Source organism: Nonomuraea jabiensis (assembly GCF_014204795.1).
GTDB lineage: Bacteria > Actinomycetota > Actinomycetes > Streptosporangiales > Streptosporangiaceae > Nonomuraea > Nonomuraea jabiensis.
The window spans coordinates 739,299-853,127 of record NZ_JACHMB010000001.1; the positions used below are offsets into that span (position 1 = coordinate 739,299).

A 113,829-nucleotide genomic window follows, 5' to 3' on the forward strand; every position below is an offset into this window, starting at 1 on the left:
GCGCCTCCGCCGTGACCGTCGAGGTGTAGAGGGTGCCGCCGACGGCCAGCGCCACGGAGCCGCCGATCTGGCGGAAGAAGGTCAGGTTCGCGGAGGCGACGCCGATGTACTGCGGCTCGACGGACTGCTGGGAGGCCACGGTCAGGCCGGACAGCATCGGGCCCATGCCCAGCCCGAGCAGCAGCATCCAGCCGGCCAGCAGCAGCCCGTCGGTGTGCGCGGTCAGGTTCAGGCAGAGCAGGGCGCCCGCGACGAGCAGGAACGGGGAGGCCACCAGCCACGGCTTGTAGACCCTGGTCCTGGACATGAGCGCGCCCATGACGACGCTGCCCAGGACCATGGCCAGCGTCATCGGGTAGATCCTCAGCCCGGACTCGGTGGCGCTGACGCCGAGGGACTGCTGGAAGTAACGCGGCAGGAACACCACGCCGGCGTACATGCAGAAGGCCGTAAAAAACGACGTGACGTTCACGAGCGTGTAGGTGCGGTTGCCGAACAGGTGCATGGGCATGATCGGGCTGGCCGCCCGCCTCTCGACCAGCACGAACACCGCCAGCAACGCGGCCGCGAGCACGATCGGCCCGGCCACGGCGGCGTCGGTCCAGGTGTGCCCGTCCAGGCCCTTCTCCGTCAGGCCCAGCAGCAGCGCGCTGATGGCCACGGTGAAGACCGCGATGCCCGCGTAGTCGGGACGCCCGCCGCCGCCCACGCCCGGCCGCTTCGGCAGGCGGCGCGCGACGATCGCGATCAGCACGAGGCCGATCGGCACGTTCACGTAGAAGGCCCACCGCCAGGTCGCGTGGTCGGTGAACAACCCTCCCAGGAACGGCCCGGCCAGGTACGTCAGGCCCATCACGCCGCCGAGCGCGCCCTGCACGCGGGCGCCGTTCGTACCCGGCGGGAACATCTCCATCACCAGCGCCATCGACAGCGGCAGCAGCGCGCCCGCGCCGAGCCCCTGCAGCGCGCGGAACGCGATGAGCTGCGGCATGTCCTGCGCCGCCCCGCACAGCGCGGACCCGGCCACGAACACCACCATCCCGATCAGCAGCAGCGGCTTGCGGCCGTGCTGGTCGGACAGCCGGCCGTAGAGCGGCACGGTCACCGTCGAGGTGAGCAGGTACGCCGTCACCACCCAGACGTAGAGCGTCGTGCCGCCCAGCTCGGCCGTGATCCGCGGTAACGCGGTGCCGACGATCGTCTGGTCGAGCATCGCCAGGAACATCCCGCCGAGCACCGCGAGCAAGAGAAGCCCTTGAGGCTTTATGTCATCATTCACATGTGAAGACTGATATGTAAATCCTGACATGTCAAGTCTTCGGTATGCTGGCGCGCATGTCCCTTCGGATCGCGCTTCTCGGACTGCTCGAGGCGGTGGGCCCGGCGAGCGGGTACGACCTGACCAAGAAGTTCGAGCACTCGCTCAACCACGTCTGGCAGGCCGGGCACACGCAGATCTATCCCGAGCTGGTGAAGATGGCGGCCGACGGCCTGGTCGAGGCCTCGTCGGAGGGCGTGAGGGGGCGCAAGATCTACACGATCACCTCCGAGGGGGCGCGGCAGCTGCACACGTGGCTGGTGGAGCACGAGCCCGTCTTCGTCGTCCGCAACGAGACCGCGCTGCAGGCGTTCCTGCTGCCGCTGCTGTCCACGGAGGAGGCGATCGCGGTGGTCGAGCGGATCAAGGCCGGCTACGCGGCCCGGCTGGCGGTCCTCGACTGCCAGCCCGCGGACCTCGGCCAGTACGCGCTGCGCCTCGGGCTGGCCCAGGTCCGCACCGGCCTCGAGTGGGCCGAGGAGACCCTGGCCGCCCTCAGGAGCCGCTGAGCCCGCCCGGGTAAAGGGGAACCACTCCGTTCCTGGTGTTGCGTTGGAGCGGCCCAGGAAATAGACCCGGCATGCCCGCCACGATCGCCACGTCCACAGTCGCGTCATGAGTCTCCTCGGCCGCGACCTGGCGATCGACCTCGGGAGCTCCCGCACGCGGATCTACGCCAGGGGCAAGGGCATCGTGCTCGACGAACCCTCCGCGGTGACGATCGACGGCCGTACCGGCAAGGTCATCGGGTACGGCGCCGACGCGACGGGCGAGGAGACGTGCTGGCCGGTCAGCGGCGGCCTGCCGGCCGACGGCGACCTCGCCCGGCGGCTGGTCAAGCACTTCCTGAGCAAGGTGCACCGGCGCCCGCTCGCCAGGCCACGCCTGGTCATGGCCCTGCCCGACGGCTCCACGCCGATCGAGCGGGCCACGCTGCGCGACGTGGCGTACGAGGCGGAGGCCAGGCAGATCCGGCTGATCCCGCACTCGCTCGCGGCGGCGCTCGGCGCGGGCCTGCCCGTCCGCGACTACGTGGGGGGCATGGTGATCGACATCGGGCGCGACTCCGCCAGGATCGCCGTGCTCTCCGGCGGGGAGGCCGTGACCACGACGGCGGTCCCGAGCGGTGGCCGGGCCGTGGACCGGGCCATCGCCCGCCTGGTCGAACACGAGCACGGCCGCACGCTCGACGAACGCGAGGCGGAGGCGGCCAAACACCAGGCCGGCGCCGACGGTGACCCATCGCACCGCCACGTGACCGTACGCGCCCGGGACCCGGAGACCGGCCGCGAGCACGACGTGCGGCTGCCCGTGGAACGGATCCGCGAGGCGGCCGGTCCGGCGATCGAGTCCATCGTGTGGGCGGCGCGGGAGACCGTCGGGGGCTGCCCCGCCGAACTCACCGCCGACCTCGGGGAACGCGGCGCGGTGCTGGTGGGGGGCGGCGCGCTGCTCGCGGGGCTCGCGCAGCGGCTGCGGGAGTCCCTGCGCATGCCGGTACGGCGGGCGGAACGGCCGCTGGAGTGCGTGGCGCTCGGCCTCGGCACCTGCGTGGACGACCTGGGCCTGCGTGCCCGGCTCCGCCGGCGCCGTTGATCATTCTGTTTTCGTTCTTTTGCGGGTGGCGCCGGACGATCTCGGATATGGTCCGATCGTGCACGCCTGCCGTCACGGCTTATCCGCGGTGCTCCTCTGCGTCGCGGCGATGACGGCCTGCACGGCTTCCGAGCCGCCCACTCTCGAAGACGCCGCCCGGCAGCTCGACTCCGACGGCGGCGCCCTGCTCACCTCCACCGGCCTCCGGCTGTCGACCGATTCGCCGGTGGACGACGACTCGTGCGTGCCGGGGCAGGTGCGGCGGTACTTCCGCGCCGAGAGCGACCTCGCCTCCGCCTCCGCGGGGCTGCTGGACCGGCTCCAGGCGATGGGGTACGACAAGGTGGTCGACGACCTGGACCTGCGGGACGGCGATCAGGACGTTTCCGTGCTGCGCAATCCCGAGACGCGGCTGACGTTCGAGCTGACCGTGCTCTCCGGCGACCGGCCCGGCGTCCGGGTCATCGGCAAGACCACCTGCTACGCCACCGACTGACGCCGCCGAGGGCGTCAGGGCGTGGACAGGGCCTCGGTCGGGGACAGGCGGGAGGCGCGGACGGCGGGGTAGAGGCCGGCGGCGGCGCCGATGGCCAGGGTGGCGGCCAGACCGCCGACGGTGGCCCAGGCCGGGACCACGGAGGGCCAGCCGCTGTACAGCGCGTAGCCCATCGTGACGCCCGTCCCCAGGAGGATCCCCCCTCCCCCGCCCAAAGCCGACAGCAGCAGCGACTCCGCCAGGAACTGGGTGCGGACCTGCCCCCGGGTGGCCCCGAGCGAGCGGCGGAGGCCGATTTCGGCGCGGCGTTCCAGCACCGAGATGACCATCGTGTTGGCCACCCCCACCCCGCCCACGAGCAGGGCCACCGCGCCCACGCCCAGCAGGAGGTTGGCGAACGCCTGGCTGGTCGCCTGCTTGGCGGCCAGGGCGTCGGACGGGCGGGAGACGTCCACCTCGTTGGGCGCCTCCGGGTTGGCGGTGCCGGCCAGCACCTGGCGTACGGCCTCCAGCTTGGACTCCTCCGAACGGGTGTAGAGCGTGGTCGGGTGCCCGTCGAAGCCCAGCCTGGACTCCGCCACCGGCCAGCCCACCAGGACGGCGCTGTCCAGTTCGGTGGCGAGCGCCACCGGGTTCATGACCCCGACGACCGCGAAGCGGACGCCGCCGATCACCACCTGCGTGTCGGGCCCGACCGAGCCCACGCCGAGCCGCCGGGCGGCGGAGGAGCCGAGCACGGCGGCCGGGTAGCGTTCGGTGGCGGCGTTGAGCCAGGTCCCGCTCCGCAGCGTCGCGCCGACGGTGGCGGGCAGGTCGAGGCGGGCCGCGTACGTGGACATGCCGCCGGTCTGGGCCTCGGGGATCTCCTCCGACCGGTAGACCTTGGCGTCGCCCACCCGCCCGATCGACGAGACCGCCTGGACGGGGCCGATCCGTTCGATCATCGCCTCCGCGTCCTTCGGCATCTGCGCGGCCTCGCCCATGAGCGTGGTGCCGGACGAGACCGTGAGCAGGTTGGTGCCGAGCGCGGAGAGCGTACGGTCGAGCTCGGCGCCCGACGAGGACGACAGCCCGACCACGCTCACCATGGCCGCGATGCCGATGGCGATGCCGAGCGCCGACAGGAAGGCCCGCAGCGGTCGCGTGCGCAGGCCGACCGCCCCGACGCGCATCACGTCGCGGGGCCGCATCCTGGCCGGGGACAGCTTCGGCCGGGCCACCTCCGTGACGGTCATCACACCGCCTCCAGCGGGACCCGCGCGGTGTCGGAGATGATCCGGCCGTCGCGCATCCGCACCTGCCTGGGCAGGCTGGCGGCGATCTCCCGGTCGTGCGTGATGATCACGATGGTGGTGCCGCTCGCGTTCAGCTCGTGCAGCAGCTCCATCACCCCCGTACCCGACACCGAGTCCAGGGCCCCGGTCGGTTCGTCGGCCAGGAGCAGCGGCGGGTCGCCCGCCACCGCCCTGGCGATGGCCACGCGCTGCCGCTCGCCGCCGGACAGCTCGTGCGGCTCGTGGTCCATCCGGTGGCCGAGCCCCACCCGTTCGAGCGCCCTGGCCGCGCGGCGGCGCCGCTCCGACCGGCTCAGGCCGGTGTAGACGAGGCCGTCGGCCACGTTGTCCAGCGCCGGGACCTTCGCGGCGAGGTGGAACGACTGGAACACGAACCCGATCGTGGTGGCCCGCAGCGCCGACAACTGGTTGTCGGAGAGCTTGGAGACGTCGTACCCGTCGATGTGGATGGTCCCGGACGTCGGGCGGTCGAGGGTGCCGACGACGTTGAGCATCGTCGACTTGCCCGAGCCGGACGGCCCGACGATGGCGACCAGCTCGCCGTGCTCGATGCGCAGCGACACCGACCGCAGCGCCGCCACCCCGCCCGGGTACGTCCTGGAGACGTCCGTCAGCGCGATCATGGGGTACGTCATGTCGGCATCCCCACGGTCATGCCCTCGGTGAGCCCGTCACCGCTGACCTCCACGCGTCCCCCGGCGAACAGCCCCGTCTCGACCTTGACGTAGCGGGACCGGCCGCCTTCGACGACCTCCAGGCCGTAGCCGCCCTCCTGCAACGCCACCAGCGCCGCGACCGGCACGGTCAGCACGTTCTTGCGCTGGGAGGCCGTGAACGTGACGTCCACCGCCGCCTTGTCCAGCCCCTTGGCGGACTTGGAGTCGCCGATCGAGACCAGTGCCTCGACCCGGGTCTCCGGTTCGGCGTTCTGGCCCTCGCCGGGCTTGACGACCGTGGCGACCTCGGTGACCTTGCCCCGTACGTCCTTGCCGTCCGGCAGCGTGACCTGGACCTTGGATCCCTTCTTGGCCATCCGCTGGTCCTCGGCCTCCAGCTCGACCGTGACCACCTTGGACGTGCCGGTATAAGTCAGGATTTTCTGCCCGGGGGCGGCCGGCTGGCCCTCCTCGGACTCCAGGCTCTCCACCCGTACCTTGCCGGGGGCGAAGACGACCCGGCCCAGCTCGACCACGCCCGTCTCGTCCAGGCCGCGGTCCTCCTGCCACTCCTTGACGGCCTCGGCGGTGTCGTAGGTGTACTCGTCGTCGACCGTGAAACCGTCGTAGCCGAGCTTCTTGAGGTTGCGCTCCAGGTTCTCGACGTCCTTGCCCTCCACGCCGATCTTGAGGTCGCGATAGGCGGGCGTGTCGCCGTACATGAGCATGACCGGCTGGTTGTCCAGCCGGTACAGCGACCGGCCGCGGGTGATCTGGGCGCCGCTGTCGGGCAGCCAGGTGATCGTGCCGGGCTTCCTGCTCATCGCCGTCGTCACGGGGCCGTAGCCGAGCTCGCCGTCGGCGTCCCTGGTGTCGTTCAGGGTCTGCCTGGTCACCGCGGTGGTGGCCGGGGGCAGGGCGGTGGCCGACCGGGTGGGGCCGGCGCCGCCCTTCAGCAGGCCGGCGCTGTTGATCGCCACGAACCCGCCGCCCGCGGCGACCAGCGCGATCAGGAGCCCGGCGACCACCTTGCCCCGGCCGCGCCGGCGGCGCGGCCGGGAGGGCGGGGAGCCGGGCTCCGCCTTCCCGTCGATGGTGGCCATCCCCATCACATGCCTCCCATGCCCGCCTCAGAGAGCTCCTTCTCGCACTTCTGCTGGGCGGACTTGAAATCGGGGTCCTGGCCGACCTCGGCGTTGATGCGCACCATGCCGCCCTCGGGGTCGGGGTAGGACTCGACGCCGTTGTCACGCATGCACTGGGCGACCTTGCGCAGCGCCTCGGCCCGCTGGGGGTCGACCTTGCCGCCCTCCCCGCCCATCTTCGGCGCGTACTGCTTGCACGCCTGCTGGGCCGCCTCGACCTTCTCCTGCGGGACGCTGCCGTCGAACTTCATCATGATGCCCTTGCCGGGCTCGGGGTCGGGGACGTCGACGCCGTTCTCGCGCATGCACTGGGCGAACTTGAGACCGCGCTCGTGCGGGTCCTCGCTGGGCTTCGCGCCGGCCGCGGCCGGGCTGCCGGTGCCGGACACCGACGCCACGTCGGAGCCGCCGCCGTCGCCCGAGCCGCAGGCGGCCAGGGTCAGGGTGAGCGCCAGGGCCATCGCGCTGAGGACTGGTCCTCGCATGGGTGTTCTCCTCCGTCGAATGGACGTGCTTCGAGGGGAGATGCAATAGGGGCCGCTGTTTCCTCAGCGTTTCCGTCCGCTGTTCGTGCTGGGGCTTATTTTGAGCAAATGCCGTCTACGCCACACTCGGCTCCGTAAGCAGAAGAAAGGTGCACGATGCGGGTGCTGGTGGTGGAGGACGAGCCGCTGCTCGCCGACGCGATCGCCGAGTGGCTGCGCGAGGAGACGCACGCGGTCGATCTGGCGCACGACGGCGAGGCGGCGCTGGAACGGATCGCGGTCAACGACTACGACGTGGTCGTGCTGGACCGGGACCTGCCGCGCGTGCACGGCGACGACGTATGCCGGGAGCTCGTCGCGTCCGAGCGGGACGCGCGGGTGCTGATGCTGACCGCCGCCGTCCAGCTCGACGACCGGGTGACCGGGCTGTCCCTGGGGGCCGACGACTACCTGTCGAAGCCGTTCGCGTTCCCCGAGCTGGCCGCGCGGGTCCTGGCACTGGGGCGGCGCTCCCGGCCGGCCGTGCCGCCGGTGCTGCGCAGGGCCGGGATCACGCTGGACCCGGCGCGCAGGGAGGTCTTCAGGAACGGGCGGTTCGTCCCGTTGTCGAAGAAGGAGTTCGCCGTCCTGACGGAGCTGATGCGGGCGAACGGCACCGTGGTCTCGGCCGAGCGGCTGCTGGAGAAGGCGTGGGACGAGCACGCCGACCCGTTCACGGGCGCGGTCAGGCTCACCATTCTCAAGCTGCGCCGCAAGCTCGCCGATCCGCCGGTGGTGGAGACCGTGCCAGGGGTCGGGTACCGGATCGCATGAGCTTCCCGAAGCGGCTCGTACGGCCGCGGCCCACGCTGCGGCTGCGGCTCACCGTGTTGTACGGCGCCCTGTTCATGCTCGCCGGGCTGACCCTGCTCGGCGTCACCTATCTGCTGTTCAACCAGCAGCTGACGCAGTCGTTCGAGAGCCGGTTCACCGCCCCGCCGGGCAAGTCCAAGCAGCTGTTCTTCGTCCAGGACGGCGTCGAGCTCTCCGGCGCGGCGGCGTACGAGTGGATGCGGCAGCAGGAGCTGGAGCTGCGCCGCGCGGCCATCACCTCACTGCTCACCCAGGGCCTGATCGCGCTGGTCGTGGTCGGCGCCGTGGCCGTCTGGCTCGGCTGGGTGGTCGCCGGACGGGTGCTGGCCCGGCTGCACCGGGTCACCGAGACGGCGCGCAGGATCGCCGCCGCGCCCATGGCCGAGCGCGGGCTGCACGAGCGGATCGCGCTGGAGGGGCCGGACGACGACGTCAAGACGCTCGCCGACACGTTCGACACCATGGTGGAGCGGCTGGACCAGTCCTTCGACGGGCAACGCAGGTTCGTGGCGAACGCCTCCCACGAGCTGCGCACGCCGCTGACGCTGAACCGGGCGCTGGTCGAGCTGGCCATGCACCGCCGTACGGCCTCGGCGGAGATCAAGGAGCTGGGCGAGAGCCTGCTGGAGATCAACGCCCGCCACGAGCGGCTCATCTCCGGGCTGTTGCTGCTGGCCAGGTCGGAGCAGGAGATCACGGACCGCTCCCCGGTGGACCTGGCCGACGTGGTGACGCACGTGGTCAGGCAGACGGCCACGGACGCCCGCGACTGCAAGGTCACCGTGTACGAGGTCACCGCCCAGGCGCCTACCGTCGGGGATGCCCTGTTGCTGGAACGGCTGGTGCACAACCTGGTCGAGAACGGCATCCGGCACAACCTGGACGACGGGACCGGGTGGGTGCGGGTGGTAAGCCGGATCGTGCCCGGCGACTCGTGCACCTCGGGCGGCTCGGGCGGCTCCGGCAGCTCCGGCAGCTCCGGCAGCTCCGGCAGCTCGGACGGGTGGGGCGGCTCCGGCGGCTCGGGCGACTCGGGAGGGTGGGGCTGCTCGGGAGGCTCGGGCGACTCAGGCAGCTCAGGAAGGTGGGGCGGCTCGGGCTGCTCGGGCTGCTCGGGCGGGAGAGCCGAGGTCGAGGTCAGCAACACCGGGCCGGACGTGCCGCCGTACGAGATCCCGCAGCTCTTCAAGCCGTTCCACCGGCACGGGGCCGAGCGCGTGATCACGGCCAGGAGCGCGGGGCTGGGGCTGTCGATCGTACGGTCGGTGGCGGTGGCTCACGGCGGGGACGTCCAGGCAAGGCCCCGGGAGGGCGGCGGCCTGGTCGTGACCGCGTCGCTGCCGCTCACCCCCCATTGACTCGATACTGTCGGGTGTCATGGAGATCTGGATCAATCCGGCGTGCTCGAAGTGCCGTTCCGCGCTGTCCATCCTGGACGCCGAGGCCGCCGAGTACACCGTGCGCCACTACCTCGAGGACCCGCCCGACGAGGCCGAGATCCGCGCGGTCCTGACCCGGCTGGGCCTCGAACCGTGGGACATCACCAGGACCGGCGAGGCCCGGGCGACCGAGCTCGGCATGGCCACCTGGCCGCGCGACGCGGACACCCGTGATCGGTGGATCGGAGCGCTGGCGGAGAACCCGATCCTGATCCAACGACCGATCATCACGGCCGACGACGGGACAACGGTGGTCGCCCGATCCGAGGACGCCGTCCGCTCCATACTCCCCTGACCACTCCCTAAGGCTCGCCACCGAACGCGGCCAGGAGCTGCGGCTCGCCACCGCGCACGGTCGGAGCTGCGGATCCCGCCAAGCCCGGCCAGAGAACTACGGATCGCCGTTGAGCACGGTCAGAGCTGTGGATCGCCGCCGAATGCGGTCAGAGCCGCAAATCGCTGCAGATCGCCGCAGGTCCCGGCCAATCGCCAGTCGAAGAGGTATCGCGGCCGATCGCCAGTCGTCGCGGCGCCGCATCCGCATCCAGCGCCGCGACGATCCACCCGCCACGCCCGCACCCTGACGGCCAGCCACCGCACAGCCCGCGCCCTCCTCGACACCGCGACGGTCCGACCACCGCACAGCCCAAGCCCTTCTCGGCACCGCCACGGTCCGACGACTGCAGCCCGCGCACTTCTCCGCACCCTGACGGTCCGACCACCGCACAGCCCGCGCCCTTCTCGGCACCGCCACGGTCCGACCACCGCACTCCGGCGCCCTTCTCGGTGGCGCGGTAGTCCCGCCACCAACCGTCCGTTCGTTCGCGCCGATTTCGATCGCATCCGCGCGGACGCGCAGGTCGTCGGGCTCGCGGGGGCGGGCGGCGAGGATCACGACGCCGACGCCGAGCGACACCGACCGGCACCAGCCGACTGCGGGCGTCGAACCGCCTGTCGTTGACGGCCCCCGGGCGGCGGTGCGCGGCCTCACCCCCGGCCCGGCCTCACCCCCGACGCCGCCTCACCCCCCGGCGCCGCCTCGGCCGCGGCGGGGATGGGGCGTGGTGCGGGCGATCCTACGACCCCCGTGTGGATCGCTTTGTCAGTTGACGCAGTCCTGCGTCTTGAGGACGAGCGCCAGCTCGTAGACCTTGCCCTTGGAGAGCAGGAACGAGTAGTTGGCCTTGGAGTTGCCGGGGACGCCCACGTACGGATAGCCGCTGGCCGCCGTCTTGACCCCCGGGTACGCCTTCTTGATCTGCGTCATCGTGGAGCCGAGGCCGATGCCCTCGGGCGTCTTGACACCCTTCGCGGCGAAGATCAGAGCCACGCCGCGCTTCTTGGAGATGTACAGGCCCACGTTGTCCTTACCGCTGGGCAGCGCCTTCAGGTCCCACCCCGCGCACGAGCCCGCCTCGCCGGCCCTCTTGAGCACGACCGCTCCGGTCGCCTTGGCCTGCTTCTCGCTCATGCCGAGCTTGACCTTGCCATAGCCGTACGGCCCGAGCGTGGTCTGGGCGGACTGGGCGAACGCGGGCGCGCCGGCGGTGAGCAGTGCCCCGCCTGCCAGGACCGCCACAAGCACCTTCATCACGATGATCTCCCCTGTGTCGAACGATACGCATGCTTCGAGTGGCGGACCCGGCGGAAAGTTCATCCACTCTCGTCACGAATACGCCACACCGGCGGCACCAGCAGGCTCACACCCGTTACAAGCACCGCCGCCACGGCGCACACGCTCAGGACGGGCCCGCTGCCCAGCAGCGCCGCCGCGGGCCCCGCCAGGCCCATGCCGACGGGGGTGGCCACGAGGGCGCCGAGCATGGTGACGGAGGTGGCGCGGGCGACGAATTCCTCCGGGAGGTGGCGCTGGATCGAGGTGGTCTGGAGGACGTTGTAGACCACCAGCTCCATGCCGGCGGCCGCCGCCGCGAGCGCCAGTAACCAGAGCGCGGCGGGGATCGCCAGCAGCGCCGGGAGCGGGGCCATCAGGAGGAAGAAGAGGAGCGCTGCGGCCACGGGCCGCCCCGGTCGCCAGCGGGCGCCGACGAAGCCCCCGGCCAGCCCGCCGACGGCGTACGCAATGCCGATGACCGACCAGGCGGGAGCACCGCCGAGATGCTGGTCGGCTACGTACGGGCCGAGGATCAGAATCGGGGAGACGACGAGCACGTTCGTGAGCGCGCTGTGGATCGTCCACACCCACAGCCATCGGTGCCGGGAGAACTCCGCGAACCCGCCGCCGATGCCGGCCAGCACACCACCGCTCGGGCGCGGTTGTTCCGTCTCAAGGGGCAGGCGGTAAAGGAAGGCCGCACTCACCAGGAACGTCAGCGCGTCGACCAGGATGGCCCAGCCCGGTCCGACCAGCGCCACCAGGGCTCCGGCAGCGCCGAGCGCCAGGATCGACGCCGCGCTCCTCGAGATCGAGATCAGGGAGTTGGCCGTCTGCACGTGCTCCCTGCCGGCCAGCCCGATGACGAGGCCCGCCGCGGCCGGGGCGAAGAACGCCGATCCCGCACCGGCGATCAACTGCAGGGCGACCAGCATCCAGAGGTGCGCGGCACCGGTGAGCAGCAGTATCGCCGTCGTGCCGTGCGCGGCGAAGCGGGTCAGGTCAGCGAGCAACATGACGGTCCTGCGGGAGAACCGGTCGCCGACCGCGCCGCCCAGCAGGGTCAGGAGGATGACGGGCAGCCGGGTGCTGAGGACCACGATCCCCAGGTCCACTGGTGATCCGGTGAGGTGCAGGACGGCGAACGCGATCGCCAGCGGGGTCAGCGAGTCGCCGACCGCGGAGGCGCTCTGACCCAGGTAGTAGCGCCGGAACCCCCTGGCCGCCAGCGGCGCGAACATCGAACGCGACCGCGCCGAGACCGCTTGGCCACCAGCGTCCCGCTGCCCACCCGCGCCGAGCCGAGCGCCGCCATCAGGCTGGATCTCTGCAGCGGCTGGAACGGCGACACCGGAATGGTCGGCCGTAGCGGCTGGAGCACCGGCATCACGCCCGATGGTCTCGGCGGCTGGAACGGCGACATCAGGGGCGGTGGCCGGGCCCCGGGGATCGGGCTCGACACCCTCGGTACCAGGGGTGCTGGGGCCGAGCGGCGCCGCGAGGTGGTGGGCATCGGGTGCCGTGAGGTGGCGGGGGTCGCTAACTGCCGGGTGGCGGGCGTCGGGTGCGGCAAGGTGGCGGGGGTTGCCAACGGAGGGGTGGTGGGTGTTGGGTGCGGTGGGGTTGAGCGGCTGGGGCTCGGTTGTGCTCCGGCGGCTGCGATCGGACACCGTGCCCCCTTTCGACGCGCGTGGCATCGGCACTCGTCCCTGGTTGCCGGTGCCGGTCCGAAGATCGGGAGACACTCTGGCAGGTCCTACCGACAGTTCCGGGAGTCAGGCAGGGGTGTAGTGCGCGTTTACGGCGGGCTGGCCGGTGTAGTTGGGGCCGGCCTGGTCGTCTGCGCCCAGGTAGCGGTACGGGAAGTCGAGGCGTCTGCGGCCCCGGCAGCTGATCCTTCTGGTGCGCCCGTCATACGTCATTCCTTGCGAGCGCAGGGCGGTGGTGAGACGGCGGCCGGCGGGGGCGCCGTCCGGGAGGCGGATGCTGTGGGTGTCGAAGTTCGCGACGAAGAGGCCGTCCTCGGTGAGCCAGTCGGCGGCCTTCGCCAGGAGGGCAAGCTTGTCGCCAATGTAGTGGAGGCCGTGCACGCAGGTGATGAGGTCGAACGGGGCATCGGGGCGCCAGGTGGCGGCGGAGGCGGCGATCAGTCGCAGGTGTAGGGGGCTGGGCGGGCAGGCGAAGAAGTCGACGAGGTCCACGCCCACGATCTCGGCGTCCTGTCCGAGCAGTGCGGCGGCCTCGGTGAGGGCGTTCGCCGTGCCGCAGCACAGGTCCAGCCAGCGCGCCGGCCGGGCTTGCGTGGCGCGGAGCACGTTGATGACGTCGATGCCGAGCTCTCGGTCGTAGGAGGGGAGGCGGCGTTCGCGGTTCATCAGGCTGTTGGCCACGATGGGCGAGTACTCCAGCTCGTCGTCCGTGGTCAGCGGCATGATCTCACCCTACTGGCCGCGGCCCGGGTCACCGGAAGGTTTCCGACAGATCCGGAACTTCGCCACAAATCCATATGCAGTCGCTATCGTACGTAACGATCAGCCGCCCCCGTCTCAGGAGTCACTTCTCTCATGCCGCAAGTCGAACCGCTGCGGGAGGATGACCCGGCGACAGTAGGGGAATACCGCTTGTTCGGCCGGCTGGGCGCGGGCGGGCAGGGGACCGTCTACCTCGGGCAGGCTCCCGGTGGGAACCCCGTGGCGGTCAAGGTGCTGCGCGAGGGTGCGGGGTTCGACGACAGGCTGGCCAAGGAGATCGCGGCGGCGCGGCGGGTGGAGCCGTTCTGCATCGCCCAGGTGCTGGACGCCTCGCTGGGCGGCCCACGACCGTACATCGTGACCGAGTACGTGGACGGCCCCTCGCTCCACCAGGCCGGTCGCCACAGCGGAGCCGACCTGCAACGGCTCGCCGTCGCCACGGCCACCGCACTGGCCGCCATCCACCAGGCGGGCATCGTCCACCGGGACTTCAAGCCCGCGAACGTCCTGCTCGGTCCCGGCGGCCCGCGCGTCATCGACTTCGGCATCGCCCGCGCCATGGACGACGCCCTCACCCACACCAGCAGCATCGTCGGCACGCCCGCGTACATGGCGCCCGAGCAGCTGGCGGGGCAGTCGGTGGGGCCGGCGGCGGACGTGTTCGCCTGGGCGTCGGTCATGGCGTGGGCGGCCAACGGGACGCCGCCGTTCGGGCAGGACACGCTGCCGGCCATCATCAACCGCATCCTCCACAACGAACCCCAGCTCGGCGACCTCCCGCATCCGTTACGGGGCATCGTGTACGACTGCCTGGCCAAGGATCCGCAGGCCCGGCCGACGATGCGGGATGTCATCCTGCGGTTGCTGAGCGGGCAGAACTCCGGTGGGCCGGGTCCGATGCCAGGATCCGCATGGGGGCAGGGTCAGATTCTGGGTCAGGGGCCGGTGCCAGGGCAGGGGCAGGTGCTGGGTCAGGGTTTCGGGCCTGGGAACGGGCCGATGCCGGGGTCGGTGCCGGGGCAAGGGCCGATTCCCGGGCCGGGACATGGGCCGTTGCCGGGGCAAGGACCGATGCCAGGCCAAGGACCGATTCCTGGGCAGAGGCAGGGGCCGTTGCCGGGGCAAGGACCGATGCCAGGCCAAGGACCGATTCCTGGGCAGGGGCCGGGGCCGGGGCGGCGGGGGGCAGTTGGGCGGCGGGTCGTGCTTCCGGTGGCCGTGGGGGTGTCGGGGGTCATGGTGGTGGCGCTGATCGGTGGCCTCGTCTGGCTTGCGCCCTGGTCGAAGCCGCCCGGCCAGGCGTCGTTCGCGGCCGATCAGCCCAGCTCGTCCGCCATCACCAAAATCTCGGAGCCTCCGGCTGCGAAGACGCCGCCCCAGAAGACCCGCAAGAAAACTCCCAAACCTACCCAGAAGATCACCCCCAAGGTCACGCCCACGACACCGACGGCGACGCCCACTCCCAAGCGCACCACGGCGCGCCCGACCGTGACTCCCACCCCCACCAAGACCACCAAGAAGCCGGTCGCGAACGCCAGGGTCAGCATCCTCGAGATCGAGCTGTTCGGCGGCCCTGGGCAGAGTCAGGGAAGCGGCTGCTACATGCCGCCGATCCATTTCCAGACCAACGTGGAGTCGACCCGGCAGGAGGTGTGGGTCTCCTACACGTGGCTGCTGGACGGCAAGGCCGTCTCGCGGAACAGGTCGTGGGTGTCCAAGGGCGGATACACCGCGTTCGCGTCGACCTCCGGCCAGTACATGCTCAAGGCCGGGCGCCACACGGTCGCCCTCAAGGTCACCTCCCCGTCGGCGGCGCAGAAGAGCGTGTCGTTCAACGTCTGTGCCATCCCGACATGATGACGCCGGAGGCCATCGGCCCGTACCGGGTCGTCAAGCAGCTCGGCGAGGGCGGCCAGGGCGTGGTCTACCTGGCCACCGCCCCCGACGGCACCCGGGTCGCCGTCAAGGCGCTGCACGAGGGGCTGCCGGGTGACGGACGGTTCGCGAAGGAGATCGCGGCGGCGCGGCGGGTGGAGCCGTTCTGCATCGCCCAGGTGCTGGACGCCTCGCTGGGCGGCCCACGGCCGTACATTGTCACCGAGTACGTGGACGGCCCCTCGCTCCACCAGGCCGGTCGCCACAGCGGAGCCGACCTGCAACGGCTCGCCGTCGCCACGGCCACCGCGCTGGCCGCCATCCACCGGGCCGGCGTCGTGCACCGGGACTTCAAGCCCGCGAACGTCCTGCTCGGACGCGACGGGCCGCGCGTCATCGACTTCGGCATCGCCCGCGCCATGGACGCCGCGCTGACCCGTACCAGCAGCGTCGTGGGGACGCCCGCGTACATGGCGCCCGAGCAGTTCATGGGCGCCGCCGCGGGTCCGGCGGTGGACGTGTTCGCGTGGGGGGCCGTCATGGTGTACGCGGCCACCGGCGCCCCGCCGTTCGGCAACGACTCCGTGCCCGCGGTGCTCAGGCGGATCCAGTACGAGGAGCCGCAGCTCGGTGGGGTGCCGGAGCCGCTGCGATCGATCGTGTACGCCTGCCTGGCCAAGGATCCGGCGGCCCGTCCGGCCATGCACGACGTCCTCTTCCAGCTGATCGGCGGCCAGGCACCCCCGCCGCCGCCACCGGGCCGACCAGTTCACCTGGCCGCACCAGCCCCAGGCCCGCAAGCCCCAGGCCTCCAAGCGCCGGGCTCAGCGCCCTTGGGGTCAGGGCGCGGGAGCATAGCGACGTCCCCAGGCTCGGGGGCGTTTCCAGGCCCAGGGGTGTCGCCAGGGCCGACGGCGTTTCCGGGAGGGCCCGGGTACGGGGCCGTCCCTGGTCAGGCGCCTTTCCCGGGCGGACCTCATGGGCCGGGCCGGGGACCCGCGCATCACCCCGGCGGCCCCTTTCCGCACCAGCCGCCGATCGTCCACCTCCAGACCAACCCCGGCCGGGGAACCTCCGGCAACGGCCGCCTCCTCGCGTTCCTGGCCGGCGGCACCGCGGTCGTCGTGACCGGCGCCGTGCTGGCCGCCTGGGCCTGGGCGCCGTGGTGGCCCGGCCGTGCCACCACCGCCAACATCGTCACCGCCTCCACCCCGACCGTCTCCGACTCGGGCACCGGGGCGAAGAAGTCCGCCAAGACCCCGCACCCCAGCAAGACCGCCAAAACCCCCAAGACCCCAAAAACTCCCAAAACCTCCACAACCCCCAAGGCCACCACCACGACCCGCCCCACCGCCGACCCCACCGTCAGCCGAACGTCCAGGCCCACCACCAGGCCCAGCACCTCCAAACCGACCGCGACCAGCGGCGGCGGCGGGGTGAAGTCCGTGACCTTCAGGTACGAGGGCTACAAGCTGAGCGACTGCTGGCGCAACGACACGAACATCTGGGCCACGGTCTCGGCCACGGGCACCTACAGCTACCGATGGCTCGTCAACGGCCAGAACCAGGGCAGGCAGGAGGGCACGTCGTCGTCCAAACCCCTGCTGCCGTCCATCACGTGGAAGGGGGCCGGCACGTACAACATCGTCTTCGAGGTGGTCACCCCGACGAGGTTCACGAAGAGCACTACCGTGAAGATCTGCAGCAACAGCGAGAGCTGGGGCGAGGGGTGGCCGGACTAGCCCTGGCCCTTGGCCAGGAGCTCCTCGAACGTGGTCGCGGGGTGCCCGGTCAGCGTGGGAATGCCGTCGCTGACCCCCTCCAGCTCACCCGCGGCGATGGCCTCGTACGTCGACACCCACGCCGCCACCTGCCACCCGGGCGCGTTGTAGCCGCGGCGCGACTCGTAAGCCTCTTCGACCGTCTCCGGGTGGTACGTGATCGTACGCCCGGTCGCCCTGGTCAGCGCGGCGGCCACCTCGTCCAGCGTCAGGGCCTGCGGCCCGGTGAGGTCGTAGGTCGCGCCCTCGTGCGCGCCCGGGTCCAGCAGGACGGCGGCCGCCGCCTCCGCGATGTCGTCCTGGGCCACCGCCGCGACCCGCCCCTGCCCGGCCGGGCCGCGGATCACGCCGTCCTCCCCCGCCATGCCCGGCAGGAAGTCGGCGTAGAGGTTGTCACGCAGGAAGGTGAAGGGCAGGCCGCTGGCGCGAATGTGCTGCTCGGTCACCCAATGGTCGCGCGCCAGCGTGAACGTGGCGTCCGGGGCGGCGCCGTAGAACGAGATGTACACCAGATGGGTGACCCCGGCGTCGCGGGCGGCGTCCACGAACGTGCGATGCCGGTCGAGGCGGTCGGCGCTCTCCGACGCGGACACGAACAGCACGGTCGAGGCCCCTTCGAGGGCCCGCCGCACCGCGCCCGGATCGCCGTACTCGGCGCTGACCGCGGTCGCGCCCGCGAGCGGGGCGACGCGGTCGGCCTGACGTGAGACGAGCCGCTGCTCGATCCCGGCGGCGGCGAGCAGCGCGGCCACCCGCCCGCCGAGGCGGCCGGTGGCACCCGTGGTGACGATGAAGCCCATGCTGTCACCCTATTGCGCCCGGAGCTGTCAACCAGGCGTACCCGTGCCCCGTCTCCTCATGGTCCCCATCCGTCGCAAGGAGTCGCCGTGCGTGTTCTGCTGCTCGTCCCAGCCGCCACCCTGTTGCTCTCGTCCGCCGCCGCCCGGGCCGAGGTCGTGGAGTACGCATGCAAGGTCCGCGCCACGGGCCAGACGCAGGACGTGAAGGTCGAGGTCGAGCTGACCGTGCCCACGGACGCGCAGGTGGGCAAGGAGATGGCCATCGGCTGGCACGGCACGTACGTGGCGGGCTCCGAGTTACGCGCACCCGCCACGGGCCTGGAGGACGACCTCAACCTGTACGCGTACGCGGGGATCAGCGGCATCGAGAAGCTGACGTCGGCCACCGGCGTCGCCGCGATCGGGCCGATCATCCCCGACGCTCCCGTCCCGCTCCCCGCGACGACGGTCAACCTGAAGACGACCTCCAAGAACCCGGGCACCGGCACCGTCCACGCGGCCTCCATCAACTTCGGTAGCAGCGCCAGCGACCGCGCGATCGAGTGCGAGGTCAAGAACGAGGACGCCCGGACGGAATACCCCCTCGCCATCACCGGAACGGGGGAAACCACGAGCCCCAGCCCCAGCGAGACGGACACGAAGACCAAAACCCCGGCGGGCGCGGCCGACACGGGTGGCGGTGGTGAGGCGGGGCCCGATGGGCGGGTGCTGGTGGGGGTGGGGTCGCTGCTCGTCCTCGCCTCCGCGACCGGCCTGGTCCTGCGGCGACGCAGGGTTGTAGCGGGCTTGTAGCGGCCCTGTAGGACCTGGGCTGATCGTTTACGGCAGAGGGGCGCAAGAAGCCCCCTGTCCCGAACAACGAGGGAGAGTCCCATGGTCAAGACTGTTCGCCGGTACGCCAAGTACGCCATCAGCACGCTGTCGACCGCGGTTTTCGTCCTCAACGGCTGACACTCGGGTGTCCCCCGGGCGCTCCGGGCCCCGGGGGACACACTGCACCATCGCGACAGGAGGGCGAGGCGTGTTCGGCACAGCGGTGCGGCAACTGGGCTACGCGTGGACGATGATGTCCGGCCGCAGGTTCCGGATCAAGGACGTGCGGGCGCTGGTGGAGGACACGCGGGCGACCATGGAGACGTTCGGATCGCCCGGGGAGGGCTCCGACGACATGCTCGCCGCCGCCGACCCGGAGATCCAGGAGGACCTCACGAAGCGGCGCCTGCGCCGCACGATCAGGCACGCCCGCGCGGAGGTCCCGTACTACCGTGGTCTCGAGTCGGACGACCTGGCCGGCATCGCGCCCACCCCCAAGCAGGCGCTGCGCGGCATGTCCGCCGCGTTCGTCTCCGAGCTGGCCCGTCCCGCCGTGCTCGCGCACACGACCGGCACGACCGGCAGCCCCACGCTCGTGTGGTTCTCCGCGTACGAGATCGAGCTGATGTCGTCGATGGCGGCGCTCGCCGCGATGCTGAACGGCGGCCTGCGCTCCGAGCACCTGTGGGCCAACGCCATCAGCTCCCGTTCCATCGCCCAGATCGTGGCCGAGCGGGCGGTGCCGATGACGGGCGCGGGCTTCGTGCACCTCGGCATGATCGACCCGCGCGCCACCCTCGACCGGCTGGCCACCCCGATGCACGTCCCCGGCAAGCAGCCCCTGATCACGCACCTGAACGTGACCGCCTCCTACCTGGCCGCGCTGGTGCAGGAGGCCGAGCGCGGCGGCTGGAGCCCGCGCGACTTCGGGCTCATCGAGGTGACGTCCGGCGGCGAGGTGCTCACCGACGCGCTGCGCCTGCGCGCCGAGGAGGCCCTGGGGGCCAGGGTCTACGACGGCTACTCCATGACCGAGATCGCGCCCGTCACCGGGCGGGTCTGCGCTGACGGCCACCTGCATCTCCCCTCCGACCAGGGCCTGATCGAGGTGCTCGACCCGGTCACCATGGAGCCCGCCGGGCCGGACGCGCTCGGCGTCCTGGTCGTCACCCCGTTCTCCACCTTCCGCGACACCACGCTGCTGCTCCGGTACGTCACCGGCGACCTGGTCAGAACCCTGCCCGAGCCGCCCACGTGCGCGCTGGCGGCGATCCCGGCGACCTCCCGCATCCTGGGACGCGCCGTGGACGGCGACGTGACCACCCGTGACGTGCTGGACCTGCTGCAGGAAGAGCACGCGCTGCCGTTGCCGACCAGGTTCGCGGTCGAGGACGGGATCCTGCACGTCGTGTCGGGCAAGGACGACCCGGCGCTGCTCGGCCGGCTGGAGGAGCGGGCCGCCGCGACGAAGCTCAAGGGCATCGTGCTGGTCGAGAGCCCCGACGACCTGCCGCGCCCCTGCCACGTCCGGGCGGACCTGATCGAGCAGAGCTTCGAGCACGCCGCGCACCTCCCGATCGGAGTCCGATGACCGCGCACGTCCTGGGCCTGCACACGCTCATCGCGCTGACCGTGGCGCTGGCGGCCCTGTTCCTGTCCCGGTACGAGATCCCGCGCCCGCCGGTCGGCAAGTTCGTCGGGTCCGACATCGCCATCATGATCGTGGCGCTGGTGGCGATGCCGTTCGCGTACCTGCACATCCCGGTCGGCATCGTCGTGACGGTCTTCGGCGTCGTGGTGTTCACGATCGCGCAGCTCACGCTGGCGCCGGTGCTCGGCGGGCGGACGGCGGCGATCGCGGCGGCGGTGCTGGTCGGCGGCGACGTGGCCGCGTACTTCGCCGGCTGGGAGCCCGCCGTCCTCGTGCTGAACGACGTGGCGGTGGTCCTGCTCGTCGTCGGCGTGGTCAACCTCTGGGTCCAGACGGCCGTCACCCCGGCCCAGGTGGCCGCCCTGGCCGCCGCGCTGACCTGCTACGACACGCTCGCCACCGGGCTCAGCTCGCTCACGCTCGACTTCGTGGCGCGGCTGGACGGGCTGCCGTTCGCGCCGGTGCTGGCCACCCGCTACGGCGCCGACGCCTCGCTCGTCGGGCTGGGCGACTGCCTCATGCTCACATTGTGGCCGCTGGTGGCGTACAAGAGGTACGGCAGGGTGGCCGGCTGGCTGGCGGCCGGGATCGACGCCGCGCTGCTGGCCGTCGCGGCCACGGCCTTCCTGGCCGGGAGCGGCGCGATACCGCTGCTGACCCCGCTCGGCCCGCTCATCGTCGCGCAGTGGCTCTTCTGGCGCACCCGCCCCGTCCCGGCGCCGTCGCGGCCGGTGGTGGAGCGGGCGCTGGGCGAGGCGATCCCCGCGGGCGTGTGGGTGGCGCTGGCCGACGGCGAGATCGTCGGCGAGGGCCCCACGCCGGGAAGCGCCCGGCGGGCGGCCCGGCAGTCGGGCCTCGAGACCGTCCCCGTGGTGCGGCACCGCCCCGCTGAATGACAGGTCAGTCCTGGTTCGCGCGCAGGAAGGCCTCGACCTGGGCCCGTTCCGGCCCGCTCTCGAACAGCTCGGCCGACTCGCGCCACACCGCCGCCGCGCACGGGTGCTCCCCCAGCTCGGCGTACGCGCGGCCGAGCTCCCTGAGCACGCGGGCCCGCCAGGTCGGCGGCCCGGCGGGGCCGAGCCCGTCGCGGGCGGTGACCAGCAGGCCGAGCGCCTCCGCGGCGCGCCCCTGCCGCAGCCGCACCTCGCCCAGCGCGTACGTGGCCAGCGCCTCCCCCAGCCCGTCCCCGCACTCGCGGAAGAGCGACCTGGCCCGGTCGAGCGCCTCCACGGCCTCGTCGAACCGCCCGAGCGCCCCCAGCGCCTCACCGAGCCTGCGCAGCCCCTTGCTGGCCGCGACGCGGTCCCCGATCATCTCGCTGATCACCAGGCTCTCCTGGTAGCACCACACGGCCTCGGCCACCTCGCCGTGCCGGTAGCGGGCGATGCCCAGGGCCCGCAGCAGGTCGCCGCGGGCCCGCCGGTCCTCTCCCGTCCTGGCCAGCCGCTCCTGGCAGAGCCGCACCGCCTCGCCGTACCGGCCCAGCTCCATGTGCATGTAGACGGGCCACGTCCAGGCGTAGTCGAGGCCGCCCTCGTCGCCCAGTTCCTCCAGCAGGGCGATGGCCCGGTGCGCCTCCTCGAGCCCCTCCTCGAACAGCCCGGCCCCGTGGAGGCAGGCCGCCCGGTTGATCAGCGCGTACGCGGCCCCGTGCGAGTCCCCGATCCGCAGACAGTCCTGATATATCCGGCTGAAGTGCTCTTCCGCCGCCCCGTAGACCCCGCGCGACAGCGGCACCCCGGCCAGCAGCAGCTCGGCCCGCAGCGCGATCCGCTCGCTCGGCGCCGCCGCGATCACGATCCGCTGCAGCCGCTCCACGTCGTCGAAGAACCCCTCCAGGTTCAGGTACGCCGACAGGTGGTGCGCCAGCTCGGCCGCCTCCTCCGCCATCCCCAGCTCGACGGCCGCCGACACGCTGTGGACGAGCGTCCTGCGCTCCGCGGCCAGCCAGGCGATCCCGACCCCGTCGATCGCCTCGGCCTGGGGGAAGGGCGGCGCCGTCGGGATGGGCAGGTCTCTGGTGGCCGCCCTGAGCCGGCGCAGGCACTCCAGCACGTGCCGGGCCAGTGCCGCCCGCTGGTCCTCGGGGTCGTCCTCGACCCGGGCCCGCTCTTCGGCGTACACGCGTAACAGGTCGTGCAGGCGGTAACGCGGCTGCCCCGCCCCGTCGACCTCGCCCGAGTCGAGCATCCCCCTGGCGACCAGCGTCTCCAGCGCCGCGTCCGCCTCCAGCCCGGACGAGCCGAGCAGGGCCGCCGCCGACCACTCGGCGATGCTGCCCAGGTCGGCCAGCCCCAGCAGCCTGAACGCCCGCCGCGCCGGCTCCGGCAGGGCCGCGTAGCTGTCCCCGAACGTGCCCCGCACGTCCAGCCCGCCCACGATCAGCTCGTCGAGCCGCCGGTCCTCGAGCCTGCTGGCGAACACGCCGACCGGCCAGGACGGGCGGATCGCCAGCCGCGCGCCCGCCACCCTGATCGCCAGCGGCAGCAGCCCGCAGGCCTTCAGGATCGCCCGCGCGGCCTCGGGCGCCGCGCGGAAGCGCGCCCCGCCCGCCACCCGCTCCAGCAGCAGCCGGGCGTCGTGCTCGCCGGGCAGGTCGAGCTGCAGCCGGGTGGCCCCCTCCAGGGCGGGCAGCCGCGACCTGGACGTCACCAGCACGCAGCTGCGCGCGGTGCCCGGCAGCAGGTGGCGCACCTGCGTCTCGTCCTGGGCGTCGTCGAGGACGATGAGCACGCCCATGTCGGCCAGGCGCTGCCTGAGCAGGCTGGCCCGCTCCTCCAGCGGCCCCGGGACCAGCGTGCCGTCCACGCCCAGCGAGCGCAGCAGCTCGCCGAGCAGGTCCTCCGGCCGCCGCGGGCCGGCCGCGTCCCGGCCCAGCCGCAGGAAGAGCTGCCCGTCGGGGTAGTCGGCGCGTAACAGGTGCGCCGCGTGCACGGTGAGCGTGGTCTTCCCCACTCCGGGCAGCCCCGACACGACCACGATGGGCGGCGACATCCGCTCCGGCCGGGCCCGCGCGGCCGGGAGCAGCACGTCCAGCTCGGCCTCGCGGCCCACGAAGTCGGAGGTGTCGGCGGGCAGCTGGCACAGCGGCACGCGCGGGGAGACCGTGGCGCTCGGCGCGGGGTCGCCGGCCAGCAGGGCGGCGTGCAGGTCGGCCAGCTCGCGGCCCGGCTCGATGCCCAGCTCGTTGCTGAGCACCGCGCGGGCCTGGCGGAAGGCGTCGAGCGCCTCGCTGCGCCGCCCGCTCCTGTGCAGGGCCAGCATGAGCTGCGCCCACAGCCGCTCGCGCAGCGGGTGGGCGGCGACCAGCGTGCGCAGCTCGACCACCAGGTCCTCGCCGCCGAGCTCCAGCCGGACGTCGATCCACTCGGACCTGGCCAGGAGGAGCTGCTCCTCCAGCTCGGCGATCCTGGGCTCCATCGCGCTGCCGAGCCGGCCGTCCTCGGCGGGCCTGCCCCGCCACAGGGACACCGCCGCCTTGTAGGCCTGCTCCGCGGCCTGGTGCTCGCCCGCCTGCCGCGCGCGCCTGGCCCGGCGTACGACGTCCTCGAACGCGAGCAGGTCGAGCTGGCCGGGCGACAGCTCGCACGCGTACCCGGAGGGCTCCGTGCGCAGGCGGAGCGCGGTGCCGCTGACGACGCGGCGCAGCTGGGAGACGTACGTCTGGAGGTTCGCCACGGCCGAGCGCGGCGGGTCGTCCCAGACGGCTGCGACCAAGCGCTCGGTCGAAACCACGACATTGGGGTGGAGCAGCAGGACGCTGAGCACCGCGCGCTGCTTGGCGCTCAGCCGTACGGGCCCTTCTGCGCCTTGTACGCGTAAGGGCCCCAGAATCGAGAAATCCATCGTGGCTGTCTCCCCGAGGCCGTCCGGACCCACGACGCAGTACATCCCTTGCCGGATGTTTTGGCAACCGCCGACCTTGACGGGTCTAGTTTGATGTCATGGGATATCTGCCGATCGGCGAACATGGGCTGATCGGCGACCTGCGAACGGTCGCCCTCGTCGGCACGGACGGCACGATCGACTGGTACTGCTGCCCGCGCTTCGACGCGCCGAGCGTGTTCGGCTCGATCCTGGACGCCGAGCGGGGCGGCTGTTTCGAACTGGCCGCCGATCTCGACATGCGGACCAGGCAGTTCTACATCCCCGACACGAACGTGCTGGTCACCCGGTTCTTCGCGGACGAGGGGATGGCCGAGGTCCAGGACTTCATGCCGGTCGTCGAGGAGGAGACGCACGAGGCCGACCGGCACCGGCTGGTCAGGCGGCTGGTGTGCGTGCGCGGCTCGCTGCCGTTCCGGGTGCTGGTCGCGCCCCGGTTCGACTACGCCGCGCAGGAGCACACCGTACGCATGCACGACGGCCGGGCCACCTTCGAGTCGGCCGGGCTCTCCCTGACCCTGACCTCGACCGTGCCGCTGGAGAGCGACGGGCGTGACGTGCGGGCGCTGTTCACGCTCTCCGAGGGCGAGCAGGCCGTCTTCGCCCTCGACCGGACGGACCTGGGGCTCGGCCCGAAGTCGTGTGCCCTCGCCGAGGCCGAGCAGGAGCTGGCCGACACGGTGCGGTTCTGGCGGTCGTGGCTGTCCGGCTCCCGTTACCGCGGCAGGTGGCGGGAGATGGTGCACCGCTCGGCGCTGACGCTGAAGCTGCTCACGTACGCGCCGACCGGCGGCATCGTCGCGGCCCCCACCACGAGCCTGCCGGAGCAGATCGGCGGCCCACGCAACTGGGACTACCGCTACGTGTGGGTGCGCGACGCGGCCTTCTGCGTGTACGCGCTGCTCAGGCTGGGCTTCACCGAGGAGGCCGAGGCGTTCATGAACTTCCTGTCGAAGCACGTCACGCTCGGCCGCGGCGACCCGTCGGGCCCGCTGCAGATCATGTACGGCATCGACGGCCGCATCGAGTTCCCGGAGCGCGAGCTCCACCACCTGGAGGGCTACCGCGGATCGAGCCCGGTACGCGTGGGCAACGCCGCCGCCGGCCAGCTCCAGATGGACATCTACGGCGCGCTCATCGACTCCGTCTACCTGTACGACAAATGGGGCCAGCCCATCTCCAGCGACCGCTGGGACGAGCTGTGCACGCTGGTCGACTGGGTCTCCGACAACTGGGACCAGCCGGACGAAGGCATCTGGGAGACCCGCGGCGGACGCAAGAACTTCGTCTACTCCAGGCTCATGTGCTGGGTGGCCATCGAGCGGGCCATGCGCATGGCCATCCACCGCGGGCTCCCGGCCGACATACCGCGCTGGCGCGAGGCCCGCGACGGCATCTACCGCCAGATCATGCGGCACGGCTATTCGGCCACGCTGAACGCCTTCGTCCAGCACTTCGGCGAGGACGTGCTGGACGCGTCGGTGCTGATGATGCCGCTGGCCAAGTTCGTCTCGCCCATGGACCCGAAATGGCTGTCCACGCTCGACGCGCTCGCCGAGGGGCTGGTCTCCGACTCGCTGGTCTACCGCTACGACCCCGAGGTCAGCCCCGACGGGCTGCAGGGCTCGGAGGGCACGTTCTCGATCTGCACGTTCTGGTACGTCGAGGCCCTGGCCAGGGCGGGCCGGGTGGAGGAGGCCCGCCGGGTCTTCGACAACATCCTGAGCTACGCCAACCACCTGGGCCTGTACGCCGAGGAGATCGGGCGCTCCGGGGAGCAGCTCGGCAACTTCCCGCAGGCGTTCACCCATCTGGCGCTGATCAGCGCCGCCTTCAACCTCGATCACGCCATGGGTTGACCCGGTCCGCTCCGGCAAACTGGGCGGATGACGACGAGTGATCACGAACCGGCCACGCCGTTCGAGGAGCGGCTGTGGGCGGCGCACCGGGACGGGCAGGGCGCGCTGTGCCTGAGCCTGCTCCGCGACGCGGACCTGGCGCTGCCGATCACCGCCGCCGCGGCGGCCGGGACCGAGGCCCCCGCGTGGGCGACCGCCGCCGACGCCGAGCGGACGTGGCTGCTCGCCTACACCTCCGTGGCGGCGATGCGGGTGGCCACCGGGGGCGTCGCCACGCACTGCCGCGTCCTGTCGCTGGTCGAGCTGGCGGCCGGCTGGCCGGACCTGCGGTGGGGGCTGGCGATCAACCCGGGGCTGACGGCCGCCTTCCTGCTGGAATCGGGGACGGTGGCCAGGCTGGCGGTGCCCACGCTGGCCCAGGACCTCGCGCTCGATCCCGGCTCCGGGGTGCCGGCGGTCCAGAAGCTGCTGTCCCCCGCCGCCGTCCATGACCTGCTGACCGGGGGCGAGCCGCGCGTCTCCGGCTACTGCCATCACGCCCTGGACGTCTCGCACATCGCGACGCCCGTCGTGCTCGCCGAGGCCCTGGGGCAGCCGGAGCTGCTGACCGAGAACGGCTCGCTGAACATCCTGCGCTGGCGCCCCGTGAGCCTGGCCGACTATCGCACCCCGTACGGCGGCACCGACGAGGAGGGCAGGGCCGCGGTGGCGGGCTGGGTGGTCGAGGAGCCGCCGTTCGTGGGGATGGGCCTGGTGCCGAACGTCGACCAGGTCATCCGCGAGTACAAGGTGTACGGCGTGGGCCTGCCGCACGGCGCGGAGATCTGGGAGCTCACCTCGGAAGGGAAGGAGCACCGGCGCGCGATCTACCACGGCGACCTGGGGCGGTGGCTGCTGATCGGGAGGCGGACGGGATGAGCCTGCACTACTACCGGGCCCGCTGGCACGGCGTGGACTACGTGGCCAGCCCCGAGCCGCACTCCCTGGAGCTGTGGATCCGGCTGCGCAGCCCCGAGCCTGCCGACGGTTTCGAGGAGGTCGAGCCCGGCTGCCACGTACGCCCGGTGCCCGCCTCGGAGTGCGCGGCCCTGCACTTCGTGAGGACGGTGTGCACCTGGCGGGGGGAGCGCTTCGACGTGCATGGCGAGCGTGACGGGCGGCTGCTGGTCGAATACCTGGGCGGGTCCGCGCCCGCGGCGGTGGAGCTCGGGCTGGAGCGCGTCGAGCGGGGCGTGTACCGCCTCTGGGTGCCCCGGGCCGAGGTGACGGATCTCCACGAACACGCCGAACCACTAAATGTCGGGAAACAACACTTTTGAACACACTCTTGTCTCATGGTGTTCATGTGACGGAAACTAACTAGAAACGTGGAAGTTTCGTAAGAGGATTTCCCGTAGACGGGAGGCCCGGCTTCAGGGGGTGTCATGGAGTCGCTCGACCAGCCCGATTCGGCGGCGATGCGGGCATACGCCGACGAGCTGCGCGACATGTTCCGTCAGATCCAGGACGCCGGCATGGAGCTGCACGCCCAGGCCAGAGGGGTGCAGGTCACCGAGAAGTCGCGCGACGGCCTGGTGTCGGTCACGGTCGGCCCGCGCGGCGAGCTCGTCCGGCTCGACCTGGACCCGCGCATCTACCGGCGGCCCGAGGCCCGGCAGCTGGCCGACACGATCGTCGAGACGGCTCAGCGGGCGGCGGCCGGCGCCCGCGAGCGCGTCACGGAGATCCTCGAGCCGGTGATCCCCCGGGCGGAGCTCGAAGCGCACCTCGACGGCGACGTCGAAACCGCCCTGGCGCATCTCGCCGAGCGGATGGAGGGTGAACGATGAGACTCTGGGACGGCACGCAGATCATCAAGCCCAGCGTGGACCGCGGGCTCTCCGAGTGGTCGGCGATGGCCGAAGACCTCGGACGCGAGTCGGCGAGGCTGGTCGCCCAGGTCCAGGAGGCACTCGACGCCGCCCCGTGGGGTCCCGGCGCCGAGGGGGAGGCGTTCAGGGCCGCCCATTTCCGCAACGACGGCCCCAACCAGATGCTCAGCCAGTGCACCCGGCTGGCCGAGGAGATCGCCGACGCCGGGCACAGGGTGCGCACGGCCGTCGACAACACCCTGAAGATGGATCTCGAGATCAGGCGCGACATGGCGGCCGGGCGGGTGCGGGAGATCTGAGGCCCAGGACGTGACGGTCAACGCCGGCACCGGCGTCCACGGCTCCGGCAGCCAGAACGGCGGCGGCCTGGCCGCCCCGCGGCCGCCGGTCCGCATCGACAGCGACGTCCTCCCGGCGTGGGAGACCGAGGCGCTGCCCGACTGGGTGGTCTACTGGCTGATCCCCATGCTGTCGGCCGGGCAGAAATGGCCGGGCGCCAGCGAGAGCGGGCTGTCGAAGCTGGCCGAGGCGTACGACAAACTGGCCGAGGGGGCCGTCAGCTCCGCGCCGGCCGCGGGCGCGGCCACGCGCGTCCTGCTGGACGGATGGATCTCGCCCGCGACCGCGAACTTCGTCTCCAGGGCCACCTTCCTGTACGGCCACGAGGGCGGGCTGGCCGGGGTGTCGGGGAACGCGCGGGCCTATTCGCAGCAGGCCAACAACTTCGCCGTCGAGACGCAGTACTCCAAGCTCTCCGTCAACGTGGCCTTCTGGGTGACGGTCGTCGCCATCGCGATCGCCCTCTTCGTCGCCTTCTTCACCGCCGGCTCCTCCACCGCGATCATCGGGCCGTACGCGGCGGGAGCCCGCGCGGCCATCACGCGGATCCTCGTCCGGCTGATGACCCTGGGCGGCCGGGAACTGGGCGTGACGCAGCTGGCCAGGGTGACCGCGCTCAGCGGCGCCACCGGGCGCGGCCTCATCGCCAGGCTGCTGGCCTCGCCGATCGGCCGGGAGCTGATCGAGGAGATCGGCGAGGAGTTCTTCATCGACGCGGCCGCCCAGTACCAGCAGCTGCAGATGGGCACCGTGCAGAACTGGGACGTGAACAAGTCGGCCGCCTCCATCATCGGCGCGGGCGGCGGCGCGGTCTTCGGCACGGCGCTGGCCGGGCCGGTGTCCCAGGTCACCAGCCACGTGCCGGGATTCGCGGGCCGCGCCCTGACCACGGGCCTGACCAACACGATCGCCTCCCCGGCCGGCAGTTTCATCGCCAACGGCGTGGTCTACGACCAGTGGCAGAACCCGTTCACGGCCGATTCCCTCCTGGGGGCCTTCATGGGCGGCGCCGGGCGTACCGGGACGATCAGCCCGTTCAACCCCGAGGTCTACACCGCGCTGGCCCACCCGGTCACCTCTCTCGCCTCCGCCTACGACCTCGCCGCGCAGGCCGACGCCGGCCGGGCGGCGGGTGGCCCGCCCGGGGGCACGGCGGACGGGAACCCGTCGGGCGGCGGCCCCGCGAACGGCGGCCCCCAGCCCGGCATGCCCGGAGCTGTGCGCCAGCCCGACGCCGCGGCGCCGACCACCGTGCGGGCGACCGCCCCGGCGGCCCCGCGACCCGACGCTCCGGCCACCCCGAGGGCCGACGCCGGCCGGGACGGCGACGGCCGGCGCACCCCCGCCGCGCCGGACCCGGACGCGGCCTCGCAGCGGCGGACCTCCAGGGCCGAGAACCCCGACCAGGCGGATCCGCGTGCAGCGGCACCCGACCAACCGGACCCCAGCACGGCGTCACCCGACCAACCGGACCCCAGCACGGCGGCACCCGACCAACCGGACCCCAGCACGGCGGCACCCGACCAGCCGGACGGCCAGACGGCGCCCGACGCCCAGGCGGACCCGAGCGCGGCGGCGCCCGACCAGGACGGCGCCGCGCCGCAGCCCGCCGGTGACGCGGTCCCGCGGCCGGACGACGCCTCGGGAAGGGCCGGGCACCCCTCGCCCACGGGCCAGGCGCAGGACGGCACCCCCGCGCCCGACGCCAACCCGGCCCAGCCGGACAGCGGCCCCGCCCAGCCGGACGGCCAGACGGCGCCGGACGCCCAGGCAGTGCCCGATGCCCAAGCCGCGACCGGCTCGACGCAGCTCGCCGACGACGGCTCCGGGCGCCCGGTCACCTCCCTCGACGGTGGTGCGCCGGCCGGTCAGCCCATGACCGCCGCCGTCCGAGCCCGTACGGCGCTGATCGGCGCGCTCGCCACGAACTTCCCCGACGCGGTGATCGGCCCGGCGGGCGACCTCCTCATCCCCACCCCCGAGGGCGTACGCGCCATCCCCGCCGCCACCATGGGCCGCATCCGCTCCGCGCTGGACATGCGGGCCCAGGAGGTCACGGACCTCTCGGACCTGCAGGCCGAGGCCGCCGCCCTGCTGACGGTCGTCCAGGCCGAAGGGGTCGTCCAGGCCGGGGAGCCGGCCGCCCCCGCGGCGGCCCCGGCGCCCGACGCCGCGCCGGCGTACACGAGCAAGCCGGGGACGGTCACCTCGCGGCCGGTCCCCGGCACCAGGTACGTCCCCGACGGCCGCCAGGGCCCCGACCTGGACTTCGACGAGGTGCACGACGCGGTCGCCGAGTTGCTGGCGACGTACTTCCTCGACCAGGGCGTGACAGGCTTCAGCTGGTCGCAGGACGGCCGGACGCTGGCGGTCCACACGGCGACGGACGGCACCCACTACTTCCGGCCCGTCATCGGCGGCCTGTCCCCGAACCTGATGGGCGAGACCCAGGTCAGGACCGGCAGGAGCGAGGACGACGCCCACCTCGTCCACTTCAACCCGCGCGTCGCCACCGACCAGCTGCCCAGGGTCTGGCTGCACGAGATCACCGACACCCTGCAGAAGCTGCAGGAGGGCGGGCGGCGGAGCCTCCTGCCGCGCAAGAGCGACGGCGAGGCCAGGCAGAACGCGTGCGCGCGCGCCTGGCTCAACGAGCTGGCGTACCTGGCCGACAAATGGCACCAGGCCCAGACGCTCCCGGAGAAGCGGCTCATCGCCGTCGACCTCGACGGCGTGTCCCGCCAACTGCGCGAGCACGGCCAGACCCCGCCCCTGCCGCCGTGGGCGCCCACCCAGGGCACCCGTCCGTCGCTCGCGCCTCCCTTACTCGGCCCCAACCCGTCCCCCGAGGACGTGCAGGCCGTCGTCGACGCGCTGGTCCGGGCCGAGCAGACACTCCAGATCCAGATCCAGTCGAAGACGGACAGCGCCGAAGCCGCCCGCAAGAAGGCACGCAAGGCCACGCGGGAGGCGCGCAAGGCGCTGAAGCAGCACGATCAGGGCCGCTTCGAGCGGGCACGCAAAGCGCGCCAGGAGAACCGCGCGCACCGCGCCACGCAGAAGCGGCACACCAGGATCGCGAAGGCGTACGGCCCGGCCCTGGCGCGGGCGACGCAGACGAGAAAGGCCTACGAGCAACTGCTGTCGGCGATGCGCCGGACAGCAGCGCCCACCCGGCCCGGCGAGGTCGGCATGGCCTCCATCGCCCGATCGCTGGCGCATGAGGCCGCGCGCCGCCACCGGGGCTATCTGGACGCGCTGTCGGCGGCGCTGCCGCAGCAGGACAGCCTGTCCATGGCCATGCCGACGGGTCCGCTCGCCCATCACACCGCTCTCACCACCGCAGTCAACAACGTCCTGGAACGCCACGAGATCGGCTACCGGTTCAGCCCGGACGAGCTGGAGCGCGCCCTGCGCGCCGACTTCCACAAGCTCGTCTCCCCCGACGGCGTCGTGCTGCGGGTGGGCCGCGGCAGCGGCGCGGCGGAGGTGCGGGTCAGGCTCTCCCTCGCCGACCTCGTCGAAGTGCTCGACGCGAGCGTCAAGGCGTCGGAGACGATGGTGGGCCTGTTCTTCCAGGCCGGCCGTACGGTCACCGCCACCGAGTCCGGCAGCGGCGGGCTGCCCCTCGGCTTCAACACGGCCGTCCTGGCGCAGCTCCTGCCCGAGGGCGAATGGGCCAGGACGCTGGCCGAGATGCTCGGGGTCGGCGTCGGGGTCGTGGCCGGGCGGAACTGGTCGGCGACGGGCGGCGCGGGGATGTACGCGCAGGGCGGCTCCGTCGCCGACAACAGGAGCGAGTCGCTGCTGTTCGACGCCGCCGCGACGTGGAGCGTCGAGATCCGCACGCGGAACACGGACGGCTGGCAGGACGCCACCGTCGTGGACTCCGGCGCGCCCGGCGACGCCGCCGGGCAGCGGCTGTGGGTCTCGCACTCCTTCACCGACCAGGCCCCGCGGAAGCTGGCCTGGATCGACGACGCCAAGCGCAGCGACAAGCTCCCCAACCACGTCATCACCAGCATGACCGGCCTGGAAGGCGCGCTGGACACGGTCGCCGCGACGCTGGGCGGGCTGTACGACCAGGTCGGCGCCGTCCCCCACGACCAGCTGCGGACGTTCGTGACCGAGGAGCTGCCCCACCGGCTCCGCGACGCGGTCAACGGCGACCTGGAGCGCGTCTTCACCAGGAACGGCGTGCCGCACGCGCGGGTGCGCGCCGAGACCCGGGTCGTGCTGGTGGCCAGCGAGCCGCTCGGCGGGGCGAGCGCCGAGGAGTGGGAGGAGGAGGTGCTCGTCGACTTCGCCGCGACGCCGGGCGGGGCGTCGTCCGGCGGGTCGCTGGAAGCGAGCGTCTCGGCCGGGTTCAGCCATCCCGCGCTGCAGGAGATCGACGGATTCGGCAGCTACGACCCCAACATCGGGCCGCGGGTCAGAGGCTCCAGGTCGGCGTCGCAGTCGTACACGGCCACCGCCAACGAGCAGGCGATCCACCCGAGCGTGCACCGGAAGACCAGCCCCAAGCAGGGCTACCTGCTCGCGCTGGAGACCACGTTCATCGTGGAGGAGTTCGGCAAGCCGCCCGTCAGGCTCCGTCCGATGCGCAGCACGGCGGTGGTCAGCATGCGGGAGTCGGCCGCCTACCGCTTCGGCCTGCCCGTCGATCACGAGGCGCTGGTGTACCACAACGGCCGGCCGCTGCTCGACGCGGACGGCAACCAGGTGCTGCGGGGCGACCCGCGCCCCGGCCCGCCCCCCGGCCGCAAGCCGGAGCTGCCCTCGTGGCTCGGCGACGGCCCGGACCAGATGCGAGGCCTCGGCCCCGGCCTCGTCCAGGAGATCGACGGGCTGGCCGAGGTCAGGCAGAAGGTGATGGACCAGCTCGCCGAGCGCGGCATCATCCCGAAGGCCGAGGGCGACGTCCGGCAGTACGCGTCCAACCGGCTCGCCCGCGCCGCCCAGATCCTCAACCTGCAGGAGGTCACCGAGCAGCTGTCCGAGCACCGGATCAGGTCCGGCTACGACACCTTGGCCCAGGAGGGCATCACCGTCGACCTGGTGACGCACGGCCTGAACGGCACCCCCGAGCACCACATGCTGCACATTTCGCTGAAGCAGGACTTCAAGAAGTACCGCTACATCGGGTACACGGACTCCGAGACGGTGGTCAACCTCGACATCGGCTCCGACACCTCGGCCCGGGCCATCAGCCAGTCCAGGACGTACGGCGGCGGCGCCTCCGTCGCCGAGAGCGACGGCCCCGACCAGGGTCACGACGGCCTGTCGCACGAGGTGGGCGTCAGCGCCGGCGGCAGCCGCACCCGCACGGCGGGTTCGAGCGTCGGCAGCACGGTCAACGTGGTGAGCCTGCACGAGAGCACCGGCCCGGTCGCGATCTTCTCCGTGGACCACGACCTGAAGGTCGATCTCGTGCACGACGGGGAGACGACCCCGCTGGCGTCCGGCAGGGGCTCGGCCAGGCTGTTGTTCGCGGCGGACCTCCTCCCCGCGAAGGACGGCTCGGCGCCCGCGCCCATCGGCAAGGTGTCGAAGAAGGTGCTGTCCAGGGCGAAGCTCGTCCACTGGGACGCGCACGGCAGCCTGCAGAGCGCCGCCCAGAAGGTGCAGCCGGGGAGCATGCGCCGGGACTCGGTGGCGTACCAGATGTTCATGGCGGTCCTGGGCGTGCGCAACCTCGTCTCGCACCCCAGGATGCTGATGAGGCTGCTCACCACCGGCCTCGCCGTCCGCCCCCAGGGGACGCCCACCCGGGCGTCCATGACGGTGACGGGCGAGGTCGGCGAAATGGAGGTGCTGGGCGTCGTCGACCACGTGAAGGGAGAGATCCTCTTCGGGCTCGGCAGCGCCGGCGTGTCCTGGGGCGGGTCGTCGGGTCACTCCGTCGGCGCCTCGACGACGGTCTCCGACCTCGACGGCGGCGGCACGTCCAGCGACAGCGGCACGGTCTCGCTGCCCTCCCGGTCGGGAGGCACCTCCGTCTCCACCTCGGTCCTCGACATCTGGGGCGACGAGGGGCTCTCGATCGACTTCGGCCGCCAGATCCTCATCCGGGCCACCGCGGACCTCACGGTCACCGGCTCGGAGAGCATGGCGCACGCGGTGCCGCTGGCGGGCCGGGTCCCGACCGGCGAGAACGAGACGGCCACGGCACAGGGCACCGGGCTGTTCATGCTCTCCGAGGACGACGCGCTGGTGATGTACGCCGAAGGCGAGCTCCCGCTGCCCGGCCCCGTGGTGGGCGACGCCGTCGAGCGCTTCCTCAACGGCAGCATGAAGCTCGACCCGAGCCTCGCCGTCCCCCTGGTCCAGCGGTACATCATGGACGTCGCCAAGGCGCGGGCCGCCGGCGAGGACGTGGGGTACGCCGCGCGGCACACCCCGCAGGCCCTGCTGGAGAAGCTCCAGGAGGTGACCGGCCTCGGCCCGGCGGCCACCACGGCCCAGCAGGGGAACGAGCAGCAGCAGCTCGACCAGACGCTGAGCGAGGCGACGGACCTGATCGACCGCTCCAGGGACGTCGTGCTGGCGCCGTCGTACGACGGGACGGTGGGCCTGGGCACGGTGGAGTCGCTCGACCTGACCGACGAGCAGGGCAATCCCGTCGACATGATGGAGGCGGTGCTGAACGCCGTGCGCGCCGCCCACCCCGCGGCCGTGGACGAGAGCCCGACCCTGGCCGACGAGCTGAGCGTCGACTTCTCCAGTGACGCCGCGCTGATCCACGTCAACGACATGTGGTCGGTCCAGGGCTACGAGAAGAGCTACCACGTCCAGGTCGGCGCGCAGACCGCGCAGGCCGAGGAGGTGACGGTCACGGCCCGGCTGGTGTACGACGACCCGGGGGACTCCCGCCGGGGCCGCTTCCTCACGCACACCTCGCAGGCCGGTACCATCAGGCAGCGCTACCGCTACATCGACCTGTCGCACTCCGAGTCGTACAACGGCTCCCACTCGGCGGGCGTGAACCAGGGCAGCACGGACAACGGCGACGGCCACGGCGTCGGCGTGGGAACGGACCGGGGCCGCTCGTACTCGGGCTCCACCAACCGGCAGGGCACGCGGCTGCAACGGCTGGCCGTGTTCAACGGCATGAACCGGGTCGAGCAGACGATGACGCTGGTCATCGAGGTCACCCGCAGGCCGGTGCGCACGGGCAGGATCCGGTCCGCGGCCCGCCGGGCGGCGGACGCGCTCCGGCGCATTCTCCGCATCGCGCTCCCGGTCAAGTACCGGGCCGTACTCGTGCGGCGCATCCCGACCGGCATGATCCTGCCCGCCGCCGAGGACCCGGGGCCGGTCACCCCCGTGATCGACCCCCGGCTGGTCGAGCTGCGGCCCGGCTACTTCCCCGACAGGCTGCGGGAGCACGCCGGCAAACCCCTCCTGTTCGACATCATCACCTCGCGGTTCGCGAAGATGCTGGGTGCCGCCACGGTCGCGGCACGCCGGTCCGAGCTGGTCAAGCGGCTGTCCCACGACGCCCTGCTGACCGGGTTCGAGCGGATGACGGGGCCCGGCGGGCTCGTCGTCCCGCTGGCCAGGCAGAAGTTCAAGGACCAGGGCGCCCAGGTCACGATCCGGGCCCGCCTGTCGGACTTCACCATCATCGCCGGGCCCTTCGACGCGGAGAAGGGCGAGGTCGACAGGGCGGCCGACGCCCAGAACACGACGGTCTCCCGCGGCCACGCGCTGCCGGTCGGCACGAGCGGCAGCATGAACGACGGCGACTCCGGCCTCGACGGCGGCGTGCGGGCCGGCGAGCAGGCGTCCGAGAGCGTTTCCGACCACCACGGGGCGCGCCGCGAGCGCACCAAGTCCGAGCAGGGCAAGGCCTACGTCGTCCGGCTCAGGGTGGACTACGACCTCACCTTCGAGCACGTGGCGCGGCTGCGGGACGGCAACGAGCACCCCATCGGCGATCCCGTCCACATGACGGGGGCCACCAGCGGCGAGATCGACGTGACGCTCTTCGATGACGAGATCGCGGAGCTGCGCTCCCGGGTGGAGTCGAACGTGCGGCTGGCGCCCCCGGTCGATCCCGGCTGGGCGACGTTCTCGTTCGCCCCGGCCGAGGGCCGCTCCGGGTTGATCCAGATCCTGCAGGACGCGCGGCTGGCCGCCCGCGAGCTCGGCATGGTGGCCCGCGTGGCGGTCCGGGAGGCGGACGGGATCCACCGGTACGAGGCCGCCCCCGACGGCTCGGTCCACAGCGAGATGCCCGACGGCGGGTTCGCCGAGGCGTTCGCCACCCTTCCGCCCGCGCTGCTGGACGCCGCCGACCAGGCGGGCGTCGACCTGCGCCACGTCTTCATGAACTCCCACGAGCCCGGCACGTTCGTCCATCAGGTCAGGGCCGCGCTGATGGCCCGGGGCGTCCTGCTCGCCGACGTGGAGAAGTCGGTGTGGCCCGCCGACCGGGCGACGCCGAGCCCGACGGCGGGCGGGAGCGTGGCCCAGGGGGTGACGCCCGGCAGCATGTCCTCTCCCGCGATCGAGGGCACGCCCTTCAGCCGGTCGGGCCGGCCCGACGGGGTCCCCGACCTGACCATGGGCGAGCTGCGCGGCCAGAACATCACCCTCGGCGACCTGGGCGGCGCCGCCGCGCAGGTCACCTGGCACGGCGACATGGTGACCGTCCAGGTCCCCTCCGCTCCCGACCAGCACGTCCGCGTGCTGATCGGAGAGCCGGGCGCCGGCAACGACGCCGCCACCGAGCTGCGCGCGGGCACGCCGGACGACCCGCACATCATGCGCGTCTGGCCGCGCGTGCACCCGGACGTCGTGTCGTCGGTCCTGGTGCACGAGCTCTCGCACGTCCTGCAGGAGACGCTCGCCGCGTCGTCGGGCGCGCCGCAGGGCGTGATCAGGACCTCCTTGTCGGAACACCAGGCCGAAGGCACCGACTACTGCCTGCTCCCCCGCCTGAACGAGCACGCCCACCTGTCGCGCAAGTGGCACGCGACCTCCGACCCGGCCACGCGGGCGATCCTGGCCGACGCGGTGGACGCCATCGCGGCCGACCTCGAACGCCGCGGCCACACCCCGCCCGCGCCGCCGTGGGGAACGGGCCCGCGGGCGCCGGCCGCCCCTCAGCCGATGAGCCGGCTCGCGCGGCTGCTCAACGGGGGAGGCCCCGTGGGGCTGGACACCTCGCCGGCCGGGCTCGGCAGGCTGGCGCAGATCGCCGGCGTCGCCGACATGGCTCCGGCGGGGCGCCTGGGCGAGTTCACGGTGTCCACGAGGAGCGGGACCTTCACCGTGGCGCTGGCCGACGCCGCGCCGGGCGCGACGGAGGTGACCGTCGACTCGCGGGCGCCGGGACGGCTGGCGCTCCGGGTGCCCACCGACGCGGACGGGCGCGGGGCCGTCGAGGTGGCCGAGCGCATCGCCGCACACGCGGCCGCGCTGGACGGCCGCCCGCCGGGCCGGGCACTCGGACCGGGGCCGGCGGCGCCGGGCCTGACCTTCGGCACGGGTTCCACGGCGCCGGGCCTTGCCGGCACGGACCCCACGACGCCGGGCCTGGCCAGCACGGACCCCACAGCGCCGGTGCTCGGGGTGGCCGACGCTGCGACGCTCGCGCGGCTGCGCGGGCTGGTGCGCGCGGTCGCCGATGGCGGGTGGAGTGGCGCGGCCGAGGCGCTGCGTGCCGAGGCGGCGCGGGCCGGCCTGGCGCCCGGCCAGGCCGGGGCGGCGCCCCGGTTGCTGGCGCTGGCGCGGGCGGGCGAGCTCTCTGCCGCCGACGTCACGGCGATCCGCGGCCATGCGACGCTGCCGGAGATGGCCGCGGCCAGGGCCGTCGAGCGGGGCGCGGCGCTCATGGGCGGCCGCGTCCACGACTACGGCTCCGGCCTGCTGGACATCGTGCTCCCCGGCCGCCTGCCCATCCCCGTCGAGGTGCGGTCGGCCCCAGCCGGCGACACTGCAGGCAGCACTGCAGGCAGCACCGCAGGCAGCACCGCAGGCAGCACTCTTGGCGGCGCTTCGGGTGGCCCGGAGGCGGGTCTGCTGACCGTCCAGGTGGATGGCCGTCTGACGATCGGTGCGAACGAGCGGGCCGCCGGGGCGACGGCTGCCGGGGCGATCGCCCGTACGCTGGGCGCGACGGCCGCCGCTGACCACGCGGCCCTGGCCGAGCTGTACGAGGCCGTGCGCCAGGCACGCGCGGCCACCGCTCGCCAGCGGCCGGCCCGGCTCGGCGTGCTCCACGACCTGCTCGCCACCACCCGTCCCCAGGTGTGGCGGCTCGTCCCGCAGCCGCTGGCCACCGAGCTCGCCAGGCTGGCGGACGGGGCGCGTCCCCGGGACTGGCCCGCGTACCTGGACCGCCTGCGCGCGCTCGCCAACGCGACCGGCTGGTATCCGCCGGAAGAGGGCCGGTGCCGGTGCCCCGCCGGCGGGCCGTGCGAGTGCGGCCTGCGCGCCGGGCAGGCACCGGACATGGCCCGCACGATGGCGGTGTGAACGGGCGGTGCGAACGGGCGGTGTGAGGACGACGGTGTGAGCGGGATCGCGCGTTCCGGCATGATGGGACTTCCGAGGAGAGGACGGTTATGGCATTCGCGGTGGCGCGGACGAGGGATGAGGCGCATCTCTACCTCGACCTGCACCCGTGCGCCTGCGGGTCGGTCGACACGACCTGGCACAGCGGGCTGGTGAGCGTCGAGGAAGGGCTGGTCAACCGCTATTCCGGCGTCTGCGGGGGCTGCGGGACGGCCCGGGAATACCTGTTCGGCCTGCCGGAGCGTCCCGTGGTGCCGACCGGCTATCCGACGTTCGGCGGGGCGGAGCCGTCCGAGCTGCTCGACGCGGGTGAATGGTTGTGGGTGGCCGACCTGAGCGCGGGCAACGTGCCGGTGGACGACCGGGCCGAGGCCCGGCGCACGCTGCGGGTCGCGACCGCGGCCGTCGAGGAGGTCGTCAAGTTCGTGCCGCCCGGGGCCGACGCGGTGCCCGACGACGGGTTCTGGTCCGAGCGCGGGCAGCAGCTGCGGGCGGCCGACCCCGGCAGGTTCCAGCTCGACCGGCTGCTCATCGTCAGGGACACCTACCAGGACCTGGCGGGCCGGCATGCCTGAGCGCGGTCTCGCCCGTTCCCTCGTGGAGGCGTACGTCTACTTCGACCTGGCGGCCGGCGGCGGGGAGCAGGGCGCGTCGCGCCGGGCGGCGGTCGAGGAGGACGCGGACGGCTGGGTGGTGCGGCTCGGCGGCACGGAGGTCCTGGTTCCCCACGAGGCCGAGGTCGTGGCGAGGCAGGCGGGGCTGATCTTCGGCTCCGGCCTGTCCGAGCTGATCGACCCCGGCCAGTGGGTGCTCGTCGCCGCCACCTATGCGAGGCGGGCGCTGGAGGGTGGGCTGTTCTTCGCCGCTGCCCCCTCGGACCCCGAGGCGTTCGGCAGGATCGAGACCGACTGGCGCTTCGCCGCCGACGCGGTGGCCGAGGCGCTGAAGTTCTTCCCTCCCGGCGCCGCCGAACTGCCCCCTGACGCCTTCTGGAGCGAGATGGGCAGGGCGTTGCGGGAGTCCGAGCCCCATCGGCTCACCCGGCAGAAGCTGGAGAGCGATCTCGCCTTCTACCGCCAGAGCCTGGACGACTTCCACCGTCTCCACGGCCGCTGAGGGGCGCGTCGTGGTCAAACGATTGATCTCCGGGTCGCACCTGTAATATTTTATCGATTATGGTGCGACGCAGCCGAATCAGAAGCGTGATGGTCATCCTGGTCGCGGCCTTACCGGCGACCGCCGCGACACCGGCCCTGGCGACAGCCGCCCCGCTCACCATGTACGTGTCACCGGACGGCAGGGACGGGGCCGACGGCACCAGGCAGGACCCGTTCCCGACCGTCGAGCAGGCCCGCGACGCGCTGGCGGGGCGGACCAGCGCCCGCTCCCCCGGGGTCGTCCGCATCAGGGGCGGCCTCTACCGGACGTCCAGGACCATCCAGCTCATCGGGGAGCGCAACTCCTACATCACCTATGCCGCCTATCCGGGCGAACGGGTGGAGTTCGCCGGGGTCACCACGCTCTCGCCGGAGAAGTTCCGCCGGTTGAGCGACCTTCCGGCGGGCGAGGCCAAGTGGTCGTCCAGGTCGCGGGTCCGCGAGTCGGTGTCCGGCAACGTCTTCGTCTACGACCTGGCCGCCGAGGGCATCCCGGCCGGGCGGCTCAACAAGAACGGGTTCAACTGGAAGCCGCAGCCGTACGCGCCCGAACTGATCACCGACGACGTCGCGCAGACGCTGGCGCAGTACCCGAACGGCGGCGAGAAGCTGGACCGCGCCGACCTCACCGTCAAGGAGGCGCCGAAGGGCGCCCGCGACTACTTCTCGGACAAGACCGCCGACGGCACCACCATGCCCTACGAGGACATGCTGAAGCTGCCCGGCCCCGCCTACACCGCCGTCGACCCCGCGCTCAAGGAGCGCTCCGCCACGTGGGCCCCGCCCGGCGGGACCCCCGACAACACGACGTACGAGACCGACGGCTGGCTCTCCGGATATTTCGGCAACAACTATGCCAACGACCGCGTACGCCTCGACTCCGTCAACGGCGACGAGCTCAGGACCCGCTACCCCACGATGTACGCCGCCACGGACAAGTGGACGTCGTTCGTGGCGCAGAACGTGCTGAGCGAGCTGGACGCCGAGGGCGAGTACTACATCGACCGCTGGAACGGCGGTGGCGTCCTCTACTACTACCCGCCCGGCGGCACGGTCGAGGGCAAGCGGATCAGCCTGACCTCCTTCGACGCCCCCTTCTTCACGCTGGAGAACGTCAAGGGGGTGACGCTCAAGGGGCTGCGGCTCAACGGCACGACCGGCACCGGCGTCCGCCTGCTCGACGCGGAGTCCTGCACCATAGACGGCCTGGAGATCCTCAACGTCAGCATGGACGCGGTCGCGATCGGCGAGGCCAACGACGCGATCACGGCCGTCGCCGAGTACCGCACCAGCCGGGGCGGCCACCGCAACCGGGTGGTCAACAGCACGCTGCACGACCTGGGCGGCGGCGGGGTGTTCACGGCCGGCGGCGACCGCGACTCGCTGGAGCGCGGCGACCACGTCGTGGAGCACAACGAGATCTACGACTTCTCCAAGCTCGCCACCTACACCCCGGCGGGCTACCTGTACGGCGTCGGCAACACCTTCAGGTACAACAACGTCCACGACGCGCCACACATGGCCATCCAGATCATGGGCAATGACATGGAGGTCAGTCACAACAGGTTCGAGAACCTCGTGACGCACGCCTCGGACCAGGGGGTGATCTACGCGGGCCGCGACTACACGTACCTGAACAACGTGATCTCCTACAACCTCTTCAGGAACGTCGGGCCGAAGGGAAACCAGGCCGTCTACATGGACGACGGGATGTCGGGGATGGTGATCCACCACAACTTCTTCGACGGGGCCCAGCACGGCCTGTTCTACCAGTCGGGGCACAGCAACGTCGCGACCGACAACGTCTTCAAGGACGTGACGTACGTGGGCCACGACAAGCTCTACCACGAGAGCGGCGGGCGGCTGCCGGTGCCCAACTCCAAGGTCGTGGTCGAGCGCTTCAACGACATGCTGAAGATCGGCGACGGCACCGGCTTCACCAACACGCGCGAGAACGTCGAGAAGTGGTACCGGCACTACGGCCGCCAGTACCCGAACATCCGGTCCTGGTACGTCCCGGCGGACTCGAGCGGCCGGATCTGCACCGCCGTCGGCACCACGGAGTGCACGGAGGCGTACGTCTGGCGCGACCCCGACTCGGTGTACGTGCCGTCCCACAACGTGCTGACCCGGTCGGTGAGCATCGCGTCAGGCGGCTTCGCCTACACCGACGACGCCGGCGGCCTGAGCAACCAGACGTTCAATCCGGACTTCGACTCCTACAACGTCAGCAAGGACACCGCCGCCGGCTTCGCCTTCGACCCGGTCACGGGGAAGTTCGACGCGGCCGCCACGCCGCTGAACTCGGCCGAGGGCTTCGGCCGGAGGTGGGTGCGGGAGTGGAACGCGCGCTTCACCCTGGAGGGCATCGGGCCTCACTGACTCCACGACTGACAGAAAAGCGGTGTCATGTAAAGATCGAGACTCGGCGAACCCTTCTTTCGGAATTGAGCAAGATCTGCTTCTGCCCTTCCGGGTGGTTTCGCGTCATCGTGAGGACGTGCATCCGACCCCCCGGCAACAGGAGCAGGTCCTCATGGTCAGACGATCCCGTGCGCTACTCGCCGCTTTCGCACTCTCTGTGATCACCGTACTCGGGTTCGCGTTGCCCGCCCACGCGGTGACGTTGGAGCAGAAGCTCGCCGCTCTTTCCGGTTTCTCGCAGCCCACGGCCGCCAGCGCCGCGTCCTGGCGGGCGGCCTGGGAGAACCAGGCCGCGTGGGCCGACTACGCCTTCGACTGGTCGACCGACCTGTGTTCGAGCAGCCCGGACCAGCCGCTCGGCTTCGATTTCCGGATGCCGTGCAGAAGGCACGATTTCGGTTACCGCAACTACAAGGACGTGAGCCAGTTCCCGGCGAACAAGTCGCGCATCGATGACTCGTTCTACTACGACATGAAGCAGGTGTGCGCCAAGTACTCGGGCGTCTCCAAGTCCACCTGCAACGGCCTGGCCTGGACGTACTACCAGGCGGTCAAGGAGTTCGGGAACCTGAACGTCACCCAGGAGCAGATCCAGGCGGTGCAGCAGGAGGCGCAACTGAGCGCCCAGAACGCCGAGAACGCGGAGAACGCCGAGACCGCTGAGAGCGTCGGATCCTGACAGCGAAAAGGGCGGGGATGCGCTGGCATCCCCGCCCTTTTCCGGTGGTGCGCCGCCAGGGACTCGAACCCCGGACCCGCTGATGAAGAGTCAGTGGCTCTTGTGTCGGATGCTTACGCAATGTGCCCGACGCGTCGCTCCATACAGAAATGCAACCGGCGGTGGGGTTGAGCGGCCTTGACCGTTCCGATTTGATCAGATCCGGGGTATCGGTCTCGCCTCATTGGCGCTCCTGGAAGGTCCCCTTGATGATGACGAGTCTGAGCAGAGTTGCACCGTGCGCACCATCTGAGCACGCCCGCATCCGGCAATCGCGCCTGGGCGACTTCGCCCTCTCGGAGGACGAGTCCTTCACATCGGCATCTGCCGGACCTTTCGCTACATCCTCTATACCCGGCCGCGTTGCGGGGCGCGCCGTTCAGCCGTGCTTCGGTCGCTCGACCGCCACCAGGCGTCAGCCGAGTGCTCGCAGATGGCGGGCCGTCAGGGAGCCCGGCGCGTGGACGAGGTCGCGGGGCGGGCCCTGGAAGACCACCTGCCCGCCGTGGCGGCCCGGCCCGGGGCCGAGGTCGATGACCCAGTCCGCCTGGCTGATCACGTCGAGGTCGTGCTCGACCACGACCGCCGTGGCGCCGCCGTCGACCAGGCGGTTCAGCAGTTCGACGAGGCCGGCGACGTCGGACATGTGCAGCCCCGCGGTGGGCTCGTCGAAGATGTAGACGCGGCCGGGCCGCTCGAGCTCGCTCGCGAGCTTGAGCCGCTGCCGCTCCCCGCCTGACAGGGTGCTCAGCGGCTGCCCGAGCGGCAGGTAGCCGAGCCCCACGTCCACGAGGCTCTCGAGCACCCGGCGGATCCGCCGTTCGGGAAAGACCTCGAGCGCCTCCCGTGCCGTGAGGTCGAGCACCTCGCTGATCGTGCGACCGCGATGGCGATACCGCAGCACGCGAGGGGTGAACCGGCGGCCGTCGCACTCCTCGCAGGTGCTGACCATCGGGTCCATGAACGCCAGATCCGTGTAGAGCACGCCGAGCCCGCCGCACCGCGGGCACGCGCCTTCGGCGTTCGGGCTGAACAGCGAGGCGCTCACCCCGTTCTCGGCGGCGAAGAGCGAGCGGACGGTATCGAGGATCCCGGTGTACGTCGCGGGGCTGGAGCGGCGGGACCCGCGGACCGCGGCCTGGTCGACGAGCACGGCGTCGGGACACACCTCGGGCAGGAAGCCCCGGATGAGGGTGCTCTTGCCGGACCCCGCGACGCCGGTCACCACGGTCAGCGCCCCGATCGGGATGTCGACGTCGACGCCATCCAGGTTGTGCCGGGTGGCGCCGCGGATCTCGATGAACCCCGCCGGGCCGCGCGTGACCGCCTTCGGCCGCGGCCGGTGCCGGAGGTGCCGTCCCGTGGCCGAGCCGGACTCGGCCAGTCCGGCCACGTCGCCCTGGTAGACGATCTGGCCGCCGTCCAGGCCGGCTCCCGGTCCCAGGTCGATCACGTGGTCCGCCGCCGCGATGACGTCGGGGTCGTGCTCCACGACGATGACCGTGTTCCCCTTGTCGCGTAGCTCACGCAGGAGCGCGGTCAGCTGGGCCACGTCGTGCGGGTGCAGGCCGACGCTCGGCTCGTCGAAGAGGTACGTCATGTCGATGAGACTGCTGCCCAGGTGGCGTACCATCTTGACCCTTTGTGACTCGCCGCCGGACAGCGTCGAGGTCGGCCGGTCCATGGTGAGGTAGCCGAGCCCGACCGAGATCAGGCGCTCCAGCTGGGTGACGACGGCGGCGACCACCGGCCGCGCCTCCGGGACGTCGAGTGGCCTGATCACCTCGACCAGCTCGCCGGCTTCCATGGCCGCGCACTCGGCGATGTTACGGCCGCCGATCCGGCTGGACAGCGCGGCCTCGGAGAGACGGGCGCCGTGACAGGTGGGGCAGGGTCCCTTGGTGACCACCCGTTCGTAGGCCTCCCGAGTCCTGCCCCTGAGCGACTCGACGTCCTTGGGCAGCCAGATCCGCTCGAAGCGCGGCAGCAGCCCCTCGAAGTTGGCGGCCGGTCCGCTCCGGCCGCGCGGGCTCGCGGGCACGCCCTCGCCGTGCAGGAAGGCCCGCCACTCCCGCGGCGTGTAGCCGGACAGCGGCTTGTCGAGGTCGAACAGGCCGGATTCGGCGAACGTCCGCCACATCCAGCTTCCGACCTGGAACGTGGGGAAGCGGATGGCGCCCTCGTTGAGCGACAGCCGGCGGTCGACGAGCCGGTCGACGTCGACGGTACGCGTCGTGCCCAGGCCCTCGCACCGCGGGCACATGCCTTGCGGATCGTTGAAGGAGAAGGCGTTCGAGTAACCGGCGAACGGGCGGCCCGCCCGCGACCAGAGCAGCCGCATGAGCGCGTAGATGTCGGTGATCGTGCCGACCGTCGAGCGGGCGTTGCCGCCGAGGCGCCGCTGGTCGACGACGATGGCGGCGGACAGGTTCTCGATCTCGTCCACGTCCGGCCGGCCGTAGCGGGGGAGCCGGTTGCGGACGAACGCGGTGAAGGTCTCGTTGAGCTGGCGCTGGGCCTCGGCCGCGATGGTGTCGAAGACCAGCGACGACTTGCCGGATCCGGAGACACCGGTGACGACCGTGAGCCGGCCCTTCGGAACGGCCACGGTGACGTCCTTCAGATTGTGCTCCCGTGCTCCGGCGATGCGGATGTGATCGCGTGCCATGCGGTGAAGCTAGGCCGGGTTGTGGCCAGATCATGGCCACAACTGTGCGAACCTGACACGGTGCCCGATCCCAGCAAGCGGATGCTGGAGCTCCTGTCGCTCCTGCGGGACGGCCGTGCCTGGCAGGCCGCCGAACTCGCCGAGGCGCTGCGTACCTCTCCGCGTACGCTGCGGCGCGACATCGAGCGGCTGCGGGACCTTGGCTATCCGGTCTCCTCCGTCCGTGGTCCGGGCGGCGGCTACCAGCTCCTGGCAGGCCGGGCCATGCCGCCGCTGGTGCTCACCGACGACGAGGCCGTGGCGACCGTGGTCGGCCTGCGCTTCGCCGCGCTCTCCCGCGCCGACGGCTCCGCCGCCGCGGCGGACAGCGCGCTGCGCAAGCTCGGCCAGGCCCTCCCGCCGCGGCTGCGCCATCGGATCGAGGCGCTGTCGGCCTCCACCGAGGCCGTGTCGCGGGTGGCCCGGCCGCTGGACCTGCGGACCGTGCAGCTGCTGGGCACCGCCGCGCACGCGCACCAGGACGTCCGTTTCCACTACACCAGCCGCGCCGGGCGCGGTACGGAACGCCGGGTCCAGCCGTACCGGCAGGTGCTGTTCGGCGGCCACTGGTACCTGCTCGGCTGGGACGCCGACCGCCAGGACTGGCGCACGTTCCGCCTCGACCGGATCGATCGCCTCGCCGTTCCCGGCACCACGTTCATTCCGCACGAGCCGCCCTCCGGCGAGGCCGTCGTCTTCCCGCAGGGCAGCCCCTGCCATGGCGTGGTGCGGTTCGCCGCCCCGCTGGCCCACGTCTCCGGACGGCTGATGGCCCAGGCCGGCTCGCTGGAGGCGATCGACGACGACACGTGTCGCTACGTCACCGCCGCCGACTCCTGGGAGTGGCTGGCCGTCATGCTGGCCGCGGTGGGCGTGCCGTACACGATCGAGGGGCCGCTCGAGCTGGTCGCGTGCTCACGGCAGCTGGCCGAACGCATCGCCGCCGCCACGCGACAGAGCCCCGGTGTTGACAGTTCGGAGAGTCGGCGGAGATCTTAACCACACGAAGATCAATAGGGCCGAGCGGGAGTGAGCGATGAAGCCGGGCAGCATGGGGTTGCTCGCCGGTGTTCTCGTGGCGGCGACCGCCGGTCGTGCGGGTCGCCGTGGGCGAACGGCTCCAGATCCGTGTCGCCCGCTCGAGGTCCGCGGACACCTCGCTCAGCAGCGGCGCCGGGTCCGGCGCCGTCATCGCCCGATCGGCGAGGCCGCGGAAGCGCGGCACGTCCACGGCGGATTCGTCCACGTCGAGCAGGTAGGCCTCGCTGTAGTCCTGGGGAAATTGCCAACGGATTTGCCTGACCTGCGACGATGTACGCCCACAGTGACTGCTGTCCCGAGTCCCTTACCGTGTGGACCATGAGCGACAAGCCGGAGTTCGGGGCGATCCTGGTCACCGGCGGGGCCGCTCCGCGCCGCGGCCGCGCTCGCAGCTGAGCAGAAAGGCGACCGATGAACGCTGACGTGGTCAACGATCTGCTCCGGCAACGTGAGGAGATCAACCAGCGTCTCCGCGCCTTGCTTGAGCAGTGGGACGCGCGCATGGGTGCCATTCAGGACGAGCTGTTCGAATACGCCAGGAGGAACGCCTGCGAGATCAAGGCTGGCCGTATGCCCGACTCGCCATTGGGCGATGGTGCGTTCGCGGACATCGTAGATGGCATCCTGGTTCATCTTGTCGAGCGGGATGAGGACGCCGAGACGTTGCCCACCGTCGCGGTGCTCGTGTACGACCCTCGAACCAAGGTCCGTGTCGAGTTCAACACGCCTCCTGCTCCAGATGTCCTGGTCCCGCTGATAGCACCAGACCCACGACCTCATGCGCGGCATTCCCGGGTTATGACCCGGTAGAGGCGAGCGCCCGCCTCGAACGCCTGCTCGACGGCGACCCGCACTGACCGGCGAGGTCACCCCGGCGCGGCACACCGGTTCAAGAGCGCCGTTCGCTCAGGAGCGCGCCGAAGATCCGCCGCCCACCGGCCCGATCGAGCCGCGCCGGATCAGGACAGCGGGGAGGGGCACCAGGGGCGGGGAGTTGGTGGCGCCCCCGATCAGCGCGGCGAGCCGGGCTCCGGCCGCGTACCCGATGTCGTACGTCGGCTGCGCCACCACCGTGACCGGTGGCGTGACCAGCCGCGCCCACGGCTGGTCGTCGTACATCAGGACCGAGACGTCGTCGGGTATCCGCAGGCCCTCCTCCTGCAACGCCCCGACGACGACCTGGCCGATCAGGCTGTCGGAGGCGATGAGGGCCGTCGCCGGGCGCGGATCGCGGACGAGATCCACCACGGCCTTGCGGATCGCCGCCTCGTCGTGCCGGCAGGACCGCAGCAGGTCGGAATCCCAGGTCAGGCCGCGTTCGGTGAATCCGCCGACCAGGCCGGCGACGCGGGCGGCCACCGGGGACGGCAGCGGGTGGGGTCCGTCCGTGCGGACGTCGCTGCCGTCGGCGGTCGTGATGTAGCCGATCCGGCGGTGCCCCAGGGCCAGCAGATGCTCGGCCGCCTCGCGTGCCGCGGGCTCGATCTCGGCGCGGGCGGCGTCGACGGCGAGTCCGGGGAGGGTGCGGTCGAGCAGCACGAGCGGGCGGCCGGCGTCGACCACGGCCTGCAGATGGGCCGAATCACCCGTCGAGGCCGGGGCGACGATCAGCCCGTCGACCCGCTTGTCCATCAGCATGTCCACCGCGGCGCGCTCGGCCATCACGCGTTCGCCGGTGTTCGCGAGCACCACGGTGAAGCCGGAACGTTCGACCGCGTCGGAGATGCCCCGCGTCGCCAGCGAGAAGTAGGGGTTCTCGATGTCGCCGACGACCACGCCGACGCTGTGCGAGCGGCCGGTGTTCAGGGTCCGGGCCGGCTGGTTGGGGCGGTAGTTCAACCGGGCCGCGGCTGCCAGCACGCGTTCGCGTACGGCGTCGCTCACGGCGCCGTACGCTCCGAGCGCGCGAGCCGCCTGAGCCTTGGAAACGCCGGCCTCGCGGGCGACATCGGCGACGGTGATCTCGCGGTGGTTGCCTGCCTTCGCCATGAATCCTGCCTTGCTCGGGTCGCCTCAGCGCCGGCGACGGCGGACGGATGTCTGGGACATCGACGCTTGACGTGCGCGGGAGGCGTCTCCTAGTCTTCGGGAAATCCCACTGAGACCGGTCTCAATCAGCATACACGGGTGAGACCGGTCTCACTGAATCCCCACCCTTGGGCGGTCCCCGTGTCTTCAACCCCTCGCACATCCGTACTGGTGGCGCTGCTGGCGCTCATCGCCACGCTGGGCCTCGCCGCGTGCGGCGGCGGCAGCGCCGAGAAGAGTGCCGACAACCCCTACGGGCTGATCAAGCCCGGGCAGTTGCGGGTCGCCAGCCTCGGCGACGCCAAGCCCTACACCTTCACCGACGCCAACGGCCAGTTCAGCGGCTTCGACATCGAGCTCTTCCGCGACGTCGCCAAGCGGATGGGCATCACCGACGTCGTGTACACCGGCCAGGACTTCTCGGCCATCCTGCCGGCGGTGGCCAACGGCCAGTTCGACGCCGGCGTCGCCGCCATCGGCATCACCGACGCGCGCAAGAAGACGGTCGACTTCAGCACCGGCTACCTGGCCGGCTACCTCACCGTGATCACGAAGAAGGACTCCGGCATCACCTCCGCCGACGGGATCGCCGGCAAGCGGCTGGGCGTCGTCCAGGGCACGTTGCAGGAGGCGTACGCGGTCAAGAACTTCCCGAGGGCCAACCTGGTCCGCTTCCCGGACAACAACGCGGCCATCTCCGCGCTCAACCGCGGCTCGGTCGACGCCCACTTCCTCGACTACGAGGCGGCCAAGTCCTACATCAAGCAGTTCGGCCTGGTCAGCGCCGCCGACATCCCCTCCTTCGACGCCCCAGCCGGGTTCGCGATCAAGAAGGGCAACTCCGCTCTGAAGGCGGCGCTGGACAAGGCGCTGGTCGCGGCGATGGAGGACGGCACCTGGAAGCGGCTGTACGAGAAGTGGTTCCCCGGCTCGCCGATGCCCAAGCAGTACCTGCCCGGCGGCGACCACACCGGCGCGCCGGCCGCCGCCAAATGATCGGGCCGCCCGAACACGCAGAAAGGAGCTGACGTGGACTGGCTGGACGACCTGATCCGCACGTTCTTCGACTTCTCGGCGATGGCCGAGGTCCTGCCGCAGATGCTGGCGGTCGGCCTGGCCAACACGCTGATCATCTCGGTCGCGGCCACGGTGATCGGCCTGGTGCTCGGCATGCTCGTCGCGGTCGCGGGCATCTCGACCGCGCCGTGGCTGCGGATCCCGGCCCGGGTCTACACCGACCTCTTCCGGGGGGTGCCGGCGATCCTGACCATCCTGCTCATCGGTCAGGGGTTCGCCAGGCTCAGCCAGTCGATCTTCGGCCCTTCGCCCTACCCGCTGGGGATCATCGCGCTGAGCCTGATCGCCAGCGCGTACATCGGCGAGATCTTCCGGGCCGGCATCCAGAGCGTGGACAAGGGCCAGCTCGAAGCCTGCCGGGCGCTGGGGATGAACTACGCCAGGGCCATGCGTCTGGTAGTCGTGCCGCAGGGCGTGCGACGGGTGCTGCCGGCCCTGGTCAACCAGTTCATCGCGATCGTCAAGGACTCCAGCCTGGTCTACTTCCTCGGCCTGCTGGCCAGCGAGCGGGAGCTGTTCCGGGTCGGACAGGACGCCGCGATCCTGTCGGGCAACCTGTCCCCGCTGCTGCTGGCCGGAGTGTTCTACCTGGTCATCACGGTACCGCTGACCCACCTGGTGAACTACTTCGATCAACGGTTCCGCACCGGCCGGCGCAACGCCGGGCCGGTGAGCGGCCTCAAGGAGCTCGACGAGCTCGACAGCGGCAGCCCTCTCGCCACAAGGAGCGCCACAGGGAGCACCACAGGGAGCGCCACAGGGAGCGCCACAGGGAGCGCCACAGGGAGCAAGGCATGAACCACGCTAATTCCTCGGAGACATCGACCTTTCACGGCTCTAGCTTGGAGCTGGTCGGCCTGTCGATGGCGTACGGCAGCTTCGACGTGGTCCGCGACGTCAGCTTCGAGGTCCGGCCGGGCAGCACCACTTGCGTCATCGGACCGTCGGGGTCGGGCAAGTCGACCCTGCTGCGCGGCATCAACCGGCTGCACGAGCCCAAGAGCGGCGAGGTGCTGCTGGCCGGCGAGAAGGCCTCGAGCATGGTGCCGGAGCAGTTGCGGCAGCGGATCGGGCTGGTGTTCCAGCACTTCAACCTCTTCCCCGACCACACCGCCCTGGACAACGTGGCCCTGGCGCTGTGGAAGGTCAAGGGCATGCCCCGCGCCGCGGCGCGGGAGCGGGCCGGTCGGGCGCTGGCCGAGGTGGGGCTCGCGGAGCGGGCCGACCACCGGCCCCGCGACCTCTCCGGCGGACAGCAGCAGCGAGTGGCGATCGCCCGGGCGCTGGCCATGGAGCCGGAGGTCATGCTGTTCGACGAGGCCACCAGCGCGTTGGACCCCGAGCTGGTCAAGGGGGTGCTCAGCCTGATGGCCGGTCTGGGCGGGCGGGGCATGACCATGGTCGTGGTCACCCATGAGATGGGCTTCGCCCGCCGGGCGGCCGACCAGGTGGTCTTCATGGATGAGGGCGAGGTGGTCGAGCGGGGCAGCCCGGAGGAGCTGTTCGACCGTCCCCAGAGCCCGCGGTTGCAGCGGTTTCTTTCGGAGGTGTTGTGAGCAGGCAGGACGGCGGCCGGCCGATCCGGACGGGGATCATCGGCTTCGGCACCGGCGGGCGGGTCTTCCACGGCCCGCTGCTGGCAGCCGATCCCGGGTTCGAGGTGACGGCGGTGGTCACCGCCGACCCGGACCGCCGGGCACAGGCGGCGAAGGACCATCCGGGGGCCGCCGTGCTGCGGACCGCCGACGAGCTGTTCGCCGAGGCCGGCCGGCTCGATCTGGTCGTCGTCACCACACCGCCCGACTCACACTACGACCTGGCTCTGGCCGCGCTCGCCCGCGGGCTGGCCGTGGTGGTGGACAAGCCCTTCACGGTACGGGCCGAGCAGGGACGTGAGCTGATCGCCGAAGCCGAGCGGCGGGGGCTGCTCCTCACGGTGTTCCACAACCGCCGCTACGACGGCGATTTCCGCACGGTACGCCGGCTTGTGGGGGACGGGTCGTTCGGCGAGATCCGTACCTTCGAGTCCCGTTTCGAATGGTGGAAGCCGGACGAGCCCAAGGCGTGGAAGGCTCAGGCCCTGCCCGCGGCCGGCGGCGGGATGCTGTTCGATCTCGGGCCGCACCTGCTCGACCAGGCGTTGCAGCTGTTCGGGCCGGTCGGCTCCGTGCACGCCGAGCTCACCCGCTACCGGCCTGGCCCGGGCGGCGACGATGAGGCGTTCGTGTCCCTGGTGCACGAGAGCGGGGTACGCACCCACCTCGCGATGAGCTCACTGGCCCCTGTCGAGCGGCCCCGGTTCACGATCGCCGGATCGGCGGCGGGCTTCGTCAAATGGGGACTCGACTGCCAGGAGCAGCAGCTGGCCGCTGGCCTCGGTCCTGGTGACGCGTCGTACGGCCGGGAGCCCGAGGAGCGCTGGGGGCGGCTGGGCGGACGGGACGGACAGTCGCCGGTGCCGACCGAGCCGGGCGGCTACCCGTCCTTCTACGACGAGCTGGCCGTAGCCCTGACCGAGGGCGGCGCGCCCCCGGTCGCCGCCGGTGACGCGCTGGCGGTCATCGAGCTGATCGAGCAGATCTACGCCTCCACCGACATCCGTCGCGGTCACTGACCTTCCATACCCATGCCTCGTTCGGTGGCCCACGAAAGGACCTTCATGAGCAGCACCCAACCCCGGACCGTCGTCGTCGGCGGCGGCATCATCGGGGTCTCCACCGCCCGCCACCTCGCCCGGGCCGGCGCCGACGTCACATTGATCACCGAGGGGGAGCTGACCAGCAACGCTTCCGGCCGTTCGCTGTCATGGCTCAACTCCGCGGGCGTGCGCAGCGAGGAGTACCACCGGTTGCGGATGGCCGGAATCGACCGCTACCGGACCCTGGCGGCCCGGCACCCGGGCCTCGGCTGGCTGCGCTTCGACGGTGGCCTGGCCTGGCAGGCGCCGGAGCACGCCGACGACCTGCACCGGATCCACGAGCACGAGCTGGCGCACGGCTACGACAGCCACGTGATCGACCCCAGCCGGGTGGCCGACTACACCCCCGGCGTCGACCCGGCGGCCATCTCACCGGCCGGTGCCATCTGGAATCCGGGCGAGGGCTGGGTGGACCTGCCCCACCTCGCCCAGCACCTGATCAAGGAGTTCGTCGAGCACGGCGGCCGCCTGGTGACCAACGCCGGACCGGCCCGGGTCGAGACCGCGGGCGGGTCGGTGTCCAGGGTCCGCACCGCCGAGGGTGAGTCGCACGCCGCCGACACGGTGGTGCTGGCCACCGGGCCGGCGGTGCCGGCGATGGCCGCCGAGCTCGGCGTCGCCATCCCGGACCAGACGCCGATCTCCCTGCTGGTGACGACCAAGCCGGTCGACACGCCGCTGCGCGCGGTGCTCAACACGCCCCGGGCCGCGGTCCGCCCGGCCCCGCACGGCGCCCTCGCGGTCGACTCGGACTGGACCACCGCCGGCATCCGCCCGACCGCCGATGGCGGCTTCGCCATCTCCGACGAGATCGTGGCGGAGCTGCTGGCGGAGGCTTCCCGGCTGCTGGCCGGCAACCCGCGACTGGAGCCGGAGCGCCTGGCGATGGGGCCCAAACCGATCCCCGGCGACGGCGATCCGGTGCTCGGCCGGGTCGACGAGGTCGGCGGCCTCTGGGCCGCCTTCACCCACAGCGGCGCCACGCTCGCGCTCATCGCCGGTGAGCTGCTGGCGTACGAGATCAGCACGGGCCGGGCGCACCCCATGCTGGCCCCGTTCAACGCGCGCCGGTTCCGGTAGGCCGGCGCCCGACCGATCACGGGCGGACGGCACTCTCGTCCGCCCGTGATCGGGATGCCCAGTGCTTAGAGCCTGCCGACAAAGGCTAAAGTGCTGGCGGGCATGGGCCCATAGAGAGCTGGTCCGATCTTGTTGATGTAGCCCTGGTGGGACCATTGCGACAGCTGGACGCGGAAGCTGTTGACGTTCTCGATCTCGAGGATGGCGGCCAGTTCGCTTCCTCGTCAGGCTCGCCACGGCTGAGCGGCCAGGAGTTGCAGGACCTTGCCGCGCCGGTCGGGGCTGGACAAGATCGGCAGCGGTGCCGGGTCACTCCAGCGGCTTAAGGGTGGCAGGCCCGCCGGTTCGCGCGTCCGGCGGCGGGTAACTAATAACCCTTGAGTTCCACCTGGCTTCTTTCGCCTCTCTAGCCTCAGGACCTGGGCGTTTCTGCTGGCGCTCCGGCTTCTGCAGACGTTGATGAGATTTCGGGGATTCTGAAGGTCTATCGTCCTGGTCGTTCGTCTTTCTGTGATGGTGAAGGCGAGGTGGCCGGAGTTGGCGCTGGCGGTGGTGAAGGATCTTCGGGTGGCGCGTGCCCCGGCCACCGCCGAGGACCTGGAGGCGCTGGAGACCGACGTGCTGGCCGGGTTCGTGCTGGCCCGGGCGGCGGCAGGGCTGTCGGACGGGACGATCTCCTCCGATGTGGTGCATCTGGAGCAGGTGCGGGCCTGGTTCGGCCGGCCGCTGTGGGAGATGGAAGCGGCCGACGCCGATACGTACTTCGGCAAGGTGCTACGCGCCACCGCCAAGGGCACCCGGCTGGCCCGGGCCCAGGCGATCAAGACGTTCTTCCTGTTCCGGGGTGTGGGGACTATTTCCTCAGAGAACAACGCTAAGGACTTTCCGCACGTCAGCAAGGGGTGCGCTGAGCATGGCTGACGGATCAAGGTCTCAGCTTGGATGTACTCGCCGGTAGCTAGCGGTTGATCATTAGTTTCGCCCCTTGTGGCCGAGTATCTGTCCGATGAGCAGGTAAGCCGGTATGGCCGGTTTCCGGCGGCGCCGTCGCCGGCTGATCTGGAGCGGTTCTTCTATCTGGATGCCCCGGCGTTGGCCAAGGTGGCGGAGAAGCGTGGTACTCACAACCGGCTGGGCTGGGCGGTTCAATGGGGCACGATGCGGATGCTCGGCACGTTCCTGCTTGATCCGCGAGATGTTCCGCACGCCGCGGTGGACTATGTGGCCGAGCAGATCGGTGTGGCGGACCCGTCGTGCATCAAGCTGTATCCGGAGCGGGCCCAGACCAGTGGGACCATCAGGGCGAGATCCGGGAGCTGCTGGAGTACCGGGAGTTCGCCGAGGGCCAGGACGAGCTGCTGAGATTCCTGGGTTCGCGGGTGCGGAACTTCCGGGTCTCGCGGCGGGAGTTGTTCGACCGGGCGGTGGTGTGGCTGATCGACAACAAGGTCGTGCTGCCGGGGATCACCGTGCTGGAGCGGCTGGTACGCGATGTGCGCACGGACGAGCTGGACGCGATCAACGTCTTGCTGACCGAGCGGACGCCGGTGGAACTGCGGCGCGAACTGCTGGAGACCCTGGAGGTCCCCAACGGCCGGAGGGTCTCTACGCTGGAGTGGATGCGCACCACCGTGACGGACGTGTCCAGGACCGGGCAGGGCAAGGCGCTGGAGCGGGTCGAGGCAGTGTGGGCGCTGGGCGGCGGCGCGGTGGACACCCTGGGGGTGGCGCCGGTGAAGCTGGCCGAGCTCGCCGCGTACGGGATGTCCGCCAAGGCCCCGAAGATCAAGCAGCTGGAGGCGATGCGGCGCTCGGCCACGTTGCTGGCGACGGTCCGGCATCTGGAAGGCGCGTCGGTGGACGACGCGCTGCTGCTGTTCGACGTGCTGATGGCGACCAGGCTGCTGTCGCGCGCCGCCCGGGCCGGGCGGGAGCAAAAGCTGCAGTCGCTGCCCAGGCTCCGCAAGGCCGCCGCTGACCTGGCCGCGGCGGTCGCGGTCGTGTATGCGACGCCGTTGGAGGCCGAGAAGGGGCCGACGCGGGCGGCGGATCTGGTCGGCCGGATCGAGCAGGTGATCTCCAAGGAGCGGCTGACCGCGGCGCTGGATCTGATCGCCGAGCTGGTGCCGGGTGAGGAAGACGACGACGATCTGGAGTGGCGGGCGGAGTTGATCGCCCGGTTCAAGACGGTCCGGCCGTTCATCGACTCTCTGGCCCAGGTGATCCCGTGGGGCTGCACCCCGGCCGCGACGCCGATAGTGAAGGCGGTCAAGGACCTGCCCACCTTGCTGGCGCGCGGCAAGTACGCCGGGGTCGAGCACATGCGCGAACACGACGGACTGGTGAGCGGGTCGTGGCGGCGGCTGGTGTATCACAACCCGAACCTGCCCGACGGCTCGCTGGACCGTGCCGCCTACACCTTCTGCCTGCTGGAGGCCCTGCACGCGGCTCTGCGACGGCGCGACGTCTACGCGATCGGCGCTGACCGGTGGGGCGATCCGCGCGGCAAGCTGATCCCGCAGCCGGTATGGCAGGTGCACCGCGACAGCGTCTTGACCGCGCTCGGCCTGGAGATGGACCCGACCCGGCATCTGCAGGATCTGGCCGAGGACGGGGGCTCGCCCCGAAGTGTGGACACGGGTTGTTATGCGGCGAGCAGCACCTTATCGGTGGTTTGCTGCTCGTAGTCGATAGGGCTGAGGTAGCCGAGGGTGGAGTGTCTCCTTCGGGTGTTGTAGCGGGTGATCCACTTGAAGACGGCCAGGCGGGCCTCACGCGCCGAGGACCAGCGCTTGGCGCCCTGCAGCGTTTCGCGTTTGAGGGTGGCGTTGAACGCCTCCGCCGCGGCGTTGTCGGCGCTGGTGCCGACGGCTCCCATGGACTGGCGCACGCCGAGCTCGGCGCAGACCTTGGCGAACTCGGCCGAGGTGTACTGGGCCCCGTGATCGGCATGGAAGACCGCGCCGTGCAGGCTGCCCCGTGTCGCAGCGGCCGCGCGCAGCGCGTCGCTCACCAGCTCGGTGCGCATGTGATCGGCGATCGACCAGCCCGCCAGCCGGCGTGAGCCCAGGTCCAGGACGGTCGCCAGATACAGGAACCGGCCCTCACCGACGGGCAGGTAGGTGATGTCGCCGACATAGCGCCGGTTCGGGGCCGGCGCGGTGAAGTCCCGCTTGATCAGGTCGGGCACCTTGTGATGCGAGAGTTCCGGAACCGTGGTGCGCACCTTCTTGCACAGGTGCAGCCCGACGATGCCGAAACTGCGCATCACCCGCGCGACCCGCTTGTGGTTGACCGTGTGGCCCCGGGCGCGCAGCTCGGCGGTGATGCGCGGACTGCCGTAGGTGCCGTCGAACGCGCCGTGGATCTGCTTGATCTCCGCGGCGAGTGCGGCATCGGCCGCGGCCCGCTCCGCCCGGGCCGGCGCGGCCTTGCGCCACCGATAGAACCCCGAGCGCGACACCTTCAGGACCCGGCACAGCCGCTTCACGCCGAAGGCGCCCGCGTGGTCGTCGACGAACTCGAAGCAGCTCACCAGTTCGTCTCGCCGGCGAAATACTCCGCCGCCCGGCGCAGGATGTCGCGCTCCATCTCCAGCTCCCGGATCCGCGCCTTGAGCTGCTTGTTCTCCTCTTCCAGCACGTCGTCGGACGATAGCGGGCCCCGCGCCGGCTTCCTCGCCACCCCCCGCTCCTTGGCGCCCGCGGTACCGTCCGCCTGGGCCTGACGCACCCAGTTACGCAGCGTCTCCCGGCTGATCCCCAGGTCCTCAGCCACCGAGGCCAGCGTCCGTCCCGGATCGGATAGATACAACGCGACGGCGTCCGCCTTGAACTCCGGCGGATACGACTTCATCGCCACGTGGAACTCCTTGTCTCCGGATCTCCATCATCCGGTACTCAAGGTGTCCACACATCGGGGGCAGGGCCCATGAGCGTGTTGTGCCTGCGCATCCTGCAGCCCGCGCTCGTGTACATCAACACCCTGATGCTGCAGGACGTCCTCGCCGATCCGGCGTGGGCCAAGCTGCTCAACCCCGCCGACCGGCGCGGACTGACCCCGCTGTTCTGGCAGCACGTCCAGCCGTACGGTGAGGTGCGGCTGGACGTGGCCAAACGTCTGGCTCTGGGTTCTTCAGACCGTGACTGAGGCCGGCTCACCACGCAGGCGCTTCAGCCCAGTAGCGTAATCACACCAGTGAGGAGTATCGCGGCGACGAGCACGGCCACTACGACCAGGACCGTCGTGCCAAGGCGGCGGCGGATGAATTTCGGGTTGTGGGCCATCGCGATGTCCTTCATGGCTAGGCTCGGTGTCGGATCGCCAGGTAGGCGATACCGGTCAGGGCGAGGGTGAGTGCCAGGTAGGCGGCCGTTTCGGTCCACTGCATGGTCCAGAAGGGCAGATCGAATCGTCCGCGCAGGGCCCGGCCGGCGAGTTGGCCGGCACCGACCAGGAGCACTGACAGCGGCATGGCGATGCGGGTGTGCCGGGTGACCGCGCCGAGTGCGACGCCGAGTGCCAGTGCGAACAGCGACCTGCCATAGGGGACCGGGCCGTGGCTTTCGTAGTACGGCCAAGCCATCGGATTACCCCCAGTGTCCGGCAGGGACCAGGTCAGCACCGCGGCGAGGGCGGCGGTCGCGGTCAGGGCGCCGGCCGCCGCGACGGCGAGGACGGCGGCCAGCCAGCGGCCCCGCGACAGGCTCTGGGTCCAGGCGAGCTTGTAGGTACCAGCTTCGAACTCCCGGGCAATGAGGGGAGCGCCCCAGATCAGGCAGATCGCGCCGGCCAGGAATCCCGCCAGTTGGAAGGTGAGCCCGGTCAGGTCCGGCTCCAGCCGCTCGACCGTGGCGGCGACACCGTACAGCAGGAGCAGCGCGGCGATGGCGGCAGCCTGGGCGCGCTGCCCGCGCCAGGCCACCCACAGCAGGCCGCTCATCGAACCGCCTCGGGATTGCGCAGGTAGTGCAGAACGAGATCCTCCAGATCGGTGGCGGGGTGGCTGCTCAGCAGGCCGGCGAAGCTGCCGCACAGCCGGACCCGGCCGGCGCCGAGCAGGATCAGGTGATCGCACACCTCGGCCAGGTCGGCCAGGATGTGGGAGGACAGCAGCACGGTGGCTTCCAGCTCGCGTACCGCGTCCATCACCTGCAGGCGGGCCAGCGGATCGAGCTCGGCCAGCGGCTCGTCCAGCACCACCAGGTCGGCGCGCTTGCCGACGGCCAGCGCGAGCGCGAGGAGCGTGCGCTGGCCGCCGGACAGTCGGTCCACCCGCTCGCGCAGGCTGATGTCGTGCCCGGACAGCAGTGACTGCGCAGCCGCGCGATCCCAGCGGAGGTTGGTCGCGGAGCCGAAGCGCAGCAGGTCGGCGACGCTCCACCGGCGATACAGTGGCTTGTCCTGGGCGACGAACGCGACCGCGGCCGTCTCCAGCGGACGGCCGAAGACCTCTGCCCGTCCCGTGGTGGGCGTCAGCAGGCCGGATACCAGGTTCAGCAGCGTGGACTTGCCTGCCCCGTTCGGCCCGACCAACGCGGCCCTGGCCCCGGCGGGCACCGCGATGGTGGCCTCGCGCAGCGCCCACCGCTGCCGGTAACGCTTGCCCAGGCCGCTGGTCTGCAGCGCGTTCACCGCTCCTCCCGGCCAGTCAGCTCGTGCATGCGGCGCAGCAGCGCTGCGCGCCGGGCATGGGCGCGCACCACCAACGCCAGAGTCATCGCGACGAACAGGCCCCCGACCACCAGGGCAAGCCCCACCCCCGTGCCGCGCTGCACGGCCACAACGGTCACGACCGCCATGGTGGCGAGCGAGGCGGCCAGGCCAATCCAGGCGGCGATCACCCGATCGGTGGCGAACAGCGGAACCCGGCGCGTCAGCAGCCACCCACCGTAGGCTGCCCAGGCCAGGCAGAACACGACGAACAACGCGAACGCCAAATGCGTGCGCCCGGGCAGCGGCCCTGGCTCCGACCACCACAACGTGCCCACGAACACCGCGCCGGCCACACCGGCCAGCAGTGTCGTCACCGCCCGGATCCGGACTCTCAGCGACAGCACCGGCGTCAGATGCTCAATGATGTCCTGCGCCGACAGGCGCGGTTCGTCTGTCATGGCCGGTATCCCTTCTCCTCCAGGTGTTCACGCAGCAGACGACGGGCGCGGCTGAGCCGGGACTTGACCGTTCCGGCCGGGATCTGGCAGATGTACGCGCACTCCTCCACCGGCAGGTCCTCCAGGTAGAACAGGACGAGGATCTCCCGCTCCAGCACCGGTAAAGCCGACAGCACGCTCACGAGCGCGGCGCGATCCACCATGGCCTCAACCGGGTCTTCGGTGGCCACGTCGTCGGCCGCGAGCGTCTCCTGCTCGCGGGCGTACTCGCCGCGCAGCCGGTCGGTGATCGACCTCCGGGCGATCGTGAACAGCCACGGCGCGAACCGGCCCGGGTCCCTCAGCCGGGGCAAGCCGCGGACGACGGCCAGCCAGATCTCCTGCGTCACGTCGTCGGCCCGGTCAGCATCCAGCATGCGGCGCACATAGATCCACACCGGCATCCGCCACCGAGCCAGCAACTCGGCCAGCGCCGCGCGCTCTCCCAGCTGAGCACGCACCACCAGCAGCTCATCGGTCATCTCGTCCTCCCGTCATCTTGCACAGTCGGGCGAGAAGCCAAGAAGGTTCACGGTTCCCGGATCACCTATGGAGCATGCTCACCGCAGGCTACGATCCAGGTGCCGATAGATCGTGGCGCGGCTGACGCCGAGCCGATCAGCAATCTGCTGGACGGTGTAGCGTCGCTTACCGTCCGATCCCTTCATGTCGTACAGCGCGCGGGCCATCTCCACCCCGTGCGGGTCCAGCGAGGGAGGCCGCCCGCCGACGCGGCCCCGCGCGCGGGCTGACGCAAGACCTTCGAGCGTGCCCTCGACGATAAGCTCGCGCAGGAACTCGTCGAAGGCGCCGAACATGTGGAACTGCAGGCGCCCGGAGGGTGTGGAAGTGTCGATGCCCTGCTTGAGCACCAGCAGGTCGACGTCGCGCTCACGGAGTTGCGCGGCCAGGTCGAGCAGATGCCGCAGGAGCGCCGCGAGAAGATCGGCGGGCAGCTGGTTTCGGAGGTGATGATCGCTGAGGGCGCCCCCGACGTCGAGGCAGCCAGGTCCATCTCATGGCTGGTGGTGAACGAGATCGACGCCTGGTTCGTGGGCGGCCGACAGTTGCCCGCCGGAGAGAAGCCCAAATACGTGGTGCGAGTGGGGGTCCCGGCCGGTTCGATGAACGATGACAAACGCCGAGACATTGTGCGGCGGGTCACTCGGGTGCTCGCGGACGCCGACATCGATCCGGGACGGTTCACCCAAGCCACCACTGCGTGGGTCCACATCAACGAGATTCCGGAGGGCAACTGGGGGGCAGGCGGGGAGATCGTCCGCATCGAGGACATCGTGGCGTTGGTGGCTAACGGTTAGAAGGTGTCTTCCACCTCCTTCTGTGATCTTGGGCATCGGATATCGACGGCTCAGTTGGTGCGCTGGAGGACGAGGATTCTCGACTGGTCGTTCGCTCAAACGACAGCTCGGTCATCACCGCCGAGCCGAAGTCCTCTGGCCACCAGGTTCTGTCGCTGGTCGGCTCCGACGGCCACGGCCACGGCCGCGCCCGCTTCCTGCAGGCCTTCGAGGAGGCTGAGTACCGAAATTAGCGGTAGTGACCTGCGGCTTCTTCGCCCGTTAGCGGTCCGTGATGAGAGGGCCCAGGACGGCAGCCTTGTCGGGGTCTGCCACGAGCCCCACACCGGGATGAGATTGCTTGTTGGAGCGGTCTTGATTGAAGGTTGCTGTCGGGGTTAGCCGGCTGCGCGTTCCTTGCGCAGCGTGAGCATGTAGTCATCGCAGTCGACCTGGATCATGTGTCGTTTGCTGGTGACGTGCCGCTTGGCCAGGCCCTTCTCGTAGCGGTCGATCTCCGCGTTCATCGCGGTGCGCGCCGGAAGGGCGTAGTGGCCTTCGAGGTGGTCCGCGCGGCGATGGCCGCCGCGTCCGGGTCCCGGTCACCGGTGAGCTCGACGGTCTCGGCACCGAGTCCGGCCACGCACTTGAGGTCGTCGACTCCGCGGCCCACCCCGATGATCCGCCGCACGCCGAGCGTCTGGGCGTTCTGCACGGCGAGGCCGCCGGCCGCCCCGACGATCAGCAGTTTTCCGGCGTGCCGTGCAGCCCTACTCTGGGACGCTCCCCGGCCGCCGTCACCACTGCTGCCTTCATCGCTGCCTCCAGAGCTCGAGAGATCACGCGGCGGGCCGCCGCACGGGTACGCCGAAGACGCCCGCCGACAGCCCGGACAGCAATCGCGCCGCGATCAGCGGCCCGACGTCGTGGGCGACGAGGAACAGGACCGCGCTCAATCCGGCGCAGACCAGGCCGGGGAGCAGGGTGCGCCGTCGTCCGATCACGTCCGACGAGCACGAGCGCGGCTAGGACGCCGACCGCGTAGGCGGCGAAGACCACCGTCGTCGTGAGCATCGAGAAGCCCATCGCCCGCTGGTAGAGCGGGTACAGCGGAGTGGGCAGCGTGGTGCCGAGCATCGTCACCGCGAAGGCCGCCGCGACGATCCGGAACGCCGTTCGGCGCGATGTCACCTGTCGCGATCGAGCGACTGGACCGGCTCGCATACGACTCCTTGCTCGGCATGCCGCGGCGGCCATTCGGCAGACTATTTATGGCTACGTTGTAGCCGATATTGCCGGGCACGGTCAAGCCCCGCCATACTTGACGCGTGCCACGATCCCCGAACAGCCGCGACGCGACGTCGAGCGGCAGACGCGCGCCCGGCCGCCCACCGGTGCCCCGCGAGCAGATAGTCGCGGCGGCGCTGGCGATCCTCGACGAAGAAGGCGCCGACGCGCTCTCCCTGCGCGCCCTGGCCCAGCGACTGGAGTCGAGCACGGCGACGCTGTACCGCCACTTCGACAGCCGCGCGGACCTGCTCGCACAGGTGGTCGACCGCATCTTCGGCGAGATCGAAGTCGACCCGGGACAGGCGGCGACCTGGCAGGACGCGTGCGGCGCGCTGGCCACCGCGATGTTCCAGGTGCTGCGCAGGCACCGCAACGCGGCACCGCTGATCGGCGAGCACGTACCCGTCGGCCCCAACGCCCTGGTGCACCGCGAGCGCGCCCTGGCACTCCTGCTCGCCGCGGGGTTCTCGCCCGCACTGGCGGCACGGGCCTACACCACCCTGGCCCGGCACGTCCTCGGCTTCGCGATGCAACTGAACCAGGACGCCGCCGCCCAGCGCCGCGAGGACACCGACGTGTCCGCCCACCTGCACCGGCTGGACCCGGACCGGTTCCCCGCCACGGTCGCGGTCGCCGACGCGCTCCCGGTGGCCTTGGAGGACGAGTTCGAGTTCGGGTTGCGGCTGATCATCACGGGCCTGGAAGCGGCCCGGACCGGCGAAGCCCGCGACTGACCGGACCACACCCGGACCACCCGCTTGACCGCCGCTCGACATTACGGCTACGGTGTATCCGAAACTGGTTGTCGAGCTGTCAGAGACGTGCCGTGGAAACCCGAACCGTTCTGCGCGGCGGAGTCGTGCCGAGCATGGACCCGAACGTCGGCGAGTTCGACCGCGGCGACGTCCTGATCGAGAACGGCGCCATCGTCGAACTGGCCACGTCCGCCGATGGCTTGCTCCGGCGCTCCGGCGCCCGCTCGATCCTGCTCGCCTCCTTACGCGCGAACTGAACCCCACCGCCGCAGGGCGCTTCCGCAGCAGCTAATAACGGATACGGAGTAACCGAAATGGAGTTCACGGACGCGACGTCTCGGTTCGTCGACTTGGACGGCATGCGCGTGCACGTCCGGCGCGCCGGTACCGGGCCCACGCTCGTGTTGCTGCACGGCAGCGGCTCGTCGCTGCACGTCTTCGACGCCGTCACGGACCTGCTCGCGGACCGCTTCGATGTCGTGCGACCGGACCTGCCCGGCTTCGGGCTCACCGGACCACGGCCGGACCGCGACTACTCGATCGGCGCGTACGTGTCGTTCCTCGACCGGCTGCTCGAACCGCTCGTCCCCGGGCCGTTCGTGCTAGCCGGGCACTCCTTCGGCGGGCAGATCGCCTGGACCTACGCGCTCGCCCACCCGGACCGGCTCAGCGGACTCGTATTGATGAACGCGACCGGGTACCCGGACAAGGACGTCCCGCTCGCACTGCGCCTCGCCCGGATCCCGCCGCTGCGGCCGGTCCTGCGCCGCCTCGGCTCGCGCGCCGCGACCGCCCGCAACCTCGCCGGGCTGGTCGGACCGGGCGCCACCGTCGTCGGCGACGCCGTGGTCGACCGCGTACACACGCTGATGTCCCGGCCCGGCGCACGGGACGCGTTCATCGACTTCGCCAACACCAACCACCCCGACCGCTCGGCCGAGATCGCCACCATCCGGACACCGACCCTGGTGCTGAGCAGCGAACGCGTGTCGGGACAGCACTTCGGTCGGGACCTCCCCGACAGCCACGAGGTCATGCTGCCGGGAGTCGGACACCTCATGCCCCTCGAAGCACCCGCCGAGGTGAGCCGGGCGATCACCGCCTTCACCGCCGGCCTCGCCCAGAAGGAGGCCTGATGCGGTACTTCGTCGCGCCCGGCGAGACCGACCACCTCGGTCCCGGCACACGCGCCGGACGGCGTGGCGACTTCGCCACGCTCTCCGACGGCACCACCCACTACGAACTCGCGGGGCCCGGGGACGGGCCGGTGTTCGTCTTCGTCCCAGGCCTCACGATCCCGCTCGACTTCTGGGACGACGTCACCGCGGTGCTGCACGGGCGGGCTTTCCGCACGCTGACCTACAGCGCCTACGGGCGCGGGTACTCCGACCGGGTCCGCGGCCGGTACGGGCGCCCGCTGTTCGTCCGGCAACTCGACGACCTGGTCCGCCACCTCGGCCTGTCCGACGTCCACGTGGTCGGGTCCTCGATGGGCGCCCTGATCTCCCTCGCCTACGCCGGAAGCCCCGGCTCCCGCGCCGCATCGCTGACGGTGAGCGGCCCGGCCGGGCTGTCCGCCGAACGCAACCCCATCGCGCTGCTGCCAGACCCGCTCACCCCACTGGCCGGCAAGCACCTGCTGCGCCGCAACCTCCTGGCCCACCTCGGACGCAACGTACAGACCGCTGTGGACGCCGAGCGGCTGCGAACTCTGGTGCTGGACGGCTTCCGGTTCGAGGGCTCGATGTACGCGCTCACCTCCACCCTCAAGCACTTCCCATTCACCAACCAGGACGCGCTCTTCGACACCGCCACCGTCGGCCTGCCGCCGACCATGCTGGTCTGGGGCGCAAACGATCGGGTCACCCCCGCCACCGCCTTCGACCGCGCCGTCGAGCTGCTGCGACCCGTACGCGCCGAACACCTCCCCGACTGCGGGCACATGGTGTCCTTCGAACGCCCACGGCAGTTCGCCGACCTGCTCACCACCTTCGTCACAGAGCTCCAGACATGACCGACACCACCGACGTGCTCATCGTGGGCGCCGGACCGACCGGCCTCACCCTGGCCTGCGACCTGGCCCGCCGCGGCGTACGCCATCGCCTCGTCGACGCCGCCGACGGCGGCTTCCCCGGCTCCCGTGCCAAGGGCGTCCAGCCGCGCACGCTGGAGGTCTTCGACGACCTCGGCCTCCTCGACGACATCGTGGACCACTCGCGCACCTACCCCCTGCTCGGCATCCACGTCGGTCCGGTCACGCTGCCGTGGCGGATGATGGGCCGCCACAAGGTCACCGAGGACGTGCCCCACCCGGAAACCAGGCTCATCCCCCAGTACGACACCGACGCCTGCCTACGCCGCCGCCTGGCGGAACTCGGCGGCCGGGTGGAGTACGGCACGCGCCTGACCTCCCTGGTCGACCACGGCGACGGTGTCGCCGCGACCGTCACCGGGCCGGACGGCGAGCGGACGATCCGGGCCCGGTTCGTCGTCGGCGCGGACGGCGGCGCGAGCACCGTGCGCGTGCAGGCGGACATCCCCTTCGTCGGCCAGACCGACGAGAGCGACAAGATGATCGTCGCCGACGTCCTCGTCGACGGTCTGGCCCGCAACCGCTGGCACATCTGGCCGCGCAACGGCGGCCGGTTCCTGGCCTTGTGCCCGCTGCCCGGCGAGAAGTTCCAACTCATGCTGCGCCTCAAGCCCGGCGAAACCCCCGACCGCGATCCCGCCGCGATCAGCCGCCTGGTCCACGAAGCGTCCGGACGAGCCGGCCTGCGGGTCCGGGAGGTCTTCTGGTCCTCGATCTTCCGACCCAACGTCCGCCTCGTCGAGCGCTACCGCGCGGGCAACGCGTTCCTCGCCGGCGACGCGGCCCACGTGCACCCCCCCGCCGGAGCGCAAGGCCTGAACACCGGCGTCCAGGACGCCTACAACCTCGGCTGGAAACTCGCCCAGGTACTCGCCGGCGCACCGCAAGCACTCCTCGACAGCTACGAGGCCGAACGCCGCCCTGTCGCCGCCCGCGTGCTCGGCCTGTCCAGCGACCTCTACCAGAAAATCGGCGACCGCCCCCTCGCCGCCGCCACCCGCGGCGACGAGGAACGCCAACTCAAGCTGAACTACCGCGACAGCCCGCTCACCCACCAAGACACCACCGACACGACCGTCCAAGCCGGCGACCGCGCCCCGAACGCGAGGTACCGCGACACCAACGGACACACCGGCACCCTGTTCGACCGCTTCCGCGGCCCCCACTTCACCCTGCTGGCCATCGGCGACACCGCCACCGACGCATCCCGTTGGCCCACCACCGGCGCCAAGCTGCACGTCGTCGAAATCCCGGCCGACGCCGCGTCCAGCCTGACCACCATCTACGGCGTGACCGGACCCACCCAGATCCTCGTCCGCCCCGACGGCTACATCGCCCATATCGCCACCGCCAACCGGGCCACCGCCCTGACCCGCAGCGCACAAACCCTGGCACCGCCCTCCATCGGCTGACGAGCCGCTCAGGTGGGGCCTATAGCTTTCACGAGCTGCCGGTCACCTGGTGACCCAGCGCGATCACGGAACAGAGCAAGAGGAATCCATGAACACCTTCCACCCCGACCTCGCGCTGGCCCGCTTCATCCCCCGCATTTCCACCGGTCCCCGATCAGCACGCATCATGCGCAGGATAAGGCCGCGTCCGGCCCATCCCGGACCGGACGTGACAGTCAGGGAGCTGGTAGTGCCCGGACCGGCAGGCGCGCCGCCGGTGTCGCTCCGCGTGTTCCAGCCGGCCGGATTGGCCACGCCGGCTCCCGCACTGCTCTGGACACACGGAGGCGGGTTCATCTTCGGTGCCCCCGAGCTGGACGACCGGACGAACATCGCCTTCGCCCGCCGGCTCGGCATCACCGTCGCCGCCGTGCGCTATCGCCTGGCCCCGGCCAGTCCCGCGCCGGCCGCGGTCGAGGACGCCTACGCCGCGCTGCGCGGACTGACCGCCCACGCGGACGAACTGCACATCGACATCAGCCGCATCGCCATCGGCGGAGCCAGCGCCGGCGGGGGAATCACCGCCGCCCTCGCACTGCTCGCCCACGACCGCGCCGAGATCCGGCCCGTGTTCCAACTGCTCGTCTATCCGATGCTGGACGACCGCACGACGACCCGAGCCGACATCAACACCCGCGACCTGCGCCTGTGGACCGCCAAAAGCAACCGCTACGCCTGGTCTGCCTACCTGGGCGCCGCCGTCGCAGGCCCGGACGTCTCCCCGTACGCGGCCGCGGCCCGCCGCGAGGACCTGTCCGGCCTGCCACCGGCCTGGATCGGCGTCGGAACCCTCGACCTATTCCACGACGAAGACGTCGACTACGCCCGCCGGCTCAACGACAGTGGCGTTCCCTGCGAACTGCACATCGTTCCCGGCGCCTTCCACGCCTTCGACAAGGTACTCCACAAGGCCGAAATCTCCCGGACATTCTGGCAACGGCAGGCCAAGGCACTGGCCGACGCACTCGCCGGCTCACCGTGACACCGGCTGTAGCCGCATGCCCGTCAGCAGCCGCGGCTGGCGCGGCCGGCCGCCCCGACGAGCGCGCCGGCGAGGTGCCCGTCGCCTACGTGACGCCTCGCTCCCGGCGCCACGGCGACCGAGGACGACCTGCTCGGTCGGGCCGCCGACCGGGTACCCCAGCGCGCCGCCGCGCCGAAGGCCGTCACCGTGCTCGACGCGCTGCCCGTGACCGACGTCGGCAAGCCGTACAAGCTCGCGCTGCGCGCGACGCGACTCGCCGAGGAGCTCGCCCCGTTCGACGGGGTGACCGTCGACGCGGTGATCGAGGACGGAACCGTGCTCGCCACCGTCACCCTTCCGTCCGAAGTGGACGAAGCGAAGGTGACGGCCGCCCTCTCCCGCTACACCGTTACGCCGGCCCCGCCCTTTTGGTCACCGCCCTCGCCCCGGAGGCGGGGATCACCGCTCAGCTTGGCCATCCCTTTACCGCAAGGAAAGCGCATCCCGCCCGAGCACGCCCACCACACCGTCCGGCTTGGCCTTCCATTGAACGTCTTAGGGGTCTGGCGCTTCGAACCGGCCCGCACCGGGCCCCGGAACGCCGGCCACGTGCCGAAACCGTACCGAAGAGCATTCGGCGAGCAACCGAGGTCGAAAATCGAGAAACCCCAGCTCAGGATCCTGAACTGGGGTTTCCGTGCGGTGCGCCGCCAGGGACTCGAACTTCGGACCCGCTGATTAAGAGTCAGTGGCTCTCGTGTCGGGCGCTTACGCAAAGTGCCCGACGCGTCACTCCGTACAGAAATGTCCGTGCCAGGAATGTCCAAAAATGTCGCTTGGTGTTTCGGGGTGCCGTTAGCCGAAGAGCAACCATCGAGCAACCGACGACGTGATTGCGTGGCCTTGACCATTCCGATTTGATCGGATTTGGAGTATCGGTCTCGCCTAAAAGGCGTTCCCGGAAGTTCCCCTTGGTGATGACATTGTGTCCCCGGGACTGAAAGCAACAGATCCATCTTGCGCGGCTCTGACCCATGATCGAGAGTTGCGCCGACGGCCGTACAGACCCGTGGCGGGCCCGGCACCGGCCCGCATGGAGTGGTGTGTCGGCATGCGGGCCGGTGTGCGCGTGGGTCACTTCGCCTGGAAGCCGCCGTCGATGTTCAGGATCGCGCCGGCCACGAACGACGCCTTGTCGGACAGCAGCCAGTGGATGCCCTCGGCGATCTCCTGCGGCCGGCCCATGCGACCCATCGGGTGCATGGCGATGATGGTCTCCTCGTCGTACTGGCCGAGCGTGATGGCTCGCGCGATGATGTCGGTCTTGATCGCGCCGGGGGCCACCGCGTTCACGCGCACGCCCTGGGAGGAGTATTCAAGACCTGCGGTCTTGGTCAGACCGACGACCGCGTGCTTGGTGGCCGCATACGGACCGCTCCACGGGATGCCGTTGAGGCCCGCGATGGAGGCGAGGTTGACGATGGCGCCCCCGCGTCCGCTGGCGAGCATCTCCTTGATCTCGCGCTGCAGGCACAGAAACAGGCCCATCACGTTCGTCGACAGCATCTCCTGGAACTTCACCGGGTCCGCGTCGGCGATCGCCACCGTCTCGTGGGCCAGGCCGGCGTTGTTGACCGCGTAGTCCAGGCGGCCGTGCTCGGACAGGACGGAGTCGAACAGGGCAGTGACGCTCTCCGGCGAGTCCATGTCCGCGACCACGAACGACGCGCTGCCGCCGTCCTTGGTCAGCTCCATGACTGCCTGCTTGCCGACGTCCTCACGTCGCCCGCTCAGGACGACGTGCACACCATCCGCCACCAGCAGGTTCGCGGTCTCCTTGCCGATGCCGGTCGCGCCGCCGGTGATGACTGCAACCTTCTTGTCGCTGCTCATGATGGGGTTCCCCCTTGAGTGATCGCTGATCGCGCGTTCTGTCGGCTTCCGCTCGGCCATAACAGACGTGCCGCAGCAGGGCGAAGGACGGGTGCGTGCCGGAGCGATCTCGGACACGACCGCATTCCACGTGGCTGCGGAGGGTTTTTGCGTAAGTACGCCCGTTCATGTCAAAGTCTTCGAAAGCCGAGGCCCTGCGGTGCCAGGGCCGAGCCTCACTCTGGTATGCCGGGCCGATCGGGCACATCAGTCATTTGACGGTGAGTCACATCTGCCAGAATCGAAGGCAGGCGCGCTGCCCCTGACACGCTGAGCGGCTCTGATGCCCAAGCTCATCGAGACCCGCAACCATCAGAACTCTGGACAGGCGACTCACCGCCAGGGGTCTTCTGGTTCGCCGGGGAGCGCCATCCAGTCCCGCGCCGAGCCCCGCAACGTCACAGACGTCGCGAAACGACTCGTCGGACCCGATGCGGAGATCCTAATGGGAGGGGGCGCTCCGCATCCGAATCAAGACTCTGAGATGGAGCCCGTGCGCGCCAAGGCCGGACCAGCCCTGTGCGCACTCTGACCACCACGCGCCGTTCTGATCCGGCGGCGGTACTCGCGCGGGGACGCGCCGGTGACCCGCTTGAACGCGTTGCTCAGTGTGCTCTCCGAGCCGTACCCGACCATGCGGGCGATCGTCGCCACCGTGTCATCGCCACGGCGCAGGCGGTCGGTGGCCAGTTCGATCCGCCAGCAGGTCAGGTAGTCCAGCGGACTCTGCCCGACGGACTGCTTGAAGCGGGCCGCGAGTGTCGACCTGGACACCGCCGCGATCTCGGCCAGTTCCGCCACCGTCCAGGTGTGGGCCGGACGTGCGTGCATGGCCTGGAGCGCCGGGGCCACGATCGGGTCGGTGAGCCCGGCCAGCCAGCCGGACGCCGCGCTTGCCCCGGCGACGGCCAGGTGCAGGCGCAGCAGGTGGATCAGCATGATCAAGGCGAGGTGCTCAGTGACCAGTGTCGAGGCCAGCGACTGATCGCGCAGCTCCGCGTCGATCTGCTCAAGCGCCCAGCGTACGGTCGCGGCCTCGGTGGTGCGGCCGGGCACATGGATCACTGGCGGCAGCACGTCGAGCAGCAGTTCGCGCGCCCGCTCGCCGAAGTCGAACCGGCCGCCGATGAAGACCGCGTCCTCGCCGGTCCCCACCCGGGCAACGCCGTCGGTGGCCGACGCGAAGATCGGGCCGGCCGGGACCGGCCGCAGCCCTGGACGGCTGGCCATGGTGAAGGCGCGTGGCCGGGTGAGCAGGAAGCAGTCGCCCTCGGCCAGCTCGATCGGCTCCGGTACGCCGTCGACGCCGAGCAGGCAGCCGCCGCGGCGCACCGCGACGAACTTGACCGCCGATGGCGGCTCGTACGACAGCGCCCACTCACCGCCGGCCACCAGCCTGACGGACAGGCGGCTGGTCGTGCCGACGAGGGCGAGGATGTCTTCGAGGGGATCGGTTTGCTGGACGCTCACTCAACTATGTTGGACCATGGAGCATTCCAAGTCCAAACGCCGCTCCTTACCGTTGCTGTCATGACACGTATATCCACCCCGTTCAACGCCAAGACCACCGCCTACGAGATCCTCACCGGAGTCGACCTCACCGGGCGGCGGATCATCGTCACCGGCGGAGCCTCCGGGATCGGCCTGGAGACCGTACGGGCGCTGCGGGGTGCGGGGGCCGAGGTCACTGTCGCCACCCGCCACCCGACCGGCGGCCGGCGAGCCTTGGACCTGAGCGATCCCGGCTCGGTGCGCGCGTTCGTCGACGATTGGAGCGGGCCGGTGCACGTGATCGTGGCGAACGCCGGGATCATGGCTCTGCCTGCCCGCCAGGTCGCCGCCAACGGCTGGGAGTTGCAGCTGGCGACGAACTTTCTCGGGCACTTCGCACTGATCACCGGTCTGCGGGAGAACTTGCGGCAGGCCGGCGACGCGCGGGTTGTCATGGTGAGTTCGGGCGCTCAGCTGCGGGCCCCGTTCGACTTCGACGATCCGCATTTCGAGCGCCGCCCGTACGATCCGTGGGTCGCGTACGCGCAGTCGAAGACGGCCGACGTGCTGCTCGCGGTCGGCGCCGCCCGGCGTTGGGCCACCGACGGAATCACCGCGAACGCGCTCGAGCCCGGATACATCCACACCAACCTGCAGCGGCACCTCGACAAGGACACCATGCGAGCAGCGGGCGCGATGGACGACGAGGGGAACCTGGTGACCCCCGATTACTACAAGACCCCGGAGCAGGGTGCCGCCACCTCGGTGCTGCTCGCCGGGTCGCCGCTGCTGGACGGCGTGACGGGCCGGTTCTTCTCCTCTGAGAACCAGGAGGCCGAGGTGGTGCGGGGCGGTACGGGCGCGAGCGCGGGTGTGGCCACCTGGTCGGTGGACCCGGACGCCGCTGACCGTCTCTGGGCCTACGCGCTCACAGCGACAGCGGGCCACTGAACCGAAGCGTCGTCACCGGCACGTCCAGCCGCGCTCGCCGATCGCCTCCATCTCGGCACGCACCCCTCAAAGCGGCCGTCATATCGAATGAGAATTGGAGCCACCCTTCATGACTACTGTGATGCTTGTCCACGGCGCCTGGCACCAGCCGAGCAGTTGGGCGCGGCTTGAGGCCGAGTTGCACGCTCTCGGCTATGACACGCGCACGCCGGGGCTCCCGAGCGCCGGTGAACATCCCACCGCAGGCATGCATGATGACGCCGCCGTACTGGCCGCGGAACTGGCGTCGGTCGCAGGACCGGTCGTGCTGCTCGGGCACTCCTACGGGGGCATCCCGATCACCGAGGCCGCCGCCGGAGCGAGCAATGTTGATCGGCTGATCTACCTCGCCGCCTACATGCCGGACAAGGGACAGTCGATGTACGCCATCCACGGCCTCCCCGACCCCGAAGACACAAGCGGCCTGTTCCCGCTCGGCGACGAACCGCGTGTCTCGCTCTACGGCGATCTGCCCGACGCGGAGGCCGAGCAGGCGGTGAGCAAGCTGGTCAACCAGACCCTCCGATCGTTCGCGGAGAAGGTCGACGCAGCCGCCTGGCGGAGCGTTCCATCCACTTACATCATCACGGAGCAGGACAAGGCCATCCCCCCCGCACTGCAGGAGCAGATGGCGGCCCAAGCAGCCGAGATCCACCGGCTCCCCGGCGGTCATTCGCCGTTCCTGTCCCAGCCACGCCGGCTGGCCGCCCTCATCGACGAGATCGTACGGCGGGCCTGAACTCCCTGGCTCCCGGCCACCAGCGAGAAATTGCCGATACCTTTGCGCTCGTGGCATCATCCGCGCTGGTGAAAGGATGTGTTGGTGATGCCGAGTTTGAAAGGCGCGCCCGCCGGGTTGGTCAACCGGATCGGTGAGCGGGAAACTCTCCTCGGATTTCTCAATGCCGTTCGCGAGGGTAAGGGACGGGCCCTCGTCCTGAGCGGGGACGCGGGGCTCGGCAAGACAGCACTGCTCGACGATATGGCGGCCAGGGCGCGCGGATTCAGGGTGCTGCGGGTGTCGGGCATGCAGTCGGAGATGGAGCTGGCCTTCGCCGGGCTGCACCAACTGTGCGGCCCGCTGCTGGAGCGGGTGGAGGTGCTGCCCAAGCCGCAGCAGCTGGCCTTGCGGACCGCGTTCGGGTTGGCGGAGGGTCCGCCTCCTGCACGGTTCATGGTGGGGATGGCCGTCCTCAGCCTCCTGTCGGAGGTCTCCAGGGAGCAGCCGCTGCTCTGCGTGGCAGATGATCTGCACTGGCTGGACCGGGCGTCGGCGCAGGCACTCGGCTTCGTCGCGCGCAGGCTCGGGGCCGACCCGATCGGCATGGTGTTCGGGGCGCGAACTCCGACCGACGAGGTGGCCGGAGTTCCTGAGCTGCGCATCGACGGGCTGGCCGATCAGCACGCGCACGAACTGCTGGCCACCGCGCTGACCGGGCCGCTCGACCTGCGGGTACGGGATCAGATCGTGGCCGAGACACGGGGCAATCCGCTGGCGTTGTTGGAGCTGCCGCGGACGATGTCCAGGGAGGAACTGGCCGGCGGATTCGGATTTCCTGGAACGGCTCCGCTGTCGGGACGGATCGAGGAGAGTTTCGCCCGGCAGCTGGATGCGCTGCCCGGTGACACCAGGCTGCTGATCTGCCTGGCTTCGGCCGAGCCCTCGGGCGAGGCGAAGCTGATCTGGCGGGCCGCGGGCCTCCTCGGGATCTCGCACGTGGCGGCCCGGCCCGCGACGGAGTCGGGACTCGCCGACTTCGGGCATCGGATCAGCTTCCGGCATCCGCTGCTCCGAAGGGCCGCCTACCGGTCGGCGACGGCCGAACAGCGGCGTGCCGTCCATCGAGCGCTGGCGGAGTCGACCGATCCGGTCGCCGATCCGGATCGCCGGGCATGGCACCGAGCGCAGTCCACGGACGGGCCGGACGAAGACGCCGCGGCCGACCTCGAACGCTCCGCGAGCAGGGCTCAAGCCCGTGGCGGACCCAACGCGGCGGCAGCGTTCCTGGAGCAGGCCGCCGCCCTGACCGTCGACCCGGCGCGCCGGAGCGACCGCATGCTCGCCGCCGCGCAGGCCAACCTGCAGGCCGGCTCCTACGATCGCGTACTCGAACTGCTCGCGATCGTGCAGGCGGAACCGCTGACGGAGCTGCAGAGTGCCCGCGCGGACTTGCTGCGCGGAAATGTCGCCTTCACCTCCGGACTGGGCAAGGATGCCCCGCCACTGCTGCTGAAGGCGGCCAAGCGACTTGAACCGCTCGACCTCGACCTGGCTCGCGAGACCTATTTGAAAGCGTGGATGGCCGCGATGTTCGCGGGTGACCTCGCGAACGGCGGAAGCCTGGCGGACGTGTCCCAGGCGGCCCGCCGCCTGCCGGTGTCGGCACACCCGGATGAGGCCGAACTCGTCCTCGACGCGCTGGCGCGAGTGATCGTGGAGGGCCCGGCCGCCGCGGCACCGGTCCTGCGCAGAGCGGTGAGCGCGATCGTCGACGCCTCCCTCACCCCCGACGAGGTACTGCGCTGGGGCTGGTTCGCGCACGCCGCCGCCATCGGCAGCTGGGACTTCACCAACTGGCGCTTCCTGCTCGATCGGGAGCTGAAGGTGCTGAGGACGGTGGGCGCGTTCGACCTGATGCCCATCGTGCTGGCCACGCTGGGGACCGTGACCACCTGGTCAGGCGAGTTCGCGACGTCCGCGGCCATGTTCGCCGAGGCCGAGACGATCTGCGAGGCGACCGGGGCGCCCGCGGCCGCCTTCGGCCCGACGATGCTCGCCTGCCTGCGCGGCGACGAGGAGAAGGCCGTCCCGCTCCTCCGCTCGATGATCGCCGAGACGCAGGTGACCGGTCAGGGATTGAGCGTGACGTACGCGAACTGGGTGGCAGCGGTTCTCTACAACGGGCTCGGCCGCTACCAGGAGGCACTGGCCGCCGCCGTCGAGTCGAGCGAGAGTTCCTCCGACTTGTTCGTCGCTCTGTGGTCGCTGCCCGAACTGGTCGAAGCCGCCGCCCGTACCGGGGACGTCGGGGCCGCCGAAGCGGCCCTCGCCCGGCTGGCCGAGTCGACGACGGCCGGCGGTACAGATGTGGGGCTCGGCCTGGAAGCCCGTTCGCGCGCGCTGCTCAGCGCCGGAGACGTCGCCGAGCGGCACTATGTGGAGGCCGTCGACCGGCTCGGCCGGACCCCGCTGCGGCCCGAGTTGGGCCGGGCGCACCTGCTCTACGGCGAGTGGCTTCGCCGGGACAACCGCCGCGTGGACGCCCGGCGACACTTGAAGATCGCTCACGAGATGTTCACCGATCTGGGGATGAGGGCGTTCGCCGAACGCACCCGCCGCGAACTGCTGGCGACAGGCGAACGGGTCCGGCAAAGCGCGGTGGAGAGCGAGAGCGCCCTCACAGCTCAGGAAACGTTGATCGTACGCCTCGCGTCCGAAGGCCTCACGAATCCGGAGATCGGCGCTCAGCTGTTCCTCAGCGCTCGCACCGTCGAGTGGCACCTGCGGAAGGTCTACGGAAAACTCGGCATCACCTCCCGCCGCCAGCTCGCCGCCGCCCTGAACCAGAACGGCGATCTGCCGGACCGCTAGATCCGAAACTCACCCTGCCGGTTCGCACCCAGGCTCTCGGGTGTGGCACCGGGCGCAACGGTTGGATGTGTCGGTCTCTCGGTGTGGTCAGAGCCGGTTCTCGGCCTGGAACATCCAGCTCTGTTTCTCCAGTTCGGCCGTCAGGCCGATCAGCAGGTCCTCGGTGACGGCGTCCACCGAGGAGATCTCGCCGATGCGTGCCCGTACACCGTCGATGACTGCGGAGAACGTCAGCACCAGGGCCTCGATGACGTCCGCGTCCCTCGCCCAGCCTGGTGGGAAGGTGGGCACACCGCTGGTGCCGGCGATCGTGGCGGCCCGCCCGTCCGGGCTGATCCCCAGCGCGGCGGCGCGTTCGGCCACCGTGTCGGCGTAGTCGCGTGCGGTGGTGACGACCTCGTCGAGTTGGAGGTGGAGGGAACGGAAACGCGCGCCGTACAGGTTCCAGTGCGCCTGCTTGGCCATCAGGGACAGGTCCAGCAGGTCGACGAGGGTCGCCTGCAGGGCGGCTCCCACTGCCCGGCTGTCCTGCTCCGGCAGCGGGCCGGTGATGATGGTCATGGTGTCAGACCCGCGCCGTCGTGGTCAGACTCGTGGTGAAGAAGTCAGTGAGCCTGTCGACCGCGAGGTCGATGTACTCCTTCTTGTCGTAGAGGTCAACGTGGCTGGCCTCTTTGATCCAGTAGATCTCCTTGGGGCCGACGGCGCGCTGGTGCGCCTCGATGGCCATCCAGGCCGTGACGGCGCGCTCACCGATGATCTGGAGAAGGGGTCGACTGCCGATCAAGGGGACGGCGTGGAAGGCGTCGCTGGAGGCCATCTTGTCGATGCTCTCCCAGGCCAGCGTTTTAGCGGAACGTTCGTGTTCGCCGCGCGGGGTGCAGTAGTACTCGAAGCCCTCGATGCCGTGCGCGCCGCCGAGCGCGCCGGCCTGTTCGGCAGTGTCGGGAAACTGTGGCCACAGCTCTGACGCGGTGGTCGCCGCCGGTGGCGGCCAGCGAGTAGCCGCCGGAGGCGCAGATGCCGAGCAGGCCGATCCGCTCCGGCACGACCTCGTCAAGTGTGGTGAGGTAGGAGACGGCCGCCTTGAAATCCTCCACCCGTTGTGCGGGATCCTCCAGGCCGCGGGGCAGCCCGTCGGATTCGCCCTGGTACGCGGCGTCGAAGGCCAGGGTGATGAATCCACGCTCGGCCATCAGCTGTGCGTACGTGCCAGAAGTCTGCTCCTTTACTCCGGTGCCGGGATGGCCGACGACGAGCGCAGGCCACGGCCCTGCTGCCGGGGTGTCGGGGGTGTACAGATGCGCGGCGATGCGGATGCCGCCGCTGAGGAAAGCGACGTCGATCCTGGCCATGAGATCTCTCAGCTCCTTCGAATGGCTTGCGTCCTTTGCGCACCCACTGTGCTCCGCGGTGCCACGACCGACATCAGTCAGATGACGGCGTTTCCCGCGCGTCGGTGATCCGGACACGGTGTCCGGCGGGTCGAGGGTCACAAGTCCGGAGACGCGTAGCAGAGGACGAAGTCGTGCCCGCCGTCGGGGTCGGGTGGAGGAGCCGCTGGGTGGGTGGCGATCGTGGCCTCCAGCCGGACTCGCTCGGGGAGACGGGTGAAGCGACCGAAGCTGTTGAAGGCGGCCATGTGGTGGGCGTACCAGACGGGCCAGTCGGAACCGAGGTCCGGGCCGGAGTCGGAGACGTGGGCCTCAGCGGCGCGGCGCAGGGCGTCGGCCAGGTCGTGAACGGAGTCGAAGATCACTTTCATGGGGGCTCCAGTCAGGCGCGGGTGAGAGGGTCGGTGTGGAGGCCGTCCGGGGTGCGAAAGACGTCGGCGCGGTGGCGGTGGCGGGCGGTGCTCCGGCAGCGGGTGGCGACCCGGACGGGCCAGGCGTCCGCCCGGAGACGGGGACGCTCCAGGGGAGCGCCGCATCTCGTGCAGCGGGTTTCGGCAGCGACCGTCTCGTAGACGGTCTCGATCAGCCATTTCTCCGCGGGTCCTGGAGGCTCGTACCAGTGCTGTTCGGTCCCGTGCCAGCCGGTCGGGTCGAAGCCTACGGTCAGGTAGGCCATGAGGCTCCATGGCAGGAAGAACCATTCCATGTTCGGGCTCGCTTTTCTGACGCGGCATCAGCGCCCGCTGCGCAGGGGTACGGCGGTGTCCCGGTAGGTCTCGAGAAGGCGGAGCCAGACCTCGCTGATCGTCGGGAAGGGCGGGACGGCGTGCCAGAGGCGGTCCAGCGGGATCTCGCCGGTGATGGCGAACGTCGCGGACTGGAGGAGTTCGGCGACGCCACGGCCGACGAAGGTCGCGCCCACGATGGTGCCACTGGCGGGGTCGAGCAGGATGCGGGCGTGGCCCCGATAGCCTGGGCTGTGCTGGTGGGCGCCTGCGACGAGGCCGAGGTCGTAGTCGACGATGTCGACATCCCTGCCCGTACGCTCGGCGTCGGCGGCGGTGAGGCCGACGAAGGCGATCTCGGGGTCGGTGAAGAGGACCTGGGGGACGGCGACATGGTCGGCGGTTCCGCTGTGGCGGCTCCACGGGCTGTAGTCGAGGGGATGGTTGCGTGCGCGGTCGGCGATGACCGTACCGGCGATCCTCGCTTGGTATTTGCCCTGGTGAGTGAGCAGAGCGCGCTGGTTGACGTCGCCCACGGCATACAGCCAATCGCCGGTGACGCCTGACACGGTGTAGGTGTCGTCGCTCGGCAGCCAGGTACCGGGGCGCAGGCCGACGGTCTCCAGGCCGAGATCGTCGGTGCGGGGAGCGCGGCCGGTCGCCAGCAGGAGTTCATCGGCGTGAAGCACCTGTCCGTCGGACAACGTGAGGCGGATGTCAGTGGCACGGGTCGCGGCGGTGACGGTCGTGTCGAGCCGCAGGTCCACGCCCGAGGCATGGAGCGCGTCGGTGACCAGGTCGGCGGCGAAACGTTCCATCCGGGGAAGCAGCCCGGATTCCCGGACGAGGAGGGTGACCTGCGAGCCGAGGGCTTGCCAGGCGGTGGCCATCTCAACGGCGACGACTCCCCCGCCTACGATGGCCAGCCGTGGCGGGACCCGGGTGGCGCTGGTGGCTTCACGGCTGGTCCAGGGCCGCAGGGCGGCGAGGTCCGGCAGCGGCGGGAGGGCGGCTCGGGTTCCTGTGCATACGGCCACGGCGTGCCGGGCCGACAACCGCAGGATCGCGCCGTCGGCACCGGTCACCTCCACGATCCGTGGCCCGGACAGCCGTCCGTGCCCGCGGACCAGAGTGATGCCCGCCCGCTCCAGCCATTGCGCCTGAGGCTGGTCGTTCCAGCCGCCGGACATTCGGTCGCGATGCCGCAGGACGGCTTCGACGTCCAGCGGGCCAGGGTCGATGCCGGGCATGCCGCGTGCCTCGGCGTGCAGCAGTACCGGTCGTAGCAGCGCTTTGCTGGGTTCGCATGCCCAGTAGGAGCATTCTCCGCCGACCAGTTCGGCTTCCACGACGACGGTGTTCAGCCCGGCGGCGGCCGTCCGGTCGGCGACGTTCTCGCCGACCGGTCCGGCGCCGATGACGACGACGTCGAAAATGCGCACAGGATCTCCAAAAGTGGACGGGGAAGGCGGTGGTCCGCCCTTCCATGACGTTCCTCAGCGGGCGGCGCGGCAGCGGCCATCAGCGCTGCACGCCGGGCGGGACGTCAGCGGCGAACTGGCCGTGGAGAAGTTGTTCATGGAGTTCGCCTTCCGAGTAAGCGGTGCGGACGCTCCCACCTTCGGCTGTGACCCGGCCGCGCACATCCGTCATCTGACGGTGACTCAGACGATCGCCAGAACGACCGGGCGTCAGATTGTGCGCGCCCGTGCCCCCCGGGGAGCAGCCCAGGGACACTCCCTGGGGCTCCGAGGGCTCCTGCTGGGCAAAGCTGATCACCAGGCAGGCCAGGGAGGAGAACGGGAGATAGCGATGGCGATCATCGGTAGGGATCGTGAACAAGCGGAAATCTCCGGAATGGTGAAGTCCACTGCCGGCCGGGTGCTCGTCGTGCGGGGCGAGGCAGGAGTGGGCAAGAGTGCTCTGCTCGAGGAAGCGACGGAGCTGGCCGTCCGGGACGGCCACCTCGTGAGCCGGATCACCGGGGTCGAGGTCGAGTCCGAACTGCCCTATTCCGGGCTGCACCAGTTGCTCTACCAATTGCTCCCGCTGCACGACGACAGCCGCGCGGTGCTCGACGCGGTCGCCGGGCGGCAAGCCGACGACTTTCCCTCGTTGATGACGCTCGGCATCGCGGTGCTCGAACTGCTGTCGGACATCGCCACGCGACGTCCTCTGCTGGTGATCCTCGATGACGGCCACTGGCTCGACGATTTCAGCGCCGACGTCTTCGGCTTCGTCGGACGCCGAATCGGGAGCGTCCCTGTGAAGCTGTTGGTCGCCGTACGGGACGAGGTCGTCTCCCGGTTCGACATGGCGGTGCTGCCCGAGCTGCCGGTCGGCCCGCTCACCGACGAGAACGCGGTGCGCCTGCTCGACCAGCACCACCCCGCCCTGGACGAGCGGGTGCGCCGATGGGTGCTGGACCAGGCCCTCGGCAATCCCCTCGCGCTGCTGGAACTACCGTCCCAGGCCGGGGACGCGGGTCTCCCGCGCAGACTGCACCACCTGTACGGCTCCCGCATCGCCGCGCTCAGCGACCCGGCCCGCGCGGAGCTGTTGATGGGCGCGCTCGACGGTGTCGGGACCCGGCCGGGCGACGGCGGGTCGAAACCGCGCCACCGGATGCGGAACGTCGACGAGGCGGTGGCGTGCGGACTGCTGGACGCCGAACCGATCACCGGGGACGTCACCTTCCGGCACCCGCTGGTTCGGTCGAGTGTCGTACAGATGGCGACCCCCGAGCAGTGCCGGGCGGCGCATCGCGCGCTCGCGGACGTCCACCGGGACGACCTCGAACGACGTGCGATACATCTGGCCGCGGCCTGTGTCGCGCCCGACGAGGAGATCGCCCGTGCCCTGGAGGCCGCGGCCGATTCGGCGATCCGCCGTGGCGGCGCCATCACCGCCGTCGGCTGGCTGACCCGTGCCGCCGAGCTGAGCGAGGACGCCGCGGAACGGGCCCGGCGCCTCAGCTACGCGACGTTCCTGTCCGGATACGCGGCCCGGCCCGGCACCGAGCTTTCCCCGGTTCCTCTCACCTCCGGGCCGGACGCGACCGTCAACGCCATCCACCGGGCGTTCTTCGAGGACGGTGACGTGCGCTCCGCCCACCGACAGGTGATGACGGCGATCGACAGCCTGGACGGCGAGCCCTCCGAGACCCTCACCCGCCTGCAAGTTCTCCTGCTCGCCATCGACCAATACGCCGCCGACCCCGTTCTGTGGAACGAGGCTCACAAGAAACTCGCGTCCCTCGGCGACCCCGTCACCGAGCAGATCCAGATCTACAGCAACACCTGGAGCGACGTGGTCCTGCACGGGCGCGGCTGGGCCGGACCCCTGGAGCGGATCGCGGCGAACCTGCCCGACCGGGAGCCCTGGGATGTCACCCGCCTGGCCACCGCCGCCTACCACCTCGACCTCGTCAGTCAGTACCGGCCTCATCTGGAACGCGTCGTGGACCGCGAACTGGCGACGGGCACGATGTTCAGCGGCATCCTCATGCTGATCATGATCATGCTGGATCAAATGGGGTCCGGCGACTGGGACGCCGCCGTACAGACTGGACAGCGGGCTCTGGCCCTGGAGATAGAGCACGGCAGTCACCTGCTCGCCCATCAGACCCGCGCCCAGCTGGCGCAGCTCGCGGCGCTGCGCGGCCAGATCGCCCAGGCCCTGGAGACGCGGGCGGAGATCGACGCCTGGGCCAGGCCCCGCGGGATCGGTTACATCACCGGCCTCGCCGACTCCATCGCCGTGACGGCCGCGTTGAGCGCGGGCGACTACGAGGCCGCGTACCGCCACGCCGTCCACATCACGACACCGGGTACGTTCCGGCCCTACTGCGGCCAGGCATCACGGACCCTCCTCGACCTCATCGAGGCGGCCCTGCACACCGGCCGCACCGAACAGGCTCGCCGCCACGCCCTCGCCGCCCGCGACGCTGGCTTCGCCGACCTCTCCCCGCGCCTCGCCCTGACCTGCTACGGGGCGCTCGGGATGACCGCGGGCTCCGAGAGGGAGGCCGCCGAAATGTTCGCGCGGGCCGCATCCCATCCGGCGGCCGCGCGGTTCCCGTTCGAAACGGCACGGATCCAGCTGGCCCATGGGATCCGCCTGCGCCACACCCGCGAACGCACCGCCGCCCAGACGCTCCTCACGCACGCCGCCGAGACCTTCGAACGGCTCGGCGCCGCCGCATGGGCCGAGCGGGCCGGCACCGAACTGCGGATCATCGGAGCAGCAGCGCAGGTCTCCACCCCGGACACGTCGCTGACCTGGCAGGAACGACGAATCGCCGACCTCGCCGCCAGCGGCCTCACCAACAAGCAGATCGGCGCACGGCTACGCCTGTCACCGCGTACCGTCAGCTCCCATCTGTACCGGATCTTCCCCAAACTGGGTGTCACCACCCGCGCGGCCCTCCGAGACGCCATGAACCGCCCCGGCCGTGTCACGGCGTCGGTGGACTGATGTGCCGGAGCGCGACCTCGGGCCAGGGGCGACATGGCGTGTACGGACGTTCAGCTCTTCACGAACTCCAGCAGTTCTCGGTTGAACGCCTCCTCAAACGCGCCGACCAGACCGTGCGGGGCTTGCGGGACGACCTTCAACGTCGCCTGCGGCAGCAGCTCGACCGTCTTGAGCGCCGACGCCGCGATCGGCACGATCTGGTCGTCCTCACCGTGCACGACCAGCACCGGGATGTCGATCTTCGGCAGCTCGGCGGTGAAGTCCGTCTCGGAGAACTGCTTGACGCAGTCCAGCGCCGCCGGCAACCCCGCGGCCATGCCCTGGAGCCAGAACTCCCGGCGCTTGCCCTCCGACACGCTCGCGCCGGGGCGGTTGAACCCGTAGAACGCCTCGCTCAGGTCGTAGTAGAACTGCGACCGATCCGCCGCCACACCCGCTCGGATCCCGTCGAACAGGTCCATCGGGGTGCCCTCGGGGTTGGCGGCCGTCTTGAGCAGCAGTGGCGGCACGGCACCGAGCAGGACCGCCTTGGCCACCCGTCCAGCGCCGTGACGGCTCAGATAGCGCACCACCTCGCCGCCGCCGGTCGAGTGGCCGACCAGGACGGCGTCGCGAACATCCAGCTGCTCCAGCAGGTCGGCGAGGTCGTCGGCGTACTGATCCATGGTGTTCCCGCCCCATGTCTGGGTGGACCGGCCCGGCCGTGCCCTCGGCGGTCGTGGGTGATCGCTCGGAACCCGTGAGTGGCGATCAGATGGGCCTGGCCATCCCAGGCGTCGGCGTTCAACGGCCAGCCGTGGGAGAAGACGACGGGGCGGCCGGAACCCCAGTCCTTGTAGAACTTCTGTGTCCCGTCCTTGAAGGTGATGAACGGCATGATCGGTCACCTTTCGCTCGTATGGAGTGACCGGACGTTGCTCGGCCTCCCCGATCCTGGCCTCGGCCCGCACGCCGCCGCGTCGGTCAAACGACTGTCGAACCCGACTCCCCGACCGGCGTCAGATGACTCCACGTGGACCGCCGGACTCCAATCACGCCCGCATACGAACGGTTGACGATGCGTATACGCACAACAGCGCCGCTCAGGGGTGGTGCGCCGCCCGGCGAGGGCCGTCTGGGAGGCCCGTTCGCAGCCTGCGCGGACACGGGTGCATACGCGTCGTCAACGTTTCCCGTACGACCCGCGCCTAGGGTCGTACGCATGTCAAATCACCCAATATCCGGGGTCAGCCGAGATACGACCGCCATCACAAATCTGATCGCCAAGTATGCCGAACTGGTCGACACCGGAGACTTCGTCGGGGTTGGCAAACTGTTTGCCGACGGGGTGTTCGTCGGCAGTGGCGCACCGGTCCTTGGCCGGGAGGCCGTCGAGAAGATGCTCCGCGACACCGTGATCCTCTACGAGGACGGCACGCCGCGCACCCACCACGTCACGACCAACCTCGCCGTCGACATTGATGAGGAGGCAGGAACCGCCGCTGCGCGTTCCTACGTCACCGTGTTTCAGTCCCTGCCCGATTTTCCGCTGCAGCCCGTTGCCGCGGGACGCTACAGCGACCGTTTCAAGCGCCACGACGGACGCTGGCGGTTCGCGGAACGCCATGTCCGGATCCACCTGGTCGGCGATGCCAGCCGCCATTTGCGCTCCTAGCCTCCTCCAGGAAACGGCATCAGGTAGTGCTGCGCACCCATGCCTTCGTCACCACCTTGACAGGTGATGAACAGAGATGCCAGCATCGTCACCAGTTAAATAGGTGACGCCCACAAATGGGTGCTCATCCGGAAGGGAAAGGGAACAACCATGGCTGCCAGCTACACCGCCGTCGTCACCGTGACAGGAGAGGGCCGCAACGGAGGCCACGTCTCGGCCGCCGACGGGCTCCTCGACACCAAGCTCGCCATCCCCAAGGAGTTCGGCGGGGCCGGGGACGCCACCAACCCCGAGCAGCTCTTCGCCGCCGGCTGGGGCGCCTGCTTCCTCGGCGCGGTGAGAAGGGCGGCCGCGGCACGCAAGGTGCGGCTCACCAGCACGAGCATCACGGTTGAGTCGACACTGAACCACGGCGACGACGGCGAGTTCGGCCTCGCCGCCGTGCTCAACCTCGAACTGGGCGGCGTGGACCAGCAGACCGCCGAGGAACTCGGCGCGGCCGCCCACCAGATCTGCCCTTACTCCAAGGCCACCCGCGGCAACATTCCGGTCACCATCCGGGCGACCGCCGCTGCCTGACCCGCCGCCGCCTGACCCGCCGCCCCGCGGGCTTCATCACGGAAGGGAGCCGAACTCGTGAAAGTTCTGTCGGTAGCCGTGCTCGTGCTGGCCGTCGCCCTCGCCTGCTTCGCTCAGGTTTGGTGAAACGAAGGCGGGCGATGCCCGTGTGTCGCCCATGGACATCAGCCGAGCTAGGGAGGGGGCAGACCTGTGCCGCTGTTCGGGCGGGAAGCCGAGCTGCGGGCTCTGGCCGGGCTCATCGGCCACCCCGGAGACGGCAGCGGCGTGCTCCTTCGGGGGGAGGCGGGAATCGGGAAGTCCGCCCTGGTGAAGGAGGCCGTCGCCGTGGCGAGGGCTGCGGATGTGCGCGTGCTGACGGCGACCGGCGTCGCGCCCGAGCAGCACCTCGCCTACGCCGGGTTGCAGCAATTGTTGTACCCGATCCCGGCGGGCCTGAGCGCACTGCCTGCGCCGCAGCGTGACGCCCTGGCCTGCGCATTGGGCCTCGCGGAAACGGCCGCGCCCAGCGTCTACCTGGTGGGGCTCGCCACGCTGAGCCTGCTGGCCGAGGCGGCAGCTGTACGGCCGGTGCTGGTCGTCGCCGACGACGTGCACTGGCTCGATCGCGCCAGCGCCGACGTCCTCGCCTTCGTGGCGCGCAGGATCGAGTGCGAGCCCGTCCTCATGATCGCGACACTCCGGGACGGCGAACCCTCGCACCTGCAGGACGCCGGGCTGACCCCGATGCCCCTCGACCGGCTCTCCCACGAGGCCGCCACCGAGCTCCTGGACTCGATCTCTCCCGGCCTTTCTCCAGAGGTCCGGGCGCGGCTGCTGGCGGAGGCCGCAGGAAACCCGCTGGCGCTGACCGAGCTGCCCGCGACCCTTTTGGCCGTCGATCCCCCGGGCGCGGTGCTGCCGCTGAGCGCGCGTCTTGAGCGGGCCTTCATCGCCCGGGTCACCGGCCTTCCCGCTCCGGCCCGCACCGCCCTGCTGGTCGCGGCGCTCGGTCAGCGCGATTCAGTCGCGGAGACGCTCGCGGCCACCAGCCTGATCCTGGGGTCGGCGGCCGAGCCGGAGATCCTCGCGCCGGCAGCCGAGGTCGCTTTGATCGAGCTGGCCATCGACGCGGTGGCGTTCCGTCACCCTCTGGTGCGCTCGGCCGTCGCGGCGGCTTCGACGTTCGCCGAACGCCGGCAGGCCCACCTGGCTCTCGCCGAGACGCTGCATGACCAGCCTGACCGGCGGGCCTGGCACCAGGCCGCCGCGACGCCAGGAGCCGACGAGAAGGTGGCGGACGCGCTGGACCGCACGGCCGACCGGGCCCGGCACCGGGGCGGGGTCGCCGCCGCGATCGCGGCGCTGGAGCAGGCGGCCCGGCTGAGCGAGGGGCGGGGCAGGAAGGCGTTCAGGTTGCTGAGCGCGGCCGAGCTCGCGGTCGAGTCCGGCAGCCGCGCGACCGCCGAGCGTCTGGTGCGCGACGCGCAGGCGCTCGGCCTCCCGCCGCACGGCCGGGCCACCGCCGCCTGGCTGCTCAGCGGCTTCGAGGACGGCGTGCGCGAGGACGTCTCCCGCGTGGCTGAGCTGGGCGGGCTTGCCGCGTCGGTGGCCGCCGACGGGGAGGTGGAGCCGGCGGTCAGGATCCTGTGGGGCGCCGCCATGCGCTGCTTCTGGTCCGAACCGGGTACGTCCGCGCGCCGCGCGCTGCTGGAGGTGGCCGACCGGCTGCCCGTCCCCGCCGACGACCCGCGCATGGTCGCGATCACGGCGTACGTCGCGCCGTTCGAGCGAGGCGACCTCACGCTCGTACGGCTGCGCGCGTTGGCCGGAGCGGCAGGGACCGCCCCGGAGATCGATCGCTACCTGGGCAGCGCGGCCCTGCAGGTCGGGGCGTTCGACCTGGCCGCCCACTTCGCCACGGCGGCCGTGCCCGGCCTGCGCGCCCAGGGGAGGCTCGGGCTGCTCCCCCGGGCACTGGCCGTCCAGGCCTGGAGCCAGGCCCGGCTCGGCGACCTGGCCACGGCTCTCCCGGTAGCGGCGGAGGCGGCCAAGCTCGCCCAGGAGACCGGGCAGCCGTTCATATACGGGCTGGCCACGGCCGTCCAGGCGGAGATCGCCGCCTTGACGGGCGACCACGGCCGGGCCGCGGCGCTCGCCGACGAGGCCGAACGGGTCGCACTTCCCGCCGGTGCCCGTCCGGTCCTGGCGACCGTCCAGCTCGCACGCGGGCTCACGGCCTTGGGCGAGGAGCGCTTCGACGACGCGTTCGCCGCCCTGAGCAGGATGCTCGACCCCGCCGACCCCGCCTACCAGCTGGCCCTTCGTACGTACTGTCTAGCCGAGCTCACCGAGGCCGCCGTTCGTGCCGGCCGCAGCGACGCCATGCGCGACCTCCTGCGCGAGCTGGATCCGCTGGCCGCGTCGACGCCGTCACCGGCCCTGCACATCGGGCTGCGCTACGCGCGCGCGGTGCTCGCCCCGAACGAGGAGGCGGAGAGGCTGTTCACGGCCGCGCTGCGGGCGGATCTGACCGGTTGGCCCGCCGAACGCGGACGCCTGCGACTGGCGTTCGGCGAGTGGTTGCGTCGGCGGCGCCGGGCCGTGGAATCCCGGGCACATCTGCGCGCGGCCAGGGAGACCTTCGACGCGCTCGGCATGGCCGCGTGGAGCGAGCGTGCCCGACGGGAGCTGCGCGGTGCGGGAGAATCCAGCCCGAATCGGAACCCGGACGCGCGGGACAGGCTCACCCCGCACGAGCTGAACATCGCGCACCTGGCCGCTGAGGGGCTGACGAACCGGGAGATCGGGCAACGTCTGTACCTTTCCCACCGCACGGTCGGCACCCACCTGCACCGGATCTTCCCCAAGCTGGGGGTCAGCTCCCGGGCCGATCTCGCCCGCGTCCTCAAGACGGAGTGATGCTGACCGTCAACTGACTGATGTGCCGGGTTCCAGCCGGGGACGACAGTGGGACCTCATCGCGACAGCCGAGCGAGAGGAACCTCATGAAACGTCTTTTGATCATGTTCGCGGCAGGAGTGCCGCTGGTGGCCGCGTGCCTGCCCACAGCGGCCTCGGCCACCGTGGCAGGTTTCGCCACCGCCCCCTTCACCTGCTCGTCCGTCTCCGTGAATGCCCCGGCGGGCACAGCGGTGGAGTCCGTGACGACGGTGAGCAAGGAGGCGGGCACCCTCAGCATCCCTCCGGTGCCCCCGTTCACCGAGGTCACGGAGATCCCGAACGTGCCCGCCCATTGCGAGGTCACGGTCACGATCACTCATCCGGGCGTCGGCGACCACGCCAAGGTGCAGGTCTGGCTGCCCGAGACGGGCTGGAGCAGCCGGTTTCAGGCGCTGGGCGGCAGCGCCTTCGCCGCGGGCGACTACGGCGCGGGCCTGGCGGGCGCGATCAAGAGCGGCTACGCCGCCGCGACCACCGACGCCGGTGTCGGCACCTACCTTGACACCGCCTGGGGCCTGAACAGCGCGGGCGAGGTGAACAGAGAGCTGCTGAAGAACTTCGCCGACCGCTCCCAGCACGAGATGGCGCTGATCGGCAAGCAGGTCGTCAACGAGGTCTACGGCAGGCCGGTCTCCTACTCGTACTGGAACGGCTGCTCGACCGGCGGCCGTCAGGGCTACATGGAGGCCCAGCGCCACCCCGGCGACTTCGACGGCATCCTGGCCACCGCTCCGGCGATCAACTGGGACGAGTTCGAGGTCGCGACCCTGTGGCCGCAGGTGGTGATGAACCAGGAGAACACCTTCCCCGCCCCTTGTGAGTTCAAGGCCTTCACCCAGGCCGCCGTCAAAGCCTGCGACCCGCTCGACGGTGTCAAGGACGGGGTGATCGGCGACCCCGCCACCTGCACGTTCGACCCGCGCCGCCTCATCGGCACGAAGCTCGAATGCGACGGCGCGCAGGAGACCATCACCGCCGCCGACGCCGCCGTCGTGGCCAAGATCTGGGACGGCCCCCGCACGCCGTCCGGCAGGAAGTTGTGGTCCGGCGTCCCGATCGGAGCCGATTTCGACCTCGCGGGCACCCAGCCCGGCGCGGACGGCAACCGCGTGGGCGCACCCTTCCCCGTCCCTGCCGCCTGGGTCGCGACGTGGCTCAAGCGCCAGCCCGCCTACGACCTGTCGACGATCACCTACGCCGAGTTCGCCAAGCTGTTCGCGCAGTCCCAGGCCGAGTACGACACGGTCATCGGCACCGACGACCCCGACCTGTCGGCGTTCCACAGGGCCGGTGGCAAGCTGCTCACCTGGCATGGCCAGGCCGACCAGCTCATTCCCGCCCAGGGCACCGTGGACTACCGCGAGCGGGTGGAGCAGCTGATGGGCGGTTCGGGCCGGGTTGACGACTTCTACCGGCTGTTCCTGGCTCCGGGCGTGGCCCACTGCGCCGGTCCCACGAGCACCGGCCCGGTGCCCACGGACGCGCTCGGCGCTCTGACCGCCTGGGTCGAGCAGGGCAAGACCCCGCAGACGCTGAGTGCCGCCATGACGGACTCCTCCGGCAGGACCGTCACCCGCGAGCTGTGCCGCTACCCGCTCGTCTCCCGCTACAGCGGCCACGGTGACCCGGCCGACGCCGGCAGCCACTCCTGCGCCCGGCACTGACAACCATCCATCCGTCCGGAAAGGGCACCCGCATGAACACGACGTCACCCCTGCTCAAGCTGTACCTGGTCCGTGGAGTCCTGGCGGTGGCGTGGGCCGCGGCGTTCGCCTCCGCCCACGCCCCCATCGGCGCCCTCGCGATCATCCTGCTGGTCGTCTATCCGCTGATCGACGCGGTGTCGTCGCTGATCGAGCTGCGTGCGCTTCCGGACGGATCGGGGCGTCGCCTAACGCTGTTCAACGGGGTGCTCAGCACCCTGGCCGCCGTCGGCGTCGGCCTGGCCGGGGCGGGCGGGGCGGCGGCGGTGCTGCACGTGTTCGGTGCCTGGGCCGTCGTCTCCGGCGCGGCACAGGTGCTGGTCGGGCTGCGACGGCGCGGCCCTGAGCTGGGCAGGCAGTGGCCGATGCTGATCGCGGGTGGCCTGTCGTTCCTTGTGGGCATCTTCTACAACGTTCAGGCCCTCGGAGGCGACGCCTCACTCGACGTGCTGTCGGTCTATGCCACCGGCGGCGGCGTGTTCTTCATCATCCAGGCCGGGCTGCTGGGCCTGCGCGCCCGCCGACCGCGCACGCAGACCATCTGACGGTTCACTGGGCCTTCACCGCGCTCTGGTGAAAGGCCCATATGTCCAGTTTCAAGAAAGGGGTACGTGCTCGTGAGCGAATCACTGAGCTTCGGAATGGCGGGAACCGCCAGGCGCGACCGTACGCACACGCTGTTCGCGCAGACGATGGGATACGTGGCGGCCACGTCCGGGCTGTTCGCGCTCGGCGCCTACGCGGGCCGCGGCCTGCCTGGCGGTCTCGGCATTCTCGCCTTCGTCGCCGCGTTCGGCACTCTGATCGGTATGCAGGTCACCGTGCGGAAATCGAAGCCGTGGACGGTGGCGCTGCTGGCCGCGTTCGGTCTGCTGGTCGGGCTGGCGACGGCGCCGGTGCTCGCCGTGTACGCCGGCGCGGACCCGCGGGCGTTGTGGCAGGCGGGCGGGGCCACCGCGCTGTTCGTCGCCGGGTTCGGGGCCGCCGGATACGCCACCCGGCGCGATCTCGCGATCGTCGCGAAGATCGGTTTCTGGGCGTTGCTGGCACTCATCGTCTTCGGCCTTGTGCTCGTGTTCGTCGACATCCCGGGCGGTGACCTGATCTACTCCATCCTCGGGCTGGTGATCTTCGCCGGCCTCACGATGGTCGACTTCCAGCGGCTGCGCCGGTCAACGGAGATCGACAGCGCGCCGCTGCTGGCGGCGTCGATCTTCCTCGACGTCCTGAACGTGTTCCTGTTCTTCACTCAGATCTTCTCGCGCAATGAGTAGCGGGGAGAGCGTGAGCGTCCCCGTCGCGATCGCGGAAAGCCGCGTCGAGGCGGAGCTGATCGCGGGCCTGCTGCGCGCCAACGGCCTGACGGCGCTCGTCTCACCCGATGACGTCGGCGGGCTGGAGCCGCAACTCCAGCTCCAGGGAGTCCGGGTACTGGTGGCGCGCTCGCAAGAAGCCGCCGCCCGCGAACTGCTGGGCGAGGTCGACGGCGCGGGCGCGTCATGAACTGGATCCTTCTCCAGGCGATGCTCATGGCGAACATCGCCCCGCCGGTGGAACTGACCGGCTGGGTCCTCGACGGCACGGAGCCGACCCACGCCGACAACTGGCTCATCGAGATCGCCTACGGGGTCATCGCCGCGGGCACGGCATGCGAGAACTGTGGCGGGCCGCTCGGCCCGGTGGCCGTGCGGTCAGGCCACTGGCCGGTCAAGGTCGTCGCCGACTGCACCGGCCCGGAACGGCACCGCCATCGCGCCCGCGTCCGGTACGCCGGGAACGGGCTCCTGCTGGAGCCCCTGAGCGCGGAGTGAGCCGGTCAGTGCTCGCAGGGGCAGGTGTAGGCCCGAAGCAGGGCATGACGGCGCGTCAGCGGACCCGGACGGGCAGGGTGTGCAGCCCACGGATGAGGGTGCTGGCACGCCATTGCAGGGCGGGAGCGCCCAACTCGATGCTGGAGAAGCGACCGAGCAGCCTTCCGATCGCTATCTGCGCCTCCAACCTGGCCAGCGGCGCGCCCACGCAGTAGTGGATGCCGTGACCGAAGGCCAGGTGTCCGCCGCCCTGTCTGGTGACGTCGAGCCGGTCGGGATCGGGGTGGCGGCCCGGGTCGCGGTTGGCGGCCAGCAGGGAGATGAAGACGAACTCGTCCGCGGGGATCTCGACGTCGCCGACGCGTACCGGCTCGGTGGTGAAGCGCAGGGTCGCGATGTTGATCGGGCCGTCGAAGCGCAGGAACTCCTCCACCGCGCCCGGCAGGAGGGTGGGGTCGGCCCGCAGCGTGGCCATCTGGGCGGGCTCGCCGATCAGGGCGAGCACGCTGTTGGCGATCAGGTTGACCGTGGTCTCGTGGCCTGCCACGAGGAGCAGGAACGCCATGGACACGACTTCGTCCCGCGACAGCCGGTCGCCCTCGTCGGAGATGTGCACGAGCTCCGACAGCAGGTCCTCGCCGGGTGCGGCCCGCTTGGCGGCGACGAGGCGGGTCAGGTAGGCCAGCATCCACGCGTGGGCCTCGCGCATCTCCCCTGCCGACGAGGCCGCCATGAAGGGCGCGGTCCAGGTCCTGAACTCGTCGTGGTCGCAGGCCGGGATGCCGATCAGCTCACAGATGACGGCGATCGGCAGGGGGAAGGCGAACACCTGCATCAGGTCGAACGCGCCCGCCTGCGCCATGTCGTCGAGCAGGCCGTCGGTGATCTGCTCGATGCGCGGGCGCAGCCGCGACACCGTCCTGGCGGTGAACGCCTTGTTCACCAGCCTGCGCAGGCGCGTGTGGTCGGGCGGGTCGGAGTTGAGCATGTGGGCCGACAGTGAGGAGGCGTACGGGCCCGCGGTCCCCGGCGGGAACAGCTCGATCGCTCTGGCGCTGTCCTTGGCCAGCCTGGGGTCGTTGAGGAGTTCCCTGGCCTCGGCGTACCTGGTGACCAGCCAGACCCTGAGCCGTCGGTGCGCGAGCGCAGGCCGGACCGGACCCTCCTCTCGTACGCGCCGGTAGACCGGGTGCGGATCCTGGAAGAAGGCTCGGTCGAGGGTGAGTGCCGGGTCCGATTCGCCGTACTGCAACATTCGCCTCCCTCCAGCTCGGCGGGCGCCCGCCCAGACCTCCGTACGATCGCCGCTACCCACGGGCGGCCAGGGCGTCTGTCACCTCGTCGATGACGCCGGCCAGCTCGCCCGGCCGCGACAGGAACGGAGAATGGCTCCCCAGCAGGTGCCTGACCGCCCCGGCCATCGTGAGCTGCCGCTTGATGAACAGCTCGGGCATGCTCCGGTCATCGTCGCAGACGATGAGCGCGGAAGGTACCGATCGCCACGAGGCCCGCGTCTGCTGCTCGATGAAGGAACGCGCGCTCTGTGGCCTGAGCCTGGCGACGGCCGCCTGCGCCCACTGCGCGGGTACGTCGTGGTACAACGCCTCGATCGGCGACTCGGGAGCCGGCAGCAACTCGGCGTCCTGGGGGAACCACGGCCCGCCGAGCGGCGTGACCAGCGCCTCCCCCACCTGCAGCATGTGGGCCGCGAGGTAGACGAGCCGCCGCACGTTCGGCACGGTCTCGGCCACCTCGGTGACGGGGATGCCGCCGTAGGAGTGCGCGAGCACGGTGACCGGTCCCTCGATGGCACGCAGATGTTCCCGTACGGCCCGCGCGTCGTCGTACATCCCCGCGTGTGGATCCCCCGACGTGCTCGGCAGGTCCACCGTGGACGTGCGCCAGCCGCGTTCTTCCAGCTCGGGTACGAGCCGATCCCAGCACGACGGTCCGTGCCAGGCGCCGTGCACGAGCACCAGCGTCTCCTTGTCCATCACGTTCTCCCCCCGTTTTCGCATGTCACCCGGCCAGAATGGCAGGGCCGCCTATACGGGCCGCATATCCGGCATTGACGGCGAGGTCGGAGCGATGACGGCACCGGCGATGTGGCGGGCAGTCGAAGTGACTCGACGTGCCGCGCAGGATTCAGCGCAGGCGTACGGGCAGCGCGGAGAGTCCGTTCATGATCATGGAGGCGTTCCTGGTCAGAGTGCGGGGATCGGCGTCGAGCCGCAGGCCGGGGAAGCGGTCGAGGAGCGCGTCGATGGCGATGCGGGCCTCGACGCGGGCGAGCGGCGCGCCCACGCAGTAGTGCACACCGTGGCCGAAGGCCGTGTGGACGGCGCCCAGACGGGTGAGGTCGAGCTGGTCGGCCTCGGGGAAGTGGACCGGGTCGCGGTTGGCGGCCTGCAGGGCGACGACGACGCTCTTGCCCGCGTTGATGGTCACGTCGCCCACCTCGATCGGCTCGGCTGCCACGTACGACAGCGTGGTCTGCACCGGGCCGTCGTAGCGCAGCAGCTCCTCGATCGCCGGTTCGAGCAGGGCCGGGTCGTCGCGGAGCAGCGCAAGCTGGTCGGGGTTGCGCAGCAGCGCGTACACGCCGTTGCCGATGAGGTTGACCGTCGTCTCGTGCCCGGCGATGACCAGCAGGAAGATCATCGAAGTGAGTTCGTCCTCGCTGAGGCGCTCCTCGCCGTCCCTGGCCGCGATCAGCGCGGAGAGCAGATCGTCGCGCGGCGCGCTCCGCTTGCTCGCGACCAGGTCGCGGGCGAAGGCGAGCATGGCGTGGAGGACGTCCTCGTACTCCTCGTAGGTGCAGATCCCGGGCGCGATGATCTGAGCCGTCCATCGCCGGAAGTCTTCCCTGGACCCCTCGGGAACGCCGAGGAGCTCGCTGATGACGCCGATCGGCAGCGGGTAGGCCAGCGCGGACATGAGGTCGACCGACTCGGCGCCGTCGAACGCCGACAGCAGTTCGTCGGTCATCTCCTGGATCCGCGGGGTCAGCCTCTCGACCCTGCGCCGGGTGAATACCGTGGTCACCAGCTTGCGCAGCCGGATGTGGTCCGCTCCGTTGAGGTTCAGCATGTGCGAGTAGAGTCCGCGGGCCAGATCCTCGGGCAGCTTGTCCGCGTACGGGCCGTTCCGCCAGCCGCCCTTGACCAACCGCGGGTCGGACAGCAGCGCGCGGGCCTCCTCGTGCCCGGTGATCAGCCACCCGTTCACCCCTGCCATCGTGGCCACCGGGTGCGCGGGCCCTCTGCTCATCAGCTCCGCGTAGATCGCGTCACGCTCGCCGTCGAGGACGGCGGAGAACGGGCTGACGCTTACAGGCTGAACCTTGGACATTGATCCCCCCATAACTGCTCCGGCTCCCGTCGGGAGCCGATCAAGCGGGTCCTTTCGTAGACCCCAATAGCTTGCCGGGAGGCGTTATACGCTGCGCATATCTCTCATGGACGGTGAGAGCGCACGCCGTCTCATGCGGTTCTGCTCGATGAGCACGCCGCGACATCGATCTGTATGCAACTTCTGCGTGGTCGCTGGCTAGCGTTTTCTCTGTTGAGGTTTCCCGGCGTGGAAGTCCCCTGTGACCATTCAGCCCAGCCGGTGATCGATTGACGCGCAGGGTGGCGGTGGGTTCAGCCGAGGAAACCCTAAATTGCACGCCCAGCGCCTTTCGCGCAACAAATTTGGAGCCAGTTCTATGTACGACGACAACGCCCGCCATGAGGTACAAGAGGAACCCAGCCAGAAAATCGGCGAATCAGGATGGGGGCAGCCGCCAACCGGGCCCCCGCATTTCACGCGGGAAGAACTGCCTGTCGCTCTTCAGGGCCGGGCTCTGCTGCCGGAGGATGACGGTTACCCGGAGGAGACCCGTACCTACAACCTGAGAATCGACGTCCGGCCGGGAGTGGTCATCGCCGCGGCGTCGGCGCGGGATGTGCAGGCCGCGGTGCGCTTGGCAGCCGCCAAGGGCTCGCCGATCGCCGCCATGGCGACCGGGCACGCGACGCAGCCGGTGCCGATCGGCCCGGACGCGGTGCTGGTCAGCACCCGGGCCATGCGCGACATCACGGTCGACGCCCAGGCGCGGACCGCCCGGATCGAGGCTGGAGTGCGCTGGGGCGAGGCCGTGGCCGAGATCACCAAGTACGGGCTGGCGCCGTTGAACGGGGCCAGCCCCAGCGTCGGAGTCGTCGGCTTCGTGCTGGCCGGCGGGCACAGCCCCACGCTCGGCAGGGCTCACGGGTACGCCGCCGACCACGTCAACAGCATCGAGGTGGTCACCGCCGACGGAAAGCTACGCACCGTCACCGCGGTCAGCGACCCTGAGTTGTTCTTCGGCCTGCGCGGCGGTAAGGGCAACTTCGGTATCGTCACCGCCGTCGAGATCGAGCTCTTCCCTGTCACCACCCTGTACGGAGGCTCCATCTTCTTCCCGGCCACAAGCGCCACCGCGGTCCTCAACGCCTACCGCGAATGGGTGAAGACCGTCCCGGAAAGCATGTCGTCCTCCGTCGCGCTGGTGCGGATGCCGGACGTCCCGATCCTGCCGGAGCCGCTACGCGGCAAGCAGGTGGTCAGCATCCGCATCTCGTGCGCGGACCCCTCGGAGAACGCCGCCGCATTGGTCGAGCCGCTGCGCGCCGTCACGACACCGATCATCGACACGGTGCAGGAGATGCCGTATGCCGACTGCGCCTCCATCCACTCCGACCCGGTGGATCCGACCGCCGTCATCGAGCGCGCCGGGCTCCTGCGCGTACTCACCCCCGAGACTGTCGACGCGCTGGTTGCGGTTGCCGAGGGAACGACGGCTCCTCCAGACCTGGTGGAGATCCGGCACCTGGGCGGAGCCTTCGCCCGTCAGCCTGGCGTGCCGAACGCGATCTCGTACAGGGACGCCGCGTTCACACTCTTCATCGCCAACATCGGAGGGGCGATCGACGCCTACGCGATCGACGCCGCCCAGGCAAGGGCGATCGAGCGGCTACGGCCATGGTGCACCGGCTACACGCTTCTCAGTTTCATGTCCGACGCCGAGACGACGGAGCAGGGCTATACGCCAGAGGTCTACCGCCGATTGGCCTCGCTGAAGCAGCGTGTTGATCCGTTCAATCTGTTCCGGCTCAACCACAACATCCGTCCCGAAGCCTGACCGAGCCTCTTGCGAGCCACCTCTGCCGGCCGAACCGGCAGGGCGCCGGGCGAGCCGGTCAGCCGGGCGTCTGACCGGCTTTTTGATCGATCAGCCAGCCGTCTGACCGGCTTTTTGGTTGGTCAGACGCCACTGGCCCTGGCGGACGGTCAGGACGGCGAGCGCGTCGGGCAGCAGCGCCGAGTGGTTGTCCGGGGTGAAGCGCAGGGCGCCGCTGAGGCCGTCGAGCCGGGTGTTCTCGATGATGTCGCGAATCTTCTCCGGGTCGGTGCCGCCCGCCTTGTTCACCGGTCCACGATGACCTGCAGCGCGTCCCCGGCGAACGAGGCGAAACCGGAGTACTGGCCGTAGGCGGCCTGGTAGGCGTCCACCCACTTCTTCTGGGCCGCGCCCGTCGGCGTGGTGGTGTCGATCTCGCCGGTCGCCAGGATGCGGGGGAAGACCATGTTCGTACCCTCCGCGGCCTCGCCGGTGCCCTTGACGAAGAGTTCGGCGCCGGCGCCAGCGTCGAGGTAGATGGGGCCGGGGTACTTGGCGTCCTTGAGCGCCTTGACGATGATGCCCGCCGCCGGCATCACGGCCCACACCACGACGGCGTCCGGCTTGGCGGCCACGATCTTGGAGACCTGGACGGCCATGTTGGTGTCGGCCTGGCCGAACTGCTCATCGGCCGCCACCTTGATGCCCGCCTTCGCGGCCTCGTCGGCGACCGACTTCTGGCCCTCCTGGCCGTAGACGTTGTCGACGTGCAGCAGGCCGATCGTGCCGACCTCGCGGCGCTTGAGCTCGTCCACGATGACCGTGGCGTCCTGGCCGGGATTGGGCGCGATCTTGAACACGTACCTGCGCTGAGCCACCGGGTTGATGATCGCGCTGGCCGAGGCGAGCGCGATGGTCGGCCTCTTGTTCTCGGTGATGGCCGGGATCGCCGCGGCGACGCACGCGCTGGCCGGAATTGTGAAAGCCGCCCGGCTGGGCGTCGGCGAACATGCCGAGCGCCGTCATCCAGGCCTGCGCGGCCGTGTCCGCTGCGTTCATTGAATTTCTCATCCTTGTGTAGGCGTGGTGGCGGCTTATCGTTCGCCCGCCGGGACCCCGCGGTCACAGGACCGCATTCTCGGCGCTCCCGGGGAAGTCGGTGCTGAATGCGACCTGCTTGCCCGCGTCGAATTCCGCCCGGAGCCGGCCGAGTTTGGCGTCGATCCTGCGGTGGGTGTCGCTGCCGAGCACGATCCAGTGGCGGGGTCGCTCGGAGGTGGCCGCCTCGTACATCACCTTCGCCGCTCGGGCGGGGTCGCCGGGGAACATCTCGGGCGTGAGGGTGGCCATCATGTTGCGGAATGCTCCGGCTGTCGCGTGGTAGTCGTCGATGGGGTGCCGGAGGCTTTGGTGCGGTGTTCGATGCCGGTGCGGAAGGAGCCCGGCTGGACGATCATCGCGTGCAGGCCGAGGGGTTCGATTTCCTGCCAGAGGGCTTCGGTGAAGCCTTCGACGCGAATTTGCTGGCGGAGTAATAGCCGTTGGCGGGAAGGCTGGCCAGGCCGTCCATTGAGGAGACGTTGACGATGGTGCCGTGTCCCCGGGCGCGCATACCGGGCAGGACGAGCCGGGTGAGGGCGACGGCGCCGAAGAAGTTGACCTCGAACAATCTGCGGTAGTCGTTCTCGTCCTGCTCTTCCAGCGCGCCGATGAAGTCGATGCCGGCGTGGTTGACCAGGATGTCGATGCCGCCGAGGTATTCCTCGGCCTGCTTGACGCCGTTCTCGCGCTGCTGCGGGTCGGTCACGTCGAGGGGCAGGGCCAGGGCGGTGCGGGGATGGCGGGAGGCCAGTTCGGTGGTGGCCTTGGTGCTGGAGGCGGTGACGACGGCCCGATCGCCTTGGGCGAGGGCGTATTCGGCCAGGGCGCGTCCAAGGCCGCTTGACGCTCCGGTGATGAGCCATGTCTTGGCCATGGAGTTTGTCCCTTCCCGTCTCGTTAATTGGGGTATCGGGCTCAAGGCGTCGACGAAAGCGCCGTAGCTCAGCACGAGCGTCGGCCTGGCGAAGGCGGGCGTGACGGCGGTGGCGGTGGCGAGTAGACCGATCGCGACCGCCGACTGAACGCCCAACGCGAGCCGCCGACGACGAACACCCTTGACCCCTTGAGAGCGATCGGGTGCAGCCGTCCAGAAGGGACCGCGGCCACATCCGTCATATGACGGTCAGCCACGACGCGCCGCGTCCGTACGGGATCGCGGGCGAGCAGCGCGTCACCCGCCCGCGGGGCCCCCGGTCTCCAGGAGACGACCGCCCGACAGCTCCAGCCACCGCTGCACGCCGATCTCGGCGAGGAAGCGCTCGTCGTGGCTGACCACCACGAACGCCCCCTGGTACGCCCCGAGCGCGCTTTCGAGCTGAGCCACACTGACCAGGTCGAGGTTGTTGGTCGGCTCGTCGAGCAGCAGGAGCTGGGGTGCGGGCTCGGCGCACAACACGCAGGCCAGCGTGGCGCGCAGCCGTTCGCCGCCGGACAGCACCGACACCGGCAGGTGTGCCCGCGCGCCGCGGAACAGGAAACGGGCCAGCAGGTTCATGCGGTCGGCCTCGGCCATGCCAGGGGCGAACGCTGCCAGGTTCTCGGCCACGGTGCGGTCGAGGTCGAGCAGGTCGAGCCGCTGCGACAAGTAGGCGACCCGCCCGTCGGCCCGCCTGGTGGTGCCGCCGCCGGGCTCCAGGTCGCCGCTGATCATGCGGAGCAGGGTGGACTTGCCTGCGCCGTTGGGGCCGGTCAGCGCGATGCGTTCGGGGCCGCGTACGGTGAGGTCGAGGCCCGGCTCGGCGAACAGGTCGCGGGCCCGCAGCCCCTCACCGAGGAAGACCGTGCGCCCGGCGGGCACGTTCGTGCCCGGCAGTTCCAGTGAGATGCGCCGGTCGTCGCGCAGTGCCCGCCCGGCCTCGTCGAGCCGGGCTTGGGCGTCGCTGACGCGGGAGGCGTGCATCTGGCCCGCCCGTCCGGCCGACTCCTGGGCGCCGCGTTTCATGTTGCCGGCGAAGATGCGCGCCAGTCCGGCGTTCTTGAGGTTGCGGGCGGCGTTGCCCGCCCGGCGCTCGGCCCGCTCGCGGGCCTGCTGCATCTCGCGCTTCTCGCGCTTGAGCTCCTGTTCGGCGCTGCGCACGGTCCGCTCGGCGGCCTCCTGCTCGGTGCGTACGGCCTCCTCATACGCGGTGAAGTCACCGCCGTAAAAGCGGACCTCGCCGCGTGCGAGCTCGGCGATGCGGTCCATGCGGTCGAGCAGGCCCCGGTCGTGACTGACCACGAGCAGGCAGCCGTTCCAGTCGCCGAGCACGTCGTAGAGCCTGCGTCGGGCGCCGAGGTCGAGGTTGTTGGTCGGCTCGTCGAGCAGGAGCACATCGGGCCTTTTGAGTAGTTGCGCGGCCAGGCCGAGCGAGATGATCTGGCCGCCGCTGAGCGTGCCGAGCACGCGGTCGAAGGCGAGGTCTCCGAGCCCGAGCCGGTCGAGCTGGGCGCGGGTGCGCTCTTCGATGTCCCAGTCGTTGCCGATGGTGGTGAAGTGCTCCTCGCTGGCGTCGCCCGACTCGATGGCGTCCAGCGCGGTGATCACCGGGGCGATGCCGAGCACGTCGGCCACGGTCAGGTCGCCGGTCAGGGGCAGACTCTGCGGCAGGTAGCCGAGCACGCCCTCGACGGTGACGCTGCCGCTGCGGGGGCGGTACCCTCCGGCGATGAGCTTGAGCAGCGTGCTCTTGCCCGCGCCGTTCGGGGCGACGAGCCCGGTACGGCCGCTCCCCACGCTGAAGGACAGGTCGTCGAAGACCGGGGTGTCGTCGGGCCAGGAAAAGGACAGGCGGGAGCACACGATGCACGAATCAGACATGCGAGAAACCTCGTAAGGAGATCGCGGGCGTGCGGAAGCCGCCCGGAAAAGTGACGGGAATCAACGAACGACGAACGGGGCCATATCGGCGGCGATCATGTGCGCCTGCCGGGGCCGTCAATCTCCGGTATCACCCGGAGATGTCGTCGTCACCTGCCACTGGTGTCTCTCCTACCTACCGAACACGAGTACCTGCCACCGTACCAGCCGCCGAGATCAGGTCGCGCCGGCCGCTTCCTTCTTGCGGGCCCGGTAAGCCGCCGCCTTGATCTTGTTGCCGCACGACTCCATGCCGCACCACTCCCGGCGCCCGCCCCGCGACCGGTCGATGAAGATCTTCGTGCACTCGGGGTTGGCGCACTCCTTCATCAGCGGCACGTCCGGCCCGCTGAGCAGCTCGACGGCATGCCGGGCCACTGTGGACAGGGCCTGGACGGGGGTCGCCTCCACCCGGCGGCCCTCGTCCGTGAGCTGGGGGGCCACGGGCGGCTTGCGGGCCGTCTCGTTCAGCAGCGCGAGCGCCCCGGCGTCGTACCGCTCGCCGGCGAGCCGGGCGGTGACCAGCGCGTAGATGGCCTCCCGCACCGCCACCGCCTGGCTCAGGTCGGCCTCACCGCAGGGGGTGAGGATGTCGGCGATGCCGGACTCCACGTACCAGGTGTCGAGCCGGTCCGGGGTGTCGAGCGTCTCGAAGCGGTCGGTGCGCCTGGCGCGGAGCGTGCAGGCGAGGTCGAGTGCGGGGTTGCCGCAGAGAAAGACATGCTTCACATCACCAGTCTGACAGGTGACTACAAATCAGCGCTCTCCTCCTCCCATTGGGGATGGTTCTTCCTGGCCCACGCGCGCGTCACCACTCCCGTGCGCATCCCGCGCCGCGCCTCGGGATCCCGATACGCCAGCCGCATGTGCCCGATCAGCACGACTCCGATGGCCAGGGCCGTCACGTCGTGCACGAAGATCGCGCTCGCCCGGGGGATCACCGACAGGACTCCGGTGAACCACATCAGCAGGCCGGTGAATGTCATGATCGGCACAGCCCCCGCGATCCACCCGGCGTAGACCTTCTGCCCGGCGTTGAACTTGCCCGCCGGGCGCGGCCCCCGCGTGCCCTTGCGCACCGCCCGCAGCCACTGCCGGTCGTAGGGCGCCAGCCGGTTGAGCCTGCGCAGGTCGGCGCGGAAGGCCCGCGAGAGGAGACCGGCCAGGACGGGCACGGGCAGCAGCAGCCCGGACCACTCGTGGAGGACGACCAGCAGGTGGCGGCGGCCGACGAGCTGGGCCAGCGGCGGGAAGTACAGGCAGGCCGCCGTCCCCGCGCACACCAGCATGAGCGTGGCGGCGGTGCGGTGCACCCAGCGCTCGGCTTGGGTGAAGCGCCGCAGCATCCGCTCAGGCCGCCCGGTCGAGCCAGCCGTCGATGTCATAGCCGTACTCCTCCCAGTAACCCGGGACGACCTTGTCGGTGACGGAGATGCCGGACAGCCATTTGGCGGACTTGTAGAAATACATCGGGGCGACGTAGAGCCGTACCGGGCCGCCGTGATCGTGGGTGACGGGCGCGTCCAGCATGTCCAAGGCCACCAGCACGTCCGCCCTGCGGGCCTGCTCAAGGGTGAGGCTCTCGCTGTAGACGCCGTCGAAGCAGGTGAAGCGGACCGCCCTGCCCTCCGGACGCACCCCCGCCAGGTCGAGCAGGTGCGACAGCAGCACCCCCTTCCACGGCACGTTCTCCACCCGCCAGCCGTCGGTGCACCTGGCTTCGCCGACGATCCGCGTCTGGGGCAGCGCACGCAACTCCTCCAGCGAGTACGTCACCGGCCGCTCGACCAGCCCGCCGATCTCCAGCCGGTAGTCGGCCGCCGTCTTCTTCGGCACCGAGCCCGCCACGCTGTAATAGCGAAACCCGCCCGGATTCGGCAGCAACCCGGTCAGCCCCGTGGGGTCGTTACGGGAGGCGGCGCCGAGCAACCGCTCCCAGCCGCCCCGCACCAGCGGCGCGGCGGCCAGAGCAGCGGCACCCGCCCCCAGCGTCGACAGCATCACCCGGCGCGCGATGGGCGGTCCGCTCTCCGCAGGAGCTCCTGGATTGTCAGTCTTGCTCATGGTTCCCCCTTCAGTCGTCCACGCCGGACGCGTCCTGCCGGCGGAACAGCTTCAGGTGCCGCTCCGCCCACAACTCCTCGTCCAGGTGGTGATCCCGCCACATCCCCGGCGGGTCAGCCAGCCAGTCGTGGCCGAAGATGGTGAACGGATGGTCCGCGCGTGCGCTCTCCAACTCGTCCTGGCCGAGATACCTCATCAACGGCCTCCATAACTGCCCGTCCGCGACGACCAGGTACGAAGCCGCCAACCCAGGTTCGTGCAGCCAGGCGCGCATCATGCGTGCCAGGAACACGTCCGTGACAGGTGACGGCTTGGCCTCGAAGGCCGGGCAGACCAGATGCCGCGCGATCGCGACGCGCGTCCCGCAGGCATCGCCGTGCGCTTGCTCATGTCGTGCCAGATCTCCGCCACGACAGGATCGGCCGCCAGGTCCTCCCGCTCCGGCTCGCGTAGGATCAGCCAGCTCATGTACGCGCGCAGGCGGTTGCTCCCCCGATACCGGAGCAGGGAGAAGGCTTCAGGGCTGCGGCCCAGCCAGTACCGGACGGACGCGGCCGTCAGCTCGCCATGGGTGTCGCGCGCCATGGTGACCAGCTCGTCGTGGTCGGCGGTGGTCGCCCCCGTCCATCGCACGTCCTCCTCGCCGACCTGCGAGACGTACCGGTGCGCGACCCCGCCGCCCCGGCGCAGATGGCTGATCGTCCGCATCACGGCCACCTGCGCGTGAGGGTCGCGAGCATCGCGCAGGACCTGGTCCATGACGTGGTGGCGGATCCGCCGGTGCATGCGCTCGTAGCCGGTGGGGTCGCGCCAGCGCAGGTCGTCGTCGAGCGCCTCCCGCAGCACGCCGCTGATCTCCAGGCCGGGAGAGGCGGTCTCGACGTACGGGTGCGCCCTGAGCCAGGCGAACAGCTCCGCCGCGCTGCCGCCCGGCATCACCGCGTCGAGCAGGTCCTCGGTGGTGTGGCGGGCGTGCGCGCACACGTGCAGCGCCCACCGGTGCGCCTCCGTCGGCACGTCGCCCGCCAGGAGCGCGAGCACGTTGTCCACCACGTACCGCACCGCGTCACGGTGCGGCGGCCTTCCGGTGGCCGACATGCTCCTGCCGACCTCCGCCGCGAGCGACAGGGCGAAGGGATGGCCGGCGGCGAAGTCCACGATGGACCCGCGAAGGGCGGGATCGACGCCACGGGCCGCCGCCAGTTCGGCGGACTCCGTGGTGGTGAGGGGTTCGAGGTGCCAGACGCTGATCGTGCCTGCCCAGGCCGGGTCGGTGAGCCAGGCGGCGCTCGGCCCGGTACGGCCCGCCACCACAACGATCGGGGCGCCGGACAGGTGCCGGAGGTAGTCGTCGCGCAGCCAGGCTTCGTCGATCTCCTCGAAGGAGTCGATGAGGAGCACAACGCCGGAGAGGTCCTCCGCGAGCCGTTCGAGATGGTCGCGTGCTTGCCCGGTCGCGGGGCCGTGCAGGTAGTCGTGTGCATGCCGCAGATACCGCACCCGCCGGCCCGCGGCGGCGGCGTCCTCGGCGAAGCGGTGCAGCAGCGCCGACTTGCCGATGCCCGCGGGCCCGCGGATGAACAGCATCCCCGGACACTCCCGCTTCGCCAGCAGGTCCAGGAAGGCGGCACGCTCGGCCCTCCTCCCGACGAACTGGTCCGCTCCCGGCCGAGGCTGCGCAGTGGGTGACTCAGCGGGCGGGACGGCATGCGAGGCGGGGGCGAACTCGTCATCGTGGTCCGCGTCGGCCCGCAGAATCTGGTCGTGGATCTCCCGCAGCCGCGGCCCCGGGCTCACGCCCAGCTCCTTGCCCAGCAGGTCGTAGACCATCCGGTAGACCTCAAGGGCGTCCGCCCGCCTGCCACTGCGGTACAGGCCGAGCAGGTAGATCTCGTACAGCGGCTCTTCGAACCGGTTCTGCTCGATGAGCAGCGGGACCTCGGCCGCCACCTCGGCGTGCTCTCCCAGCTCAAGGCGGAGCCACAGGAGCTCCTGGACGGCGATCAGCTTCAGCCGTTCCAGCCGGAACCGCTCGCGTTCTGCGGCCTCGCCCGGGACCCCTGCGAGCGCCGTACCCGTCCAGAGGTCGAGCGCCTCCTCCAGGCGCTTCGCGGCCGAAGCGAGCTGTCCTCCCCCGCGCTCCCTCCTGGCGAGCTCCACCATCTCGGCGAACTCGGCGGCGTCCAGCGCGAACACCGACGGGTCCAGCATGTAGCCGCCGGACTGGGAGCTGATCGCCTCGTCCAGCCCGTGCTCGGCCAGCAGCCGCCTGATGCGCGAGATGTAGGTGCGGATGACGGCTTCACCGCTGGCCGGCGCCTTCTCGCCCCACAGGTCGTCGATCAGCTCGCTGATCCGTACGAAACTGCCGCTGTTGACCAGCAGCACCATCAGTACGGCCTGCTGCTGCGGCGCGCCGAGATCCAGCCGTTCGCCGTCGCGATAGAGGGCAGGCGGGCCGAGAACGGTGAACCTGCACAGAGCCGGGACCACGTTCGGCCGTCCAATCACGATCGGAATGCATGGGTACGCGAGGCCCTTCGCACAGGGCTCGCGGTCGCACATCACCGAAGGTAGGTTCGCCAGGATCGCCCTCTCTAGCGTCACTTGACGCTGTATGTGTACGTCATTCCGCGAACACGCCAGTAAGCCCGACCCGGCGTCAGTAGGGTCTGTCAACGACGATTCGCGCTACGCGAGAGGTGGGGGAAACCTCGATGGCCGGGGTGAGTTTCGGGCTACTCGGTCCGATCAAGGTCTGGAGCGGCGGGGATGAGTTGGAGGTCGGGCCTCCGCAGCAGCGGCGGGTGCTCGCCCTGCTGCTTTTGAACGAGGGGCGGCAGGTCTCGCTCGATGAGATGGTGAGCGCGTTGTGGGGCCGTGAGGTGCCGCGCAGCGCGGTCGTCAGCACCCGCTCGTACGTCTCGCGCCTGCGCCGGGTGCTGGCCGACGGGGGTGCGGCCGGGCTGGGCACGGAGGCGGAGATCAGGTCGGCGGGCCGGGGCTACCACCTGGTGGTGGATCCCGGCGCGGTGGATGTGACGGTGTTCAGGCAAGCGACGGCCGCCGCCAGGAAGGCGCGTGCGCGAGGGGAGCTGGCGGAGGCTTCCCGGCTGCTGCGCGGCGCGCTGGTGCTGTGGCGCGGGCCGGCGCTCGACGGGTTGGGCGGGGCCTTCTTCGAGGGTCGCCGCGCCTGGCTGGAGCAGCTTCGTGCCTCCGCCATGGAGGAGCGCTGGGCGATGGATATCGAGCAGGGGAAGTGTGGCGAGGCGATCGCGGAGCTGCTGCTCGCGACGTCGGCGGAGCCCTATCGCGAGCGGTTGTGGGAGCTGCTGATGTGGGCGCTCGACCGGGACGGGCGGCGAGAGGAGGCCCTGTCGGCCTACCGCCGGGTCGCCCGGCTGCTGGATGAGGACCTGGGCCTGGAGCCGGGTCCGGGCCTGCGCAGGATGCACGCCCGGATCAGGACACCGGCCGCCCTGGTCTGACCCGGACCGGGACGGCGGCACCAGGCAGGGGCGGTGCGCATGGCGGCGTGACCCCCTGCTCATCGATGAACTTTCAAAAAGCGGCGTGTGCCTACTTGACGAGACCTCCGCAGGTGAAGCCCTTCTCCCGCTCCGGGTCAAGTTCGATCGTGCCGAGGTTCGTGGTCTCCATCGGCCGCCGGAGCGTCTCCAGCTTGTCGCAGTCGTACAGGACGTAGGTGCCGTCGCTCTCCCCCAGCAGCATCATCCAGCGGCCGTCGTAGAGCGGCTTGTCGTCCTCGGCGTTCTTGAGCACCGCCCACTGGTCCTGGAAGCCGACCGCGTTCAGGAGCTCGTTGGACTGGCCGGTGGACTGGACGTCGAGCGCGCCCGCGACGAGCCCCAGGATGAGCAGGAAGCCCAGCCCCACCCCGGTCAGGCCACCGACGATCACCTTCGTCCCCGCGCGGCCGACGGGTTTGCGGCGCAGCACCCGGAACGGGATCAGGAAGGCCAGCACGCCGAGCCCCACCGCGACGACGACCATGACGAACAGGTCCAGGTTGCCGAACAGGAGGAACACACCCCAGTAGGTGGCCCCGCACCACAGTGCCGCCAGCGCCGCGGCGATCCAGGGCCGTTTCCTGATGCCCTGCACGAGCCTGCCAGCCGCACCACCGGTGATTTTGTTGATCAGCCAGCCCGCGCCGACGAGGACGCCGATCAGCGGGATGGCGACCAGCAGGAGCAGGACTACCGTGCTGGTCATGCGGCCGAGCAGAACCGACTGGTCGACGCCGACCTGCTGCGGGTTGACGCCGAAGATGGCGTACATCTGCTCGATGCCGATATAGAGAACCGCGTAGAGCGCCACCACGATCGGCACGGCGACGGACCCGATGCGTTCCAGCAGTTCCATGACGCCGCCGCCTTCCTGCGGCTCAGGGGCTGGACCATCCGGAATTGCCAGCGTCTGCGGCGGTTCAAGGGTTATGGGGTGACTCGACATGGCGCATGACCTTAAGAGACACCTGTATATGGCGGGTTGGCGACATATATATATACGTCGCGGGCGGCGCGCCATGGATGAAGACGAGGGCGTTCGGCCCACCGTGCCGCGCGTCTCACCGTCAAGTGACTGATGTGCTGGATTTCTCTCCCCGAGACAGTGGGGGATGTCGCATTCACCGCGACCCGACATGAAGGATCCCCCATGATGAACAGGCGTACCTTCGGCAAGACCCTGGGGCTGGCCACCGGCGCGGCGGTCGCCTCGCTGGCAGGCGTCCAGGCGTTCCCCGCCTCCGCCGCCACGAGCCGCACGGCGCCGACGGTGCCGGCGATCACGCCAGGAACGCACACCTCTTTCGGCCCGCTGAAGCAGATCAAGGCCGGGCTGCTGAACGTCGGCTACGCCGAGATGGGCCCGGCTCGCGGGCCCGTGGTCATCTGCCTGCACGGCTGGCCGTACGACATCCACAGCTTCGTCGACGTCGCCCCGCTGCTGGCCGCCCAGGGCTACCGGGTGATCGTGCCCTACCTGCGCGGCCACGGCACAACGCGGTTCCTGTCCAGCAGGACGTTCCGCAACGCGCAGCAGTCGGCCATCGCGCTCGACATTATCGCGCTGATGGACGCCCTCAAGATCGACAAGGCCGTGCTCGCCGGCTTCGACTGGGGATCCAGGACCGCCGACATCATCGCGGCCCTGTGGCCGCAGCGGTGCAAGGCCCTGGTATCGGTGAGCGGCTACCTCATCACGAACCTGGCGGCCAACCTGGAGCCGCTGCCGCCAAAGGCCGAGTACGCCTGGTGGTACCAGTACTACTTCGCCACCGAACGGGGCAAAAAGGCCATGGAGCAGCCGGACAAGCGCAACGACCTGAACCGGCTCGTCTGGGACACCGTCTCCCCGACGTGGGACTTCGACGATGCCACCTTCGAGCGCACGGCCACGGCCTTCGACAACCCCGACTACGCGGCCATCGTGATCCACAACTACCGGTGGCGACTGAGCCTGGCCGAGGGGGAGCGCCGTTACGACGCCCTGGAGAAGCGGCTCGACGCACGTCCGGTCATCACGGTGCCGACCATCACCATGGACGCCGAGCGCGACCCCTTCACGCCGGCACCCGGTGACGGCTCGTCGTACCGGAGCATGTTCACCGGCGCCTATGAGCACCGCCTCCTCAAGGGCATCGGCCACAACCTGCCGCAGGAGGCGCCCACGGCCTTCGCCCAGGCCGTCGTGGACGTGGACCACTTCTGACCGCGCCCGCATGACGAACAGCCTGCCGGATCCGATCCGGCAGGCTGTCGGCGTGCCAACGCATTCAAACAATGGGAGCAGGACGGCACCTGGGCCAGAGGACATGCAGGTCAAGGACGACTCGCTCGACCAGGTCGAGTAGATCGCCAACCACAAGCGCAGGGGCAGCCGCAGCGGCCGCCCCCACGCCTTCGAGCTCCGCCCTACTGTGGCGAGTAATACGGCAGTGAGGTCAGCGGCCCGGTGCCCGTACGGTGATCTCCTGCAGGATCCAGCCGTTGCCGTCGGGGTCGGAGAACGCGGCGAAAGAGCCGTAGCTGGCCCGCTGCGGGTGCGGTCCGGACACCCGCTCGCGGTCGCCCGCGTGGTGGAAGGCGCCGGTGCTGTCATGGAACGGGTCCGTGACCTCGACACCCCGTCCGGCCAGCTCCTTCAGTGCCTGCTCGATGTCGGCCACGATCAGGTGCAACCCCGCCACCGAGCCGGGCGGGGCGTCCGAGACACCATCACCGAAGATGATCGAGCACGCCGAGCCGGGCGGGGTCACCTGCACGATCCGGTAGCCATCATTGATCGGGAAGTCGGCGTCAAGGCGGAAGCCCAGTCGCCGGGTGTAGAACTCCTTGGCGCGATCGACGTCGGAGACGGGTAGGACGACGACTTCGAGCTTCATGTCCATGTGCTTCTTGCTTTCTGCGTGAGTGTTCTAGCGGGTGGCGCGGGCGGCGTTCTCGATGACGCCCGCCACGGTTTTGGGGTGGGAGACGGCCACGGAGTGGGAGGCACGCACCTCCGTAACGTGCGCGCGGGCGCGCTTGGCCATGAAGCGCTGGACGTCGGCTGGGATGTTGAGATCCTGAGTCGTGATGACGTCCCAGCTCGGCTTGTCCTGCCAGGCGGCGACCTCGGCCTTCTCCTCCAGCGCCGACTGGGCGATGGGCCGCTGGGCGGCGGCCATGAGGGCGGCCGTACCTGCCGGCACGTCGGCGGCGAACTGGTGGCGGAACTTGTCTGCCTTGATGTAGAGGTCGGTTCCCGTTCTGCCGCCGGGCAGGGTGAATGGGGTGGGGTCGAGGGCGTCGGGGAGCGTCGAGCCGGGGTACTTGTTCGTCAGCTCCAAAGCGGTCTCGCCCGGGGCGGGCAGGAAGGCGGCCACATACACCAGCGCCTTGACCTGGGGGTCGTTCGCGCCGGCCGTGCTGATGACGGAGCCGCCGTAGGAGTGCCCGACCAGGATCTTGGGTCCTTGGATGTGGTCGAGCACGCTCCGCAGCGCGGCCGCGTCCTCGGCCGGTCCGCGCAGCGGGTTGGCCGCGGCCACGACGGGGTAACCGTCCTTACGCAATTCCTCAATCACTCCGTTCCAGCTGGAGGCATCGGCGAAGGCGCCGTGCTCCAGCACGATGGTCGGCTTGCCGGTCGTGGCGGCGCTCGCGGGCGCGGTGACGGCGAGGACGCCGATCGCGAGGCCCGCCGCGACTCCTGACGCGAGCGGTCGCTTGATGCTGACCATGAGACTTCCCTTTCCGCAGGTTCAGAAGGTGCCGCCTCACTCTCGACCGCGAGGGGCTTCACCACATCCGTCACATGACGGTCAGTCGTGAGAAGCGCCTGAGAGCCACCGGCGGCCGCGCCCGGAGATCGTTGAGCCATTCGACTCAAGAGCCTGTACCGGAACGCGCCGGCGGGGCCCCATCGCAGGCCCCAGCCGCCGCCGGAGCCCGCGATCCACGGCCCGCCGTAGCGGACCGGATCGTCATTTCCTGCCGTCATGTGACGGATGTGCCATGCCCGCCGGGCGGGCGAGAGTGGGGCACCGCAACGGAGCCAGCCGAACCTCCTGCTCGGCAGACCCTTACCTCAGCGATGGGAATCATGAAAAGACTTGTGGCCCTTCTGGCGGCCGGCGTGCCGCTGGCGGCATCGGTGTGCCTGACGGCGACCGGCGCCGCGGCGGACACCGCCACCGCCCCCTTCACCTGCTCGTCCGTCACCGTCAAAGCTCCTGCGGGAACTGCGGTGGAATCGGTGGCCGCGGTGCGCAGTGAGGCGGGCAACGTGCACATCCCGCCGGTGACGCCGCTCCCTGCCGTAGACGTCCCTGACGTGCCCGCCCGCTGCGAGGTCACGGTCACGCTCACCCACCCGGGCACGGATGACCACTCCAAGGTGCGGGTGTGGCTGCCCGAGCAGGGCTGGAACGGCCGGTTCCAGGCAGTGGGCGGCAGCGCCTTCGCCGCTGGCGACTACGGCGCCGCGCTGGCCGGCGCGATCAAGACCGGGTACGCCGCCGCGACCACCGACGCCGGTGTGAGCACGTACCTCGACACCGCCTGGGCACTGAACAGCGACGGCAAGGTCAACACGTCGCTGCTGAAGAACTTCGCCGACCGCTCCCAGCACGAGATGACGCTCATCGCCAAGCAGGTCATCGCCGAGGTCTACGGCAAGCCCGCCTCCTACTCGTACTGGAACGGCTGCTCGACCGGCGGCCGCCAGGGCTACATGGAGGCCCAGCGCCACCCCGACGACTACGACGGCATCCTCGCCGGCGCCCCCGGCATCAACTGGGACGAGTTCGAGGTCGCCACCCTGTGGCCGCAGGTCGTGATGAACGAGGAGAAGACCTATCCGGCTCCCTGTGAGTTCAACGCCTTCAACGAGGCCGCCGTCAAGGCTTGCGACCGGCTCGACGGCGTCAATGACGGGGTAATCGGCGACCCCTCGGCGTGCGACTACGACCCGCGCGGGCTCATCGGCAAGACAGTCGAATGCGACGGCGAGCAGCAGACCATCAGCGCGGCCGACGCGACCGTCATGCGCAAGATCTGGGACGGCCCGCGCACCCCGTCGGGCAAGCGGCTCTGGTACGGCCTGCCGGTCGGCGCCGGCTTCGACCTGGCCAACACCATCCTCGGCGAGGACGGCAACCGGGTGGGGGCGCCGTTCCCTGTTCCGGCCGCCTGGGTGCAGACGTTCGTAAAACGGCAGCCCGCCTTCGACCTGACGACGATCACGTACGCGGACTTCGCCAAGCTGTTCAAGCAGTCCCAGGCCGAGTACGACACGGTCATCGGCACCGACGACCCCGATCTGTCGGCCTTCCGCAGGTCCGGCGGCAAGCTGCTCACCTGGCACGGCCAGTCCGACCAGCTCATCCCGGCCCTGGGCACCGTGAACTACCGCGAGCGCGTCGAGGCCGCCATGGGCGGAGCGCGCCGGGTGGACGACTTCTACCGGCTGTTCCTGGCGCCGGGCGTCGCGCACTGCGGCGGCGCGGCGGGCACCGGGCCCGTTCCCACCGACGCGCTCGGTGCGCTGACGGCCTGGGTCGAGCAGGGCAAGGCGCCGCGGACGCTGAGCGCGGCCGTCAAGAACGCCTCAGGCAAGACGGTCACGCGCGAGCTGTGCCTCTACCCGGCGGTCTCCCGCTACAACGGGCACGGCGACGTGGCCGATGCGGCGAGCTACCGCTGCGTCAAGCCCCGGCACTGACCACCACAGGAGCATGACGACGCCCTCACAGCCTTCGGGCTGCGAGGGCGTCGGAATAGCGACGGCGGGCACGCCAACGCCATGCTTACCACCGGTGCTACCCAACCAACCCGGTCACCTGGCTCGTTGGGGATTGAGGTACGGGGGTCCGGCCTGCAAGGCACCCTCGCGGATGGCCCGTTCGATCTTGCCGGCCTCTCCCCGTCTCGGCAGATCAGATAGCGATAGCTGAGATGCTCGTGAACGTAGGTCCGGGTCAGTTGGTCCAGGCTGAGGCGGCCGAGGCCGATGTCGGCCTGCTGCTCGTGCGTGAGCGCCGGGATGACGAAGCGATCGCAGATGTAGATGTTGAACTGGTCCCCCGGGCGTCTGCCTGACGTGTGCGCCTTCAGCCGCGTCCACAACCCCAGTGGCTTCTGGACCTGGCCGGGCTCGGCGACCAGGTGCTCCTCCTTCCGCCCGCGCCCGCTCATGCCGGCGTACAGGAACTCGTCTCCCCGCCACACGGTGTACACCCCGGCGGCCAGAAGGGGGATGCGGTCGTTCGGCCACTCGGAGAACTTGAAGAGTGGGCCCTCCTGCAACTCGTTCACCCGCCCGAAGGTACAGCTCCTTCGGGCGGTGCACATACGTCTGTGGACAGACCGCCGGGCCGGTGTGAGCACCGGCCCGGCCCGTCAGGTTACTTCAGGTCGGGGACCTCGTCGCGAGTGACGACATAGCTGCTGTTGTAGACGGTGTTGAGGTAACCGGGGTCCTGGCCGGTGATCCAGGTGCTGTTCCAGGTATTGAACGTTGGGTGGCCTGGCCCTGGCCGCTACCCTGAACCAGCCGCCTACCGCCGCGCAGGCCAGCACGCAAGCCGTAGCACCGGCGGCCGTCCAGACCCTGGCCGGCCCGCCTTTCGAGCATCCAGTTCGGGATCCGTACGTTCTGCCAGTACGCGGTGGTCAGGCACTATATCCCCGCCTGTTTTCACGGACGGTGGGAGGTCCGGCAGGCCAAGATCATGCGGTGTCTCGTGGGGAATGTGACCCTTACGTCCTCCACGTTCACCATGGGTCTCAAAGTCCAGTACGCCATCCACAAGTGCGCGGTCCAGCAGGCGTGGACCCGATGGTGAGGCCTTCCAAGGCTGCGCTCCTCGGGCTGCTCATCATCCTGGCCATGGCGTTCAGGATGCAGGCCCTTCCCGCTTTCGCAACCGCCCAGACGCCGACCGGGACGATGGCAGCTGCCCTGTCGGGCATCCCGCCGGAGCTCTGGACGTACTGCAGGTACCGGGTGGTCCGGCAGGTGGTTCTAGCAGAGGGAACGGGAACCCATTCCTCTGCTCATCACGCTACGGCGGCAAGATCAGGCGGCGCTAGCCTCATGCGTCACCGACCTCCTCGGCCGGGTGTGCATCACGTCGGCGATGGTGTAGCAGTTGTCGAGCCGATCGGCGTCGGTGCTAGCGCTGTGACCGGAGATGATCACCACGGTGGCGGGTAGACCGCTCCTGCCAGGCGGATGATGCTGCACATGCAGCAGGCAGGTCTGTGTGCGGCTGACCTGCCTCCTGCGAACCTCGCCTGTACCTAGCTGGTAGGCAGGTGAATCACCGTCCCGCCCTTGTCTGCGGCCGCTTCGTCCGTCGTGCCTTGTCCGGGGTGCGGGATGCGCCGTCCGGGAGGTACTGGCCGGGGCGCAGGCGTGGGAGATCCGGTGAGGAAGGCAGCGGTTGCCTCGGCTGCCGCGGCGGCGGCTTCGGGGTAGATGCTGGTGTAGGTGTCGCGGGTGAACGCCGAGGAGGTGTGCCCGAGGGTCTCCTGCACGATCTTGATGTCCACTCCGGCCGCGAGCATGGCGGTCGCGGCGCCGTGGCGCAGGTCATGCAGCCGGATCGGCGGCAACCCTGCTTGATAGCAGATGCCGTAGAAGCGGTCGGTGACGTGCTGGGGGTGCAGGGGCCGGCCGATCTCGTCGGTGAAGACGAACCCGGACTCGATCCAGTCCTCGCCCGCGGCCAGCCGTTCCCGCTTCTGGCGTTTGTCGTGCTCCTTCAGAAGGATCATCGTCTCGGCGTCGACGGCGATCTCGCGGTCGCTGGCATCGGTCTTCGGGGCGCCCTGGATCGGCTCCCAGCCGAGCTGAGTGATCTGCCAGTGAATCCCGATCCTCCCGGTGGAGTAGTTGACATCCGGCTTGCGCAGACCCACGCCTTCACCGCGTCGCAGGCCGCGCGTAGCGATCAGCCGGAACAACACGAACAGTCGATCCTGGCGGGCGTAGGCAAGGAACGCCTGCGTCTGCTCGGCCGTCCACACCATCACCGACGAGGGCCTGGGCGTACTGATGTAGGCGGCGATCGGATCGACGCGCCGCCCCTCACGCGCTCGCTGGAGCAGGTCAAGGTGCGCGGCGTGATCCTCACGCCACCGCTGCACCTTCTCCTCGGTCCATACGAGCGGCTTGGGCCGG

The 113,829-nt window shown here is 70.6% G+C and carries 104 protein-coding genes and 1 pseudogene (2 of these 105 running past the window's edge); 56 read left to right on the top strand and 49 right to left on the bottom strand.

The window, feature by feature from the left end; genetic code table 11:
• A protein-coding gene (locus tag HD596_RS03275) for an MDR family MFS transporter (RefSeq protein WP_313047505.1) crosses the window boundary here: on the bottom strand, positions 1-1,237 show its 5' portion. The gene continues 170 nt to the left of window position 1, outside the view; the window shows 1,237 of its 1,407 coding nt (coding positions 1-1,237); its start codon is at positions 1,235-1,237; the stop codon falls past the left edge of the window.
• Between the two features lie 98 nt (positions 1,238-1,335).
• Here HD596_RS03275 and HD596_RS03280 point away from each other — a divergent pair, with 98 nt between their 5' ends.
• From HD596_RS03280 to HD596_RS03290, 3 genes are all read left to right on the top strand, one after another.
• A complete protein-coding gene (locus HD596_RS03280) occupies positions 1,336-1,827 on the top strand; it encodes a PadR family transcriptional regulator (protein ID WP_185067812.1) in 492 nt (163 codons plus the stop codon).
• Between the two features lie 106 nt (positions 1,828-1,933).
• Positions 1,934-2,914 carry a rod shape-determining protein gene (locus HD596_RS03285; RefSeq protein ID WP_185067813.1) on the top strand — a complete coding sequence of 327 codons (981 nt, stop codon included), beginning with the start codon at positions 1,934-1,936 and terminating at the stop codon, positions 2,912-2,914.
• Between the two features lie 58 nt (positions 2,915-2,972).
• Positions 2,973-3,410 carry a hypothetical protein gene (locus tag HD596_RS03290; RefSeq protein WP_185067814.1) on the top strand — a complete coding sequence of 146 codons (438 nt, stop codon included), beginning with the start codon at positions 2,973-2,975 and terminating at the stop codon, positions 3,408-3,410.
• Between the two features lie 14 nt (positions 3,411-3,424).
• Here the strand turns inward: HD596_RS03290 and HD596_RS03295 are convergent, their stop codons facing one another.
• From HD596_RS03295 to HD596_RS03310, 4 genes are read right to left on the bottom strand one after another with little or no spacing between them, the layout of a single operon-like run.
• Positions 3,425-4,645, bottom strand: coding sequence for an ABC transporter permease (locus HD596_RS03295; RefSeq protein ID WP_246554103.1), 1,221 nt, complete (start codon positions 4,643-4,645; stop codon positions 3,425-3,427).
• Positions 4,645-5,340 (bottom strand): ABC transporter ATP-binding protein, encoded by a 696-nt coding sequence (locus HD596_RS03300; RefSeq protein WP_281398138.1) that lies wholly within the window; start codon positions 5,338-5,340, stop codon positions 4,645-4,647. The genes HD596_RS03295 and HD596_RS03300 overlap by 1 nt, the downstream gene beginning before the upstream one ends.
• Positions 5,337-6,470, bottom strand: coding sequence for an efflux RND transporter periplasmic adaptor subunit (locus tag HD596_RS03305; RefSeq protein ID WP_185067815.1), 1,134 nt, complete (start codon positions 6,468-6,470; stop codon positions 5,337-5,339). Before HD596_RS03305 ends, HD596_RS03300 begins: the two co-directional genes overlap by 4 nt.
• Entirely contained in the window at positions 6,470-6,991 is a 522-nt protein-coding gene (locus tag HD596_RS03310; RefSeq protein WP_185067816.1) for a hypothetical protein, read from the bottom strand. Before HD596_RS03310 ends, HD596_RS03305 begins: the two co-directional genes overlap by 1 nt.
• 156 nt (positions 6,992-7,147) lie before the next feature.
• Between HD596_RS03310 and HD596_RS03315 the strand changes: the two genes are divergently transcribed.
• The 3 genes from HD596_RS03315 to HD596_RS03325 are packed head-to-tail and all read left to right on the top strand — an operon-like array spanning position 7,148 to position 9,577.
• Complete coding sequence (locus tag HD596_RS03315) at positions 7,148-7,804, top strand: response regulator transcription factor (RefSeq protein WP_185067817.1); 657 nt, start codon at positions 7,148-7,150, stop codon at positions 7,802-7,804.
• Positions 7,801-9,201, top strand: a complete 1,401-nt coding sequence (locus HD596_RS03320; RefSeq protein ID WP_185067818.1) for a sensor histidine kinase — start codon at positions 7,801-7,803, stop codon at positions 9,199-9,201. The genes HD596_RS03315 and HD596_RS03320 overlap by 4 nt, the downstream gene beginning before the upstream one ends.
• Positions 9,202-9,220: 19 nt before the next feature.
• Complete coding sequence (locus HD596_RS03325) at positions 9,221-9,577, top strand: ArsC/Spx/MgsR family protein (protein ID WP_185067819.1); 357 nt, start codon at positions 9,221-9,223, stop codon at positions 9,575-9,577.
• A gap of 807 nt (positions 9,578-10,384) precedes the next feature.
• On the opposite strand, the gene HD596_RS03330 is transcribed toward HD596_RS03325, so the two are convergent.
• From HD596_RS03330 to HD596_RS03340, 3 genes are all read right to left on the bottom strand, one after another.
• Entirely contained in the window at positions 10,385-10,873 is a 489-nt protein-coding gene (locus HD596_RS03330; RefSeq protein ID WP_185078264.1) for a hypothetical protein, read from the bottom strand.
• A 62-nt stretch (positions 10,874-10,935) separates the two neighbouring features.
• A complete protein-coding gene (locus tag HD596_RS03335) occupies positions 10,936-12,138 on the bottom strand; it encodes an MFS transporter (RefSeq protein WP_185067820.1) in 1,203 nt (400 codons plus the stop codon).
• 534 nt (positions 12,139-12,672) lie between these two features.
• Positions 12,673-13,329: a class I SAM-dependent methyltransferase gene (locus tag HD596_RS03340; protein ID WP_185067821.1), complete on the bottom strand. Its 657-nt coding sequence runs from the start codon at positions 13,327-13,329 to the stop codon at positions 12,673-12,675.
• Positions 13,330-13,461: 132 nt separating this feature from the next.
• Between HD596_RS03340 and HD596_RS63510 the strand changes: the two genes are divergently transcribed.
• Both HD596_RS63510 and HD596_RS03350 read left to right on the top strand, forming a co-directional pair.
• Positions 13,462-15,225, top strand: coding sequence for a serine/threonine protein kinase (locus tag HD596_RS63510; RefSeq protein WP_185067822.1), 1,764 nt, complete (start codon positions 13,462-13,464; stop codon positions 15,223-15,225).
• Positions 15,222-16,985, top strand: a complete 1,764-nt coding sequence (locus HD596_RS03350; RefSeq protein WP_185067823.1) for a serine/threonine protein kinase — start codon at positions 15,222-15,224, stop codon at positions 16,983-16,985. The genes HD596_RS63510 and HD596_RS03350 overlap by 4 nt, the downstream gene beginning before the upstream one ends.
• On the opposite strand, the gene HD596_RS03355 is transcribed toward HD596_RS03350, so the two are convergent.
• A complete protein-coding gene (locus HD596_RS03355; RefSeq protein ID WP_185067824.1) occupies positions 16,982-17,824 on the bottom strand; it encodes an SDR family oxidoreductase in 843 nt (280 codons plus the stop codon). The two genes, HD596_RS03350 and HD596_RS03355, sit on opposite strands and share 4 nt — an antisense overlap.
• Before the next feature lie 87 nt (positions 17,825-17,911).
• Here HD596_RS03355 and HD596_RS03360 point away from each other — a divergent pair, with 87 nt between their 5' ends.
• The 3 genes from HD596_RS03360 to HD596_RS03370 all read left to right on the top strand — a co-directional run bounded on the left by HD596_RS03360 (position 17,912) and on the right by HD596_RS03370 (position 21,184).
• A complete protein-coding gene (locus tag HD596_RS03360; RefSeq protein WP_185067825.1) occupies positions 17,912-18,616 on the top strand; it encodes a hypothetical protein in 705 nt (234 codons plus the stop codon).
• Between the two features lie 229 nt (positions 18,617-18,845).
• On the top strand, positions 18,846-20,228 hold the full coding sequence (locus HD596_RS03365) for a phenylacetate--CoA ligase family protein (RefSeq protein ID WP_185067826.1): 1,383 nt from the start codon (positions 18,846-18,848) through the stop codon (positions 20,226-20,228).
• Entirely contained in the window at positions 20,225-21,184 is a 960-nt protein-coding gene (locus HD596_RS03370; RefSeq protein ID WP_185067827.1) for a hypothetical protein, read from the top strand. Before HD596_RS03365 ends, HD596_RS03370 begins: the two co-directional genes overlap by 4 nt.
• Positions 21,185-21,188: 4 nt before the next feature.
• Here the strand turns inward: HD596_RS03370 and HD596_RS03375 are convergent, their stop codons facing one another.
• Positions 21,189-24,134, bottom strand: coding sequence for an AfsR/SARP family transcriptional regulator (locus HD596_RS03375; RefSeq protein WP_185067828.1), 2,946 nt, complete (start codon positions 24,132-24,134; stop codon positions 21,189-21,191).
• Between the two features lie 98 nt (positions 24,135-24,232).
• Here HD596_RS03375 and HD596_RS03380 point away from each other — a divergent pair, with 98 nt between their 5' ends.
• The 10 genes from HD596_RS03380 (at position 24,233) to HD596_RS03425 (ending at position 43,026) form a co-directional block, all read left to right on the top strand.
• Positions 24,233-26,032 carry a glycoside hydrolase family 15 protein gene (locus HD596_RS03380; protein WP_185067829.1) on the top strand — a complete coding sequence of 600 codons (1,800 nt, stop codon included), beginning with the start codon at positions 24,233-24,235 and terminating at the stop codon, positions 26,030-26,032.
• A gap of 27 nt (positions 26,033-26,059) precedes the next feature.
• Entirely contained in the window at positions 26,060-26,950 is an 891-nt protein-coding gene (locus HD596_RS03385; protein ID WP_185067830.1) for an SseB family protein, read from the top strand.
• On the top strand, positions 26,920-27,351 hold the full coding sequence (locus HD596_RS03390) for a UCP033725 family protein (protein WP_313042533.1): 432 nt from the start codon (positions 26,920-26,922) through the stop codon (positions 27,349-27,351). Before HD596_RS03385 ends, HD596_RS03390 begins: the two co-directional genes overlap by 31 nt.
• A gap of 105 nt (positions 27,352-27,456) precedes the next feature.
• Positions 27,457-27,861 carry a YbaB/EbfC family nucleoid-associated protein gene (locus HD596_RS03395; RefSeq protein WP_185067831.1) on the top strand — a complete coding sequence of 135 codons (405 nt, stop codon included), beginning with the start codon at positions 27,457-27,459 and terminating at the stop codon, positions 27,859-27,861.
• Positions 27,858-28,202: a hypothetical protein gene (locus tag HD596_RS03400; RefSeq protein ID WP_185067832.1), complete on the top strand. Its 345-nt coding sequence runs from the start codon at positions 27,858-27,860 to the stop codon at positions 28,200-28,202. Before HD596_RS03395 ends, HD596_RS03400 begins: the two co-directional genes overlap by 4 nt.
• 10 nt (positions 28,203-28,212) lie before the next feature.
• A complete protein-coding gene (locus HD596_RS03405; RefSeq protein WP_185067833.1) occupies positions 28,213-38,727 on the top strand; it encodes a WXG100-like domain-containing protein in 10,515 nt (3,504 codons plus the stop codon).
• Positions 38,728-38,816: 89 nt separating this feature from the next.
• Complete coding sequence (locus HD596_RS03410) at positions 38,817-39,341, top strand: hypothetical protein (RefSeq protein ID WP_185067834.1); 525 nt, start codon at positions 38,817-38,819, stop codon at positions 39,339-39,341.
• Positions 39,334-39,882: a hypothetical protein gene (locus HD596_RS03415; RefSeq protein WP_185067835.1), complete on the top strand. Its 549-nt coding sequence runs from the start codon at positions 39,334-39,336 to the stop codon at positions 39,880-39,882. The genes HD596_RS03410 and HD596_RS03415 overlap by 8 nt, the downstream gene beginning before the upstream one ends.
• An 89-nt stretch (positions 39,883-39,971) precedes the next feature.
• Positions 39,972-42,305 carry a right-handed parallel beta-helix repeat-containing protein gene (locus tag HD596_RS03420; RefSeq protein WP_246555623.1) on the top strand — a complete coding sequence of 778 codons (2,334 nt, stop codon included), beginning with the start codon at positions 39,972-39,974 and terminating at the stop codon, positions 42,303-42,305.
• A gap of 199 nt (positions 42,306-42,504) precedes the next feature.
• Positions 42,505-43,026, top strand: a complete 522-nt coding sequence (locus tag HD596_RS03425) for a phospholipase (RefSeq protein ID WP_313042538.1) — start codon at positions 42,505-42,507, stop codon at positions 43,024-43,026.
• Positions 43,027-43,480: 454 nt separating this feature from the next.
• On the opposite strand, the gene HD596_RS03430 is transcribed toward HD596_RS03425, so the two are convergent.
• Positions 43,481-45,733 (bottom strand): ATP-binding cassette domain-containing protein, encoded by a 2,253-nt coding sequence (locus tag HD596_RS03430; RefSeq protein ID WP_185067838.1) that lies wholly within the window; start codon positions 45,731-45,733, stop codon positions 43,481-43,483.
• Positions 45,734-45,793: 60 nt separating this feature from the next.
• On the opposite strand from HD596_RS03430, the gene HD596_RS03435 reads away from it, so the two are divergent.
• The gene (locus HD596_RS03435) at positions 45,794-46,771 is read left to right on the top strand and encodes a helix-turn-helix transcriptional regulator (protein ID WP_313042542.1); all 978 of its coding nucleotides are present in this window, start codon (positions 45,794-45,796) and stop codon (positions 46,769-46,771) included.
• Between the two features lie 453 nt (positions 46,772-47,224).
• Positions 47,225-47,623, top strand: coding sequence for a hypothetical protein (locus tag HD596_RS03440; RefSeq protein ID WP_185067839.1), 399 nt, complete (start codon positions 47,225-47,227; stop codon positions 47,621-47,623).
• Between the two features lie 96 nt (positions 47,624-47,719).
• On the opposite strand, the gene HD596_RS03445 is transcribed toward HD596_RS03440, so the two are convergent.
• The gene (locus HD596_RS03445) at positions 47,720-48,802 is read right to left on the bottom strand and encodes a LacI family DNA-binding transcriptional regulator (RefSeq protein WP_185067840.1); all 1,083 of its coding nucleotides are present in this window, start codon (positions 48,800-48,802) and stop codon (positions 47,720-47,722) included.
• 180 nt (positions 48,803-48,982) lie between these two features.
• Between HD596_RS03445 and HD596_RS03450 the strand changes: the two genes are divergently transcribed.
• The 7 genes and pseudogenes from HD596_RS03450 to HD596_RS03485 all read left to right on the top strand — a co-directional run bounded on the left by HD596_RS03450 (position 48,983) and on the right by HD596_RS03485 (position 56,383).
• A complete protein-coding gene (locus HD596_RS03450; RefSeq protein WP_185067841.1) occupies positions 48,983-49,837 on the top strand; it encodes an ABC transporter substrate-binding protein in 855 nt (284 codons plus the stop codon).
• 33 nt (positions 49,838-49,870) lie between these two features.
• A complete protein-coding gene (locus HD596_RS03455) occupies positions 49,871-50,716 on the top strand; it encodes an amino acid ABC transporter permease (RefSeq protein ID WP_185067842.1) in 846 nt (281 codons plus the stop codon).
• Complete coding sequence (locus tag HD596_RS03460) at positions 50,713-51,474, top strand: amino acid ABC transporter ATP-binding protein (protein ID WP_185067843.1); 762 nt, start codon at positions 50,713-50,715, stop codon at positions 51,472-51,474. The genes HD596_RS03455 and HD596_RS03460 overlap by 4 nt, the downstream gene beginning before the upstream one ends.
• Positions 51,471-52,532, top strand: a complete 1,062-nt coding sequence (locus tag HD596_RS64615; protein WP_185067844.1) for a Gfo/Idh/MocA family protein — start codon at positions 51,471-51,473, stop codon at positions 52,530-52,532. Before HD596_RS03460 ends, HD596_RS64615 begins: the two co-directional genes overlap by 4 nt.
• A 45-nt stretch (positions 52,533-52,577) precedes the next feature.
• Positions 52,578-53,696 (top strand): NAD(P)/FAD-dependent oxidoreductase, encoded by a 1,119-nt coding sequence (locus HD596_RS03470; RefSeq protein ID WP_185067845.1) that lies wholly within the window; start codon positions 52,578-52,580, stop codon positions 53,694-53,696.
• 567 nt (positions 53,697-54,263) lie between these two features.
• A complete protein-coding gene (locus tag HD596_RS03475) occupies positions 54,264-54,617 on the top strand; it encodes a hypothetical protein (protein ID WP_221519160.1) in 354 nt (117 codons plus the stop codon).
• Between the two features lie 66 nt (positions 54,618-54,683).
• Positions 54,684-56,383: pseudogene (locus HD596_RS03485) on the top strand (DUF4158 domain-containing protein).
• On the opposite strand, the gene HD596_RS03490 reads toward HD596_RS03485, so the two are convergent.
• A protein-coding gene (locus tag HD596_RS03490) for an IS3 family transposase (protein ID WP_376775819.1) occupies positions 56,341-57,557 on the bottom strand; the annotation gives its coding sequence in 2 pieces (ribosomal slippage) (positions 56,341-57,248 and positions 57,248-57,557; 1,218 coding nt in all). The pseudogene HD596_RS03485 and the gene HD596_RS03490 overlap by 43 nt on opposite strands.
• Positions 57,558-57,626: 69 nt before the next feature.
• Between HD596_RS03490 and HD596_RS03495 the strand changes: the two genes are divergently transcribed.
• Positions 57,627-57,845 carry a Tn3 family transposase gene (locus HD596_RS03495; RefSeq protein ID WP_185067849.1) on the top strand — a complete coding sequence of 73 codons (219 nt, stop codon included), beginning with the start codon at positions 57,627-57,629 and terminating at the stop codon, positions 57,843-57,845.
• A 23-nt stretch (positions 57,846-57,868) separates the two neighbouring features.
• On the opposite strand, the gene HD596_RS63520 is transcribed toward HD596_RS03495, so the two are convergent.
• The 6 genes from HD596_RS63520 to HD596_RS60150 all read right to left on the bottom strand — a co-directional run bounded on the left by HD596_RS63520 (position 57,869) and on the right by HD596_RS60150 (position 60,720).
• Positions 57,869-57,997, bottom strand: a complete 129-nt coding sequence (locus HD596_RS63520) for a hypothetical protein (RefSeq protein ID WP_281398139.1) — start codon at positions 57,995-57,997, stop codon at positions 57,869-57,871.
• A 2-nt stretch (positions 57,998-57,999) separates the two neighbouring features.
• Positions 58,000-58,638, bottom strand: a complete 639-nt coding sequence (locus tag HD596_RS03500) for an ABC-2 membrane transporter-related protein (RefSeq protein WP_185067850.1) — start codon at positions 58,636-58,638, stop codon at positions 58,000-58,002.
• Positions 58,635-59,330 (bottom strand): ABC transporter ATP-binding protein, encoded by a 696-nt coding sequence (locus tag HD596_RS03505; RefSeq protein ID WP_185067851.1) that lies wholly within the window; start codon positions 59,328-59,330, stop codon positions 58,635-58,637. The genes HD596_RS03500 and HD596_RS03505 overlap by 4 nt, the downstream gene beginning before the upstream one ends.
• On the bottom strand, positions 59,327-59,809 hold the full coding sequence (locus HD596_RS03510) for a hypothetical protein (protein ID WP_185067852.1): 483 nt from the start codon (positions 59,807-59,809) through the stop codon (positions 59,327-59,329). Before HD596_RS03510 ends, HD596_RS03505 begins: the two co-directional genes overlap by 4 nt.
• On the bottom strand, positions 59,806-60,330 hold the full coding sequence (locus HD596_RS03515; RefSeq protein ID WP_185067853.1) for an RNA polymerase sigma factor: 525 nt from the start codon (positions 60,328-60,330) through the stop codon (positions 59,806-59,808). Before HD596_RS03515 ends, HD596_RS03510 begins: the two co-directional genes overlap by 4 nt.
• Positions 60,331-60,408: 78 nt before the next feature.
• Positions 60,409-60,720 carry a recombinase family protein gene (locus HD596_RS60150; RefSeq protein WP_313042564.1) on the bottom strand — a complete coding sequence of 104 codons (312 nt, stop codon included), beginning with the start codon at positions 60,718-60,720 and terminating at the stop codon, positions 60,409-60,411.
• Between HD596_RS60150 and HD596_RS60155 the strand changes: the two genes are divergently transcribed.
• The gene (locus HD596_RS60155) at positions 60,667-61,167 is read left to right on the top strand and encodes a tautomerase family protein (protein ID WP_221519162.1); all 501 of its coding nucleotides are present in this window, start codon (positions 60,667-60,669) and stop codon (positions 61,165-61,167) included. The genes HD596_RS60150 and HD596_RS60155 overlap by 54 nt on opposite strands.
• 377 nt (positions 61,168-61,544) lie before the next feature.
• On the opposite strand, the gene HD596_RS63525 is transcribed toward HD596_RS60155, so the two are convergent.
• The 3 genes from HD596_RS63525 to HD596_RS03530 all read right to left on the bottom strand — a co-directional run bounded on the left by HD596_RS63525 (position 61,545) and on the right by HD596_RS03530 (position 62,150).
• The gene (locus tag HD596_RS63525) at positions 61,545-61,673 is read right to left on the bottom strand and encodes a hypothetical protein (protein WP_281398140.1); all 129 of its coding nucleotides are present in this window, start codon (positions 61,671-61,673) and stop codon (positions 61,545-61,547) included.
• On the bottom strand, positions 61,670-61,861 hold the full coding sequence (locus HD596_RS03525; RefSeq protein ID WP_185067854.1) for a hypothetical protein: 192 nt from the start codon (positions 61,859-61,861) through the stop codon (positions 61,670-61,672). Before HD596_RS03525 ends, HD596_RS63525 begins: the two co-directional genes overlap by 4 nt.
• Positions 61,862-61,985: 124 nt before the next feature.
• Positions 61,986-62,150 (bottom strand): hypothetical protein, encoded by a 165-nt coding sequence (locus tag HD596_RS03530; protein ID WP_185067855.1) that lies wholly within the window; start codon positions 62,148-62,150, stop codon positions 61,986-61,988.
• A 324-nt stretch (positions 62,151-62,474) separates the two neighbouring features.
• On the opposite strand from HD596_RS03530, the gene HD596_RS03535 reads away from it, so the two are divergent.
• From HD596_RS03535 to HD596_RS03565, 7 genes are all read left to right on the top strand, one after another.
• Positions 62,475-63,170, top strand: a complete 696-nt coding sequence (locus HD596_RS03535; protein WP_185067856.1) for a TetR/AcrR family transcriptional regulator — start codon at positions 62,475-62,477, stop codon at positions 63,168-63,170.
• Positions 63,171-63,262: 92 nt separating this feature from the next.
• The gene (locus tag HD596_RS03540) at positions 63,263-63,448 is read left to right on the top strand and encodes a hypothetical protein (protein WP_185067857.1); all 186 of its coding nucleotides are present in this window, start codon (positions 63,263-63,265) and stop codon (positions 63,446-63,448) included.
• Between the two features lie 57 nt (positions 63,449-63,505).
• The gene (locus tag HD596_RS03545) at positions 63,506-64,327 is read left to right on the top strand and encodes an alpha/beta fold hydrolase (protein ID WP_185067858.1); all 822 of its coding nucleotides are present in this window, start codon (positions 63,506-63,508) and stop codon (positions 64,325-64,327) included.
• On the top strand, positions 64,327-65,205 hold the full coding sequence (locus HD596_RS03550; protein WP_185067859.1) for an alpha/beta fold hydrolase: 879 nt from the start codon (positions 64,327-64,329) through the stop codon (positions 65,203-65,205). Before HD596_RS03545 ends, HD596_RS03550 begins: the two co-directional genes overlap by 1 nt.
• Positions 65,202-66,695 carry an FAD-dependent monooxygenase gene (locus HD596_RS03555; RefSeq protein WP_185067860.1) on the top strand — a complete coding sequence of 498 codons (1,494 nt, stop codon included), beginning with the start codon at positions 65,202-65,204 and terminating at the stop codon, positions 66,693-66,695. The genes HD596_RS03550 and HD596_RS03555 overlap by 4 nt, the downstream gene beginning before the upstream one ends.
• An 88-nt stretch (positions 66,696-66,783) precedes the next feature.
• Positions 66,784-67,716, top strand: coding sequence for an alpha/beta hydrolase (locus HD596_RS03560; protein WP_185067861.1), 933 nt, complete (start codon positions 66,784-66,786; stop codon positions 67,714-67,716).
• A 189-nt stretch (positions 67,717-67,905) separates the two neighbouring features.
• The gene (locus HD596_RS03565) at positions 67,906-68,436 is read left to right on the top strand and encodes a hypothetical protein (RefSeq protein ID WP_185067862.1); all 531 of its coding nucleotides are present in this window, start codon (positions 67,906-67,908) and stop codon (positions 68,434-68,436) included.
• 396 nt (positions 68,437-68,832) lie between these two features.
• Here the strand turns inward: HD596_RS03565 and HD596_RS03570 are convergent, their stop codons facing one another.
• Together HD596_RS03570 and HD596_RS64620 are read right to left on the bottom strand one after the other, a co-directional pair.
• Positions 68,833-69,591: an SDR family NAD(P)-dependent oxidoreductase gene (locus tag HD596_RS03570; RefSeq protein WP_185067863.1), complete on the bottom strand. Its 759-nt coding sequence runs from the start codon at positions 69,589-69,591 to the stop codon at positions 68,833-68,835.
• 510 nt (positions 69,592-70,101) lie between these two features.
• Positions 70,102-71,100, bottom strand: a complete 999-nt coding sequence (locus tag HD596_RS64620) for an AraC family transcriptional regulator (protein WP_185067864.1) — start codon at positions 71,098-71,100, stop codon at positions 70,102-70,104.
• Between the two features lie 60 nt (positions 71,101-71,160).
• Here HD596_RS64620 and HD596_RS03580 point away from each other — a divergent pair, with 60 nt between their 5' ends.
• From HD596_RS03580 to HD596_RS03590, 3 genes are all read left to right on the top strand, one after another.
• Entirely contained in the window at positions 71,161-72,072 is a 912-nt protein-coding gene (locus HD596_RS03580; RefSeq protein ID WP_185067865.1) for an SDR family NAD(P)-dependent oxidoreductase, read from the top strand.
• Positions 72,073-72,193: 121 nt separating this feature from the next.
• On the top strand, positions 72,194-72,850 hold the full coding sequence (locus HD596_RS03585; protein WP_246555632.1) for an alpha/beta hydrolase: 657 nt from the start codon (positions 72,194-72,196) through the stop codon (positions 72,848-72,850).
• A gap of 87 nt (positions 72,851-72,937) precedes the next feature.
• Complete coding sequence (locus HD596_RS03590) at positions 72,938-75,703, top strand: ATP-binding protein (RefSeq protein ID WP_185067867.1); 2,766 nt, start codon at positions 72,938-72,940, stop codon at positions 75,701-75,703.
• 87 nt (positions 75,704-75,790) lie between these two features.
• Here HD596_RS03590 and HD596_RS03595 read toward each other — a convergent pair whose 3' ends face one another.
• The 6 genes from HD596_RS03595 to HD596_RS64625 form a co-directional block, all read right to left on the bottom strand.
• On the bottom strand, positions 75,791-76,264 hold the full coding sequence (locus HD596_RS03595; RefSeq protein ID WP_185067868.1) for a Dps family protein: 474 nt from the start codon (positions 76,262-76,264) through the stop codon (positions 75,791-75,793).
• A 4-nt stretch (positions 76,265-76,268) separates the two neighbouring features.
• Positions 76,269-76,523 carry an alpha/beta hydrolase gene (locus tag HD596_RS60160; RefSeq protein WP_221519163.1) on the bottom strand — a complete coding sequence of 85 codons (255 nt, stop codon included), beginning with the start codon at positions 76,521-76,523 and terminating at the stop codon, positions 76,269-76,271.
• Between the two features lie 28 nt (positions 76,524-76,551).
• Complete coding sequence (locus HD596_RS60165; RefSeq protein ID WP_221519164.1) at positions 76,552-77,058, bottom strand: alpha/beta hydrolase; 507 nt, start codon at positions 77,056-77,058, stop codon at positions 76,552-76,554.
• A 137-nt stretch (positions 77,059-77,195) separates the two neighbouring features.
• Positions 77,196-77,468, bottom strand: a complete 273-nt coding sequence (locus HD596_RS03605; RefSeq protein WP_185067869.1) for a hypothetical protein — start codon at positions 77,466-77,468, stop codon at positions 77,196-77,198.
• Positions 77,469-77,479: 11 nt separating this feature from the next.
• A complete protein-coding gene (locus HD596_RS03610) occupies positions 77,480-77,803 on the bottom strand; it encodes a hypothetical protein (RefSeq protein ID WP_185067870.1) in 324 nt (107 codons plus the stop codon).
• 27 nt (positions 77,804-77,830) lie between these two features.
• On the bottom strand, positions 77,831-79,264 hold the full coding sequence (locus tag HD596_RS64625; RefSeq protein ID WP_185067871.1) for a dihydrolipoyl dehydrogenase family protein: 1,434 nt from the start codon (positions 79,262-79,264) through the stop codon (positions 77,831-77,833).
• A 370-nt stretch (positions 79,265-79,634) separates the two neighbouring features.
• Between HD596_RS64625 and HD596_RS03620 the strand changes: the two genes are divergently transcribed.
• Positions 79,635-82,298 (top strand): ATP-binding protein, encoded by a 2,664-nt coding sequence (locus tag HD596_RS03620; protein WP_185067872.1) that lies wholly within the window; start codon positions 79,635-79,637, stop codon positions 82,296-82,298.
• Between the two features lie 50 nt (positions 82,299-82,348).
• Here HD596_RS03620 and HD596_RS03625 read toward each other — a convergent pair whose 3' ends face one another.
• Both HD596_RS03625 and HD596_RS66235 read right to left on the bottom strand, forming a co-directional pair.
• Positions 82,349-82,963: an alpha/beta fold hydrolase gene (locus HD596_RS03625; protein WP_512699265.1), complete on the bottom strand. Its 615-nt coding sequence runs from the start codon at positions 82,961-82,963 to the stop codon at positions 82,349-82,351.
• The gene (locus HD596_RS66235; protein ID WP_512699266.1) at positions 82,855-83,175 is read right to left on the bottom strand and encodes an alpha/beta fold hydrolase; all 321 of its coding nucleotides are present in this window, start codon (positions 83,173-83,175) and stop codon (positions 82,855-82,857) included. The genes HD596_RS03625 and HD596_RS66235 overlap by 109 nt, the downstream gene beginning before the upstream one ends.
• Positions 83,176-83,499: 324 nt before the next feature.
• Between HD596_RS66235 and HD596_RS03630 the strand changes: the two genes are divergently transcribed.
• The 8 genes from HD596_RS03630 to HD596_RS03665 all read left to right on the top strand — a co-directional run bounded on the left by HD596_RS03630 (position 83,500) and on the right by HD596_RS03665 (position 90,988).
• On the top strand, positions 83,500-83,952 hold the full coding sequence (locus HD596_RS03630; RefSeq protein ID WP_185067873.1) for a nuclear transport factor 2 family protein: 453 nt from the start codon (positions 83,500-83,502) through the stop codon (positions 83,950-83,952).
• A 150-nt stretch (positions 83,953-84,102) separates the two neighbouring features.
• A complete protein-coding gene (locus HD596_RS03635) occupies positions 84,103-84,531 on the top strand; it encodes an Ohr family peroxiredoxin (RefSeq protein WP_185067874.1) in 429 nt (142 codons plus the stop codon).
• 192 nt (positions 84,532-84,723) lie between these two features.
• Entirely contained in the window at positions 84,724-87,432 is a 2,709-nt protein-coding gene (locus HD596_RS03640) for an ATP-binding protein (protein WP_185067875.1), read from the top strand.
• Between the two features lie 86 nt (positions 87,433-87,518).
• A complete protein-coding gene (locus HD596_RS03645) occupies positions 87,519-89,138 on the top strand; it encodes a tannase/feruloyl esterase family alpha/beta hydrolase (protein WP_185067876.1) in 1,620 nt (539 codons plus the stop codon).
• A 32-nt stretch (positions 89,139-89,170) separates the two neighbouring features.
• Positions 89,171-89,722, top strand: a complete 552-nt coding sequence (locus HD596_RS03650; RefSeq protein ID WP_185067877.1) for a DUF308 domain-containing protein — start codon at positions 89,171-89,173, stop codon at positions 89,720-89,722.
• Between the two features lie 72 nt (positions 89,723-89,794).
• Complete coding sequence (locus HD596_RS03655) at positions 89,795-90,451, top strand: Bax inhibitor-1/YccA family protein (protein WP_221519166.1); 657 nt, start codon at positions 89,795-89,797, stop codon at positions 90,449-90,451.
• A gap of 10 nt (positions 90,452-90,461) precedes the next feature.
• A complete protein-coding gene (locus tag HD596_RS03660; protein WP_185067878.1) occupies positions 90,462-90,680 on the top strand; it encodes a putative signal transducing protein in 219 nt (72 codons plus the stop codon).
• A complete protein-coding gene (locus tag HD596_RS03665; protein ID WP_185067879.1) occupies positions 90,677-90,988 on the top strand; it encodes a hypothetical protein in 312 nt (103 codons plus the stop codon). Before HD596_RS03660 ends, HD596_RS03665 begins: the two co-directional genes overlap by 4 nt.
• Before the next feature lie 55 nt (positions 90,989-91,043).
• Here the strand turns inward: HD596_RS03665 and HD596_RS03670 are convergent, their stop codons facing one another.
• The 3 genes from HD596_RS03670 to HD596_RS03680 all read right to left on the bottom strand — a co-directional run bounded on the left by HD596_RS03670 (position 91,044) and on the right by HD596_RS03680 (position 94,339).
• Positions 91,044-92,243 (bottom strand): cytochrome P450 family protein, encoded by a 1,200-nt coding sequence (locus tag HD596_RS03670; RefSeq protein ID WP_185067880.1) that lies wholly within the window; start codon positions 92,241-92,243, stop codon positions 91,044-91,046.
• Positions 92,244-92,295: 52 nt separating this feature from the next.
• Positions 92,296-92,982, bottom strand: a complete 687-nt coding sequence (locus HD596_RS03675) for an alpha/beta fold hydrolase (protein ID WP_185067881.1) — start codon at positions 92,980-92,982, stop codon at positions 92,296-92,298.
• A 151-nt stretch (positions 92,983-93,133) separates the two neighbouring features.
• Positions 93,134-94,339, bottom strand: coding sequence for a cytochrome P450 family protein (locus tag HD596_RS03680; RefSeq protein ID WP_185067882.1), 1,206 nt, complete (start codon positions 94,337-94,339; stop codon positions 93,134-93,136).
• 358 nt (positions 94,340-94,697) lie between these two features.
• Here HD596_RS03680 and HD596_RS03685 point away from each other — a divergent pair, with 358 nt between their 5' ends.
• Entirely contained in the window at positions 94,698-96,155 is a 1,458-nt protein-coding gene (locus tag HD596_RS03685) for an FAD-binding oxidoreductase (RefSeq protein ID WP_185078268.1), read from the top strand.
• A gap of 90 nt (positions 96,156-96,245) precedes the next feature.
• Here HD596_RS03685 and HD596_RS03690 read toward each other — a convergent pair whose 3' ends face one another.
• Together HD596_RS03690 and HD596_RS03695 are read right to left on the bottom strand one after the other, a co-directional pair.
• Positions 96,246-96,443 carry a hypothetical protein gene (locus HD596_RS03690; protein ID WP_185067883.1) on the bottom strand — a complete coding sequence of 66 codons (198 nt, stop codon included), beginning with the start codon at positions 96,441-96,443 and terminating at the stop codon, positions 96,246-96,248.
• On the bottom strand, positions 96,440-97,081 hold the full coding sequence (locus tag HD596_RS03695) for an ABC transporter substrate-binding protein (protein WP_313047506.1): 642 nt from the start codon (positions 97,079-97,081) through the stop codon (positions 96,440-96,442). Before HD596_RS03695 ends, HD596_RS03690 begins: the two co-directional genes overlap by 4 nt.
• Here HD596_RS03695 and HD596_RS61300 point away from each other — a divergent pair.
• On the top strand, positions 97,020-97,196 hold the full coding sequence (locus HD596_RS61300) for a hypothetical protein (protein ID WP_246554110.1): 177 nt from the start codon (positions 97,020-97,022) through the stop codon (positions 97,194-97,196). The two genes, HD596_RS03695 and HD596_RS61300, sit on opposite strands and share 62 nt — an antisense overlap.
• Before the next feature lie 60 nt (positions 97,197-97,256).
• Here the strand turns inward: HD596_RS61300 and HD596_RS60170 are convergent, their stop codons facing one another.
• The 8 genes from HD596_RS60170 to HD596_RS03730 form a co-directional block, all read right to left on the bottom strand.
• Positions 97,257-97,487 (bottom strand): Rossmann-fold NAD(P)-binding domain-containing protein, encoded by a 231-nt coding sequence (locus HD596_RS60170; protein ID WP_221519167.1) that lies wholly within the window; start codon positions 97,485-97,487, stop codon positions 97,257-97,259.
• A gap of 100 nt (positions 97,488-97,587) precedes the next feature.
• Entirely contained in the window at positions 97,588-98,265 is a 678-nt protein-coding gene (locus HD596_RS60175; RefSeq protein ID WP_221519168.1) for an SDR family NAD(P)-dependent oxidoreductase, read from the bottom strand.
• A 141-nt stretch (positions 98,266-98,406) separates the two neighbouring features.
• Positions 98,407-100,032 carry an ABC-F family ATP-binding cassette domain-containing protein gene (locus HD596_RS03705; RefSeq protein WP_185067884.1) on the bottom strand — a complete coding sequence of 542 codons (1,626 nt, stop codon included), beginning with the start codon at positions 100,030-100,032 and terminating at the stop codon, positions 98,407-98,409.
• A gap of 216 nt (positions 100,033-100,248) precedes the next feature.
• Positions 100,249-100,800 carry a CGNR zinc finger domain-containing protein gene (locus HD596_RS64630; RefSeq protein WP_185067885.1) on the bottom strand — a complete coding sequence of 184 codons (552 nt, stop codon included), beginning with the start codon at positions 100,798-100,800 and terminating at the stop codon, positions 100,249-100,251.
• Positions 100,801-100,820: 20 nt separating this feature from the next.
• A complete protein-coding gene (locus tag HD596_RS03715) occupies positions 100,821-101,456 on the bottom strand; it encodes a cytochrome b/b6 domain-containing protein (protein ID WP_185067886.1) in 636 nt (211 codons plus the stop codon).
• Positions 101,422-102,135: a molybdopterin-dependent oxidoreductase gene (locus tag HD596_RS03720; RefSeq protein ID WP_221519169.1), complete on the bottom strand. Its 714-nt coding sequence runs from the start codon at positions 102,133-102,135 to the stop codon at positions 101,422-101,424. Before HD596_RS03720 ends, HD596_RS03715 begins: the two co-directional genes overlap by 35 nt.
• A gap of 10 nt (positions 102,136-102,145) precedes the next feature.
• Positions 102,146-102,331 carry a hypothetical protein gene (locus HD596_RS03725; RefSeq protein WP_185067887.1) on the bottom strand — a complete coding sequence of 62 codons (186 nt, stop codon included), beginning with the start codon at positions 102,329-102,331 and terminating at the stop codon, positions 102,146-102,148.
• Positions 102,332-102,408: 77 nt separating this feature from the next.
• The gene (locus HD596_RS03730) at positions 102,409-104,646 is read right to left on the bottom strand and encodes an AfsR/SARP family transcriptional regulator (protein ID WP_221519170.1); all 2,238 of its coding nucleotides are present in this window, start codon (positions 104,644-104,646) and stop codon (positions 102,409-102,411) included.
• Positions 104,647-104,852: 206 nt separating this feature from the next.
• Between HD596_RS03730 and HD596_RS03735 the strand changes: the two genes are divergently transcribed.
• Positions 104,853-105,623, top strand: coding sequence for an AfsR/SARP family transcriptional regulator (locus HD596_RS03735; RefSeq protein ID WP_185067888.1), 771 nt, complete (start codon positions 104,853-104,855; stop codon positions 105,621-105,623).
• 91 nt (positions 105,624-105,714) lie between these two features.
• Here the strand turns inward: HD596_RS03735 and HD596_RS03740 are convergent, their stop codons facing one another.
• The gene (locus HD596_RS03740) at positions 105,715-106,521 is read right to left on the bottom strand and encodes a hypothetical protein (RefSeq protein ID WP_246554113.1); all 807 of its coding nucleotides are present in this window, start codon (positions 106,519-106,521) and stop codon (positions 105,715-105,717) included.
• Positions 106,522-106,815: 294 nt separating this feature from the next.
• On the opposite strand from HD596_RS03740, the gene HD596_RS03745 reads away from it, so the two are divergent.
• Positions 106,816-107,871: an alpha/beta fold hydrolase gene (locus tag HD596_RS03745; protein WP_185067890.1), complete on the top strand. Its 1,056-nt coding sequence runs from the start codon at positions 106,816-106,818 to the stop codon at positions 107,869-107,871.
• A 232-nt stretch (positions 107,872-108,103) separates the two neighbouring features.
• Here HD596_RS03745 and HD596_RS03750 read toward each other — a convergent pair whose 3' ends face one another.
• Together HD596_RS03750 and HD596_RS03755 are read right to left on the bottom strand one after the other, a co-directional pair.
• Entirely contained in the window at positions 108,104-108,544 is a 441-nt protein-coding gene (locus HD596_RS03750) for a VOC family protein (RefSeq protein ID WP_246554117.1), read from the bottom strand.
• A 33-nt stretch (positions 108,545-108,577) separates the two neighbouring features.
• Entirely contained in the window at positions 108,578-109,384 is an 807-nt protein-coding gene (locus HD596_RS03755; protein WP_185067892.1) for an alpha/beta fold hydrolase, read from the bottom strand.
• Positions 109,385-109,746: 362 nt separating this feature from the next.
• Between HD596_RS03755 and HD596_RS03760 the strand changes: the two genes are divergently transcribed.
• On the top strand, positions 109,747-111,366 hold the full coding sequence (locus HD596_RS03760; protein ID WP_185067893.1) for a DUF6351 family protein: 1,620 nt from the start codon (positions 109,747-109,749) through the stop codon (positions 111,364-111,366).
• Between the two features lie 1,580 nt (positions 111,367-112,946).
• On the opposite strand, the gene HD596_RS03765 is transcribed toward HD596_RS03760, so the two are convergent.
• Positions 112,947-113,829, bottom strand: the 3' portion of a protein-coding gene (locus HD596_RS03765; protein WP_185067894.1) for a tyrosine-type recombinase/integrase. It continues 812 nt past the right edge of the window; the window shows 883 of its 1,695 coding nt (coding positions 813-1,695); its start codon lies off the right edge, out of view; the stop codon is at positions 112,947-112,949.

Excerpts from the sequence above, each read along its gene's own strand:
- HD596_RS03280 (WP_185067812.1), top strand. The coding sequence starts at position 1,336 with ATGTCCCTTCGGATCGCGCTTCTCGGACTGCTCGAGGCGGTGGGCCCG.
- HD596_RS03285 (WP_185067813.1), top strand. The coding sequence starts at position 1,934 with ATGAGTCTCCTCGGCCGCGACCTGGCGATCGACCTCGGGAGCTCCCGC.
- HD596_RS03295 (WP_246554103.1), bottom strand. The coding sequence starts at position 4,645 with ATGACCGTCACGGAGGTGGCCCGGCCGAAGCTGTCCCCGGCCAGGATG.
- HD596_RS03300 (WP_281398138.1), bottom strand. The coding sequence starts at position 5,340 with ATGACGTACCCCATGATCGCGCTGACGGACGTCTCCAGGACGTACCCG.
- HD596_RS03305 (WP_185067815.1), bottom strand. The coding sequence starts at position 6,470 with ATGGGGATGGCCACCATCGACGGGAAGGCGGAGCCCGGCTCCCCGCCC.
- HD596_RS03310 (WP_185067816.1), bottom strand. The coding sequence starts at position 6,991 with ATGCGAGGACCAGTCCTCAGCGCGATGGCCCTGGCGCTCACCCTGACC.
- HD596_RS03315 (WP_185067817.1), top strand. The coding sequence starts at position 7,148 with ATGCGGGTGCTGGTGGTGGAGGACGAGCCGCTGCTCGCCGACGCGATC.
- HD596_RS03320 (WP_185067818.1), top strand. The coding sequence starts at position 7,801 with ATGAGCTTCCCGAAGCGGCTCGTACGGCCGCGGCCCACGCTGCGGCTG.
- HD596_RS03325 (WP_185067819.1), top strand. The coding sequence starts at position 9,221 with ATGGAGATCTGGATCAATCCGGCGTGCTCGAAGTGCCGTTCCGCGCTG.
- HD596_RS03330 (WP_185078264.1), bottom strand. The coding sequence starts at position 10,873 with ATGAAGGTGCTTGTGGCGGTCCTGGCAGGCGGGGCACTGCTCACCGCC.
- HD596_RS03335 (WP_185067820.1), bottom strand. The coding sequence starts at position 12,138 with ATGTTCGCGCCGCTGGCGGCCAGGGGGTTCCGGCGCTACTACCTGGGT.
- HD596_RS03340 (WP_185067821.1), bottom strand. The coding sequence starts at position 13,329 with ATGCCGCTGACCACGGACGACGAGCTGGAGTACTCGCCCATCGTGGCC.
- HD596_RS63510 (WP_185067822.1), top strand. The coding sequence starts at position 13,462 with ATGCCGCAAGTCGAACCGCTGCGGGAGGATGACCCGGCGACAGTAGGG.
- HD596_RS03350 (WP_185067823.1), top strand. The coding sequence starts at position 15,222 with ATGATGACGCCGGAGGCCATCGGCCCGTACCGGGTCGTCAAGCAGCTC.
- HD596_RS03355 (WP_185067824.1), bottom strand. The coding sequence starts at position 17,824 with ATGGGCTTCATCGTCACCACGGGTGCCACCGGCCGCCTCGGCGGGCGG.
- HD596_RS03370 (WP_185067827.1), top strand. The coding sequence starts at position 20,225 with ATGACCGCGCACGTCCTGGGCCTGCACACGCTCATCGCGCTGACCGTG.
- HD596_RS03375 (WP_185067828.1), bottom strand. The coding sequence starts at position 24,134 with ATGGATTTCTCGATTCTGGGGCCCTTACGCGTACAAGGCGCAGAAGGG.
- HD596_RS03380 (WP_185067829.1), top strand. The coding sequence starts at position 24,233 with ATGGGATATCTGCCGATCGGCGAACATGGGCTGATCGGCGACCTGCGA.
- HD596_RS03385 (WP_185067830.1), top strand. The coding sequence starts at position 26,060 with ATGACGACGAGTGATCACGAACCGGCCACGCCGTTCGAGGAGCGGCTG.
- HD596_RS03395 (WP_185067831.1), top strand. The coding sequence starts at position 27,457 with ATGGAGTCGCTCGACCAGCCCGATTCGGCGGCGATGCGGGCATACGCC.
- HD596_RS03400 (WP_185067832.1), top strand. The coding sequence starts at position 27,858 with ATGAGACTCTGGGACGGCACGCAGATCATCAAGCCCAGCGTGGACCGC.
- HD596_RS03410 (WP_185067834.1), top strand. The coding sequence starts at position 38,817 with ATGGCATTCGCGGTGGCGCGGACGAGGGATGAGGCGCATCTCTACCTC.
- HD596_RS03415 (WP_185067835.1), top strand. The coding sequence starts at position 39,334 with ATGCCTGAGCGCGGTCTCGCCCGTTCCCTCGTGGAGGCGTACGTCTAC.
- HD596_RS03420 (WP_246555623.1), top strand. The coding sequence starts at position 39,972 with ATGGTCATCCTGGTCGCGGCCTTACCGGCGACCGCCGCGACACCGGCC.
- HD596_RS03430 (WP_185067838.1), bottom strand. The coding sequence starts at position 45,733 with ATGGCACGCGATCACATCCGCATCGCCGGAGCACGGGAGCACAATCTG.
- HD596_RS03440 (WP_185067839.1), top strand. The coding sequence starts at position 47,225 with ATGAACGCTGACGTGGTCAACGATCTGCTCCGGCAACGTGAGGAGATC.
- HD596_RS03445 (WP_185067840.1), bottom strand. The coding sequence starts at position 48,802 with ATGGCGAAGGCAGGCAACCACCGCGAGATCACCGTCGCCGATGTCGCC.
- HD596_RS03460 (WP_185067843.1), top strand. The coding sequence starts at position 50,713 with ATGAACCACGCTAATTCCTCGGAGACATCGACCTTTCACGGCTCTAGC.
- HD596_RS03470 (WP_185067845.1), top strand. The coding sequence starts at position 52,578 with ATGAGCAGCACCCAACCCCGGACCGTCGTCGTCGGCGGCGGCATCATC.
- HD596_RS03495 (WP_185067849.1), top strand. The coding sequence starts at position 57,627 with ATGAGCGTGTTGTGCCTGCGCATCCTGCAGCCCGCGCTCGTGTACATC.
- HD596_RS63520 (WP_281398139.1), bottom strand. The coding sequence starts at position 57,997 with ATGAAGGACATCGCGATGGCCCACAACCCGAAATTCATCCGCCGCCGC.
- HD596_RS03500 (WP_185067850.1), bottom strand. The coding sequence starts at position 58,638 with ATGAGCGGCCTGCTGTGGGTGGCCTGGCGCGGGCAGCGCGCCCAGGCT.
- HD596_RS03510 (WP_185067852.1), bottom strand. The coding sequence starts at position 59,809 with ATGACAGACGAACCGCGCCTGTCGGCGCAGGACATCATTGAGCATCTG.
- HD596_RS03515 (WP_185067853.1), bottom strand. The coding sequence starts at position 60,330 with ATGACCGATGAGCTGCTGGTGGTGCGTGCTCAGCTGGGAGAGCGCGCG.
- HD596_RS63525 (WP_281398140.1), bottom strand. The coding sequence starts at position 61,673 with ATGAACGCGGAGATCGACCGCTACGAGAAGGGCCTGGCCAAGCGGCAC.
- HD596_RS03545 (WP_185067858.1), top strand. The coding sequence starts at position 63,506 with ATGGAGTTCACGGACGCGACGTCTCGGTTCGTCGACTTGGACGGCATG.
- HD596_RS03550 (WP_185067859.1), top strand. The coding sequence starts at position 64,327 with ATGCGGTACTTCGTCGCGCCCGGCGAGACCGACCACCTCGGTCCCGGC.
- HD596_RS03555 (WP_185067860.1), top strand. The coding sequence starts at position 65,202 with ATGACCGACACCACCGACGTGCTCATCGTGGGCGCCGGACCGACCGGC.
- HD596_RS03560 (WP_185067861.1), top strand. The coding sequence starts at position 66,784 with ATGAACACCTTCCACCCCGACCTCGCGCTGGCCCGCTTCATCCCCCGC.
- HD596_RS03570 (WP_185067863.1), bottom strand. The coding sequence starts at position 69,591 with ATGAGCAGCGACAAGAAGGTTGCAGTCATCACCGGCGGCGCGACCGGC.
- HD596_RS03580 (WP_185067865.1), top strand. The coding sequence starts at position 71,161 with ATGACACGTATATCCACCCCGTTCAACGCCAAGACCACCGCCTACGAG.
- HD596_RS03585 (WP_246555632.1), top strand. The coding sequence starts at position 72,194 with ATGCTTGTCCACGGCGCCTGGCACCAGCCGAGCAGTTGGGCGCGGCTT.
- HD596_RS03590 (WP_185067867.1), top strand. The coding sequence starts at position 72,938 with ATGCCGAGTTTGAAAGGCGCGCCCGCCGGGTTGGTCAACCGGATCGGT.
- HD596_RS03595 (WP_185067868.1), bottom strand. The coding sequence starts at position 76,264 with ATGACCATCATCACCGGCCCGCTGCCGGAGCAGGACAGCCGGGCAGTG.
- HD596_RS60160 (WP_221519163.1), bottom strand. The coding sequence starts at position 76,523 with ATGGCCTCCAGCGACGCCTTCCACGCCGTCCCCTTGATCGGCAGTCGA.
- HD596_RS60165 (WP_221519164.1), bottom strand. The coding sequence starts at position 77,058 with ATGGCCAGGATCGACGTCGCTTTCCTCAGCGGCGGCATCCGCATCGCC.
- HD596_RS03605 (WP_185067869.1), bottom strand. The coding sequence starts at position 77,468 with ATGAAAGTGATCTTCGACTCCGTTCACGACCTGGCCGACGCCCTGCGC.
- HD596_RS03610 (WP_185067870.1), bottom strand. The coding sequence starts at position 77,803 with ATGGAATGGTTCTTCCTGCCATGGAGCCTCATGGCCTACCTGACCGTA.
- HD596_RS03620 (WP_185067872.1), top strand. The coding sequence starts at position 79,635 with ATGGCGATCATCGGTAGGGATCGTGAACAAGCGGAAATCTCCGGAATG.
- HD596_RS03625 (WP_512699265.1), bottom strand. The coding sequence starts at position 82,963 with ATGGATCAGTACGCCGACGACCTCGCCGACCTGCTGGAGCAGCTGGAT.
- HD596_RS66235 (WP_512699266.1), bottom strand. The coding sequence starts at position 83,175 with ATGCCGTTCATCACCTTCAAGGACGGGACACAGAAGTTCTACAAGGAC.
- HD596_RS03630 (WP_185067873.1), top strand. The coding sequence starts at position 83,500 with ATGTCAAATCACCCAATATCCGGGGTCAGCCGAGATACGACCGCCATC.
- HD596_RS03635 (WP_185067874.1), top strand. The coding sequence starts at position 84,103 with ATGGCTGCCAGCTACACCGCCGTCGTCACCGTGACAGGAGAGGGCCGC.
- HD596_RS03645 (WP_185067876.1), top strand. The coding sequence starts at position 87,519 with ATGAAACGTCTTTTGATCATGTTCGCGGCAGGAGTGCCGCTGGTGGCC.
- HD596_RS03650 (WP_185067877.1), top strand. The coding sequence starts at position 89,171 with ATGAACACGACGTCACCCCTGCTCAAGCTGTACCTGGTCCGTGGAGTC.
- HD596_RS03665 (WP_185067879.1), top strand. The coding sequence starts at position 90,677 with ATGAACTGGATCCTTCTCCAGGCGATGCTCATGGCGAACATCGCCCCG.
- HD596_RS03670 (WP_185067880.1), bottom strand. The coding sequence starts at position 92,243 with ATGTTGCAGTACGGCGAATCGGACCCGGCACTCACCCTCGACCGAGCC.
- HD596_RS03675 (WP_185067881.1), bottom strand. The coding sequence starts at position 92,982 with ATGGACAAGGAGACGCTGGTGCTCGTGCACGGCGCCTGGCACGGACCG.
- HD596_RS03680 (WP_185067882.1), bottom strand. The coding sequence starts at position 94,339 with ATGTCCAAGGTTCAGCCTGTAAGCGTCAGCCCGTTCTCCGCCGTCCTC.
- HD596_RS03685 (WP_185078268.1), top strand. The coding sequence starts at position 94,698 with ATGTACGACGACAACGCCCGCCATGAGGTACAAGAGGAACCCAGCCAG.
- HD596_RS61300 (WP_246554110.1), top strand. The coding sequence starts at position 97,020 with ATGATCGCGCTGGCCGAGGCGAGCGCGATGGTCGGCCTCTTGTTCTCG.
- HD596_RS60170 (WP_221519167.1), bottom strand. The coding sequence starts at position 97,487 with ATGATGGCCACCCTCACGCCCGAGATGTTCCCCGGCGACCCCGCCCGA.
- HD596_RS03705 (WP_185067884.1), bottom strand. The coding sequence starts at position 100,032 with ATGTCTGATTCGTGCATCGTGTGCTCCCGCCTGTCCTTTTCCTGGCCC.
- HD596_RS03715 (WP_185067886.1), bottom strand. The coding sequence starts at position 101,456 with ATGACATCGACGGCTGGCTCGACCGGGCGGCCTGAGCGGATGCTGCGG.
- HD596_RS03720 (WP_221519169.1), bottom strand. The coding sequence starts at position 102,135 with ATGAGCAAGACTGACAATCCAGGAGCTCCTGCGGAGAGCGGACCGCCC.
- HD596_RS03725 (WP_185067887.1), bottom strand. The coding sequence starts at position 102,331 with ATGAGGTATCTCGGCCAGGACGAGTTGGAGAGCGCACGCGCGGACCAT.
- HD596_RS03735 (WP_185067888.1), top strand. The coding sequence starts at position 104,853 with ATGGCCGGGGTGAGTTTCGGGCTACTCGGTCCGATCAAGGTCTGGAGC.
- HD596_RS03740 (WP_246554113.1), bottom strand. The coding sequence starts at position 106,521 with ATGGAACTGCTGGAACGCATCGGGTCCGTCGCCGTGCCGATCGTGGTG.
- HD596_RS03745 (WP_185067890.1), top strand. The coding sequence starts at position 106,816 with ATGATGAACAGGCGTACCTTCGGCAAGACCCTGGGGCTGGCCACCGGC.
- HD596_RS03750 (WP_246554117.1), bottom strand. The coding sequence starts at position 108,544 with ATGAAGCTCGAAGTCGTCGTCCTACCCGTCTCCGACGTCGATCGCGCC.
- HD596_RS03755 (WP_185067892.1), bottom strand. The coding sequence starts at position 109,384 with ATGGTCAGCATCAAGCGACCGCTCGCGTCAGGAGTCGCGGCGGGCCTC.
- HD596_RS03760 (WP_185067893.1), top strand. The coding sequence starts at position 109,747 with ATGAAAAGACTTGTGGCCCTTCTGGCGGCCGGCGTGCCGCTGGCGGCA.